This is a genomic window from Alkalisalibacterium limincola (assembly GCF_008017755.1).
GTDB lineage: Bacteria > Pseudomonadota > Gammaproteobacteria > Xanthomonadales > Xanthomonadaceae > Alkalisalibacterium > Alkalisalibacterium limincola.
This window is the reverse complement of record NZ_VRTS01000001.1, coordinates 57,672-171,256: the sequence shown is the minus strand read 5'-3', so window position 1 is coordinate 171,256 and position 113,585 is coordinate 57,672. Positions and strand designations below refer to the sequence as shown.

General features: G+C 69.1%; 95 protein-coding genes, 3 tRNA genes and 11 pseudogenes (2 of these 109 cut by a window edge). 71 read left to right on the top strand and 38 right to left on the bottom strand.

Annotated elements, in window-relative coordinates; genetic code table 11:
* Positions 1 to 420, top strand: partial view of a DUF4198 domain-containing protein gene (locus FU658_RS00755; RefSeq protein ID WP_147890359.1) — the 3' portion only. The gene continues 447 nt to the left of window position 1, outside the view; 420 of the gene's 867 nt are visible here — the last part of the coding sequence; its start codon lies beyond the left edge, outside the window; the stop codon is at positions 418 to 420.
* Between the two features lie 78 nt (positions 421 to 498).
* Here the strand turns inward: FU658_RS00755 and FU658_RS00750 are convergent, their stop codons facing one another.
* The 6 genes from FU658_RS00750 to FU658_RS00725 all read right to left on the bottom strand — a co-directional run bounded on the left by FU658_RS00750 (position 499) and on the right by FU658_RS00725 (position 8,027).
* Complete coding sequence (locus FU658_RS00750) at positions 499 to 2,109, bottom strand: DUF4331 domain-containing protein (RefSeq protein ID WP_222708325.1); 1,611 nt, start codon at positions 2,107 to 2,109, stop codon at positions 499 to 501.
* A 189-nt stretch (positions 2,110 to 2,298) separates the two neighbouring features.
* The gene (locus FU658_RS00745; RefSeq protein WP_147890358.1) at positions 2,299 to 2,646 is read right to left on the bottom strand and encodes a carboxypeptidase-like regulatory domain-containing protein; all 348 of its coding nucleotides are present in this window, start codon (positions 2,644 to 2,646) and stop codon (positions 2,299 to 2,301) included.
* Complete coding sequence (locus FU658_RS00740) at positions 2,643 to 3,368, bottom strand: DUF4198 domain-containing protein (RefSeq protein ID WP_147890357.1); 726 nt, start codon at positions 3,366 to 3,368, stop codon at positions 2,643 to 2,645. Before FU658_RS00740 ends, FU658_RS00745 begins: the two co-directional genes overlap by 4 nt.
* A 29-nt stretch (positions 3,369 to 3,397) precedes the next feature.
* Positions 3,398 to 5,494, bottom strand: coding sequence for a TonB-dependent receptor (locus FU658_RS00735; RefSeq protein ID WP_147890356.1), 2,097 nt, complete (start codon positions 5,492 to 5,494; stop codon positions 3,398 to 3,400).
* A gap of 132 nt (positions 5,495 to 5,626) precedes the next feature.
* Entirely contained in the window at positions 5,627 to 6,787 is a 1,161-nt protein-coding gene (locus FU658_RS00730) for an isovaleryl-CoA dehydrogenase (RefSeq protein WP_147890355.1), read from the bottom strand.
* A gap of 139 nt (positions 6,788 to 6,926) precedes the next feature.
* Positions 6,927 to 8,027: a Glu/Leu/Phe/Val dehydrogenase dimerization domain-containing protein gene (locus tag FU658_RS00725; protein ID WP_147890354.1), complete on the bottom strand. Its 1,101-nt coding sequence runs from the start codon at positions 8,025 to 8,027 to the stop codon at positions 6,927 to 6,929.
* A 275-nt stretch (positions 8,028 to 8,302) separates the two neighbouring features.
* On the opposite strand from FU658_RS00725, the gene FU658_RS00720 reads away from it, so the two are divergent.
* From FU658_RS00720 to FU658_RS00705, 4 genes are all read left to right on the top strand, one after another.
* On the top strand, positions 8,303 to 8,854 hold the full coding sequence (locus FU658_RS00720) for a hypothetical protein (RefSeq protein WP_147890353.1): 552 nt from the start codon (positions 8,303 to 8,305) through the stop codon (positions 8,852 to 8,854).
* Positions 8,855 to 8,952: 98 nt separating this feature from the next.
* Positions 8,953 to 9,528, top strand: a complete 576-nt coding sequence (locus tag FU658_RS00715; RefSeq protein ID WP_222708324.1) for a COG4315 family predicted lipoprotein — start codon at positions 8,953 to 8,955, stop codon at positions 9,526 to 9,528.
* Entirely contained in the window at positions 9,525 to 10,448 is a 924-nt protein-coding gene (locus FU658_RS00710) for a DUF3034 family protein (RefSeq protein ID WP_147890352.1), read from the top strand. Before FU658_RS00715 ends, FU658_RS00710 begins: the two co-directional genes overlap by 4 nt.
* Positions 10,449 to 10,468: 20 nt before the next feature.
* Positions 10,469 to 10,936 (top strand): group I truncated hemoglobin, encoded by a 468-nt coding sequence (locus FU658_RS00705; protein WP_147890351.1) that lies wholly within the window; start codon positions 10,469 to 10,471, stop codon positions 10,934 to 10,936.
* A gap of 64 nt (positions 10,937 to 11,000) precedes the next feature.
* Here FU658_RS00705 and metH read toward each other — a convergent pair whose 3' ends face one another.
* From metH to FU658_RS00690, 3 genes are read right to left on the bottom strand one after another with little or no spacing between them, the layout of a single operon-like run.
* Positions 11,001 to 13,709 carry a methionine synthase gene (gene metH, locus FU658_RS00700; protein ID WP_147890350.1) on the bottom strand — a complete coding sequence of 903 codons (2,709 nt, stop codon included), beginning with the start codon at positions 13,707 to 13,709 and terminating at the stop codon, positions 11,001 to 11,003.
* Positions 13,706 to 14,764 carry a homocysteine S-methyltransferase family protein gene (locus FU658_RS00695; RefSeq protein WP_147890349.1) on the bottom strand — a complete coding sequence of 353 codons (1,059 nt, stop codon included), beginning with the start codon at positions 14,762 to 14,764 and terminating at the stop codon, positions 13,706 to 13,708. The genes metH and FU658_RS00695 overlap by 4 nt, the downstream gene beginning before the upstream one ends.
* Positions 14,765 to 14,775: 11 nt before the next feature.
* On the bottom strand, positions 14,776 to 15,702 hold the full coding sequence (locus tag FU658_RS00690) for an ArsR/SmtB family transcription factor (RefSeq protein ID WP_147890712.1): 927 nt from the start codon (positions 15,700 to 15,702) through the stop codon (positions 14,776 to 14,778).
* A gap of 130 nt (positions 15,703 to 15,832) precedes the next feature.
* On the opposite strand from FU658_RS00690, the gene FU658_RS00685 reads away from it, so the two are divergent.
* From FU658_RS00685 to FU658_RS00635, 12 genes and pseudogenes are all read left to right on the top strand, one after another.
* Entirely contained in the window at positions 15,833 to 17,023 is a 1,191-nt protein-coding gene (locus FU658_RS00685) for an acyl-CoA dehydrogenase family protein (protein ID WP_425477560.1), read from the top strand.
* Positions 17,024 to 17,167: 144 nt separating this feature from the next.
* Positions 17,168 to 22,108 (top strand): NAD-glutamate dehydrogenase, encoded by a 4,941-nt coding sequence (locus FU658_RS00680; protein ID WP_147890347.1) that lies wholly within the window; start codon positions 17,168 to 17,170, stop codon positions 22,106 to 22,108.
* 72 nt (positions 22,109 to 22,180) lie between these two features.
* Positions 22,181 to 22,948 (top strand): NAD kinase, encoded by a 768-nt coding sequence (locus FU658_RS00675; RefSeq protein ID WP_147890346.1) that lies wholly within the window; start codon positions 22,181 to 22,183, stop codon positions 22,946 to 22,948.
* A gap of 91 nt (positions 22,949 to 23,039) precedes the next feature.
* Complete coding sequence (locus FU658_RS00670) at positions 23,040 to 23,906, top strand: 5'-nucleotidase (RefSeq protein ID WP_147890345.1); 867 nt, start codon at positions 23,040 to 23,042, stop codon at positions 23,904 to 23,906.
* A gap of 45 nt (positions 23,907 to 23,951) precedes the next feature.
* A pseudogene (locus FU658_RS15870) lies at positions 23,952 to 24,293 on the top strand (PhnD/SsuA/transferrin family substrate-binding protein); the annotation flags it as partial.
* 19 nt (positions 24,294 to 24,312) lie between these two features.
* Positions 24,313 to 24,954, top strand: coding sequence for a phosphate/phosphite/phosphonate ABC transporter substrate-binding protein (locus FU658_RS00660; protein WP_147890344.1), 642 nt, complete (start codon positions 24,313 to 24,315; stop codon positions 24,952 to 24,954).
* Positions 24,955 to 24,966: 12 nt separating this feature from the next.
* Positions 24,967 to 25,254: an ATP-binding cassette domain-containing protein gene (locus FU658_RS15865; RefSeq protein WP_222708323.1), complete on the top strand. Its 288-nt coding sequence runs from the start codon at positions 24,967 to 24,969 to the stop codon at positions 25,252 to 25,254.
* Entirely contained in the window at positions 25,200 to 25,775 is a 576-nt protein-coding gene (locus FU658_RS14600) for a phosphonate ABC transporter ATP-binding protein (protein ID WP_255505336.1), read from the top strand. Before FU658_RS15865 ends, FU658_RS14600 begins: the two co-directional genes overlap by 55 nt.
* Positions 25,772 to 26,560, top strand: a complete 789-nt coding sequence (gene phnE, locus FU658_RS00650) for a phosphonate ABC transporter, permease protein PhnE (protein ID WP_147890343.1) — start codon at positions 25,772 to 25,774, stop codon at positions 26,558 to 26,560. Before FU658_RS14600 ends, phnE (FU658_RS00650) begins: the two co-directional genes overlap by 4 nt.
* Positions 26,557 to 27,447 (top strand): phosphonate ABC transporter, permease protein PhnE, encoded by an 891-nt coding sequence (gene phnE, locus FU658_RS00645; RefSeq protein ID WP_147890342.1) that lies wholly within the window; start codon positions 26,557 to 26,559, stop codon positions 27,445 to 27,447. Before phnE (FU658_RS00650) ends, phnE (FU658_RS00645) begins: the two co-directional genes overlap by 4 nt.
* Before the next feature lie 113 nt (positions 27,448 to 27,560).
* Positions 27,561 to 28,472 carry a 5'-nucleotidase gene (locus FU658_RS00640; RefSeq protein WP_255505365.1) on the top strand — a complete coding sequence of 304 codons (912 nt, stop codon included), beginning with the start codon at positions 27,561 to 27,563 and terminating at the stop codon, positions 28,470 to 28,472.
* A 320-nt stretch (positions 28,473 to 28,792) separates the two neighbouring features.
* Positions 28,793 to 30,587, top strand: a pseudogene (locus FU658_RS00635) (acyl-CoA dehydrogenase C-terminal domain-containing protein).
* Between the two features lie 162 nt (positions 30,588 to 30,749).
* On the opposite strand, the gene FU658_RS00630 reads toward FU658_RS00635, so the two are convergent.
* The 10 genes and pseudogenes from FU658_RS00630 to FU658_RS00590 all read right to left on the bottom strand — a co-directional run bounded on the left by FU658_RS00630 (position 30,750) and on the right by FU658_RS00590 (position 44,321).
* Positions 30,750 to 33,872: an error-prone DNA polymerase gene (locus FU658_RS00630; RefSeq protein ID WP_147890340.1), complete on the bottom strand. Its 3,123-nt coding sequence runs from the start codon at positions 33,870 to 33,872 to the stop codon at positions 30,750 to 30,752.
* A gap of 62 nt (positions 33,873 to 33,934) precedes the next feature.
* Positions 33,935 to 35,437, bottom strand: coding sequence for a Y-family DNA polymerase (locus FU658_RS00625; RefSeq protein ID WP_147890339.1), 1,503 nt, complete (start codon positions 35,435 to 35,437; stop codon positions 33,935 to 33,937).
* A gap of 12 nt (positions 35,438 to 35,449) precedes the next feature.
* Positions 35,450 to 36,073: a translesion DNA synthesis-associated protein ImuA gene (gene imuA / locus FU658_RS00620; protein ID WP_147890338.1), complete on the bottom strand. Its 624-nt coding sequence runs from the start codon at positions 36,071 to 36,073 to the stop codon at positions 35,450 to 35,452.
* Positions 36,074 to 36,076: 3 nt separating this feature from the next.
* Positions 36,077 to 36,684: pseudogene (gene lexA, locus FU658_RS00615) on the bottom strand (transcriptional repressor LexA).
* 57 nt (positions 36,685 to 36,741) lie between these two features.
* Entirely contained in the window at positions 36,742 to 37,935 is a 1,194-nt protein-coding gene (locus tag FU658_RS00610; RefSeq protein WP_147890337.1) for a GGDEF domain-containing protein, read from the bottom strand.
* Positions 37,932 to 39,857: a ligand-binding sensor domain-containing protein gene (locus FU658_RS00605; protein WP_187265839.1), complete on the bottom strand. Its 1,926-nt coding sequence runs from the start codon at positions 39,855 to 39,857 to the stop codon at positions 37,932 to 37,934. The genes FU658_RS00610 and FU658_RS00605 overlap by 4 nt, the downstream gene beginning before the upstream one ends.
* Positions 39,854 to 40,369 (bottom strand): flavodoxin family protein, encoded by a 516-nt coding sequence (locus tag FU658_RS00600; protein WP_147890335.1) that lies wholly within the window; start codon positions 40,367 to 40,369, stop codon positions 39,854 to 39,856. Before FU658_RS00600 ends, FU658_RS00605 begins: the two co-directional genes overlap by 4 nt.
* Before the next feature lie 61 nt (positions 40,370 to 40,430).
* The gene (locus tag FU658_RS00595) at positions 40,431 to 42,434 is read right to left on the bottom strand and encodes a S9 family peptidase (protein ID WP_255505364.1); all 2,004 of its coding nucleotides are present in this window, start codon (positions 42,432 to 42,434) and stop codon (positions 40,431 to 40,433) included.
* 205 nt (positions 42,435 to 42,639) lie between these two features.
* Positions 42,640 to 42,990, bottom strand: coding sequence for a hypothetical protein (locus FU658_RS14925; RefSeq protein ID WP_255505335.1), 351 nt, complete (start codon positions 42,988 to 42,990; stop codon positions 42,640 to 42,642).
* Entirely contained in the window at positions 42,987 to 44,321 is a 1,335-nt protein-coding gene (locus FU658_RS00590) for an ABC1 kinase family protein (RefSeq protein WP_255505334.1), read from the bottom strand. The genes FU658_RS14925 and FU658_RS00590 overlap by 4 nt, the downstream gene beginning before the upstream one ends.
* A 236-nt stretch (positions 44,322 to 44,557) precedes the next feature.
* Here FU658_RS00590 and FU658_RS00585 point away from each other — a divergent pair.
* Positions 44,558 to 45,684 (top strand): annotated as a pseudogene (locus FU658_RS00585) (BaiN/RdsA family NAD(P)/FAD-dependent oxidoreductase).
* A 225-nt stretch (positions 45,685 to 45,909) separates the two neighbouring features.
* Complete coding sequence (locus FU658_RS00580) at positions 45,910 to 46,389, top strand: FKBP-type peptidyl-prolyl cis-trans isomerase (RefSeq protein ID WP_147890334.1); 480 nt, start codon at positions 45,910 to 45,912, stop codon at positions 46,387 to 46,389.
* Positions 46,390 to 46,464: 75 nt separating this feature from the next.
* Here FU658_RS00580 and FU658_RS00575 read toward each other — a convergent pair whose 3' ends face one another.
* Positions 46,465 to 47,547 (bottom strand): phospholipase A, encoded by a 1,083-nt coding sequence (locus FU658_RS00575; RefSeq protein ID WP_147890333.1) that lies wholly within the window; start codon positions 47,545 to 47,547, stop codon positions 46,465 to 46,467.
* Between the two features lie 140 nt (positions 47,548 to 47,687).
* On the opposite strand from FU658_RS00575, the gene FU658_RS00570 reads away from it, so the two are divergent.
* Positions 47,688 to 49,217 carry a fumarate hydratase gene (locus FU658_RS00570; RefSeq protein WP_147890332.1) on the top strand — a complete coding sequence of 510 codons (1,530 nt, stop codon included), beginning with the start codon at positions 47,688 to 47,690 and terminating at the stop codon, positions 49,215 to 49,217.
* A gap of 62 nt (positions 49,218 to 49,279) precedes the next feature.
* Positions 49,280 to 50,731: a putative basic amino acid antiporter YfcC gene (yfcC, locus tag FU658_RS00565; protein ID WP_147890331.1), complete on the top strand. Its 1,452-nt coding sequence runs from the start codon at positions 49,280 to 49,282 to the stop codon at positions 50,729 to 50,731.
* On the opposite strand, the gene FU658_RS00560 is transcribed toward yfcC, so the two are convergent.
* Positions 50,728 to 51,192: an META domain-containing protein gene (locus tag FU658_RS00560; RefSeq protein WP_147890330.1), complete on the bottom strand. Its 465-nt coding sequence runs from the start codon at positions 51,190 to 51,192 to the stop codon at positions 50,728 to 50,730. The two genes, yfcC and FU658_RS00560, sit on opposite strands and share 4 nt — an antisense overlap.
* The gene (locus FU658_RS00555) at positions 51,189 to 52,007 is read right to left on the bottom strand and encodes a serine aminopeptidase domain-containing protein (RefSeq protein ID WP_147890329.1); all 819 of its coding nucleotides are present in this window, start codon (positions 52,005 to 52,007) and stop codon (positions 51,189 to 51,191) included. The genes FU658_RS00560 and FU658_RS00555 overlap by 4 nt, the downstream gene beginning before the upstream one ends.
* A 296-nt stretch (positions 52,008 to 52,303) precedes the next feature.
* On the opposite strand from FU658_RS00555, the gene FU658_RS00550 reads away from it, so the two are divergent.
* Together FU658_RS00550 and FU658_RS00545 are read left to right on the top strand one after the other, a co-directional pair.
* On the top strand, positions 52,304 to 53,008 hold the full coding sequence (locus FU658_RS00550; protein ID WP_147890711.1) for an EAL domain-containing protein: 705 nt from the start codon (positions 52,304 to 52,306) through the stop codon (positions 53,006 to 53,008).
* 15 nt (positions 53,009 to 53,023) lie between these two features.
* On the top strand, positions 53,024 to 54,910 hold the full coding sequence (locus tag FU658_RS00545; RefSeq protein WP_147890328.1) for an ATP-binding cassette domain-containing protein: 1,887 nt from the start codon (positions 53,024 to 53,026) through the stop codon (positions 54,908 to 54,910).
* A gap of 42 nt (positions 54,911 to 54,952) precedes the next feature.
* Here the strand turns inward: FU658_RS00545 and FU658_RS00540 are convergent, their stop codons facing one another.
* The gene (locus FU658_RS00540) at positions 54,953 to 55,675 is read right to left on the bottom strand and encodes an SDR family NAD(P)-dependent oxidoreductase (RefSeq protein WP_147890327.1); all 723 of its coding nucleotides are present in this window, start codon (positions 55,673 to 55,675) and stop codon (positions 54,953 to 54,955) included.
* 110 nt (positions 55,676 to 55,785) lie between these two features.
* Between FU658_RS00540 and cfa the strand changes: the two genes are divergently transcribed.
* Complete coding sequence (gene cfa, locus FU658_RS00535) at positions 55,786 to 56,925, top strand: cyclopropane fatty acyl phospholipid synthase (protein WP_147890326.1); 1,140 nt, start codon at positions 55,786 to 55,788, stop codon at positions 56,923 to 56,925.
* Here cfa and FU658_RS00530 read toward each other — a convergent pair.
* A pseudogene (locus FU658_RS00530) lies at positions 56,922 to 58,039 on the bottom strand (alkene reductase). The gene cfa and the pseudogene FU658_RS00530 overlap by 4 nt on opposite strands.
* Before the next feature lie 51 nt (positions 58,040 to 58,090).
* Here FU658_RS00530 and FU658_RS15860 point away from each other — a divergent pair.
* The 4 genes and pseudogenes from FU658_RS15860 to FU658_RS00515 form a co-directional block, all read left to right on the top strand.
* Positions 58,091 to 58,486: pseudogene (locus FU658_RS15860) on the top strand (MBL fold metallo-hydrolase); the annotation flags it as partial.
* Positions 58,404 to 59,135: an MBL fold metallo-hydrolase gene (locus FU658_RS00525; RefSeq protein ID WP_425477559.1), complete on the top strand. Its 732-nt coding sequence runs from the start codon at positions 58,404 to 58,406 to the stop codon at positions 59,133 to 59,135. The pseudogene FU658_RS15860 and the gene FU658_RS00525, both read left to right, overlap by 83 nt.
* Before the next feature lie 31 nt (positions 59,136 to 59,166).
* Positions 59,167 to 59,646, top strand: coding sequence for a glutathione peroxidase (locus FU658_RS00520; RefSeq protein WP_147890325.1), 480 nt, complete (start codon positions 59,167 to 59,169; stop codon positions 59,644 to 59,646).
* A 178-nt stretch (positions 59,647 to 59,824) separates the two neighbouring features.
* Positions 59,825 to 60,274, top strand: a complete 450-nt coding sequence (locus tag FU658_RS00515) for a PA2169 family four-helix-bundle protein (protein WP_187265838.1) — start codon at positions 59,825 to 59,827, stop codon at positions 60,272 to 60,274.
* A 119-nt stretch (positions 60,275 to 60,393) separates the two neighbouring features.
* Here FU658_RS00515 and FU658_RS00510 read toward each other — a convergent pair whose 3' ends face one another.
* Together FU658_RS00510 and FU658_RS00505 are read right to left on the bottom strand one after the other, a co-directional pair.
* Entirely contained in the window at positions 60,394 to 60,879 is a 486-nt protein-coding gene (locus FU658_RS00510; protein WP_147890323.1) for a DUF456 domain-containing protein, read from the bottom strand.
* Between the two features lie 6 nt (positions 60,880 to 60,885).
* Positions 60,886 to 62,130 carry a PQQ-dependent sugar dehydrogenase gene (locus FU658_RS00505; RefSeq protein WP_147890322.1) on the bottom strand — a complete coding sequence of 415 codons (1,245 nt, stop codon included), beginning with the start codon at positions 62,128 to 62,130 and terminating at the stop codon, positions 60,886 to 60,888.
* 338 nt (positions 62,131 to 62,468) lie between these two features.
* Between FU658_RS00505 and FU658_RS00500 the strand changes: the two genes are divergently transcribed.
* A complete protein-coding gene (locus tag FU658_RS00500) occupies positions 62,469 to 62,678 on the top strand; it encodes a cold-shock protein (protein WP_147890321.1) in 210 nt (69 codons plus the stop codon).
* 446 nt (positions 62,679 to 63,124) lie between these two features.
* Entirely contained in the window at positions 63,125 to 63,334 is a 210-nt protein-coding gene (locus FU658_RS00495) for a cold-shock protein (protein WP_147890320.1), read from the top strand.
* 106 nt (positions 63,335 to 63,440) lie between these two features.
* Here the strand turns inward: FU658_RS00495 and cls are convergent, their stop codons facing one another.
* Positions 63,441 to 64,733, bottom strand: a complete 1,293-nt coding sequence (gene cls / locus FU658_RS00490) for a cardiolipin synthase (RefSeq protein WP_147890319.1) — start codon at positions 64,731 to 64,733, stop codon at positions 63,441 to 63,443.
* A 114-nt stretch (positions 64,734 to 64,847) separates the two neighbouring features.
* On the opposite strand from cls, the gene FU658_RS00485 reads away from it, so the two are divergent.
* Positions 64,848 to 65,606, top strand: coding sequence for a transglutaminase-like domain-containing protein (locus FU658_RS00485; protein WP_147890318.1), 759 nt, complete (start codon positions 64,848 to 64,850; stop codon positions 65,604 to 65,606).
* 20 nt (positions 65,607 to 65,626) lie between these two features.
* Here the strand turns inward: FU658_RS00485 and FU658_RS00480 are convergent, their stop codons facing one another.
* From FU658_RS00480 to FU658_RS00470, 3 genes and pseudogenes are all read right to left on the bottom strand, one after another.
* Entirely contained in the window at positions 65,627 to 65,986 is a 360-nt protein-coding gene (locus tag FU658_RS00480) for a hypothetical protein (protein ID WP_147890317.1), read from the bottom strand.
* Between the two features lie 88 nt (positions 65,987 to 66,074).
* Positions 66,075 to 66,770: pseudogene (locus tag FU658_RS15855) on the bottom strand (hypothetical protein); the annotation flags it as partial.
* Between the two features lie 297 nt (positions 66,771 to 67,067).
* Positions 67,068 to 67,568: a fasciclin domain-containing protein gene (locus FU658_RS00470; RefSeq protein ID WP_147890315.1), complete on the bottom strand. Its 501-nt coding sequence runs from the start codon at positions 67,566 to 67,568 to the stop codon at positions 67,068 to 67,070.
* Positions 67,569 to 67,837: 269 nt separating this feature from the next.
* Here FU658_RS00470 and FU658_RS00465 point away from each other — a divergent pair, with 269 nt between their 5' ends.
* Entirely contained in the window at positions 67,838 to 68,647 is an 810-nt protein-coding gene (locus tag FU658_RS00465) for an alpha/beta hydrolase family protein (RefSeq protein WP_255505333.1), read from the top strand.
* A gap of 46 nt (positions 68,648 to 68,693) precedes the next feature.
* Here the strand turns inward: FU658_RS00465 and FU658_RS00460 are convergent, their stop codons facing one another.
* Both FU658_RS00460 and FU658_RS00455 read right to left on the bottom strand, forming a co-directional pair.
* Positions 68,694 to 69,158, bottom strand: coding sequence for a glycine zipper 2TM domain-containing protein (locus FU658_RS00460; protein WP_147890313.1), 465 nt, complete (start codon positions 69,156 to 69,158; stop codon positions 68,694 to 68,696).
* Positions 69,159 to 69,304: 146 nt separating this feature from the next.
* Positions 69,305 to 69,712 carry a cytochrome c gene (locus FU658_RS00455; protein ID WP_147890312.1) on the bottom strand — a complete coding sequence of 136 codons (408 nt, stop codon included), beginning with the start codon at positions 69,710 to 69,712 and terminating at the stop codon, positions 69,305 to 69,307.
* A 47-nt stretch (positions 69,713 to 69,759) separates the two neighbouring features.
* Here FU658_RS00455 and FU658_RS00450 point away from each other — a divergent pair.
* A pseudogene (locus FU658_RS00450) lies at positions 69,760 to 70,541 on the top strand (tRNA threonylcarbamoyladenosine dehydratase).
* 4 nt (positions 70,542 to 70,545) lie between these two features.
* Here FU658_RS00450 and FU658_RS00445 read toward each other — a convergent pair.
* Together FU658_RS00445 and FU658_RS00440 are read right to left on the bottom strand one after the other, a co-directional pair.
* Entirely contained in the window at positions 70,546 to 71,322 is a 777-nt protein-coding gene (locus FU658_RS00445) for a TatD family hydrolase (protein WP_147890311.1), read from the bottom strand.
* Between the two features lies 1 nt (position 71,323).
* On the bottom strand, positions 71,324 to 71,557 hold the full coding sequence (locus tag FU658_RS00440) for a DUF6116 family protein (RefSeq protein WP_147890310.1): 234 nt from the start codon (positions 71,555 to 71,557) through the stop codon (positions 71,324 to 71,326).
* A gap of 187 nt (positions 71,558 to 71,744) precedes the next feature.
* Between FU658_RS00440 and FU658_RS15850 the strand changes: the two genes are divergently transcribed.
* From FU658_RS15850 to FU658_RS00430, 3 genes are all read left to right on the top strand, one after another.
* On the top strand, positions 71,745 to 72,026 hold the full coding sequence (locus FU658_RS15850) for a glycine zipper 2TM domain-containing protein (RefSeq protein ID WP_187265837.1): 282 nt from the start codon (positions 71,745 to 71,747) through the stop codon (positions 72,024 to 72,026).
* On the top strand, positions 72,011 to 72,436 hold the full coding sequence (locus tag FU658_RS14595; RefSeq protein ID WP_187265836.1) for a glycine zipper 2TM domain-containing protein: 426 nt from the start codon (positions 72,011 to 72,013) through the stop codon (positions 72,434 to 72,436). Before FU658_RS15850 ends, FU658_RS14595 begins: the two co-directional genes overlap by 16 nt.
* 158 nt (positions 72,437 to 72,594) lie before the next feature.
* On the top strand, positions 72,595 to 73,758 hold the full coding sequence (locus FU658_RS00430; protein ID WP_147890308.1) for an acyl-CoA dehydrogenase family protein: 1,164 nt from the start codon (positions 72,595 to 72,597) through the stop codon (positions 73,756 to 73,758).
* A 26-nt stretch (positions 73,759 to 73,784) separates the two neighbouring features.
* Here FU658_RS00430 and FU658_RS00425 read toward each other — a convergent pair whose 3' ends face one another.
* Entirely contained in the window at positions 73,785 to 73,979 is a 195-nt protein-coding gene (locus FU658_RS00425) for a hypothetical protein (protein WP_147890307.1), read from the bottom strand.
* Positions 73,980 to 74,030: 51 nt separating this feature from the next.
* Entirely contained in the window at positions 74,031 to 76,217 is a 2,187-nt protein-coding gene (locus tag FU658_RS00420) for a tetratricopeptide repeat protein (protein WP_147890306.1), read from the bottom strand.
* 151 nt (positions 76,218 to 76,368) lie between these two features.
* Here FU658_RS00420 and FU658_RS00415 point away from each other — a divergent pair, with 151 nt between their 5' ends.
* The gene (locus tag FU658_RS00415) at positions 76,369 to 76,848 is read left to right on the top strand and encodes a hypothetical protein (protein WP_147890305.1); all 480 of its coding nucleotides are present in this window, start codon (positions 76,369 to 76,371) and stop codon (positions 76,846 to 76,848) included.
* Positions 76,849 to 76,989: 141 nt separating this feature from the next.
* Positions 76,990 to 79,251 (top strand): thiamine pyrophosphate-dependent enzyme, encoded by a 2,262-nt coding sequence (locus FU658_RS00410; protein WP_147890304.1) that lies wholly within the window; start codon positions 76,990 to 76,992, stop codon positions 79,249 to 79,251.
* A 338-nt stretch (positions 79,252 to 79,589) separates the two neighbouring features.
* Here the strand turns inward: FU658_RS00410 and FU658_RS00405 are convergent, their stop codons facing one another.
* Together FU658_RS00405 and ygfZ are read right to left on the bottom strand one after the other, a co-directional pair.
* Positions 79,590 to 80,426 carry a phosphate/phosphite/phosphonate ABC transporter substrate-binding protein gene (locus FU658_RS00405; RefSeq protein ID WP_187265835.1) on the bottom strand — a complete coding sequence of 279 codons (837 nt, stop codon included), beginning with the start codon at positions 80,424 to 80,426 and terminating at the stop codon, positions 79,590 to 79,592.
* A gap of 85 nt (positions 80,427 to 80,511) precedes the next feature.
* Positions 80,512 to 81,378 carry a CAF17-like 4Fe-4S cluster assembly/insertion protein YgfZ gene (ygfZ, locus tag FU658_RS00400; protein WP_147890302.1) on the bottom strand — a complete coding sequence of 289 codons (867 nt, stop codon included), beginning with the start codon at positions 81,376 to 81,378 and terminating at the stop codon, positions 80,512 to 80,514.
* Positions 81,379 to 81,456: 78 nt separating this feature from the next.
* Here ygfZ and FU658_RS00395 point away from each other — a divergent pair, with 78 nt between their 5' ends.
* The 33 genes and pseudogenes from FU658_RS00395 to FU658_RS00240 all read left to right on the top strand — a co-directional run.
* Positions 81,457 to 81,654 (top strand): DUF1674 domain-containing protein, encoded by a 198-nt coding sequence (locus FU658_RS00395; protein WP_147890301.1) that lies wholly within the window; start codon positions 81,457 to 81,459, stop codon positions 81,652 to 81,654.
* A gap of 90 nt (positions 81,655 to 81,744) precedes the next feature.
* A complete protein-coding gene (sdhC, locus tag FU658_RS00390; protein WP_147890300.1) occupies positions 81,745 to 82,149 on the top strand; it encodes a succinate dehydrogenase, cytochrome b556 subunit in 405 nt (134 codons plus the stop codon).
* Positions 82,146 to 82,529, top strand: coding sequence for a succinate dehydrogenase, hydrophobic membrane anchor protein (sdhD, locus tag FU658_RS00385; RefSeq protein WP_147890299.1), 384 nt, complete (start codon positions 82,146 to 82,148; stop codon positions 82,527 to 82,529). The genes sdhC and sdhD overlap by 4 nt, the downstream gene beginning before the upstream one ends.
* Before the next feature lie 16 nt (positions 82,530 to 82,545).
* A pseudogene (sdhA, locus tag FU658_RS00380) lies at positions 82,546 to 84,332 on the top strand (succinate dehydrogenase flavoprotein subunit).
* A gap of 65 nt (positions 84,333 to 84,397) precedes the next feature.
* Positions 84,398 to 85,180, top strand: coding sequence for a succinate dehydrogenase iron-sulfur subunit (locus FU658_RS00375; RefSeq protein ID WP_147890298.1), 783 nt, complete (start codon positions 84,398 to 84,400; stop codon positions 85,178 to 85,180).
* A 19-nt stretch (positions 85,181 to 85,199) separates the two neighbouring features.
* Positions 85,200 to 85,454 carry an FAD assembly factor SdhE gene (locus tag FU658_RS00370; protein WP_187265874.1) on the top strand — a complete coding sequence of 85 codons (255 nt, stop codon included), beginning with the start codon at positions 85,200 to 85,202 and terminating at the stop codon, positions 85,452 to 85,454.
* Positions 85,438 to 85,863: a hypothetical protein gene (locus tag FU658_RS00365; RefSeq protein ID WP_187265834.1), complete on the top strand. Its 426-nt coding sequence runs from the start codon at positions 85,438 to 85,440 to the stop codon at positions 85,861 to 85,863. Before FU658_RS00370 ends, FU658_RS00365 begins: the two co-directional genes overlap by 17 nt.
* A gap of 6 nt (positions 85,864 to 85,869) precedes the next feature.
* On the top strand, positions 85,870 to 87,114 hold the full coding sequence (locus tag FU658_RS00360) for a lipoprotein-releasing ABC transporter permease subunit (RefSeq protein WP_147890295.1): 1,245 nt from the start codon (positions 85,870 to 85,872) through the stop codon (positions 87,112 to 87,114).
* 5 nt (positions 87,115 to 87,119) lie between these two features.
* Complete coding sequence (lolD, locus tag FU658_RS00355) at positions 87,120 to 87,833, top strand: lipoprotein-releasing ABC transporter ATP-binding protein LolD (protein WP_147890294.1); 714 nt, start codon at positions 87,120 to 87,122, stop codon at positions 87,831 to 87,833.
* Between the two features lie 131 nt (positions 87,834 to 87,964).
* Complete coding sequence (locus FU658_RS00350) at positions 87,965 to 90,421, top strand: DNA internalization-related competence protein ComEC/Rec2 (protein WP_147890293.1); 2,457 nt, start codon at positions 87,965 to 87,967, stop codon at positions 90,419 to 90,421.
* A gap of 93 nt (positions 90,422 to 90,514) precedes the next feature.
* The gene (locus FU658_RS00345; protein WP_147890292.1) at positions 90,515 to 92,206 is read left to right on the top strand and encodes a putative bifunctional diguanylate cyclase/phosphodiesterase; all 1,692 of its coding nucleotides are present in this window, start codon (positions 90,515 to 90,517) and stop codon (positions 92,204 to 92,206) included.
* 116 nt (positions 92,207 to 92,322) lie between these two features.
* On the top strand, positions 92,323 to 92,949 hold the full coding sequence (locus FU658_RS00340) for a MotA/TolQ/ExbB proton channel family protein (RefSeq protein ID WP_187265833.1): 627 nt from the start codon (positions 92,323 to 92,325) through the stop codon (positions 92,947 to 92,949).
* Between the two features lie 4 nt (positions 92,950 to 92,953).
* Positions 92,954 to 93,376, top strand: a complete 423-nt coding sequence (locus FU658_RS00335; protein ID WP_147890291.1) for an ExbD/TolR family protein — start codon at positions 92,954 to 92,956, stop codon at positions 93,374 to 93,376.
* Entirely contained in the window at positions 93,373 to 95,133 is a 1,761-nt protein-coding gene (gene msbA, locus FU658_RS00330; RefSeq protein ID WP_147890290.1) for a lipid A export permease/ATP-binding protein MsbA, read from the top strand. The genes FU658_RS00335 and msbA overlap by 4 nt, the downstream gene beginning before the upstream one ends.
* Positions 95,130 to 95,590: pseudogene (gene lpxK / locus FU658_RS15845) on the top strand (tetraacyldisaccharide 4'-kinase); the annotation flags it as partial. The gene msbA and the pseudogene lpxK, both read left to right, overlap by 4 nt.
* 118 nt (positions 95,591 to 95,708) lie before the next feature.
* Positions 95,709 to 96,185 (top strand): annotated as a pseudogene (locus FU658_RS15840) (tetraacyldisaccharide 4'-kinase); the annotation flags it as partial.
* A gap of 6 nt (positions 96,186 to 96,191) precedes the next feature.
* Complete coding sequence (kdsB, locus tag FU658_RS00320) at positions 96,192 to 96,995, top strand: 3-deoxy-manno-octulosonate cytidylyltransferase (RefSeq protein ID WP_147890289.1); 804 nt, start codon at positions 96,192 to 96,194, stop codon at positions 96,993 to 96,995.
* Entirely contained in the window at positions 96,992 to 98,428 is a 1,437-nt protein-coding gene (locus tag FU658_RS00315) for a redoxin domain-containing protein (RefSeq protein WP_147890288.1), read from the top strand. Before kdsB ends, FU658_RS00315 begins: the two co-directional genes overlap by 4 nt.
* Complete coding sequence (gene uvrC, locus FU658_RS00310) at positions 98,425 to 100,251, top strand: excinuclease ABC subunit UvrC (RefSeq protein WP_147890287.1); 1,827 nt, start codon at positions 98,425 to 98,427, stop codon at positions 100,249 to 100,251. The genes FU658_RS00315 and uvrC overlap by 4 nt, the downstream gene beginning before the upstream one ends.
* Positions 100,252 to 100,298: 47 nt before the next feature.
* Entirely contained in the window at positions 100,299 to 100,877 is a 579-nt protein-coding gene (pgsA, locus tag FU658_RS00305) for a CDP-diacylglycerol--glycerol-3-phosphate 3-phosphatidyltransferase (RefSeq protein ID WP_147890286.1), read from the top strand.
* 47 nt (positions 100,878 to 100,924) lie between these two features.
* Positions 100,925 to 101,000 (top strand) — tRNA-Gly (locus FU658_RS00300).
* Positions 101,001 to 101,080: 80 nt separating this feature from the next.
* Positions 101,081 to 101,154, top strand: a tRNA-Cys gene (locus FU658_RS00295).
* Between the two features lie 230 nt (positions 101,155 to 101,384).
* The gene (locus tag FU658_RS00290; protein ID WP_147890285.1) at positions 101,385 to 101,840 is read left to right on the top strand and encodes a hypothetical protein; all 456 of its coding nucleotides are present in this window, start codon (positions 101,385 to 101,387) and stop codon (positions 101,838 to 101,840) included.
* Between the two features lie 60 nt (positions 101,841 to 101,900).
* Positions 101,901 to 101,986: transfer RNA gene (locus FU658_RS00285), tRNA-Leu, on the top strand.
* A 239-nt stretch (positions 101,987 to 102,225) separates the two neighbouring features.
* Positions 102,226 to 104,325, top strand: a complete 2,100-nt coding sequence (locus tag FU658_RS00280; RefSeq protein ID WP_147890284.1) for a putative bifunctional diguanylate cyclase/phosphodiesterase — start codon at positions 102,226 to 102,228, stop codon at positions 104,323 to 104,325.
* A 117-nt stretch (positions 104,326 to 104,442) separates the two neighbouring features.
* Positions 104,443 to 105,240, top strand: coding sequence for a tyrosine-protein phosphatase (locus tag FU658_RS00275; RefSeq protein ID WP_147890283.1), 798 nt, complete (start codon positions 104,443 to 104,445; stop codon positions 105,238 to 105,240).
* Positions 105,241 to 105,306: 66 nt separating this feature from the next.
* Positions 105,307 to 106,014, top strand: coding sequence for a polysaccharide biosynthesis/export family protein (locus FU658_RS00270; RefSeq protein ID WP_222708321.1), 708 nt, complete (start codon positions 105,307 to 105,309; stop codon positions 106,012 to 106,014).
* Between the two features lie 71 nt (positions 106,015 to 106,085).
* Positions 106,086 to 108,386, top strand: coding sequence for a GumC family protein (locus tag FU658_RS00265; RefSeq protein ID WP_147890281.1), 2,301 nt, complete (start codon positions 106,086 to 106,088; stop codon positions 108,384 to 108,386).
* A gap of 3 nt (positions 108,387 to 108,389) precedes the next feature.
* Positions 108,390 to 109,742, top strand: a complete 1,353-nt coding sequence (locus FU658_RS00260) for a DnaJ domain-containing protein (RefSeq protein WP_147890280.1) — start codon at positions 108,390 to 108,392, stop codon at positions 109,740 to 109,742.
* Positions 109,742 to 110,941: a hypothetical protein gene (locus FU658_RS00255; RefSeq protein ID WP_147890279.1), complete on the top strand. Its 1,200-nt coding sequence runs from the start codon at positions 109,742 to 109,744 to the stop codon at positions 110,939 to 110,941. Before FU658_RS00260 ends, FU658_RS00255 begins: the two co-directional genes overlap by 1 nt.
* Positions 110,931 to 111,524, top strand: coding sequence for a hypothetical protein (locus FU658_RS00250; protein WP_147890278.1), 594 nt, complete (start codon positions 110,931 to 110,933; stop codon positions 111,522 to 111,524). The genes FU658_RS00255 and FU658_RS00250 overlap by 11 nt, the downstream gene beginning before the upstream one ends.
* A gap of 31 nt (positions 111,525 to 111,555) precedes the next feature.
* Positions 111,556 to 112,059, top strand: a complete 504-nt coding sequence (locus tag FU658_RS00245) for a hypothetical protein (RefSeq protein WP_147890277.1) — start codon at positions 111,556 to 111,558, stop codon at positions 112,057 to 112,059.
* 82 nt (positions 112,060 to 112,141) lie between these two features.
* Positions 112,142 to 113,585: the 5' portion of an O-antigen ligase family protein gene (locus tag FU658_RS00240; RefSeq protein WP_147890276.1), read on the top strand. It continues 53 nt past the right edge of the window; 1,444 of the gene's 1,497 nt are visible here — the first part of the coding sequence; it begins with the start codon at positions 112,142 to 112,144; its stop codon lies beyond the right edge, outside the window.

Genomic DNA, 113,585 nt, shown 5'->3' with positions numbered 1-113,585 from the left:
GGTCCGGAGCGCTACACCCGGTATCTCAAGGTATTGGTTGGACCATTTTCTCAAGACGTCATGCCGCCAGAAGAGGTCGGGCAACGGCTCGAGATCGTGGTGGATGAGCTTCCGGCTCAGCCTGCGCCGGGTGCCAAACTTCAGGCCCGGGTGCTGTTCGAGGGGGCACCGTTGCCGGGGCGTTCGGTGGTGGCGCTTTGGGGGGGTGAAACCAACGGGTCCACAGGCAGCCAGCTGACGCAGGTCGAAGTCACCGACGAGGCGGGGAGGGTATCGTTTGCCTACGAGAAGGACGGGGTGTGGATGCTGCGCCTGGTGCACATGCGCGCATGCGAGGCCTGTAGCGACGTTCGCTGGGAGGGCTTCTGGGCTGCCCACGTGATCCAGCCCGACTGGATCACGCCGTCCTCCGCAGACTGATTCCACCAGGTGCATGCGAAAACGCCCGCAACTCACATTGCGGGCGTTTTCGTTTCAAACTTCAGGTAAGTCAGCCGCTCAGAGGATGTCTCTGTCCATGTGCGAGCGACGGGAAGCGGTTGGTTGGTCCGAGGTCTCGGGCGTGGCTGTTCCGGTTGACTGTGACGTTTCGGTCGGCTTCGAGCCATTGCCGATGCTTTCAGCCAACGCAGCACGGCGTTGTGTTGCGCTGGGCGCGGTACCCACGGCGTTCGTTCCAGCCGAGAACGGCGATCCCGGCAGCGGAGTGTTGAGGTAGGGGAAGGCCGCCGGGAAGTCGAGTGCCGACACCGCGGCCCCGTCGGTCAATGGCAACTGGCCCGCCGGTGCAACATCTTCCGGCAGCAAGACGCCCATCATCACGCGCAGCGCGATGTCGACCACATCGTCACCCGGGCGACGGCCGTTCGGGAAGCCCGCGACATCTCCTGCGATCACGCCCATGTTGGCCTGCTCCGCTCTTGCAGTCGGCGCAATAGCGGTGTTGAGGCGCAGCATTTCCGATGCGGTCACTTCCATCGGTTGGTTGAGTCCTTCGACGCCTGTCAGGAACGCCGCGACAAGGTCGGTTCGCGGATATTGATCAGGCGCCGGCGCACTGAAGAGGATCTCGATCAGCGCGGGCAGGGTCGGGTTGGTGACATAGGTGGCGAACTGGCCATCGTCGCTGGGATGGGACGCGTTGAAGCTGTCCTTGTCGGGAAGTCCGATCACCACTTCGTTCACCAGCGGGGCACCCAGGCGTGAGACCTGGAAGCGCGCCTGACCCATGCGGGTACCAGCCTGTGCCCGGCCGGCCTGAAGCGGAAGCGTGGCCGTCGTCCACGCGCCGATGACGGGCTCGCTGCCTGAGGTCAGGCATGACACCGGTACCTCGAGGGCGATGCTGGTGACGTTCTGATCGGCAAGGACATTCTTGCCTGCATCCTCCGGCCCCAGCGGATCTGTGTTGATCAGGTCGAAGATCTCGCCGAGGTTTACCGCGAATCCGTCATTGCGCTGGCCCACGAATACACGGCCGTCGCCACAGGTGCCGAAGCGGATGTCGTAGATGTGGTTGTTCGCGTAGGTCTCGTACTCGGGGAAGGACTTTTCGCCGATGTTGTCGAAGGGCTTGCGGAACGTGGTGCCTCCCACCGTGAGGTTCTGCAGCGGCGTGAGGCGCTTGCCGAAGTTGCGACGGCCTTCCACGCGCGAAACGGTGTAGGTCTCGATGACATTCTTCACGCCATCGTTTTCAGTCGGGGTCAGGCCGAACGACCCGATGTTCGACAGCGGCACGGCCACGTCGACTCCATCCACGGGAATGGTGAGGTTCTGGACGTTGTTCTGGACCTGCACCACGAAGGTGATGTCCTCCTGGGCGTTGCCGGTGTTGTCGATGTGGATTTCGTACGTGGCCAGCGGGTCGAGCTGGAAGTAGTTCGGGCCGCCGTAGGCATCCTGCAAGGGCAGGTAGTTGGCGATGAAGACCACATGGTCCTCTCGGCCCTCCTCGTAGCTTCGGAACATATAGAAATCGGTGCCATCCACCTTGGGCATTCCTGCGATCAGCGGCGCCTCCCGGTGGCTCGAGGCATCTGCTGGCATCGCGTTCATTGCCAGTGCGGTGGCGATAGCCAGGGTGGTCAATGCAATCCTTTTAGTCATGATCGTTCTCCTCCGTTAGTTAGAACCCGTCGGCAATTGAGGCCGACGGGTCCTTGGTAGAGCGGCGATGTTCCGATCCGGATGCATTCGCTTGGCCCTCCACCTGAACCTACGCTGGCAGGCGTGAAGGTCGATGCACGGTGGTGTGAACGGAGTCTTGAAAGGTGTGAGGCATGCGTGAGTGCGGCGTCAGCGTGATGCCCGCTCGCCCAGCACGATCTCCCGTTCCTGCCGATGGTCTTCATCAGCCACGACGACCACGCGGTAGCGCCGACCCAGCTGGCCGGGGACGCTGAAACGGCCCTGGGCATCGGCATGCACCCCGAGGGTGGGCGCCGCGGGGTCGTCGAGGTCCGTCACCTCGACCCACTCTCCGGCGCCGGGATATCCATCGGAGTAAGTGATCGTGCCTTCGACCGCCTCGCTGCCCGGGTCGGGTTCCAGGGCCAGGCGTATCCCGTGCGCATGTGACGGCGAGGGCAGGGCGAGGCCTATCAGGGCCAGGCACAGCACGATCCGCAGCATCAGCGCGCTCACGGAGCATCCACCGAAAACACAAGGGAATATTCGTAAGACAGCTGCGTATAGCGAGGCTCGTCGTCAACCTCCATTCGTTTCCCGGCCCACAGCTTGTTGAAGCCGACCTCCGGGATGAATTCGGCCACGCCGGTGGCGTCGGTGACACCCTCCCCGGTGTCTTCTCCGCGCCCGATCCGCACGCCGGCCGCCGGCTCGCCATCGATCAGGACCTGCACACGCAGGGGCTCGCCTGCGCGCGGCGCCTGCAAACGCGTGGGCAGCACCTCCATGGCCTGGCCGACAGGGGTCAGGATGACGTCGGATTCCCAGTCCAGGATGGTCTTGTGGTACTTCTGCGCGTTGACCGCGCTCACCGCGCCTTCCACCTCCGTCATCGGTGCACGCACGCTGGGCCCGTGGCTGGTGCGGGTATGGATTGCGTTGTCGAAGTGCAGGGTGACCATGGCGGTTCCGGGCGCAATCCCGATGAACACGCGCTCGCCTTCCCGCGTGAGTTCGGTGGGCACGTCGTGTCCATCCGCGTGAAGCGCGCGGACCTGCCCGATGCGGTCGGCATCGAAGGCGTTGGTTTCGCCGCCATGGCCACCGAAGAACACTTCCCACGTGTGCTGGCGTTCGGCCAACGGTTCCAGCCAGATGGTATGGGCGAGGACGGACGGGCTGCTGGCCAGTGCCAGTGCTGCAAGACCTACGGTCGTGCTGATGAGGCGAGTACGCATGGCGGGGTGCCTTTGATTGGAAAGGGGATTCAGAATCCGACCTGGGCGCCGATCGTGAATTGCCGCGGCGCCCCGGGGGTGAGCAGTTCGGTGCCGAAGGAAACCCCCGACGCGGTGGTGTAGCGGCGGTCGAGCACGTTGTCGATCTTGATGTAGGCACGCACGGGGGCGCGGGTCTGGAACAGATAGGAGGCACCAAGATCAAGCGTGGTGTAGCCGCTGGCGCGACGGGTGTTGGCCGTGTCGATCCAGGCTTTACCGACATGGCGAAGGCTGGCATCCAGGCGGAGCGGCTGGGTGGGGTCCCAGCCAAGGTTCAATGTGGCGGTCTTCTCCGGCACGCCGGTGACCTCCTTGCCCAGCAGCGCCGGGTTGGCGTTGATGCGGACCCTGGAACGTGCCTGCCCATAGACCGCTCGCACGTCGAAGGCGTCGCTGGCCTGCCATCGGGCGGACATCTCCAGCCCATTGCGCAGGGTCGACCCGAAGTTCTCGAACTCGCCGGGCGCCACGGCGCGGAATTCCTCCGTGGAACTGATGCGGTAGGCGACGGCATCAAGCGAGACGCTGTCCGTGGGTGTCACAAGCACGCCCAGTTCGGTCTGGGCGATCTGGTTCGGGTCCAGCGACTGGGCACCGGGAGCGTATTTCGTGAAGCCGCCCGGCAGCGCGAAGCCCTCGGAGTAGCTCCCCCGGAGCTTCAGCCACGGGCTGAGCTGGGAGCTGATGCCGAGCTTCGGACTGATGTTGTCGATGCTCTCCAGCGTGTCGCAGGGATTGTTGCCGGCTTCCGGCCCCAAGGGCCGACACGTTCCCTTGAAACGGTCGTAGCGGGCACCCAGCGAGAGATCCAGAAACCGATGGGCATCGACATTCGCCTCGAAGTAGGCGGAACGGCTGTCGATGACGCTTTCGCGATCGCTCAGGGCAGGAGCGACACGCCGGCGGTTGTCCAGACCATCGAAGAACTGGAACTCGGTGGTTTCGCTGAAGCCCTCGACGCCGACGACGAACACCACCGGTCGGCCCAGGAGCATCGCGCTCGCGTTGAGGCTGGTGCCCAGGCCGTAGACGTCACGGTCGTAGGTCTCCTCGCGTTGCAGGAACTCGTCGGCGGACACCGGCCGGGTGAAGAACCGGGTGAACTGCTGCCGGGTCGAGTAGGCGAAGCTGAGGATATGCAGATCGCTCGATGGCGAGAAGTTGATGTCGCCGCGAAGGGTCTTGAAGTCCTTGATCGCACCATCGTTCCGGGTCCTTGGATCAATGCCGAACGGATCGGTCTCGAACTGGGCCCGGGTGATGCGTGAGGCATTGTCCGCGATGGTCTTGTGCACGCGGGTGGAGACCGACACCTCGGTGCGTTCGGTCGGCGCAAAGCCATAGCGCAGCGCGCCGGTACGACGTTCGGTGGTGGATTGCGCGCGGAAGCTGTCGGTGTGGAAGGCCTGGGCGGCCACGTTGAGTTGATGGCGCTCACCCGGCGAGGCGCCAAGCGCCGCCTGCGCGTCGAAGGTGCCATAGCCTCCCGCACTGACATCGAGCTCGCGGTATTCCCCCGACTTGCGGGTGTTGAACGCCACCAGCCCGCCGCGGTTGAAGTTGCCGTACAGCGCCGACACCGGGCCGCGATACACGGTGAGGCTTTCGATTTCCAACGGCACCAGGATCTGCACGTCGACATAGCCGTCGGCGTGCGAATTCGCCTCGTTGAGGGGAATGCCGTCCACTGCCACGCCCAGGTCGCCACCGTGCCCGCCACCGCCGAAGCCACGGATGACCGTCGAAGATGCGACGCCCCCGTATCCGAAGTAGCGGACGGTCATGCCGGGTATGTTGCGGAACAGGGCCTCCACGTCGCTCACCCGTTCGGCGGCGATGTCCGCCGAGCCGAAACGATCAGAGGAGTAGGCGCTGGAGCGGGCATCCACGCCTTGCCCCTTCACCTGGATCGTATCGAGCGTGATCGCAGTCGATCCGCTTGCAGAAGCGGGCTGCACTTCCCCCGAAGCCATCGAAGGCACGGAAGCGACGACCAGGATGCACGCAAGAATGCCGATGTGCGCGCTTGGACAGCAGATGCCGGCACGCAGGCGGCCCGGCGGGCTGAAGAAGCGACATTCCATGAAGTGCCTTTTTGGCTCTCTCGACTCAGGAAGAGAGCCAAGTCCTTCATTGGAACGTTAGATTCGGGCCAGTAGACACAACGTGAAAGGGGAGTCGGGCGCGTCCGTTGCGCAGCTGCAGCACCAGGCGGATCAGGCCTTGTCCTCGAACAACTCGCGTCCGATCAGCATGCGGCGGATCTCGTTGGTTCCCGCGCCGATCGCGTACAGCTTCGCATCGCGCAGGATGCGGCCGGTCGGATATTCGTTGATGTAGCCGTTGCCGCCCAGGCACTGGATGCCTTCCAGCGCCACCTCGACGGAGGCCTCGGTGCAGTGCAGCAGGCAACTGGCCGCATCCACGCGCGAGCGGTGGCCGGCGTCGTAGTCGCGCGCCACCTGGTAGGCGTAGGCGCGGCTGGACTGCAGCGAGGTGTACATGTCGGCGATCTTCGCCTGCATGATGCCGAAGCTGCCGATCGGCGCGTCGAACTGCTGTCGCTCGCGCACATAGGGCAGGGCGATGTCGAGCGCAGCCTGCATCAGGCCGATCGGGCCACCCGACAGCACCAGGCGTTCGGTGTTGAGGCCGCCCATCAGCACCTTCACGCCCTGGTGGACCTCGCCCAGCACGTTCTCGGCAGGGATCTCGCAGTCCTCGAACACCAGCTCGCAGGTGTTGGAGCCGCGCATGCCCAGCTTGTCGAGCTTCTGCGCGGTGGAGAAGCCCTTCATGCCGCGTTCGACGATGAAGGCGGTCATGCAGCGACTGCCCGCGTCCTTGCCGGCGGTACGCATGTAGACGATCAGCACGTCGGCCTCGGGGCCGTTGGTGATCCACATCTTGTTGCCGTTGGCCACCCAGCTGCCGTCCTGGCGCTGCACCGCGCGGCAGCTCATCGAGCCGACCACGTCGGAGCCGGCACCGGGTTCGCTCATTGCCAGCGCACCCTTGAACTCGCCGCTGCACAGTTTCGGAAGGTACTTCTCGCGCTGCGCCTGGTTGCCGTTGGAGTACAGGTTCTGCACGCACAGGTTGGAATGGGCGCCATAGCTCAGGCCGACCGAACCGGAGGCACGGGAGATTTCCTCCATCGCCACCAGATGGGCCAGATAGCCCATTTCCGAACCGCCGAACTCGCCCGGCAGCGTGATGCCCAGCAGGCCCATCTCACCCAGCTTGGGCCACAGGTCCTGCGGGAACGCGTTCTCCTCGTCGATACTGGCCGCGCGTGGCGCGATCTCGGTTTCGGCGAAGCGGCGCACGGCCTCGCGCAGCGCATCGATGTCTTCACCCAGTGGGAACGGACGCATACAACACTCCATGGTTCAGGGCGGGCAGGGTCCGGCCCGCGTGGTGACGGCGTCGTTGGCCGCCAGTCCTTGCATTTCACCACGCCTGAAACACGTCGCCCGGACTGGCCGGGCGGACGTGGGCGCAATGTCGTTGCGATCAGGCGCTGCGGCGGCCCAGGAAGCGGGTCGCACGGTCGCCCATGTGCGGCAGCTTGAGCTTGCCGATGGTCGCGATGCGCTCCTCGGCCATGCGGTCGGCGGCCTTGTAGGTCGGGATCTTGTCACGCTCGGCAATCTCGAAGATGCGGCCGAGGTTGTGGTAGATCGTGCGCATCATGCGCATCGCACGCTCGCGGTTGTAGCCGTCGATCTCCAGCGACACGTTCATCAGGCCACCTGCGTTGACCGCGTAGTCGGGCGCATACAGCACGCCGCGCTTGCTCAGCTCGTCGCCGATCTCGTTGTCGGCCAGCTGGTTGTTGGCCGCGCCACAGATCACCTTGGCCTTGATGCGGTCGATCGTCTTCTCGTTGATCGTGCCGCCCAGGGCGGTCGGCGAATACACGTCGGCGTCGACGTCGTAGATCTCGTCCAGGCCCACGGCCTCGGCACCGAACTCGTCCACCGCGCGCTGCACGGCGGCCTTGTTGATATCGGTGACGAACACCTTCGCGCCCTGCTCGCGCAGCAGCTTCACGAACTCGATGCCAACGTGGCCCACGCCCTGCACGGCGTAGGTGTACTTGCCCACGTCCTCGTTGCCGAACTTGTGCTGCAGCGACGCCATCAGGCCCTGCAGCGTACCGAAGGCGGTGAACGGCGAGGGATCGCCCGAACCGCCGTGGACCTGATGCACGCCGGTGACGTACTCGGTCTCGCGGAAGACGTGCTCCATGTCATTGACGTCGATGCCGACGTCCTCTGCGGTAATGTAGCGACCGCCCAGCGAATTGACGAAGCGCCCGAAGGAGCGGAACAGCGCCTCGGACTTGTCGGTGTTGGGATCCGCCCAGATGACCGCCTTGCCGCCGCCCAGGTTCAGGCCCGAGACCGCGGCCTTGTAGGTCATGCCGCGCGAGAGGCGCAGCACGTCGTTGATCGCCTCCTCCTCGTTCGCGTAGTTCCACATGCGGGTGCCGCCCAGGGCCGGGCCCAGAACGGTGTTGTGGATCGCGATGATGGCGCGCAGGCCAGCGTCCTTGTTGTGGCAGAACACCACTTCCTCGTGTCCCGAGGTGGCGATGGTTTCGAAGATCATCTGAGGCTCCGTGGGCATGCCCGGGTGCACCCGGCACCAGGAGCGATGCAAGGAAACACGTGAGGTTGATGCCGCAACTGTTTGAGTGGATTGACGCCGAACCGACCGGGGAAGTGCATGGCCGGGCTGACGGCGCGCGTATTGTAAAGCATTCCCCCCGCGGCAACACGGTGCCCGCGGCCGCCGGGGCGTGTCCCCACCGGCCGGGCTTTCGCGTATTTCCACAGCTGTACACCACCGTGGCCGCCCTGTCGGTCCGACCCAAGGAGGACACCATGACCATCGTCGCCGCCCGCAACGTCGCACTCGTCGCGCTCGGGCTCATCCTGCCTTCGCTGGCGCTCGCCGACGCCCGCCAGGAACTCGTTTCCGCCTTCGGCAAGGCCTTCGACCGGGAGGCGTACCGCATCGAGGTCGACAGCCCGGGCCAGCGGGGAGGCCAGGCGCAGATCGACGTGCAGCTTCCCGATCGCTTCCACATGCGCTCGGCCGAGGGTGAGTTCATCATCCATCCGCAGGGAACCTGGGCCCAGCATGGCGGCCAATGGATGCGGATGCCGATGGACATGTCGTCCATGGTCGCCGCCTACGCCCAGCCGTCCCGGGAGGAGGCCGAGGCCGAGCTCACGCAGGTCGAGCGCATCGGCGAGGAGCAGGTCAGGGGGTGTGCGTCGACCCTCTACCGCTACCGCAACAGCGAGGGCACGGCCGTCGCTGCGGTGTGCCGCGAGACCGGCCTTCCGGTGCGCATCCAGACCGAGGGTGGCGAGCCGGTGACGCTGTACTACGACTTCGACACCGCGATCGACATCCGGCCGCCCAACTGACCGGTACACGGCGCGCGACGCGAGTCGGGTTCACGCCGGCATCGCGCGACGTGGGTTGAAACTGCGCCCCGGGGACATCCAACCAGGGGCAGTTATCCATGGCAACACCGATTCGCGGCCTTTCGCGGCCGCTGCTTTGCGCGATGATCCTGGCGATCGCCGTACCACCGGCGCTCGCGCAGGAATCCCGATGGCCCTGGCGCCGTCCGGCGGAGCGCCCGGAACCGGCACCGGTTCCCGAGCCGGCCCGGCAGGCGTCGGCCGCCGACGAGGTCGGCCGCATCCGCGAGTCCACGGCTGATCCGGCCACCGACGAGGAGTCCGCGCGATTCTCCGCCGCGCTGGCCGCCGCCGAGGTCACCCACCCCGCACTTTTCATCGAAGGCATCCTGGTCGGTCCCCAGGGCATGACCCTCTACACCTACGGCCGCGATGCGCGCGGCGCCAGCACCTGCTACGGCGTGTGCGAGCGCTTGTGGCCGCCGCTCACGGCCAGCTTCGACGACGAACCCGTCGGTGAGTTCAGCATTTTCGAGCGTCTCGACGGCGGCCTGCAGTGGGCCTTCCGTGGCGAGCCGCTGTACTACTGGGCCCACGACACCCGACCGGGCGATGTCACTGGCGACAACGTCAACGAGGTGTGGTTCGTGATCAAACAGGGGGACGGGGAATGAGTCTTGTGAAGCGAGGTACGCGATCGCGGCAAACCGGGGTTTCGCTCGCGCTGTCTGTGGCGCTGGCGTCGGTGCCGGGCGCCGTGCTGGCGCAGGCGGTGGCCGGGGAGGCCAGTGATCCGGCCACGGGCGGAAAGCTGCTCCTGACCGGCGGCGTGAGCCAGGTCGAGGGCAGTGCCGGCGGCGGCCTGGCCCCGTGGGCGCTTATCGGTGGCTACGGCGAGCGCGGTCAGTGGGGCGCCAACGCGTTCTATACGCGCCTTGGCCTGGACGATTACGCGCTCGACAGCTACGGCGCGATAGTCGGGTTCGACAATCGGATCGAATTCAGCCTTGCCCGACACAGTTTCGACACCCGGGATGTCGGTGCGGCGCTGGGACTGGGCCGGGGTTTCAAGCTCGAGCAGGACATCGTCGGGGTCAAGCTGAGGGTGTTCGGCGATGCCGTGCTGGAGCAGGACAGCTGGTTGCCGCAGGTGGCGCTTGGCGTGCAGCACAAGCGCAACCGGCAGGGTGCGGTGGTGCGCTCGGTCGGTGCGGTCGACTCCAGCGGCACCGACATCTATGTCAGCGCCACCAAGCTCTATCTCGCCCAGGGCTTGCTGGTGAACACCACGGTGCGTTTCACCAAGGCCAACCAGTTCGGGCTGCTCGGCTTCGGCGGCGATCGCCGCGACAGCTACCGGCCCCAGTTCGAGGGCTCGATCGCCTGGCTGCTCAACCGGCACCTGGCGATCGGCGGCGAATTCCGCACCAAGCCCGACAACCTCGGCGTCGCGGGGGAGGACAGCGCCTGGGACGTCTTCGTGGCGTGGGCGCCGAACAAGCACCTCTCGCTGACCGCGGCCTGGGTCGACCTGGGCAACATCATCGTGGGCGAGCAGCGCGGCCCCTACCTTTCGCTGCAGGTGGGCTTCTGATGGCCGCCAGGAGAATCGACATGCTCAAGCACATTCGCATGGCCGTGGCGGCCACCCTGCTCGCCCTGGTGCCAGTCGGCCTGGTGCTGGCCCAGACGGCGCCGGCAGACCCGGCGCCGGCCCACCCGGAACTGCGTGGCGTACTCGATCAGTTCGGAGGCGAAGCCGGACTCGTCGCGCTGATGGACGACTTCATGGCGATCATGCTGGCCAACCCCGAACTGGCACCCTTCTTCGAGTTCAGCGACCAGGCGATGGTCAAGCGGCACCTGGTCGAACAGTTCTGCGTGATCCTGGGGGGCGGCTGCACCTACACCGGACGCGACATGGTCGAATCGCACCGCGGCCTGGCGATCACCCGCGGCAACTTCAACGCGCTGGTGGAAGACCTGCAGACCGCAATGAACCGCCGCGGCATCCCGTTCCGCGCGCAGAACCAGCTGCTGGCAAAGCTGGCGCCGATGCACCGCGAGATCGTCGAGCGCTGAGGCCGCGCCACCCCGAGGAATCCACGGGCTCGCCTCCGTCAGCTGGCGGCGCGGCCCGGCGACCTCACTCCGGGTCGTAGTCCAGGTTGGGTGCCAGCCAGCGTTCCGCCTGGGCCTGGCTGACCCCCTTGCGCTGCGCGTAGTCCTCGACCTGGTCGCGGCCGATGCGGCCGACGACGAAGTACTGGCTGTCCGGATGGGCGAAGTAGAAGCCGCTGACCGCGGCAGTCGGCGTCATCGCGAAGTTCTCGGTCAGCTCGATGCCGGCATTGGCCTCGGCCTGCAGCAGGTCGAACAGCGTGCGCTTCTCGCTGTGGTCGGGGCAGGCGGGGTAGCCCGGTGCCGGGCGGATACCGCGGTATCGCTCCTTCACCAGCGCGTCGTTGTCCAGGCGCTCTTCCGCGGCGTAGGCCCAGAACTCGGTGCGCACCCGCTGGTGCAGGCGCTCGGCGAAGGCTTCGGCCAAGCGATCCGCCAGCGCCTTGAGCATGATCGCCGAGTAGTCGTCGTGGTCGCCCTCGAAGCGCGCCACGTGTTCGTCGATGCCGATGCCGGCGGTCACCGCGAAGCCGCCCATCCAGTCGCGCAGCCCGCTCGATCGCGGGGCGACGAAGTCGGCCAGGCACAGGTTCGCGCGCTCGCCCACCGGCTTGTCGGCCTGCTGGCGCAGGCAGTGGAAGCGCGCCCGCGCCTGGCCGTCGTCGTCCAGCACGACGATGTCCTCGCCCTCGCTGGTGGCCGGCCACAGCGCCATGACCCCGCGTGCGCGCAGCCAGCGCTCTTCGATGATCCGCGCCAGCATCGCCCGTGCATCGGCCAGCAGCTCGCGTGCCTGCGGGCCGACGACCTCGTCGTCGAGGATCGCGGGGTAGCGGCCGGCCAGTTCCCAGGCATTGAAGAAGGGCGACCAGTCGATGTATTCCGCCAGTTCCACGAGCGGGTAATCCTCGAACACGTGCAGGCCCGGCCGTGCCGGCGTCGGCGGGGGGTGGGCCTCCCAGCGCCCGTCGAACCGGTTCGCCTGCGCCTTGGCGAACGAGACCAGGCGCTTGGCGCTGCCGCGGTCGCGGTGGCGCTCGCGTATCGCGGCGTAATCGTCCTCGTTGGCGGCCACGAACGCCGCGGACCGCTCGGGGCTCAGCAGGGACTGCGCCACCCCGACCGCGCGCGAGGCGTCCTTCACCCACACCGTCGCCCCGGTGTAGTGCGGCGCGATCTTGAGCGCCGTGTGCGCGCGTGAGGTGGTCGCCCCGCCGATGAGCAGCGGCACCTCGAAGCCCTGGCGCTGCATCTCGCGCGAGAGCTGGCTCATCTCCTCCAGCGAAGGCGTGATCAGCCCGGAGAGTCCGATGATGTCGGCACCGGCCTCGCGGGCACGGTCCAGGATCGTCTGCGCCGGCACCATGACGCCCAGGTCGATGACCTCGAAGTTGTTGCAGGCCAGCACCACGCCGACGATGTTCTTGCCGATGTCGTGCACGTCGCCCTTCACCGTGGCCAGCACGATCGTGCCGTTGTTGCGGCTGACGTTTCCGGTGCGCCGCTTCTCCTCCTCGATCCAGGGGATCAGGTGCGCCACCGCCTTCTTCATCACCCGCGCCGACTTCACCACCTGCGGCAGGAACATCTTGCCGGCGCCGAACAGGTCGCCGACCACGTTCATGCCGGCCATCAGCGGCCCCTCGATGACCTCGAGCGGCTTGTCGGCCCGCAGCCGGGCCGCCTCGGTGTCCTCGACGACGAACTCGTCGATGCCGTGCACCAATGCGTGCTTGAGCCGGCCTTCGACGTCCATGTCGCGCCAGGCCAGCTTCTTGCGCTCGGCCTCCGGGTCACTGGTGCCGGCACCGCCCTTGTGCCGCGCGGCGATCTCCATCAGGCGCTCGGTGGCGTCGCTGCGTCGGTTGAGCACCAGGTCCTCGACCCGCTCGCGCAGCTCTGGCTCGATGTCGTCGAGGATCGGCATCGCGCCGGCATTGACGATGCCGAAGTCCATGCCGGCGGCGATCGCGTGGTAGAGGAACACCGAGTGGATCGCCTCGCGCACCGGCGTGTTGCCACGGAACGCGAAGCTGACGTTGCTCACGCCACCGGAGACGTGGCAGTGCGGCAGCGTGTCGCGGATGATGCGCGTGGCCTCGATGAAGTCGACCGCGTAGTTGTCGTGCTCGGCGATGCCGGTGCCGATCGCGAAGATGTTGGGGTCGAACAGGATGTCCTCGGGCGGGAAGCCCACCTCGTCGACCAACAGGCGGTAGGCGCGGGTGCAGATCGCGACCTTGCGCTCGCAGGTGTCGGCCTGGCCCTGCTCGTCGAAGGCCATGACCACGACGGCCGCGCCATAGCGCAGCACCGTGCGCGCCTGTTGCAGGAACGCGTCCTCGCCCTCCTTGAGCGAGATCGAGTTGACCACGCCCTTGCCCTGCAGGCAGCGCAGCCCGGCCTCGATGACCTCGAACTTCGAGGAGTCCACCATCACCGGCACCCGGGCGATGTCGGGCTCGGCGGCGATGAGGTTGAGGAACCGGACCATCATCGCGGCCGAGTCGATCATGCCCTCGTCCATGTTCACGTCGAGGATCTGCGCGCCGGCCTCGACCTGCTGGCGGGCGACCTCGACCGCGGCGTCGAGGCGGTCCTCCTTGATCAGCTTGCGGAACTTCGCCGAGCCGGTCACGTTGGTGCGCTCGCCGATGTTGACGAAGTTCGACTCCGGCCCGATGACCAGCGGCTCCAGGCCGGACAGGCGCATGCGGCGGGGCAGGGCGCTCATGCCGCCGCCTCGGTCTGCGGGATCGCGCGCGGCGGCAGGCCGTCCATCGCCCCGGCGATCGCCCGGATGTGCTCCGGGGTCGTGCCGCAGCAACCGCCGACCAGGTTCAGCAGGCCGGCCTCGGCGAACTGGCGCAGCGTGCCGGCCATCTGTTCCGGCGTCTCGTCGTAGCCACCGAAGGCATTCGGCAGCCCGGCATTCGGGTGGCAGCTGATGTGCGCGGTGGCCACGTGCGAGAGCACGTCGACGTGGGCGCGCAGGTCCTTGGCACCCAACGCGCAGTTGAGGCCGATGAACAGCGGCTGCGCATGCGCCACGGAGTACCAGAAGGCCTCGGCGGTCTGGCCAGAGAGCGTGCGCCCGGAGCGGTCGGTGATCGTCCCGGACACCGCGACCGGAAGCCGGCCGCCACGGCGCTCGAACTCCTGGGCGAGCGCGAAAAGCGCGGCCTTGGCGTTGAGGGTGTCGAAAACGGTCTCGACCATCAGCAGGTCCGAACCCCCGTCGACCAGGCCTGCGACAGCCTCGGAGTAGTTGTCGACCAGTTCCTCGAACGACGTGGCGCGAAAGCCGGGGTTGTTCACATCCGGGCTGATCGATGCGGTACGGCTGGTCGGGCCGATCACGCCGACCACGAAACGGGGCTTGCCCGGCGTCGCAGCGGTGGCCGCGTCGCAGGCTTCGCGGGCTAGTCGGGCGGCCTCGCGGTTGAGTTCGCCGACCAGCGCCTGGGTGCCGTAGTCGGCCTGCGACAGCGCAGTGGAGTTGAAGGTGTTGGTTTCCACCAGGTCGGCACCGGCCTCCAGGTAGGCGCGGTGGACATCGCGGATCAGGGCCGGTTGGCTCAGCGTCAGCAGGTCGTTGTTGCCCTTCTGCTCGAGTGCCAGCGCCTCGTCGCCGCCCTCGGCGAAGCGCTCCCCGCGGTAGCCGGCCTCGTCCAGGGCGTGCGCCTGGATCATCGTGCCCATCGCGCCGTCCAGCACCAGGATGCGCTGGTCGAGGGCCTCGAGCAGGGGCGTGGTGCGATCGGGGTCGAGCCAGGGCAGGGTGGGCATCGGTCGGGGCCTCAGGGCTTGGTCGCGGTCAGGGAGACGACTTCGAAATGCGGAGGGCGCTTCTCGCGCGTCACCGTCTCGCACACGTTGACCTTCAGGCCGGCCTTCTCGGCGTGGCGCTTGAGCTCGCGCGGGGTGAAGCCGAGGTTGACGTGGCCGTAGGGCGTCACCGCCGCGCGGTGCTCGTGGCGCGCAAGCGCCGTGGCCAGCAGCCGGCCACCGGGACGCAGCACCCGTGCCGCCTCGGCCACGGCCACCACCGGGCGCTCGGCGTAGGTCAGCGCATGCATCATCAGCACCAGGTCGAAGCTGGCCTCGTCGAAGGGCAGGTCGTGCATGTCGTGCTCGAGCACCCGGACGTTGCGGTAGGCCGCCAGGCGGGTCTGTGCGGCGGCGACCACCTTGTGGCTGGCGTCGATGCACACGAACGAACGCGCGTGGGGGGCCAGCAGTTCGGCCGTGACCCCGTCGCCGGAGGCGATGTCGAGCACGTCGCCGGGTTCCAGCAGCGGCAGTGCGGCACGGGCCAGGGCTTCCCAGGTTCGACCCGGCGAGTAATGGCGCTCCATGTCCCCGGCCACCGAGTCGGCCCAGTTCTGGTCCACGGCGCGCATCGCCAGCACCGAGGGCAGGCGCTCGGCATCCGCACGCAGCATCGGATCGTCGGTGCCCTGGCGCAGTGCCTGCCACAGCGACGCCTCGGCCGGGTCGAGCTCGCCGTTGAAGCGGTAGTAGGCGGACACGCCGGCGCGGCGGTCCATGACCAGGCCCGCCTCCTTCAGCCGGGCCAGGTGGGTGGACACCCGCGGCTGGGCCAGCCGGGTGATCGCGGCGAGTTCGGCCACGGTCAGCTCCTCGTGCTCCAGCAGTGCCAGCAGCCGCACGCGGGTCGCGTCGGAGAGCACCTTCAGGCAGGTCGACCAGGCTTCCAGATCCACAGGCATCCCTTTATCGCGATTCAAAGATATATGGATGGTGGCGGCTGCCGTCGGACAGGTCAAGCCCGGCCGTGCGGCAATTCGCCTCCACGCCGTGGTGACTGGCCCGCGTTACAATGCGCGGCTGAAAGTGCCTATTTCCGAACCAAAGGACCTCACCGTGGATTTCAACTTCACCGAAGAGCAGCTGATGATCCAGGACGTTGCCCGTCGCATCGCCCAGGAGAAGATCGCCCCGACCGCCGCCGAGTTCGACGCGTCCGGCGAATTCCCGAGCGCGAACATCAAGATCCTCGGTGAGAACGGCCTGATGGGCATCGAGGTGCCGGCCGAGTACGGCGGTGCGGGCATGGATCCGGTGGCCTACGTGCTGGCGATGATCGAGATCGCCGAGGCCGACTGCGCCCATTCCACGATCATGTCGGTCAACAACTCCCTGTTCTGCAACGGCATCCTGAAGTTCGGCTCCGAGGAGCAGAAGCAGAAGTACGTGCGGGCGATCGCCGAGGGCGAGGCCGTGGGCGCGTTCGCGCTGACCGAGCCGCAGTCGGGCTCGGACGCCACCGCGATGCGCTGCAAGGCGGTCAAGCGCGACGACGGCCGCTACGTCGTCAACGGCAAGAAGAGCTGGATCACGTCCGGCCCGGTCGCCGACTACATCGTCCTGTTCGCCCAGACCGACCCGTCCAAGGGCGCCAAGGGCATCACCGCGTTCATGGTCCACACCGACCGCGAGGGCTTCCACCGCGGCAAGACCGAGCCCAAGCTCGGCATCCGTGCCTCGGCCACCTGCGAGGTCGAGTTCACCGACTACGTGGTCGAGCCCGAAGAGGTGCTGGGCCAGGAAGGCGAGGGCTTCAAGATCGCGATGGGCGTGCTCGACGCCGGCCGCATCGGCATCGCCTCGCAGGCGGTGGGCCTGGGGCGTGCCGCCTACAAGGCCGCCGTGGCGTACTCCAGGGAGCGCAAGAGCTTCGGCCAGCCGATCGGCAGCTTCCAGATGATCCAGGCCAAGATCGCCGACATGAAGTGCCGGCTGGATGCCGCCGAGCTGTTGACGCTGCGCGCGGGCTGGGCCAAGGCCCAGGCCGAGAAGAACGGCGGCCGCTTCAGCACCGAGGCCGCGGTGGCCAAGCTGACCGCGTCGGAAGCGGCGATGTTCATCACCCACGCCGCGCTGCAGGTGCACGGCGGCATGGGCTACTCCAAGGAGATGCCGCTGGAGCGCTATTTCCGCGATGCCAAGATCACCGAGATCTACGAAGGCACCAGCGAGATCCAGCGCATGGTCATCGCCCGCAACGAGACCGGTTTGCGCTGATCGTCGCGTAGAACTGAACGAGAGGCCAACCACGAAGGGGCCCTGCCGCGAGGCAGGGCCTTTTTCGCAGGTTCCGGCTGGCCCCCCCAACCCTGCCTCGCTACACTTTCACACTTTGTTTATCCCGACCGGAAAGCCCCTGACATGAGCGAATCCTCCGCCAGTCACGTCAGCGTCCATGACGTCTCCCTCGAACCGATCATGACGGCGATCCGGGAGGCGCTTCCCACGGCCCGACATGAGGAGGCGCTGGCCTTCGCGGACGCGTTCTACGGGCGCATGTCGGCGGAGGAGTTCGATGTGCGTCCGGCCGGCGACTGGGCGGCCCTGGCGCGCGATTTCCTCGAGTTCGCGCGCGAGCGCCCGGCGGGCAAGCCGGTGCTTCGGGTGTTCAACCCGACCCAGGGCGAGCACGGCTGGAGTTCGGCCCACACCGTCGTGCAGGTGGTGAACGACGACATGCCGTTCCTGGTCGACTCCGTGAGCATGGCGCTGGCCCTGTCGAACGTGTCGATCCACGTGCTGGGCCATCCGGTCGTGGAGGTCGAGCGCGATGCGGGCGGCGCGCTCGTGGGGCTCGGCCGCGGCCAGCGTGAATCGTTGCTGCACATCGAGATCGACCTGCAGACCGACCCCGACGTGCTGGCGACGATGATCCGCGACATCGAGACCGCGCTGTCGGATGTGCGCATGTCGGTGGCCGACTGGGCGGCGATGCGCAACAAGGCACGGGCGATCGCCGAGGAGCTGGCGGGTTCGAAGGTGCGCTTGAGCGCCGAGGCCATGGCGGAGACCCAGGAGTTCCTCGCCTGGGCCGCCGACGACCACTTCACCTTCCTGGGCTACCGCGAGTACGAGGTCCGCCACGAGGCTGGCGACCAGGTGCTGGCGGCCCTGCCGGGCACCGGCCTGGGCCTGCTCAAGGGCGAGGAGCGCATCGGCAAGCCGCGCTCGCTCAAGACCCTGATCGCGCACACGCTGTCGCAGAACGACCAGATCGACGCGCTGATCCTGACCAAGACCAATGCACGCTCGACCGTGCATCGCCCCGGCTACATGGACTACATCGGCGTGCTGCGTTTCGACGCGCAGGGCGAGCCGGTCGGGGAGCACCGTTTCGTCGGCCTGTACACCTCGGCGGCCTACAACCGCCGGCCCTGGGACATCCCGCTGGTGCGCCAGCGCTTCGAATACGTGATGAAGCGCTCCGGACTGCCGCGCGACGGCCACAGCGGAAAGGCACTCAAGCACATCCTGGAGAGCCTGCCGCGCGACGAGCTGTTCCAGTCCAGCGACGACGAGCTGTTCCAGACCTGCATGGGCATCCTCAGCCTGCAGGAGCGCATCCGGCCGCGCCTGTTCCTGCGCCGCGACCGCTATGGGCGCTTCTTCTCCGCCTTGGTCTACATCCCGCGCGACCGCTTCAACACCGACACCCGACTGCGCATCGAAGCGATGCTGATGGAGGCGCTCAACGGCCAGCGCATCGACACGACGATCCAGGTCGGCGACCTGCCGCTGGCGCAGTTGCACCTGATCATCCGGCCCAAGGCCGGCGGGGCGGAGTTCAACGTCGCCGAACTCGAGCAGCGCCTGGTCGAACTGGTGCGCAACTGGCACGACGACCTGCGCGACATCCTGATCGAGCGCCGGGGTGCGGAGGACGGGCTGAAGCTGTCGCAGCGCTTCGGGCGCGCCCTGCCCGGCGGCTACATCGAACGGGCCACGCCCGAGGTGGCTGCCAACGACGTCGAGCACCTCTCGCGCCTGGAGGGGCCGCAGGACCTGCGCCTGGCCCTGTACCGCAGTGGCGAGGATGCCAGCCAGGTGCATTTCAAGCTCTACCGCCAGGGCGAGGCGATCGCCCTGTCCGATGCGCTGCCGATGATGGAGAACATGGGCCTGCGCATCGTCGCAGAGCATCCCTTCGAGGTGCATGCCGACGGCATGTTGCGCTCGATCCAGGACTTCAGCATCGAATTGCCGGGCGGGGAGATCGACGTCGGGGCGGTCCGCGAGGTGTTCGAGGATGCCTTCGAGCAGGTCTGGCGCGGGACCGCCGAGAGCGACGGCTTCAACCGGCTGGTGCTGGTGGCGCGCCTGGACTGGCGCGAAGTGGCGATGCTGCGGGCCTACTGCAAGTACCTGTTGCAGGCCGGCGTGCCGTTCTCGCAGGCCTACATGGAGTCCACGCTGTGCCGCTACCCGCTGCTGGCGAGGTTGCTGGTGGAGTTGTTCGAGGCGCGCTTCGACCCGGCCCGGGAGGGTGAGGGCGGCGAGCAGGCCCGCGAGAGCCTGCAGCGCGAACTCGACGGCATCCACGACCCCACGCTGGACGAGAACGCGCACACCATCATCGAAGAGGTCGCCTACGCGCGCGGGCTCGATCGCAGTGCGCAGGCCGATGCCGCGCTCGACGCGCTGGCCATCCTGCTCGAGCGCGTGTCCAGCATCGACGAGGACCGCATCCTGCGCAGCTTCATCGGCGTCATCGAGGCGACGCTGCGTACCAGCTACTTCCAGTGCCCGGACGGCACCTACCGCGACTACCTGGCCTTCAAGTTCGACCCGGGCCTGATCCCCGAGCTGCCGCGGCCGAGGCCCTACCGCGAGACCTTCGTGTGCTCGCCGCGGGTCGAGGGCGTGCACCTGCGCTTCGGCAAGGTGGCACGTGGTGGCCTGCGCTGGTCGGACCGGCGCGAGGACTTCCGCACCGAGGTGCTGGGCCTGGTCAAGGCGCAGATGGTGAAGAACACGGTCATCGTTCCGGTGGGCGCGAAGGGCGGCTTCATCGTCAAGCAGCCGCCTGCGGCCAGCGACCGCGAGGCCTTCCTCGCGGAGGGCGTGGCCTGCTACCGCATGTTCATCAACGGCCTGCTCGACATCGCCGACAACTACGCCGGCGACACGGTCGTGCATCCCGTGGGCGTGGTGCGCCGCGACGACGACGACCCGTACCTGGTCGTGGCCGCCGACAAGGGCACCGCGACGTTCTCCGACATCGCCAATGGCATCTCGCTCGAGCACGGCTACTGGCTGGGGGATGCCTTCGCCTCCGGTGGCTCGGTGGGCTACGACCACAAGGGCATGGGCATCACCGCCAAGGGCGCCTGGGAGTCGGTCAAGCGCCACTTCCGCGCGCTGGGCATCGACAGCCAGACGCAGGACTTCACCGCGGTCGGCATCGGCGACATGTCCGGCGACGTGTTCGGCAACGGCATGCTGCTCTCGCGCCACATCCGGCTGGTCGCCGCGTTCGACCACCGCCACATCTTCATCGACCCGAACCCGGATTCGGCCGCCAGCTACGCCGAGCGCGAGCGGTTGTTCCAGCTGCCGCGATCGAGCTGGGAGGACTACGACCGGGCCCTGGTCTCCTCCGGGGGCGGCATCTTCGCGCGTTCGATGAAGTCGATTCCGCTCAGCGAGGAAGCCCGGTCCGCGCTGGGCATCGACGAGTCGGTGACGCAGATGACGCCGAACGAGTTGATGAACGCGATCCTCAAGGCGCCGGTCGACCTGTTGTGGAACGGTGGCATCGGCACCTACGTCAAGGCGGCCTCGGAAAGCCACGAGGACGTCGGCGACCGCGCCAACAACGGACTGCGCGTGAATGGCGGCGAGCTGCGCTGCCGCGTGGTGGGCGAGGGCGGCAACCTCGGCCTGACCCAGCGCGGCCGCATCGAGGCCGCGCTGCAGGCCGGCGTGCTGCTCAACACCGACTTCATCGACAACTCCGCCGGCGTGGACACCTCCGACCACGAGGTGAACATCAAGATCCTGCTCAACGCCGTGATGCAGCGGGGCGACCTCGGCATCGAGGACCGCAATGCGCTGCTGGCCGAGATGACCGACGAGGTCGCATCGCTGGTCCTGGTCGACAACTACCGCCAGAACCAGGCCATCAGCCTGATGGAGCGCATGAGCGTTTCGCGCCTGGGCTCCAAGCAGCACTTCATCCGCACGCTGGAGTCGCGCGGGCTGCTCGACCGCCAGCTGGAGTTCCTGCCCTCCGAGAGTGAGTTCGAGGACCGCCGTTCGCGCGGCCTGGGCCTGACCCGGCCGGAGCTTTCCGTGCTGCTGTCCTACGCCAAGCTGGTGGCGTTCGACCAGTTGCTGCACTCCGACGTGCCGGAGGATCCCTACCTGTCCCGCGAACTGCTGCGCTATTTCCCGCAGCCGCTGCAGGAGCGTTTCGCCGACCTGATGGAGGACCACCGCCTGCGCCGCGAGATCATCGCCACGGCGGTCACCAACTCCACGATCAACCGCATGGGCGCCACCTTCCTGATGCGCATGCAGGAGGACACCGGGCAGTCGCCGGCACAGATCGCCAAGGCCTACACGATCACCCGCGAGGTGCTCGACGCGCGCGAGCTGTGGGCGCAGATCGACGAGCTCGACCTGCGGGTGCCGGAATCCTCACAGATCGACGCCCTGCAGCGCATCTGGGCCCTGCAGCGTGGCATGACGCGCTGGTTGCTCAACCGCCCGGGCCAGTCGCTGGGCATCGCCGACCAGGTCGAGCGCTACAAGCCGGGCATGGACGCACTGCGCGAGGCCCTGCCCGAGGTGCTGGGCGAGGAGGACCGCGAGGCCTTCGAGGCCGACCGCCACCAGTGGCTGGGCGCGGGCTTCCCGGACGCGATGGCGACCCAGCTGGCCGCGCTGGCGTGGCTGGAGTCGGGCATGGACATCGTCGAGGTGGCCGGCAGCTCGAGCGAGCGGGTCGGACTGGTCGCACGTGTCCACTTCCGTTTCGGCCAGGTGATGCACCTGTCCTGGCTGGCCCATCGCATCGACGAACTGCCGGTGGGCGGGCGTTGGCATGCGCTGGCCCGTGGCGCGCTGCGTGACGAGCTCCAGGCCCAGCATCGCGGCCTGGTCGCGCTGGTGCTCGAGGAGAGCGAGCAGGCCGGGCCCGAGGCGGTGGATGCGTGGCTGGCGCGTGACGACGCCACACTCGGCTTCACCCGGCAGATGCTCGATGAACTCCGCTCGCAACGCACGATGGACTATCCGACCCTGTCGGTGGCGGTGCGCCTGCTGGCCCAGACGGTCGCGGCCGAGCAGGTCGCGGCCTAGCAGTGACGGCCCGGGCGCCCGTGTGGCGGGCGCCTGGGTTAAGCTGCGGGCCGGGTCGAGGGGGAGTCGGGTGTGAACCAGCCACGCATAGCATTCCTTGGCAGCCGCCATCCGGGCGCGGCACAGGCGCTGGCTTCACTGATCGCGGCGCACGGGCAACACGAGCCCGCGGACGCCGACGTCATCTGTGCCCTCGGCGGCGACGGCTTCATGCTGCAGACCCTGCATCGCCACGGCAGCCTCGGCAAGCCGGTGTTCGGCATGAAGCTGGGCTCGGTCGGGTTCCTGATGAACCAGTACCGGGGCGAAGGCCTGGTCGAGCGCCTCCAGGCCGCTGAACCGGCGATGCTCCGCCCCCTCGAGATGACGGCGGTCACCGAGTCGGGCGCCAGTGTCCATTCCCTCGCCTACAACGAGGTGTCGCTGCTGCGCCAGACGCGGCAGGCGGCCCACCTGAGGATCCAGCTCAACGAGCGCGACAAGCTCGAGCTGCTGGTCTGCGATGGCATCCTGGTCGCCACGCCGGCCGGCAGCACGGCCTACAATTTCTCCGCCCACGGGCCCATCCTTCCCCTCGGCTCAAGCGTCATCGCGCTCACGCCGATCGCAGCCTTCCGGCCGCGTCGCTGGCGGGGTGCCATCCTGCGTGCGGACACCGAGATTCGACTCCAGGTGCTGGACCCGGACAAGCGGCCGGTGTCGGCCACGGCCGATTCGCACGAAGTGCGCGAGGTGGTCGAGGTCGTGATCCGCTCGTCGCAACGACACAGCGTCACGCTGCTGTTCGATCCGGAACACAACCTCGAGGAACGCATCCTCAACGAGCAGTTCCTGACCTGAGCAGCCGCGGCATCATGGCGCGCCGGGAAGGTGGCGCCTAACGGCCAGGGCAGGCCAGGATCCACCCCCGAATCCCCGACCGGACTTGTCCATGTCTTCCGCCAACACGCCCCCTTCGCCGCTCCAGACTACCCCCGGCTCGGGTCGAGACCCGGTCGCGCCGCTGATCGTCGCGGTCTCCTCGCGTGCACTTTTCGACCTCGAGCAAAGCCATGTCCTGTACGAGAAGGAAGGACTGGAGGCGTACACCAGCTTCCAGCGAGAGCGCGAGGACGAGCCGCTCGAACCCGGCGTCGCCTATCCGCTGGTGCGCAAGCTGCTGGCGCTCAACGAGCGCCTCGGACCAGACCAGCCCGGCGTGGAAGTGATCCTGATCTCGCGAAACTCCTGCGACACCGGGCTGCGCATCTTCAATTCGATCGAGCGCCTGGGGCTGTCGATCACCCGCGCGGCCTTCACCAATGGCGCGGCCCCCTATCCCTACATCGCGCCGTTCAATGCGCAGTTGTTCCTTTCCACCCATGGCAACGACGTGGCCAACGCGCTGCGCGCCGGCGTCGCCGCGGCGACGATCTGGCCGGCCCAGGCCGACGGCCTGGACGCCGATCAGGTGCGCCTGGCCTTCGACGGCGACGCGATGCTGTTCTCGGAGGGCGAGGAGGAGACCGGCGGTGGTGCGTTCCGCAGCTTCCTCTCCGCGCTGCATCGCCTGCAGGCGGCCTTCCCGATGGGCGAGGCGGATTCACCGATCCGTACCGCACTGATCACCGAACGCTCCGCGCCGGCCCACCGGCAGGTCATCGCCACGCTGCGCGAGTGGGGCGTGCGGCTGGACGAGGCGCTGTTCCTGGGTGGGCGCAGCAAGCAGGAGTTCCTGCGCACCTTCGGCGCCGACATCTTCTTCGACGGCCGTGCCGATGGCGAGTTGCTGGACCCGGACAAGGTGCTGGCCCGATGACACGCGCCCGTAACAAAACCGACATACGCTGACGCAGTGAACTCCATGACTCCAGACAATCCCGCCGGTGCGGGCGGTGGCAATGTGCCCGCTACCCCCTCGCCCGCATTCGGCCCGCACGCCGTGCTGAAGTGGCTGGTCGTGGCCTGTGCCGCGGTGCTTCTCGCGGCGTGCTGCCCGGAGGCCCGGGTCGACGAGCGCGGCTGGCCGACGGAACTGGTGCTGGGGCTGGTGCCGGCCAACGAGGCCGAAATGATGGTCGACAACCTCGACCCGATCACCGAGTTCCTGTCCGAGCGCATCGGCGTGCCGGTGCGTGGTTTCGTGCCGCAGGACTACACCGGCCTGGTCGAGGCGATGGGCAGCGGACGCGCCGACATCGGCATGCTGCCCCCCGTTCGCGGCGATGCTGGGCGCGCGCCGCTACGACATCGAGCCGGTGCTCATCTCGGTGCGCGATGGCGAGACCGGCTACCGCACCCAGTGGATGACCAACGATGCATCGGTGTGCGACACCGATCCCGTGCCCGGCGTGCGCGGCATGCTCGAGTGCGAGGGCGACATCGCCAGCGTGCGTGGCCAGAGCGTGGCGTTCACCGACCCGAACTCGACCACCGGATTCCTGTTCCCGGCGCAGCAGCTGGCCGACATCGACATCGACTACGAGCGCGACATCCAGCCGATCTTCGTGGGTTCCCACGACGCGGCCGTGGCTGCGGTGCGGCGCGGCGACGTGCGTTTCGCCGTCGCCTACGAGGATGCGCGCAACATGATCCGGGGCCAGCACCCGGACGTGGCGGAGCGCGTCATCGTCTTCAACCACTCGCCCTACATTCCCAACGACGGCGTGCAGGTGCGTGCCGACCTGCCGCAGGACCTCAAGGACGAGATCGCACGTGCCTTCCTGGAGTTCGCCCAGGAGCAGGAAGCCTCGCTGCCGCGCGAACAGCGCGCGCTGTACATCATTTACGAAATCGACGGATTCGTGCCGGCCGGAGGGGGGGTGTACGACACCGTCTCCGAAGTCTACGAACTGATGCGTCGCTGACCGGAGCCCCGGATGACCGACCAGACCACCCCCACCGGCGGCGGCAAGCCCGCGATCGCCTACCGCAACGCCAACGTCACCTACGGCGGTGGCGTGCATGCGATGAAGGACCTGACGCTGGACATCGAGGACGGCCAGTTCGTCGTCATCGTCGGCTCCTCGGGCGCCGGCAAGTCCACCCTGATGCGCTCGGTGAACGGGCTGATCCCGTTGAGCTCGGGCAGCCTGGAGATCCACGCACGCCGGTGCCGACCAAGCCGGGCCCGGAGTTGCGCCACCTGCGCGCCGGCATCGGGATGATCTTCCAGGACTTCCGCCTGGTGAAGCGGCTCAGCGTGCTGGACAACGTGCTGATCGGTCGCCTGGCGCACGTGCCCACGTGGCGCAGCCTGGTTGGCATGTGGCCCAAGAAGGACATCGAGATCGCCTTCGACGCGCTCGAGCGCGTGGGCATTCCCGACAAGGCCTACGTCAAGGCCAGCCAGCTTTCCGGTGGCCAGCAGCAGCGCGTGGGCATCGCCCGGGCGCTGGCGCAGCAGCCCCGGGTGATCCTGGCCGACGAGCCGGTGGCGTCGCTCGATCCGATCACCTCGCACCAGGTCATGCAGGACCTGCTGCGCATCAACCGCGACCTGGGCATCACCACGATCGTCAACCTGCACTTCCTCGACCTGGCCAAGCGCTACGGCCAGCGCATCATCGGCCTGCGCCATGGCGAGCTGGTCTATGACGGGTCCGGCGAGACGGTCACCGACAAGCAGTTCCTTGAAATCTATGGCCGCCCCCCGGAAGAGGACGACTTCCTCGGAGGCGCCAAATGAACCAGGCCATGCGCCCGGCGAAGCCGCGGCCATCCTGGGGCCTGTGGGCCGCGATCATCGGCGTGGTCGGTGGCATGACGCTGTGGTCGGCCTGGGGCGTGGGTCTGTCGGCCACCGAGTTCTTCTGCAACATCGGCGGGGGTGGGCGCCTGCTGCGCGAGTCGTGGCCGCCGGATTTCGCCTTCCTGCCGCGGCTGTGGGGTCCGTTCCTCGAGACGTTGCAGATCGCGCTGATCGGCACCGTGGTCGGCGGCATCCTGGCGATCCCGGTGGCGGTGCTGGCGGCACGCCCGATCTCGCCCAACCGCACCACCTGGTTCGTCGACCGCAATTTCATGAACGTGCTGCGCACGATGCCCGACCTGTTCTGGGCGATGCTGTTCGCCGCCGCCGTGGGCTTCGGCCCGTTGGCAGGTGCGCTGGCGCTGAGCGTGTTCACGGTCGCCGTGGTCAGCAAGCTGTTCTCGGAGTCGATGGAGTCCATCGACATGAACCTGCCCGAGGCGGTGCGTGCCAGCGGTGGCACCTGGCTTGAGATGGTGCGCTTCTCGGTGTTGCCGCAGGTGTGGCCGCAGTACGCCTCCTACGTGATGTACGCCTTCGAGCTCAACGTGCGCGCCTCGATGGTGCTGGGTCTGGTCGGCGCCGGTGGCATCGGCATGATCCTCAATACCCAGCGCGCCAGCTTCGAATACGAGCGGGTGACGATGATCATCCTGATGGTGCTGGTGGCGGTGCTGGTGATCGAACAGATCTCCATCGCGGTCCGGAGGCGCCTGATATGACCGCCCGGACGAGCAAGACCTACCCCGGCCGCCCGCGCGGCGGCCTCGCCACCTGGGTGAGCCTCGGCCTCGGCCTGGCCTTCCTCGCCTCGCTGTGGGCGGTGGATGCCTCGCCGCAGCGGTTGATCGCCGTCCCAGGAGAGGTGCTGATCTTCCTCGGGCGCTTCTTCCTGCCCGACATGTTCTTCCTGCGCGACCCGGAGACCGGGCGCTGGCTGTGCAGCCAGGACTGGGCCGCCTGCCAGTCCGCGTTGGGCACCCACTGGTCCGGAGTGGTCGGCTACGGCCGCGACCAGGTGGTCGCCGGCATCATCGAGTCGATCCACATCGCCTGGATCGGCACGATCATCGGCGCGGTGCTGTCCTTGGGCCTGGCCTTCCTGGGCGCGAACACGCTGTTTCCGACCCTGTCCAAGGGTGTCAAGGCGCTGTCCTCGACGATTCGTGCGGTGCCCGAGATCCTGCTGGCGATCTACCTGATTCCGATCGTCGGCCTGGGCGCCACGGCGGGAGCGCTGGCGATCGGCCTGCACTCGGTCGGCATGCTGTCCAAGCTGGGTGCCGAAGTCGTCGAGTCGATCGACATGGGGCCGGTGGAGGCGGTCGAGGCGGCCGGTGGCTCGAAGATCGCGGCGATCCGATATGCGGTGCTGCCGCAGGTGATCCCGGAGATCCTGGCGCAGTGGTTGTTCCGCTTCGAACTCAACCTGCGCGCCTCGGCGATCCTCGGCGTGGTCGGCGCCGGTGGCGTCGGTGCGCTGCTGCTCAACGCGCTGCGCTACCGCCAGTTCGACAAGGCCGCGGCGGTGCTGATCATGACGGTGCTGGCGGTGCTGGCGATCGACATGCTCTCCAGCGCGTTGCGACGTCGCCTGACCCGCATCTGAGGGCGGCGCGACGCCGCGTGGCGTTATAGTTTCGTGCCGGCCCCACGGGCCGGCCCAGTCATGGAACCCGGGCACGCATGAGCGATCCATCCAGCACCCAACCCGAGGCGCCGATGCCGCCGGCCGATCCTGCCGGGCCGCTGATCGTGGCGATCACGTCGCGCGCGCTGTTCCATCTGGAGGACTCCAATGCCTTGTTCGAGCGCGAGGGCCTGGCGGCGTACACCGCGTTCCAGCGCGAGAAGGAAGACGAAGTGCTGGCACCGGGAATCGCCTTCCCGCTGGTGCGCAAGCTGCTGCGCCTCAACGAACTCGGCAACCCGGACAGTCCCCGCGTGGAAGTGGTGTTGCTCTCGCGCAACTCCAGCGACACCGGGCTGCGCATCTTCAACTCCATCGAGCACCACGGGCTGAAGATCCGCCAGGCGGTGTTCACCAGCGGCGCACCGGTGTATCGCTACATCCGGCCCTTCGGGGCACAGTTGTTCCTGTCGGCGAACCCGGCCTCGGTGCGCAGCGCGCTCGACCACGGCGTGGCCGCGGCGACGATCCTGCCCGCACCGGCACCGGAGCGGGTCGGCGAGCAGCTGCGCATCGCGTTCGACGGGGACGCGGTGATCTTCGGCGATGAGTCAGAGCGCATCAACCTGGAGCAGGGGCTGCATGCCTTCTCGGAGAACGAGCGCACGATGGCGGGCGAGCCCCTGGCGGGCGGGCCGTTCCGGGCGTTCCTGGCGGCGCTGCACCACCTGCAGGCGGCGTTCCCCGAGGCCGATTCGCCGATCCGCACGGCACTGGTGACGGCGCGCTCGGCGCCGGCGCACAAGCGGGTCATCCTGACGCTGCGGCGCTGGGGGGTGCGGCTCGACGAGGCGCTGTTCCTGGGCGGACGCTCGAAGGGCCCGTTCCTGAAGGTGTTCGGGGCGGACATCTTCTTCGATGATTCTCAGCACAACATCGATTCGGCGCGCGAGCACGTGGCGACAGGGCACGTGCCGCACGGGGTTTCGAATGTTCGGCGTTGAAGCCTTGGTGCGTTGAAGCATTGGGCGTTGGGGTTCGGGGCGTTGTTGAGGGGCCGCGGAGCGCGGGGACCTTACCCCTGAATCGAAAAACTCCTGCGGAGCTTTTTCTTTAAAGGATTCCGGGGCAAGGTCCCCGCACTCCGCGGCGTCGGGGCGGGGAAGGGTGCCCGGGTCTGGGACGTGGCTGCGTGTGGGTGAGTCGAGTCAGCGTTTCCAGTTTAGGGAGAGGGGAGGTGGTTTTCACGGAACGGTGATGCCACCATACGGCATCGTATGCATGCCGGCCGGGTGGTCGGCGCCACCATCCCGGAGAGCTGCAGATGCCCCACTACAACGCCCCGCTGCGCGACATGCGCTTTGTCCTGTTCGAACTGCTGGAGGCCGGTGCGCAGTTGCGCGAGATGCCGGCGTTTGCGGAGGTGGACGACGAGACGGTGCTGGCGGTGCTGGAGGAGTCGGGGCGGTTCGCGGCCGAGGTGGTGTTGCCGCTCAATGCGGTGGGCGACCAGCAGGGCTGCACCTTCCATGGCGACGGGGTGGTCACGACGCCGGAGGGCTTCAAGGAAGCGTACCGGCAGTACGTCGATGCGGGATGGCCGTCGCTGGCCTGCGGTACCGAGTACGGCGGGCAGGGTTTGCCTGCGACGGTGAACAATTCGGTCTACGAGATGTTCAATTCGGTCAGCCAGGCTTGGCTGATGTACGCGGGGTTGTCGCATTCGGCCTATGAATGCCTCAAGGCGCATGGGAGTGACGAGCTCAAGTCATCTACCTGCCAAGCTGGTGTCGGGCGAGTGGACCGGGACGATGTGCCTGACCGAGGCGCACTGCGGCACCGACCTGGGCATGCTGCGCACGCGCGCCGAGCCGGGTCCGGACGGCAGCCATCTGCTCAGCGGGACCAAGATCTTCATCTCCGCCGGCGAGCACGACATGGCGGAGAACATCCTGCACCTGGTGCTGGCGCGGCTTCCGGATGCGCCGGAGGGCACGCGTGGGATATCGCTGTTCCTGGTGCCGAAGTTCCTGCCCGATGCCGACGGTGGCGTGGGCGAGCGCAACGGCATCCAGGCCGGCTCGATCGAGCACAAGATGGGCATCCACGGCAATGCCACCTGCGTGATCAACCTCGACCAGGCGCGGGGCTGGCTGATCGGCGAGCCACACCGTGGGTTGCAGGCGATGTTCGTCATGATGAATTCGGCGCGGCTGGGCGTGGGCATGCAGTCGCTGGGGCTGGCGGAGATCGCGCAGCAGCAAGCGGTGGCCTATGCGAAGGATCGGCTGCAGAGCCGCTCGGCGCAGGGGGCGGTGCAGCCGGGGAAGCCGGCCGATCCGATCATCGTGCATGCCGACGTGCGGCGGATGCTGTTGACCGGCAAGGCCTACGTGGAGGCGGGGCGGGCGCTGACCTCGTGGACGGCGCTGATGATCGACCAGGCCCAGCACCATCCGGACGTGGCGGTGCGCGCGCGTTGCGAGGCGCTGATGGCGCTGCTCACGCCGGTGGTCAAGGCGTTCCTCACCGACAACGCGTTCGAGACGACGAACCTGGCGGTGCAGGTGTTCGGCGGGCACGGCTACATCCGCGAGTGGGGGGTGGAGCAGTACGTGCGCGATGCGCGCATCAACATGATCTACGAGGGCACCAACGGGATCCAGGCGCTGGATCTGCTGGGGCGCAAGGTGCTGTCCGATGGCGGAGCCAGGCTCAAGCTGTTCGGCGAGGAGATCGGTGCGTTCCTGCAGGCGCAGGGTGGTGAGCCGCGCATGGCGGAGTTCGTGGGGCCGCTGGCGAAGCTGCTGGAGGCGACCAGTGCGCTGACGGGCGAGATCGGGGTGCGGGCGCGGGAGAATCCGGACGAGGTGGGGGCGGCTTCGGTGCCTTACCTACGGATCGTTGGACATCTGTGCTTCGGGTGGATGTGGGCGCGGATGGCGCGTGTTGCGTTCGCGAAACTGGATGCGGAGGAGCGCGGGGATGGGTTCTACGTGGCGAAGCTGGCGACTGCGCGGTTCTATTTTGCGAAGTTGATGCCGGAGACGGCGATGCATATCCGGGCGATCAAGGCTGGTGCTGAGCCGTTGATGGCTCTGGATGCGGAACTGTTTTGATCTCGTGATGCTTGTGTTCGCTCCGTTGCGGGGCCGCGGCGCGCGGGGTGCATACCCCTGAATCGAAAAACTCCTGCGGAGCTTTTTCTTTAAAGATTCAGGGGTATGCACCCCACGCACCACGGGCTGGCGTGTGGGGGGGGCGAGCGTCGGGGTATGTCTTTAGTGGAATTCCCTGCCTTGGGATTTCAGGCCGGGGAGGAGGGGGGTGTAGTCGTCGAGGCGGTGGGCGATGAGGTGTTGGACGCCGTCGCGGCGTTCGAGGATGCCGTCGATCGCCAGCAGGGTGGATTCGAGCAGTTCGCGGCGCTGGCGCAGGGCCAGGTCGCGCCAGACGACGATGTTGAGCATGCCGGTCTCGTCCTCGACAGTCAGGAAGGTGACGCCGCTGGCGGTGCTGGGGCGCTGCTTGAGGGTGACCAGGCCGGCGAAGCGGACGTGGCTGCCGTGGGGAAGGTGGGCGATGTCCTGGGCGCGTTTGACGCGGCGGGTGGTCAGTTGGCGGCGGATCAGGCTCAGCGGGTGGCGCTCGAGGCTCAGGCCGGTGCTGGCGTAGTCGGCGAACACGTCTTCCTGGGCGCTGGGGGGGCGCAGGGCGATGCGTTGTTCGGGGACGGGGGCGAGGCTGATGACGTCCTCGCCGGCTTCGGCGGCGGCGATCGCCCAGTGGGCGCGGTGGCGGTGGCCGGCCAGGCGCTTCAGGGCGCCGGCTTCGGCCAGGGCGGTGCGTTCGCGGGCGTCCAGTCCAGCGCGGGCGCACAGGTCGGCGACGTCGCGGAACGGGGACCGGGTGCGGGCGGCGACGATGCGTTCGCCGGCGTCCGCCGACAGGCCGTTGACCAGGCGCAGGCCCATGCGCAGCGGGAGGGGGGATGCGCCGCTGCCTTCCAGTGAACAGTCCCAGCCACTGCTGCACACGTCGACCGGACGCACCGGGACGCCATGGGCGCGCACGTCGGCGATGATCTGGGCCGGGGCGTAGAAGCCCATCGGCTGGGCGTTGAGCAGGGCGCAGGCGAAGGCGTCGGGGTGGTGGCATTTCAGCCAGGCGGAGACGTAGGCGATCAGGGCGAAGCTGGCGGCGTGGGATTCGGGGAAGCCGTAGCTGCCGAAGCCCTTGATCTGCTCGAAGACGCGTTCGGCGAATTCGGTGTCGTAGCCGCGCACCAGCATCCGGCCGACCAGGCGCTCGCGCCAGTGCTCCAGGCCGCCGCGGCGTTTCCAGGCGGCCATCGAGCGGCGCAGGGCGTCGGCTTCGCCGCCGGTGAACTCGGCGGCGACGATCGCCAGCTGCATCACCTGTTCCTGGAAGATCGGCACGCCCAGCGTGCGCTCGAACACCTGGCGCAGTTCGTCCGAGGGGTATTCCACCGGCTCCAGGCCCTGCTTGCGGCGCAGGTAGGGGTGCACCATGTCGCCCTGGATCGGGCCCGGGCGCACGATCGCCACTTCGATCACCAGTTCGTAGAAATTCTCCGGCTTCAGCCGCGGCAGCATCGACATCTGCGCGCGCGATTCGATCTGGAACACGCCGATCGTGTCGGCGCGCTGCATCATCGCGTAGGTGGGCGCGTCGCCCTCGGGCACGGCGGCCAGGTCCAGGTCGAGGCGGCGGTGTGCACGCAGCAGGTCGAAGCAGCCGCGGATGCAGCTGAGCATGCCCAGCGCCAGGCAGTCGACCTTGAGCAGGCCCAGCGTCTCCAGGTCGTCCTTGTCCCACTGGATGATCGTGCGCTCGGGCATCGCGGCGTTCTCGACCGGCACCAGCCGCGACAGTGGTTCATCGGAAATGATGAAGCCGCCGACGTGCTGCGACAGGTGGCGCGGGAAACCCTTGAGCTCGTCGAGCAGCACCAGGAAGCGGTGGATCGGTGGCGCGTCGGGATCGAAGCCGCGCTCGCGCAGGCGCAGCTCCAGCGGGGCTTCGGACTGGCCGCGGCCGAACACCGCCGAGAGCTGGTCGACCTGGTCTTCGGAAAACCCCAGTGCGCGCGCCAGGTCGCGCGCGGCGCTGCGCGAGCGGTAGCAGATCACGGTGGCGGCGAGCGCGGCGCGGTGGCGGCCGTACTTGCCGTAGATGTACTGGATCACCTCCTCGCGGCGCTGGTGCTCGAAGTCGACGTCGATGTCGGGCGGCTCGTTGCGCTCGCGCGAGATGAAGCGCTCGAACAGCATCTGGATGCGGTCCGGACCCACCGCGGTGATGCCCAGGCAGTAGCAGACCACCGAGTTCGCGGCCGAGCCGCGGCCCTGGCACAGGATCCCCTGCGCACGCGCCCAGCGCACGATGTCCTCCACGGTCAGGAAGAAGGCCTCGTACTGCAGGTCGGCGATCAGCGCCAGCTCCTTTTCGATCAATGCGCGCACCTTCGGCGGTTCGCCGTCGGGCCAGCGCCGCTTCACCCCGGCCTCGGTCAGCGTCCGCAGGTGCGTGGTCGGCGTATGGCCTCCGGGCACCAGTTCGTTGGGGTAGACGTACTTGAGCTCGCGCAGGCTGAAGCGGCAGCGCGAGGCGATGCGCACGCTCTCGGCCAGCAGCTCGGGCGGGTAGAGCTGCGCCAGCGCCGGGCGCGGGCGCAGGTGGCGCTCGCCGTTGGGGAACAGCTCGAAGCCGCACTGCGCCACCGCCCGGCCCAGCCGGATCGCGGTCAGCGCGTCCTGCAGCGCACGGCGCCGGCGCACGTGCATGTGCACCTCGCCGGTCGCGACCAGCGGCAGTCCATGGCGCTGGCCGAGCTGCTGCAGCGCGTGCAGCCGGTCGCGCTCGCCGGGCAGGCGGTGCAGCGACGCGGCGATCCAAAGCCGTCGCGGGAACAACGGACGCAGCCAGCCGGCCACTTCATCCGCGTCATGGTGCAGCGGCTCAGCGGGGGTACTGGAGCTGGCGTGATCCGGCGACCACAGCGCCAGCAGCCCCTCGCGCGGCATCGCCTCGATGTCGGCCCGGGCCAGCCGGTACTCACCCTTGGGCGAGCGCCGGCGGCCGGTGCTGATGAGCTGCGACAGCGCCGCGTAGCCTTCGCGGTCCTCGCACAGCAGCACCAGCCGCGGACCATCCTCGAGGCGCAGCTCGCTGCCGACGATGAGCTTCAGGCCGGTCGCCTCGGCCGCCTCCAGCGCCCGCACCACGCCGGCCAACGTGCACTCGTCGGTGATCGCCAGCGCCTCGTAGCCCAGCGCCCGGGCGCGGGTGAACAGCTCCTCCGCGCTCGACGCCCCGCGCTGGAAGCTGAAGTTGGAAACGCAGTGCAGCTCGGCGTAGGCGGGGGTCGGTGGCGGGCGCATGGCGGCGATCCTGCGGCGGCGCCGTCTCATCGACTGAGAGTGTCGCTGCAACCTGGCCATGGTCAGGCGAACCAGCCGTGCAGCATCCAGTGGCGCTCCTGCGCCGCGTCCACCAGTTCGCCGCCGCCCACCTGGCGGAACAGCCAGGCGCGCTGGCCGCCCTCGAGTTCGGCCACCACGTATTCGCGGCGCACGTCGTCGCCGTCCCACCAGCCGGTCTCGATGCGCTCGGGGGGCATCGAGCAGGCGCTGGATGCGCTGGCGCAGCGGCACCGGCGTCGGCAGCAACCAGGCCGGGCGCGGCGGCAGGCAGGACGGGCGCGCATCGCTGCGCTCGGCCACCCGCCAGGCGCGCTCGGGACGGTGCTCGGCCTGCATCGCCAGCGGCCGCACCGCCTCGTCGCCCAGTCGTGCGCGCAGGCGCTCCACCAGCGCATCGAAATCCAGCCCGCCGCGCGTGCCCGGGTCGAACAGGTCGCGCAGTTCCGGCTGGAACGGCGGCAGGTCTCGGCCACCAGCGCCAGCGCCTGCGCCGGGTGCGGCAGGCGCACCTGTTCCAGCCGCCCGCGCGCGGCATCCAGCAGGGCGGCCGCCTCGCGCATCGGCTTGCGCAGGCCGATCCAGCGACGGCTGTCCTCGGCGCCCTCGTGCTCGAAGCGCAGCTCGAAGCCGGGCACGCCGCCATCGCGCAGCTGCAGGTAGCTGGCCAGCTCGTCGACCAGGCGCCGCAGCGGGAACGCCAGCGCCTGGCTGGAGACGATGCCGTAGTCGAATTCGATGCGGCGCTCGAAACGCTCGGCCGGGCGATAGGCCGGGCGCGGGTCGGGCAGCCGGCCCTGCAGGCGGTCGAGTCGCTCCAGCACGCCGGGGCCATAGCGGCGCTGCAGTCCCGGTCGGGGCAGGGCCATCAATTCGCCCAGGCGGCGCACGCCCAGCTGCGACACCGAACGCAGTGCCTTCGCGTCCAGGCCCGCCGCTTCGATCGGCACCCGCCGCAGGGCACGCAGCAAGCGGGTCTCGTCGAACACCGCGAAACCGTCGGCCAGCCAGGCGAACACCTCGGCGGCGGCCGGCGTCGGTGCGGCGGCGATCGCATGCACGTGCCCCAGGGCATCGAGGCGCTCGCGCACCCCGCGTTGCAGGGCCGGCCAGCCACCGAACAGGCGCAGGCTGGCCCCGACCTCCAGCAACACCGTGGCTGGCGGGGCCAGCAGCACCTGGCTGCTGAAGCCATAGGCCAGCGCGCCCAGGGTTTCCAGTCGCCCGGCCTCGGCGCGGGCATCGCGCCGGCGCAGCCGCAGGTCCGGGCGCAGCGCCTGGGCCTGGGCCGGGCTCATGCCGCGGGTGATGCCCGCGGCTTCGGCGCGCTCATCGGCGTCGACGATCAGGGCCCGCTGCACCGGGCCGTCGATCACCGCATGCGCGGCGTCGGGATCGAATGCCTCCGCATCTTCCTGGATGGGGCCAGCCCGATCACGATCGGCTGCCGTGCGCTTGCCGCAGGCCGGCCCCCAGGCCATCTCCAGCGACAGCCGGGGCAGGGCGAAGCACGCCCACAGTTCCATGACGGCGGCCCCTCAATGCCGTCGCGGCTGGCGCAACGTCCCGCTGGGAGGCTGCGCGCCGCGGCTCTTGAGCACCTGCACCGCCAGCTGGCCGGGCTCTCCGTGCAGCAGCAGGCGCAGCGCGGCGGGGCTGGGGTTGGTGGCCTGGTGCGCGGGCCGGAACACGAAGGCGTGTGCGCCCCCGTCGCTGGCGGCCACCTGCAGGCGGCGCAGCAGGCGCTCGTCGCCGCTGCGGGTCCAGCACAGCACCGCGCCGAAGCAGCCCGCGCGCAGGCACTGCTCGGCTGCCCAGGCGCTGCGTTCGGCACTTGCGTCGATCCAGGCGAGCTTCTCCAGCGCCACGCCGGCGCGTGCCAGCGCCGGGGCATAGGGCAGGTAGGGCGGGGCCACCAGCGCGATGCGCTCGCGCCGGCTGATCGCCGCCACCGCCGGCAGCACCAGTTCCAGTTCGCCGATGCCGTCCATCGACACCAGCAGCTCGCTCAGCGCCCCGCGCGGGAAGCCGCCCCAGGGCAGCGCGTCATCGAGCGCCGCCAGCCCCGAAGGCAGTCCGTCGGCCAGGCGCCGCGGTGCACGGCTGCCGCGGAACACCTGGCCGGCGGCCAATCCCTCCTGCAATGACACGACCTGGCCCATGGCCTACCCGCGCCGGATCACGCCGACGTACAGGCCCTCGATCGCGAAGTCGGCCGCATCCATCGGCACCCGGATCGGGCTGTAGTCGGGGTTCTCGGGCAACAGCAGCAGGCCCTCGCCATCACGGCCCAGGCGCTTGACGGTGATCTCGCCCTCCAGCCGGGCCACCACCACCTGGCCGATCGTGGCCTCGGGCGTGCGGTGCACCGCGATCAGGTCGCCGTCGTGGATGCCGATGCCCAACATCGAGTCGCCCTCCACCCGCAGCAGGTAGTGCGGGCGACGCCGGAACAGCGCCGGGTCGATGCTGAAGCGCGCCTCGATGTTGCCCTCGGACAGGACCGGGCTGCCGCCGCGACCCGGCCCACCAGCGGCAGGGGCAGGGCCGGCGCCACGCCGACCGGCACCGGCAGCGTGAAGCCGCGGGCCTTGCCCGGCGCGTGTTCGATCAGCCCCTTCGCCGCCAGCGCCTGCAGGTGCTTGCGCGCCGCATTGGGCTGGATGCCGAAGGCCCGTGCCAGCTCGCCCACCGTGGGCGGCAGGCCGGTGCTGGCGAGGTGGTCGCCGAGGAAGTCGAGGATGGCCTGCTGGCGTTCGGTGACGGTCTTCATGGTGTCTATTTAAACACCATTTCCTTCGACTGGAGTGAAGGCCTTTGCGGTGGCCGCTCAGGGGCCGGGGCTGTGGCGCTCGGCCTCGATCAACGCCTCGCCGCGCGACAGCGTGCCCTCCGGGTCGCGCACCAGGTGCCGCGCCAGCTGCGGGTCGGTGGCGTCCTCCGGGGCCAGCAGGGCCACCCAGCCATCGCGGCCGCGCGCCTTGGCCTGGTACATCGCCTGGTCGGCCACGTCGATCGTCTCGCTCCAGTTCCCCAGCCCCGGTGCGGCCGGCAGGAACGGATGGCAGGCCAGGCCCACCGAGCAGGTGCGCTGGATGCGCAGGCCATCCACCTGCACGGCGGTCTGCCGCGCGTTGGCGGTGATCCGCCGGGCCAGCGCGATGCCGTCCTCCAGGCTGGCCTCGCGCATCAGCACCACGAACTCCTCGCCGCCCCAGCGCACCACCAGGTCCTCGCTGCGCACGCTTTGCTGCAGCATCCCGGCGAAGGCGCGCAGCACCTCGTCGCCGATCGCATGGCCGTGGCGGTCGTTGACCTCCTTGAAGAAGTCGATGTCGACCATCAGCAGCACCAGCCCCTGCCGCTCGCGTACCGGGGTCGTGGCCTGGCGGGCATGGCGGGCCTCGGCACGGTGGGCCTGTTCGACGATGATCGATTCCAGGAACCGGCGGTTGTGCACACCGGTCAGCGCATCGGTGCGGTTGATGTGCTCGAGCTGGCGCAGCGCCGCCTCCAGGGCTTCGTTCTTCTCGCGCAGTTCGCTGGTGCGCTCGGCGATGCTGCGCTCCAGGCGCTGCGTGCGCTGCGCCAGCCGGCGGGCGCGCAGCAGCATGCCACCCACCACCAGCACCAGCACCGAGGCCAGCACGGCCGGCCAGAACCAGCCACGCTGCAGCAGGGTCGGGCGGATGCTGAATTCCAGTACCGCCATCGTCTCCCCCAGCGTTCCGCGGGGTGAAACCGCACGCGCCTCGAAGCGGTAGTCACCCGGTGCCAGGGCGGCATAGAACACCTCGCGGCGCAGGCTCGGCGCACCCCAGTCGTCGTCCAGGCCCAGCAGCCGCGTCTGCAGCAGGGGGCTGTCGGGCATCAGCCCGTGGATGCCCGAGAGCAGGACCTCGATGCGCTCGGTGCCGGCCGGGAACTTCAGCGGGCCGGTCTCGCCCGCCGGGATGGAGCGCACCTCGCCCTGCACCACGATGTCCTCGATGAACACCCGGGGCTTGGGTTCGGGCGCCATCATGCGCGCCGGGTCCAGCGCGGCCACGCCGCGCGCGGTCGGGAACCACAGCCAGCCGTTGTCGGCGCGCAGGCCGGCCGGCTGCTGGTGCCATTGATCTGCTGTGAGCGCAGGCCGTCCACGGCATCGATGCGGCGGTGGCGCAGCTGCGGGAGTTCGCCTGCATCGTGCAGCCGGTCGATGTCCTGCAGCACTTCGAACGGCACCTGGGTGATGCCGGTATTGCTGGTGAACCACAGGTTTCCGTCGCGGTCCTCGGTGATGAAGAACACCGCGCGGCCGAAGGTCGCGGCGGCCCCGCCGAGCTCGATCATGCGCTCGCCATCGTGGCGGGCCAGCCCGTGCTGGGTGCCGATCCAGAGGTGGTCGCGGCGGTCACGGTACAGCGACATCACGCGGGGCCAGGGGAACCCATCCCCGGCGTCCAGGCGCTGCGCGGCCTCCCCGGCCTCTATCCTCAACATCCCATTGCTGTAGGTGCCGATGAGCAGGCGGCCATTGCCCTCGTCCAGCACCGCCCGCACGTCCAGCCCCTCGGTGCCCGGCAGGGTCTGGAACTGGCCGTCGCGCAGACGCACCAGCCCGCCCCCTTCGCTGCCGACCAGCACGCCGCCTTCGCCATCGCCCAGCAGCACGCGGATCAGGTCGTTGGGCAGCCCGTCGTCGAGGGTCCAGGTCTGGATCCGGCCATCGGGCGTGATGCGTTGCAGGGCCTGTCCGTACACGGCCACCCAGACGCTGCCGTCGGGCATCGCCGCCAGCGCGCGTACTGTCTCGCCAGCCAGTCCCTCGCTGGGTCCGAAGCGGGTGGTCGCGCCGTCCGGGTCGATCCGTACCACGCCGCCGTCATCCAGGCCGGCCCAGATCCGCCCGTCCACGTCTTCCACCACGGTGCGGGCGAACTCGCCGGGCAGGCCTTCAGGCAGGCCGTACTGGGTCACCACGCCGTCGCGCAGGCGTGACACGCCCCCATTGGTGCCGATCCACACGCTGTCGAATTCATCCTGGTACAGCGACTGCACGAATCCGTTCGCCAGCCCCTGCCGGGGGCCGAACACCTCGATCCGGCCATCGCGGACGCGGGCCAGCCCCTCGCCGTCGAACCCCATCCACAGGGTGCCGTCATGACCCCGCAGCAGCTTGTTGATGATCCGTCCCGGCAGGCCAGGGTCGAGGGCGGCAGGCCGCACGTACTCGTCGTCGGCCAGGAACAGGCCGTTCGAGGTCCCCACCCACATGCCTCCCTCGGCGCGTGGCAGCAAGGTGTTGGCGATCACCGCGGGGTCGTCGAAACCCAGCGCGGTCACCTCGTTCCCCTCGAGCCGCAGCAGGCCACCGATGCGCAGCGCGACCCAGGTGCGTCCCTGAACGTCGAAGGCGATATCGCGCACACTGCGCCCGGGTATCGAATCCACGCGTTCGAGCTGCCCATCGTGGATCCGGGCAACGCCCTGGGACGTGCCGACCCAGACCTCGCCCCGGCTGTTTCCGGCGATGGCCGTGACCGTGTTGCCGGGCAGGCCCTCGTCGATGCCCCAGTGCTGTACTTCGTGCTCGTGGATCCGGCTCAGCCCGCGGTCCAGGCTGCCGATCCACAGCGCACCGTCGGGGGCCACCCACATGCGTGATATCGCATGCCCCGTGCGCCAGGCGTACTCGTCGGAAAGCACCTGCATGCGGTGGCCGTCGAAACGCACCACGCCCTCGAACGTGCCCAGCCACAGGAAGCCCTCCGGTGTCTGCGAGATCGCATTGACCGAGTTCTGCGGCAGGCCCCGCTCGGCATCCCAATGCTCGTAGACGTGCTGGGTCAGGGCCTTGTCCGGATCGATGGCCCAGGCCTGGGAGACCAGGCCGATGCCGAGCAGGCAGGGCCACACCCGCCGCAAAATGAGCCTGGCGAGCCCGACGCGTGCGGGTCTCACTCGAACAGGCCCATCTGCGTTGCAGCTGCCAGCATGCGTCCCAGTTCCCGGCACGGGGCCAGTTGCTCCGGCCCCAGGTGTTTCGTCGTGAGGATGGCCTCCGGCGTCTGTGCATGCGTGCACACCAGCACCGGCTCGGCCACCGCCTTCATGCGCAGGCCGGTCGCGATGCGTTCGACCTGGGCGATCGCATTGTGCCCATCCGACCCGGCGCACACCATGACGGCGTAGGCTTTTCCAGGAACCCGCCCGAGCAGCGGGTAGTAGCTGCGGTCGAAGAAGTCCTTGAGCCGGCCGCTGATCGCGGCGAGGTTCTCCGGCGTGGCGAACACCACCGCCGCACTGGCCAGCACGTCGTCGGGCCCGGCCTCGGCCGCCGGAAGGCATCGCACCTCGATGCTGCCGCCGGACTCCTCGCGTGCCGCCTCGCACAGCGCATCGACCATCTGTCGGGTGCCATCGGTCTGGCTGTGCCAGACCACCAGCAGGATGGGCAGGGAGTTTGCGGACATTCGCGGACTGTGCCAGATCCGGCCACGGCCCGGGCGGGTCGAGGCCGGTGCCTGCCGGTGCTCAGTCGGTGTCCACCAGGTAGCGACGCAGCCAGGCATCGACCTCGCCGTAGAAGTGCCGGCTGTTGCCACCGCTCATGATCCAGTGGTTCTCGTCCGGGTACACCAGCAGCCGGCCCGGCACCTGCATGCGCTGCAGCGCCGTCCAGTACTCCAGCACGTTGTTGAGCGGCACGCGGAAGTCCTGCTCGCCGACGGTCACCAGCGTGGGCGTCTTCCAGTTGTTCGCCAGGCGGATTGGATTGTGTTCGGCCCACACCTCGTACAGGTCCCACGGGGCGCCGCCCATGTTGGCCTCGCGCGAGAACGCCACGTCGCTGGTGCCCCACTGCGACTCCAGGTTCACCAGGCCGGCGTGGCTGACCAGGCAGTGGTAGCGATCGGTGGTGCCCTGCAGCCAGTTGGCCAGGTGGCCGCCATAGCTCGCGCCACCGGCGCAGGCGCGCCCGGCATCGACGAACGGGTACTTCTGCGCCGCCACGTCCAGCGCCTGGTTGATGTCGTTGGCCGGCCCGCGCAGCGGATCGCCCTGGATCGACTGCGCGAACGCCTCGCCGAATCCGGTGGAACCGCGGTAGTTGGTCATGATGACGACGAAGTCCTCGCCGGCCAGCAGGTGGTAGTTCCAGCGCAGGAAGAAGTAGTCGCGCGACATCAGGTGCGGGCCGCCGTGCATCATCACGAACACCGGATAGCGGCGCGACGGGTCGAAGTTGGCCGGCTTCACCAGCAGGCTGTGCACCCGGTAACCCTGGTCGTTCTCGAACCAGAAGTGCTCCAGCGGCTGCAGATCGAGCTGTGCCGCCTTGTCGACGGCGAATTCGGTCAGACGCTCGTGCCGGCCGCGGTCCACGTCGATGCGGACCACCTCGGCGGGGTTCACCGCGCTCTCGAAGTTGCCCACCAGCACCGGGCGCCCACTGCGGTTCATCGCCAGGTTGTTGTACATGCCCTGGTCCATGCCGAAGGCGGGACGGGCCTCGCCACCGGAGTGGCTGCCGCGGTAGACCATCGCGTGGCCGGCGTCGTCGACCAGCATGAACACGTCGCGGTTGTTGGGCGAAACGGCGAAGCCGAGCACCGAGCGGCCGTCTGTGGGCTCGATGCGTCCGCGCTCGCGTCCGGCCGGCCAGTCGATGATGCCCACGCGGGTGGCGTTGTAGACGTGTTCGGTGCGCGGCGTCACCTGCGCATACAGCGTGCGCCCGTCCGGGCTGAACTGCGGGGAGGACCAGCTGTCGCCCGCCTCGTGCCCATCGGTGCCGGTGATGCGGCGCGGTTCGCCACCCTCCACCGGAACCTGCCACAGGTCGTTGTGGGTGAAGTCGTGCGCGCCGCGATGGCGGTTGGTGCTGGCGACGAACACCAGTGCACCGCCGTCCGGGGTCCAGGCCACATCGAGCTCGCTGCCACCGGCAGTGGTGCGTGCGCTGTAGCCGGGCTCGGACACCAGGGCGGTGCCGGCCAGCAGATCACGTGCCTCTTCGGCATCGATCGCCTGCACGAACACGCGGGTCTGGCGGTTGTCCAGCCAGCGGTCCCAGTTGCGGATCGGGAAGCTCTCGAAGGTGCGTACCTTGTGGTCGAGCTCCTTCTCCTCCCTGGCGATGCGCTTGCTGTCCTCGTCGTTGCGACTGTCGGGATGGACGTCGCTGGTGAATGCGATGCGCGAGCCGTCCGGCGAGAACACCGGCAGGCGGGCGCCGGTGCTGATCGAGGTCACCGCGCGGGCTTCGCCGCCACGCTCGATGTCGAGCAGGTAGACCTGCGCCGCCTCGTCGCCGTCGCGGCGTGCCGAGAACGCGATCGTGCGGCTGTCCGGGCTCCATGCCACGCCACTTTCGGCACCGCGCGCGGTGGTGAGCTGGCGGGGCGGGGTGCGCCCGTCGGTGGCCACCAGCCACAGGTGCGCGGCCTGCTTGTCGCGGTCGTAGTCCGGGCGGGTGACCTGCACCACGCTCCAGCGCCCGTCGGGGCTCAGGGCCGGGGCGGCGACGCGTGGCATCAGCACAAGGCCTCGTGGTCGATCGCGCGGGTGCCTTGCGATGCACTGGCGGGAGCGGTCGCCAGGCCGAAGCCGGCGGCGAGCAGGAACAGGGCGAGCAGGAGCTTGGGCATCGGCGGGGTCATTCCTCTTGCAGGGAACGACCATGGTAACAACGGCGACCCGGGCGTCCCGGGTCATCGGTCACGGTCCCATGCCCGCGGTGCTAGCGCGGGCCGTGCTCTTCCTTGGGCTTGACCTTGCGATCGGTGATCAGCGTCGTCACCAGCAGGATGATCCCGAAGGTGGCTGCCACCAGGAACATGACCATGGCCAGCGCCGGGTAGCCGAACAGCGTCGCGTCCGTCTCCACGCCCATCATCAGGGCCGCGCCGAGGATCAGCGCGGCGATCACCGCACCGGCCGCGATGCGGTTGGCGATGTGCTGCAGCGCCTCCATCAGGTGCGACTCCTCCAGGCCACCGATGTGCACCCGCAGCCGGTTCTCGGCCAGGGTCTGCAGGATCGTGGAGGCGCGCCGGGGCATCTGCCGCACCAGGTCCTGCATCTCCATCATTCCGAGGCCAGCTGCGAGGGCGAGAACGACTTGAACACGCGCTTGCGCATCACCTGGTGCAGGTGGTGCTCGATCACGCCGCGCACGTCCATGCTCGGGTCCAGCGCCGCCGACACCGCCTCCAGGTTCAACAACGTCTTGCCCAGCAGGCTGAGTTCGGGAGGCGTCCGCAACCCGTGGGCGGCGGCCATGCGGGTGAGCTCCATGATCAGCCGGCCCTCGGAGAGCGCGCCGGAGTGGGCGTGGCCGTTGTACTGCGCGATCAGGCGCGAGGTCTCACGCACGAAGTCGGCCTCGGCGAAGTCCTCCAGGCGCGTGCCCATCTCGATGAATATGTCGGCGGCTTCCTCGCCGCGGCCATCGATCGCGGCCAGCAGGAACTTCAACAGGCGGTCGCGCAGCCGCGGCGGTACGTGCGCCACCATGCCCAGGTCCAGCAGCGCCAGGCGTCCGTCCCTGAGCAGCAGCACGTTGCCCGGATGCGGGTCGGCGTGGATGAGCCCATGCACGAACACCTGGTCCAGGTAGGCCTGCATCAGCGTCTCGCCCAGCGTGCGCAGGTCCAGTTCGGTGCGCGCCACGTCGGGCACCTTGGTCACCTTGGTGCCGTCGAGCAGGTCCATCGTCAGCACCCGCCCGGTCGACAGGCTGCGCACCGGCTGCGGCACGCGGATGTCGGGGTAGGCGCTGAGGTTCTCGGCGAAGGTCTCCAGGTTGTCCGCTTCCAGCCGGTAGTCCAGTTCGCCCAGCAGCGTCTTGCGGAACTCGCGCACCCACTCGGCGAAGTGGTAGCGGCGGCCCACGTCGCTGAAGCGGTCGATCGTTCCGGCCAGCTTCGAGATCAGGTCCAGGTCGGTGCGGATCGTGCCGAGGATGTCCGGCCGCTGCACCTTCACCGCGACGCGGCGACCGCCGCGCAGGGTCGCCGCGTGCACCTGCGCCAGCGAGGCGGCGGCCAGCGGTTCCGGATCGAAGCTCTCGAAGGCCTTGGAGATGCGCACTCCCAGTTCCTCCTCGACGATCCCGGCGATCTCCCCGAACGCGACCGGGGCGATGTCGTCCTGCATGCGCTCAAGGGCCTTCAGGTATTCCGGGGGCACCAGGTCGGGACGCGTGGAGAGCGACTGCCCCAGCTTGATGAAGGTCGGACCCAGCGACTCGAGGTCGCTGGCGAACTGCTCGGGCTTGCCCTCGGGAATGTCCTGGCCCTTGCCGGCCTCGGCCAGCACGTTCTCGTCCATGTCCAGCCCGCCGAACACACCGGCCTTGCGGTACTTCAGCAGCAGCTGGGCGATTTCAGCGTAGCGCGTGAGGGTTCTGGACTCTGCCATCGTGGGCTCCTTCGCCTGTCCTGCATCCATGGTTTCGCGTGCCGGGGACACGACCCGGGCAAGCCTAGACCACTGCGGATGAATGGAACGCAGCCGCCGCGACCTCGTGCGGACCTCGGCCCCATGCTACCGTGCGCCGCCTGCGACGGCATGGTTCGAGCGCCGTTGCGCGTGTCCTGGAGTCCCGCGTGGAGCATGTCGACGTCGTCGTGATCGGGGCCGGTGCAGCCGGCCTGATGTGTGCGCTGACCGCTGGCGCGCGCGGCCGGCGCGTGCTGGTGCTCGACCATGCCAACAAGGTCGGCAAGAAGATCCTGATGTCGGGTGGGGGCCGGTGCAACTTCACCAACCTGCACTCGGGTCCGGACAATTTCCTCTCCGCCAACCCGCACTTCGCCAAGTCGGCGCTGAGCCGCTACACCCCCTGGCATTTCATCGAACTGGTCGACAGGCACCGCATCGCCTGGCACGAGAAGACGCTGGGGCAGTTGTTCTGCGACATCAGTTCCAAGCTGGTGGTGAAGATGCTGCTGGAGGAATGTGCCGCGGTGGGCGTGGAGGTGCGCACGCACACCGCGGTCGAGTCGATCGAGGTCGGCACGCCGCACCGCCTGCGCATCGCGGCGGGTGCGCTGACGGCCGAGTCGCTGGTCATCGCCACCGGTGGCTATTCGATCCCGAGCCTTGGCGCCACCGGCTTCGGCTTCGATTTCGCCCGCTCGCTCGGGCTCGACGTGCTGCCGACCCGTGCCGGGCTGGTGCCGTTCACGCTCAGCGGCAAGCCACTCGACCAGCTGGCGGGCCTGGCCGGCGTGGCGGCCGAGTGCGTGGCCCGGGCCGGGGAGGGCAGCTTCCGTGAGGCGATGCTGTTCACCCACCGCGGCCTCAGCGGCCCGGCGGTGCTGCAGGTCTCCTCGTACTGGGAGCCGGGACAGCCGGTGGTGTTCGACCTGTGGCCCGATGCCGACATCGCCGAGGACCTGGCCACGGCCCGGGCGCAGCGCCCCAGGATCGCCCTGCGCACGTTCCTGGCCGAGCGCTGGACGCGCTCGATGGCGCAACGCTGGTGCGAACTCTGGCTGCCCGACCGGCCCCTGGACAGCTGGCCCGTGCCGACGTGGAGCGCATCGTGCAGGGCGTGCACCGGTGGCAGGTGCGTCCGTCGGGCACCGAGGGCTACCGCACGGCGGAGGTGACGCTGGGCGGACTCGACACCCGCCACCTGTCCTCGCGGACGATGGCGCTCAACGACCAGCCCAACCTGTATTTCATCGGCGAGGTCGTCGACGTCACCGGCCACCTGGGCGGGCACAACTTCCAGTGGGCCTGGGCTTCGGGCCACGCCGCCGGCGAAGTCGCCTGAAACCAGGCGCGGTGCGGCCGCCAGCGGTTTTCCCGCGGATTCGCCGGGGTGGGTTGAGCCCGGGCCCGGCGTCCCCATGTTGGTGGGGCGACGCAGGCGGCATGGCGACGGAACTTGAACCCCGCTCCCCACGCCCGTAGCCTTGCGCCCCTTCTTGGCGATTGGCCGCTTGGTGCCCGGTTGATAGACGCCTGAATCCGAAGCACCCGTCAAAGAGGATTTCCCATGCAGATTGCCGATCGTTGCGTTGCTTCGTTCAACTACACCCTGACCAATGACGCCGGCGACGTGCTCGACACGTCCAACGGCCGCGAGCCGCTGGCCTACCTGCACGGTGCCGGCAACATCGTCCCCGGCCTGGAGAAGGCGATGGAGGGCAAGAGCGCCGGCGAGACCTTCAAGGTCGACGTCGCCCCGGAGGAAGGTTACGGCGAGCGCCATGACGCGCTGGTCCAGGTGGTGCCGCGCGATGCCTTCCAGGGCGTGGACGACATCCAGCCGGGCATGCAGTTCCAGGCCCAGAGCAACCAGGGCGTCATGTCGGTCACCGTGACCAAGATCGAGGACGGCCAGGTCACCGTCGACGGCAACCACCCGCTGGCTGGCGAGACCCTGCACTTCGACATCGAAGTCACCGAGGTTCGCGAGGCCACGGCCGAGGAGCTCGAGCACGGCCACGCGCACGGTGCCGGCGGCGCCCACTGAGGTTTGCCGCATCGTACGAAGAAGGCCGCGCACAGCGCGGCCTTCTTCGTTTCTGGGCCTCCCTTTTCCGGCCCGTCAGTACCAGTCGACCAGCGACATGCCCAGGCCGAAGTAGGTGGCCTTGTGGTTGTAGTCGATCATGCTTTCGCCGTAGCCGTGGAACACCTGCATGTGCCCGCGCAGGTTGCGGTGCAGCGGGAAAGACCAGTCCAACTGCAGCGCGCCGCGCGAGCGCTCGCCGCCGCGCAGGCTGTGCCGGGCCATCAGCGTATAGCTGTGGTTCCCGCGCAGGTGGGTGACGTGCACGTCGCCACGGCCCATGTAGTCCTCGATGTCGGGGTTGTCGTCGCTCGACTCGCCCTCGGGGATGCGCCACCACGGACGAAGCGTCACCACCCAGTCGTCGCGCTCGAAGCCCAGCTGCGCCACGACCCGGTCCCAGCTGCGCGACAGCGGCAGGCTGCGGCCGTTGGACTGGTGGGCCAGGCCGATGCCTGCCAGCCGGCCGTTCCAGCCGGCAACGCGGTAGTTGGTGCGCAACACCAGCATGGCCTCGGGGTTGTAGTTGGTTTCGCGGAAGGGTCGCGAGTTGTCGCCGTCGAAGACCTGCCAGCGCGAGGACTGGGTATAGCCCAGCCACAGGTCGCCGTTGTCGCCGAAGATGCTTTCGAGCACCTTGGTCTTGAAACTCAGCTGGAACTTCTGCTCGACCGAACGCAGCGGCACGTCGTCCCCGACGGTGTTGGCGGGATTCTCGCTGGCGGGCCGACTGTTCGGGCTCGAGCTCCAGAAGCCCGGCAGCAGATAGACCGGCCGGTGGGTGCGCAGGTTGAACAGGCCCAGCTTCGAATTGGGCTGCAGTTCCCAGCGCGCATCCAGCAGCGAGGGCTTGGTGGCTTCACCAGCGTGCTCGACGCGCCAGCGCAGCGAGCCGGGCTCGGGCTCGGCGCCAAACACCTCCGACAGCGGCGTCGTCTGCGGGGGCAGGCTGCGCCCGCGGCCGTGGGCCTCGTCGTAGCACGCCAGGCGCTCGGAATCGATCTCGATGCCGACGCAGGCCTCGGGGGACGCCGGGTCGTAGCCGGACTGGGCCTGCAGCGGTGGCATGGCCGCCAGCGCCGCGAGCGCGGTGAGCAGGCAAAGGGGACGCAGGGTCATCACGAAGTCCGTCGGGGGCAAGAAGGCGGAGTCTACGGGGTAGCGGACCGGATGACTCCTGGTCCCGCGCCCGGGGCGAGTGCGGCACGAGACGGCGCGATCCCCTAAAATGCCGGGCTTCCCCATGCCCCAGGCCCGCCGTGACCGCCAGCCAGCCCACGACCATCGCGCAGGACGACTTCATCACCTCCATCGCCGACGCGCTGCAGTACATCAGCTACTACCACCCCGTCGACTACATCCGGAACCTCTCCGCCGCCTACGAGCGCGAGGAATCCGAGGCGGCCAGGGACGCGATGGCCCAGATCCTGATCAATTCGCGCCTGTGCGCCGAGGGCCACCGGCCGATCTGCCAGGACACCGGCATCGTCACGGTGTTCCTGAAGATCGGCATGGACGTGCGCTGGGACGCCACGATGGGCGTGGAGGACATGGTCAACGAGGGCGTGCGCCGTGCCTACAACCACGCCGACAACCGCCTGCGCGCCAGCGTGCTGGCCGACCCGGCCGGCAAGCGCACCAACACGAAGGACAACACGCCCGCCGTGATCAACGTCAGCGTGGTGCCGGGCAATACCGTCGACGTCATCGTCGCGGCCAAGGGTGGTGGTTCGGAGGCGAAATCGAAGTTCGCCATGCTCAACCCGTCCGACTCGATCGTCGACTGGGTGCTCAAGACGGTCCCGACGATGGGCGCGGGCTGGTGCCCGCCGGGCATGCTGGGCATCGGCATCGGCGGCACGGCCGAGAAGGCGATGCTGCTGGCCAAGGAAGCGCTGATGGAGCCGATCGACATCACCGACCTGCAGGCCCGCGGCCCGTCGAACCGGCTGGAGGAGCTGCGCCTGGAGATCTTCGAGAAGGTCAACGCGCTGGGCATCGGCGCGCAGGGCCTGGGTGGGCTGACCACCGTGCTCGACATCAAGATCAAGGACTACCCGACCCACGCGGCGAACCTGCCGGTGGCGCTGATCCCGAACTGCGCCGCCACCCGCCACGCGCACTTCGTGCTCGACGGCAGCGGTCCCGTCAGCCTGGAGCCGCCGTCGCTGGAGGACTGGCCCAAGCTGACCTATGACGCCTCGAAGGGCCGTCGCGTCGACCTGTCGACCGTGACCCGCGACGACGTCGCCAGCTGGAAGCCGGGCGAAGTGATCCTGCTCAACGGCAAGATCCTCACCGGCCGTGATGCCGCCCACAAGCGCATGGTCGGGATGCTCGACCGCGGCGAGCCGCTGCCGGTCGACTTCCGGGGCCGCTTCATCTACTACGTCGGCCCGGTCGACCCGGTGCGCGACGAGGCGGTGGGCCCTGCCGGCCCGACCACCGCCACGCGCATGGACAAGTTCACCGACCAGGTGCTCGAGCAGACCGGCCTGCTGGGCATGATCGGAAAGGCCGAGCGGGGGCCGGCGGCGATCGAGGCGATCAAGAAGCATCGCTCGGTCTACCTGATGGCGGTCGGTGGTGCCGCCTACCTGGTGTCCAAGGCGATCAAGTCGGCGAAGGTCGTCGGCTTCGAGGACCTGGGCATGGAGGCGATCTACGAGTTCGACGTGCGCGACATGCCGGTGACCGTGGCGGTGGACTCCAGCGGCGAATCGGTGCACCGCACCGGCCCGGCGAAGTGGCAGGCCCGGATCGGCAAGATCCCGGTCGTGGTGGAGTAGGGCGCATCGGCGCCCCCGCCACCACCCCGCCGGACAAGGCGGCTCCCGGCAGTGGCGTGTGGATGCCCGACACGCTGGTGCTGCTGTTCGGGCTCGGCATGCTGTTCGCGGCGCTCACCTGGGTGGTGCCTGCGGGGCAGTTCGACGTGCAGGTGCTCGAGGACGGGCGCGCCAGCATCGACCTGGCCAGCTACCAGCGCGCGGACGAACCTCCTCCGGCGGTACGGCTGTTCTCAGGCGAGGGCGAGGGCCGCGGCCTGCTCAACATGGTGTTCGACGGCCTGGCCTCGGGCACGCGCACCAGTTCAGCGGTCGGCATCATCGCCTTCCTGCTGGTGGTCGGCGGCGCATTCGGCATCATCCTGCGCAGCGGCAGCGTCGACCGCGGCCTGCGTGCGCTGATCAAGCGCACCACCGGCAACCCCACGCGCGTGCTGCCGGTGCTGTTCTTCCTGTTCTCGCTGGGCGGCGCGGTGTTCGGCATGGGCGAGGAGACGATCCCGTTCATGCTGCTGCTGGTGCCGATCCTGGTGCGGCTGGGCTACGACGCGATCACCGCGGTGCTGGTGTGTTTCGTCGCCACCCAGGTGGGCTTCGCCACCAGCTGGATGAACCCGTTCTCGGTCGCCATCGCGCAGGGCATCGCCGGCGTGCAGCCCCTGTCGGGCTCGGGGTTCCGCATCGTCATGTGGCTGGTGTTCACCACGATCGGCGCCGGCTTCACCGTGTGGTACGCGCAGCGCATCAAGCGGCATCCGCAGAAGTCACTCAGTTACGCGACCGACGCCTGGTTCCGCCAGGGCGGCGGCGGGGCGGTGGTCGAGGACGGCGCGTCGTTCTCGCGCGCCGATGCGCTCAACGTCCTCATCCTCTTCGCCGGCCTGGCCTGGGTGGTCTGGGGCGTCGTCGTACACGAGTACTACATCCCCGAGATCGCCGCCCAGCTGTTCGCCACCGGCCTGCTGATCGGGCTGTGCAGCCTGGTGTTCGGGGTCGGCGGCATGCGCGTGAACGACCTGGGTCAATCCTTCCGTGACGGCGCGGCCACGCTGCTGCCGGCGGCGCTGGTGGTGGGCGTGGCCAAGGGCCTGGTGGTGCTGCTCGGCGGCACGGATCCGGAAACGCCGGCGGTGATGAACACGGTGCTGTTCGCCCTGGCCAGCGTCGTCGATGGCGTCCCGGAACTGGTGTCGGCCTGGCTGATGTTCGGCGTGCAGACCGCGATCAACTTCCTGGTGCCCTCGGGCTCGGGCCAGGCGGCGCTGACGATGCCGATCATGGCGCCGCTGGGCGAGCTGGTCGGCGTCACGCGGCAGGTCAGCGTGCTGGCGTTCCAGCTCGGCGACGGCATCACCAACCTGATCGTGCCCACCAGCGCCAAGTTGATGGGCGTGCTTGGCGTGGCCCGACTGGAGTGGACCACCTGGCTGCGCTTCATCCTGCCGTTCGTACTCGGCCTCAGCGCGCTGGCACTGCTGGTGCTGGCGATCGCCGTGGCGGTGGGCTTCGCCTAGCGCCGTTCGGCGTAGATCTGCCGCCCGTCGCCGGTGACCAGTTGCAGGCGATCGCCATCGATCCACGCCCGCTCCACCTCCCCGAGGAGGGCGAGGAAGGCCTGTTCGTCGTTCATCGCTTCCTCCTCGCAGGCCATCATCGTGCTGGCGGCCTGGCCGACGCGGAACTCGCCATCGGGCTCGTCGTAGCTGCCCATGTAGCGGTTGCACGGGCCCTGCCCGGCGATGCGCCCGGGTTCGGGGAAGTGGATGTCCACCTCGCCGCGCGCAGCGGCGAGCTCGCGTCCATCGGCCGAGAGAACGACCCATCGACTGCCCAGCAGGGCCGCCCCGAGGGTCCCAGGTGCCGGGGAACCGGCTGTTTCGTCCGTCCCGGAGGGGGTCTGCGTGGTCCGGGTGCATCCAGGCAGCGCCAGGAGGCTGAGGGATGCGAGGCCTGCGAGCAACAGTTGGCGTGTCATGGCGTACTCCTTGTCGAGCCATCGCGGTCGTCGGTGCTTCCCGCGGCCTGGCCCTGGCGGGCAGAGGACAGCACCTCGCCGGCCGCGGGGGTCCAGACGGTCCAGGCATGGCCGCCGGGACGTTCCATTACCTGCTCCTCGGGTATCAATGGCGAGAACACCGGGACCGCGTCGCGCAGGCGGTCTTCGGCACCGTAGGCCAGCCAGGTGCGCTCGCCCTTGGCCGGATCGGACAGCCAGGTCTGGAGGTGGCGCCACAATTCGCGGTCGAAGTTCGAGCGGTTGCGCTCGGCCGGCACGGGGCCCGGCGACCAGTCCTGGATGCCCCCGGCGTCGGCGATCTCGCGCAACAGGCGACTGCGGCCAAGATAGGGCGCAAGCAGCACCAGCCCGTCGAGTTGTCCCGGATAGGCCTGTTCGTAGAGCAGCGTACCCAGCCCACCCATCGAGGCACCCATCATCCACACGGTGCGATAGCCGCTCTCGCGCGCCGGGGCCACCACCTGCTCGTGCAGGCGCTCGGCCAGCCGGCCATCGGTGTAGTAGGCCATCGTCGCGCTGGTCAGCAGCACGTCGGCCTCCGGCCATGCGCCTTGCACGGCTTCGACCACGCCGGCGCCGGCCATCACCTCCACGTTGTCCCAGCGCCCGGGAAGCACGATGACCAGCGTGTCGCCGGGCGAGGCGCCCGCCAGGGCGGTGCGGGTGGGTATCGGCATGTTCCGGTCGCCGGTGTTGACGCACGCGGCGAGCAGGGCACACGCAGGCAGCACCATCAGGCGCTTGAGGACGGCAGGCAGGTGGAGGGTGCTCATCGGCGTTGGATTCCGCGACGGGAAGCACAGTACACCCCTGCCGGCGTGAAACCCCTGCCAAGAAAGGCGAAGCCGACCCGGTTACCATCCTCGGGGCCGCATCCAAAGTCCAAAGGTGGCCGGATGGCGGCGCGATGCATTCAAGCGAGGGCGTGATGGTGGTGGACAGGGAAGACCTTTCAAATCGATCCGACGACGGCCCGGGGCACATCCTGCAGCGATTCCTCGACAGTGTCGGCGAGGTGTCCGGATGCCGGCGCTGCCAGGGCGGCGAGCATTATTCCGCTCCGATCCGCATGGCCTTCCAGCCCATCGTCGACGTCGAGCGTGGCGACATCTTCGCCCACGAAGCGCTGGTGCGGGGCCCAAACGGCGAGTCGGCGGGTGCCGTCATCGGCGCGGTCACGCCGCAGCAACTGTATTCCTTCGACCAGACCTGCCGCGTGGCCGCGATCCAGACCGCGGTGCGCCTGGGCCTGGACACGCGCCTGTCGATCAACTTCCTGCCCAATGCCGTCTACGACCCGGCCACCTGCATACGCATCACGCTGGCGGCCGCGGAGCACTACGGTTTCGACACCGAACGCCTGATCTTCGAGATGACCGAGGGCGAGCAGATCCGCGATACGGCCCACACCCTCTCGATCATCCGCGACTACCAGCGCCGCGGCTTCATCACCGCCATCGACGACTTCGGCGCGGGCTTCTCCGGCCTCAACCTGCTGGCCCAGTTCCAGCCCGACCTGGTGAAGCTGGACATGGCCCTGACTCGCGACATCGACAGCGACCGCATCCGTCGGGCGATCGTCGAGGGCGTCATCGGCACGTGCCGGGCGCTGGACTGCCGGGTCATTGCCGAGGGCGTGGAAACGCTCGCCGAAGCCGAGGCCCTCAGGGGCATGGGCATCAGCCTGTTCCAGGGCTACCTGTTCGCCCGGCCCGGGGTCGAGGTGCTTCCCGAGCCCGACCAGGCCGTGATGTCGGCACTGGCCGGCCGCTAGGAATACAATGGGGCCATGCCCCTGATTACCTTCAACAACGTCGACTACGGCGTCGGTGGTCCTTTGCTGCTCGAAAAAGTCGAGCTGGCGATAGAACCCGGCGAGCGCATTGCATTGATCGGCCGCAACGGCGCCGGAAAATCCACCCTGCTGCGGCTCATCGATGGCGAGGTCATCCCGGACGACGGCGCGATCCGTCGCCAGGACGGCCTGCGCGTGGCGCGGCTCGAACAGGAGGTGCCCGCCGGGGCAGGCGGCAGCGTCTTCGACGTGGTGGCCGACGGCCTGGGCGAACTGGGCCACTGGATCGCCGAGTACCACCACCTCAGCCATGCCGCCGACGTGGACATGGCGGCCCTGGCGGACCTGCAGACGAAGATCGAGGCGGTGCATGGCTGGTCGGCCGAGCAGCGCGTCGAGGCCACGCTCAGCCGCGTCGGCCTGGACGGCGAGCTGGTCTTTTCGGGCCTTTCCGGCGGCATGAAGCGGCGCGTGCTGCTGGCGCGAGCGCTGGTGGCCGACCCACAGCTGCTGCTGCTCGACGAGCCCACCAACCACCTCGACATCGAGGCGATCGACTGGCTGGAGGAGTTCCTGCGCGGCTTCTCCGGCAGCGTCGTGTTCGTCACCCATGACCGGCGCTTCCTGCGCGCGCTGGCCACCCGGATCATCGAGATCGACCGCGGCCAGCTCACCTCGTGGCCCGGCGACTGGGCCAACTACGAGCGCCGTCGCGAAGAGCGCCTGAACGCGGAGATCCAGGAGAGCGCGAAATTCGACAAGTTCCTGGCCCAGGAAGAGGTCTGGATCCGCCAGGGCATCAAGGCCCGGCGGACCCGCGACGAGGGCCGCGTCCGGCGGCTCAAGCAGATGCGCAACGACGCCGCCGAACGGCGCCAGCGCACCGGCAACGTCAAGATGGGGCTGGCGCAGGCGGAATCGTCGGGGCGCAAGGTCATCGAGGCGACCGGCGTGGACTTCTCCTACGACGGCCTGCCGCTGGTGAAGGATTTCTCCACCACGGTCATGCGCGGCGACCGGATCGGCCTGATCGGTCCGAACGGATCCGGCAAGACCACGCTGCTCAAGCTCCTGCTGGGCGACCTGCAGCCCGCGTCGGGCGAGGTGCGCCGGGGCTCGAACCTGCAGGTGGCCTACTTCGACCAGTACCGCACCACGCTGCGCGAGGACTGGAACGCGCTCGACAACGTGTCCGAGGGACGGGAGTTCGTCGAAGTCGGGGGCAAGCGAAAGCACGTGCTGGGCTACCTGCAGGATTTCCTGTTCACCCCCGAGCGCGCGCGCGCGCCCATCACGCGTCTCTCCGGTGGCGAGCGCAACCGGCTGCTGCTGGCCAAGCTGTTCGCGCAGCCATCCAACCTGCTGGTCATGGACGAACCCACCAACGACCTCGACGTCGAGACACTGGAGTTGCTCGAAGAGATCCTCGGCGAGTATCCGGGCACCTTGCTGCTGGTCAGCCATGACCGCGACTTCATCGACAACGTGGTCACCTCCACGCTGGTCATGGAGGGCGGCGGCCGGGTGGGGGAGTACATCGGCGGTTACACCGACTGGGTACGGCAACGGCCGGCCAGCGTGGCGGATGCGGGCGATGCGACCCGGTCCGCGCCCGCCCAGGGGGCCGCGCCGACGACAACGGCCGCACCCGCACCCAAGCCGCGCAAGCTCAGCTACAAGGACCAGCGCGAGCTGGAGGAGTTGCCGGCCCTCATCGAGTCTCTGGAGTCGACGGTCCAGTCGCTCGGCGCGCGCATGCAGGAGGCTGAATTCTTCCAGCAGGACCCCAGCCTGATCGCGGCACATACCGCCGAACTGGCCCAGGCCCAGGCCCGGCTGGAAGCGGCCTATGCCCGCTGGGACGCACTGGAGTCGGGTTGAGCCCCGCCGCCGGCGCGCGCGGCTCATGTGTCCGAGCCGGATTCAGCGGGCGTAGTCGGCGACTTCATAGCGGCCGCCGTTGTCCGGCCGCTCGGAGACGATGCGGGCGATGATGCCGGCCACCGCCGCCGGGGCCTGCAGCACGCCGTCCTCCTTCAGGCCGACGAATCGCTCCCGGTCCGGGAAGTCCCGGTCGTCGCTGCCGCGGATCTCCGCCTGCATGCCGGTATCGATCACGCCCGGGCTGATGTTCACCACGCGGAAGGGGTGGTCGCTGGAAGCCTGCTCGAGGGCCACGCATTCCACGAAGCGCTCCAGGCCGGCCTTGGCCGCGCAGTAGAGTGACCAGCCGTGGAACGGCCGCTGCGCCGCGCCGGAACTGATGTTCACCAGGGTCTTGTCGCAGGCGTGCGCGGCGAACGCGCGCAGGACGGAATTCATGAAGACGATGCCGCCGGCGACGTTGACGTCGAGGCTGGCCAGGATCTCCGCATTGCCCTTGCCGGCCAGCGGGCCCACCGGCCCGAGTTGCGCGGCATTGCTGATCGCGACCACCTCGTCCCAGGATTGTTCGGCGAGCAGGGCCAGCGTGCCGGCCAGCACGCGCGCCGCCTGTTCGGGACGGCCCAGGTCGAGGGCCACGTCGCCACCGCCCCGGCCACTGCGCGAAAACGCCACCACCTGCCACCCGGCGTCGCGGTAGTGGCTGCATAGCGCCGCGCCGAGGCCGCGCGACCCCCCGCTGATGATGGCCAGTCTGTCCATGGGCCAAGGATGCGACCGACACGCCGACCGCGTCCAGCCCCGATTGTCACGGCGGCGGTCGAGGCGCTAGGCTGGTCGTGGCACCTGCGCAAGCGTGGGAGGTTCGTCCGATGCACGGTCTGGTTGCGATACCACGACAGGGGCGCCTGGAACGGCGCGTGCACGGCTTGTTGGAGAGCGCCGGCGTGCGCGTCAACGGCGACCGGCCCTTCGATATCCAGGTCCACGACCAGCGCTTCTATCGGCGCGTCCTGGCCCAGGGTTCGCTGGGCCTGGGCGAATCCTGGATGGACGGGTGGTGGACCACCGGTTCGCTTGACGGGGTGCTGTACCGGCTCCTCGTGGCGCGGCTCGACAAGCGGGTCCTCGGCATCGGTGCCATCCTCGATGCGGTGGCGGCGCGCCTGCTCAACCTGCAATCCCCCGACCGGGCAGGTGCCGTGGCGGAACGCCACTACGACCTCGGCAACGACCTGTACGGCGCGATGCTGGGCAAGCGGCTGGTCTACAGCTGCGGCTACTGGCGCCATGCCACCGACCTGGACAGCGCCCAGGAGGCCAAGCTCGACCTGTGCTGCCGCAAGCTGGGACTGGCGCGTGGCATGCGGCTGCTCGACATCGGCTGCGGCTGGGGCGAAATGCTCAAGTTCGCCGCCCGGGAGTACGGCGTGAAAGGTGTCGGCGTGACGATCTCGCGCGAGCAGGCCGAGTACGCGCGTGCGCTGTGCCGCGGGCTCGATGTCGAGATCCGCCTGTGCGACTACCGCGAACTCGACGTGCAGGTCGACCGCATCGTCTCCATCGGCATGTTCGAACACGTGGGGGTCCGCAACTACGACAGCTTCTTCGAGGTCGCCCGCCGCAGCCTGGACCCCGACGGCCTGATGCTGCTGCACACGATCGGCGCGGAGCGCTCGACCCACCACACCGATCCGTGGATCCACCGCTACATCTTCCCGAACTCGATGCTGCCTTCGGCCGTTCAGATCGCCACCGCGTCCGAGGACCGCTTCGTCATCGAGGACTGGCACAACTTCGGCACCGACTACGACCTCACGCTGCAGGCCTGGCGCGACAACATCGAGGCCTCGTGGCATCGTCTGGGCGAACGCTACGACGAGCGCTTCCGGCGCATGTGGCGCTTCTACCTTGCCGCTTCGATGGCCTTGTTCCGCAGCCGCCGGGCCCAGCTGTGGCAGCTGGTGCTCTCGCCCCATGGGGTGCCCGGCGGCTACGTGGCCCCGCGCTAGGGTTCGGCTGGCGCCGCCATCGCCTCGAGGTCGGGGTAGTCGGTGTAGCCCCTGGCCCCGCCGCCGTACAGCGTGTCGGTATCGACCGGGTTGAGCGGCGCGCCTTCGCGGAGGCGGCGCACCAGGTCCGGGTTCGCGATGAACGGCATGCCGAAGGCCACCGCGTCGGCCTGCCCCGAGCCGATGGCCGCAGCGCCCATGTCACCGGTGTATCCGTTGTTCACCATCCACGGTCCCTTGAACTTGCGCCGAAGTGCCGTGTAGTCGAAGGCCACGTTGTCGCGCGCACCGCCGGTTGCGCCCTCGATGACGTGGACATAGGCCAAGCCCAGCGGGGCAAGCCGTTCCACCGCGCGCTCGAAGAGCGGTTGCGGGTCGGAGTCGTGGCAGTCGTTGGCCGGTGCGACCGGTGACAGGCGGACACCGACGCGGTCGGCGCCCAGCTCGTCGGCCACCGCGGTGACCACCTCGAGCAACAGGCGAGTCCGGTTCTCGATGCTGCCGCCGTAGGCGTCGTCGCGCTGGTTGCTGCCGTCGCGCAGGAACTGGTCGAGCAGGTAGCCGTTGGCCGCGTGCACCTCGACGCCGTCGAAGCCGGCCTCACGGGCATTGCGTGCGGCGCGCTGGAACTGGCCGATCAGGCCGGGGATCTCGTCGGGACGCAGCGCCCTCGGTCCGGACACGTCCACGAAACCCTCGCGGGTGAAGGTCTTGGTGTTCGCACGGATGGCGCTGGGGGCAACCGGGACCTCGCCTTCCGGCAGCAGACTGGTGTGCGACACGCGGCCCACGTGCCACAGCTGGATCACGATGCGCCCGCCACGGCGGTGCACCTCGTCGGTCACCGCGCGCCATCCGGCCACCTGCTGCGGGCTGTGGATGCCCGGAGTGTCGAGATAGCCCTGGGCCAGCGGGTCCACCTGGCTGGCTTCGGTGATGATCAGTCCGGCCGTGGCGCGCTGGCCGTAGTATTCCGGCGCTAGTGGCGACGGCACGCCGCCCGGCGCGCCCGGTTCCGGGTCAACGGCGCCATGACGATGCGGTTGCGCATCTCGATCGCGCCCAGGCGGGTGGGCTGGAACAGCGGGTGGCTCGGGGTGGCCGGTTCGCTCATCGGAAATCCTTCAATAGGGGGGCGCCGCAGGCTCGGCCATGACTCCACTACATGGGTGCATCCCGGCGTATCACAGGTCCCACGGATGGAACGCTGTGTCCGCCGCTTGCATCGCGGCCCGCACCCGGCGAGGCTTGGCGCATGGACCACAGCACCGAAAGCGACACCGGCATCACCACCATCGACACCGGATTCTTCCGACCCCGCTTCGATGCCGCCTACCTGGTCGTCGAGCAGGGCCGCGCGGCCTTCATCGACGTCGGCACGAACCATTCCGTGCCGCGGCTGCTCGACGCATTGCAGGCACAGGGCCTGGGCGTCGAGGCCGTCGACCACGTGCTGCTCACGCACGTGCACCTCGACCATGCCGGGGGGCGCCGGCGCGCTGATGCGCGAACTGCCCAACGCGCGGCTCGTGGTGCATCCGCGGGGCGCCCGGCACATGATCGACCCGTCGAAGCTGATCGCCGGCGCCACCGCGGTGTACGGCGAGGAAGAGATGGAGCGCAGCTACGGGGACATCCTCGCGGTGCCGGCCGAGCGGGTGGACGAGGCGCCGGATGGGCACGTGGTCGACCTCGGCGGTCGGTCGCTGACCTGCCTGGATGCGCCGGGCCATGCGCGCCACCACTTCGTCGTGCACGACCCGCGCAGCGACGCCTTCTTCACCGGCGACACCTTCGGCCTGTCCTACCGCGAGTTCGATACCGACCAGGGTGCCTTCATCGTGCCGACCACATCGCCGGTGCAGTTCGAGCCCGACGCGCTGGTGGCATCGGTCCGGCGCATGCTGTCCTACCGGCCCTCGGCGATGTACGTGACCCACTTCGGGCGCGTCACCGACGTCGAGCGGCTGGCCGACGACATGGTGGAACAGGTCGAGGCGATGGTGCAGATCGCCCGCAGCTGCGATGCACAGGAGCCCCGCGATGGCCGCCACGAAGCCATCGCCGGCCGCCTGGCCGACTACTACGTCGCACGCGCCCTGGCCCATGGCGTGTCGATGGACCGCCAGGCCATCGTCGAGGTCCTGGCGATGGACATCGAACTCAATGCCCAGGGCCTGGGCATCTGGTTGGACCGCGACCGGCACTGAGCCGCCCATCCCTTCCTGCAAGGACCGCATCATGACGACCGCCCACGACTTCAACGCCCGCAACATCGACGGGGAAGACACCGCGCTGGCCGACTTCAAGGGCCAGGTCCTGCTGATCGTGAACACCGCTTCGAAATGCGGCTTCACCCCGCAGTACGAGGGGCTGGAGCAGCTGCATCGCGAGCTCGGGCCCAAGGGTCTGTCCGTCCTCGGGTTTCCCTGCGACCAGTTCGGCCACCAGGAGCCCGGCGACGAGGAGGAGATCCGCAATTTCTGCAGCCTGACCTACGACGTGAGCTTCCCGATGTTCGCCAAGGTCGAGGTCAATGGCGATGGCGCGCATCCGCTGTGGCAGTGGCTGAAGAAGGAGAAGCCCGGCCTGCTGGGAATGCAGGGGATCAAGTGGAACTTCACCAAGTTCCTCGTCGACCGCGAGGGGAGGGTGGTGTCGCGCTACGCCCCCACCGACAAGCCGGCCGCGATCCGCAAGGACATCGAGAAGCTCCTCTAGCAGCACGCATGCAGCCTGCATGATTGGGCCCGCGATGCCTTGCAGGCTGCAACGATGTCCACAAGCGTCCCTGCCGCATCGCGCGCAACCATGCGGGGACCATGTCTGGCACCAAACTTGCGTAATGGTTGGAGCCGGCCCGAGAGCCGGGAACTCCCCCAACGCAATGGAGTCATGCATGTCCACTGATACCGATACCAGCACACTCAACGACCTCATCGATGTCCTGGAGGACGGCCGCAACTTCTACGCCGATGCGGTGACGAAGGTCGATCGCGCCGATCTCAAGGCACTGTTCGAGCGCATGGCCCGCACCAAGTCCGCGATCGCCAACGACCTCAAGAACAAGGTCGTCTACAGCGGCAAGGAGCCCTCCGACGGCAGCTTCGCCGGATCGATCCGCAAGTCCTATGCGGAGTTCAAGGCTTCCCTGGTCAGCGACACGCAGGCCGAGTACGTGGCCCAGCTCGAAGAGTTCGAGGACCGCATCCTCGACGAATTCCGCGACGCCATCGAGAAGACCGACGACGCCGAGGTGCGCTCGATTGCCACGAAGTACATGCCCGAGGTGCGTCGTGACCACGACGAGATGAAGGCCCTCAAGGACGCGATGGGCAAGGGCAAGTAAGAAGCCGGCCGGAACAGGCCAGGCACGAAGCAAGGACGCTTCCACGACACTGCTTTTCTTGCGGCCCCCCGTTCGGGTCGATCGCCCCGGCCGCCATGGCCGGGGCGTTTTTCATTGCGCTACAGCCACCAGCTGAGCGCGAACAGGCCCAGCATCGTGAACGCGATCGCCACCTTGGCCGCCGTCCCCACGATGATGCCGATCCAGGTGCCCACGCCCACGCGCGAGGCGTGGTCCAGCCGCCGACCGTGCACCATCTCTCCCAGCACCGCGCCGACGAAGGGCCCCACCAGCACGCCCACCAGGCCCATCGCCAGCCCGGCCACCGCGCCCAGGCCGGCACCGACGATGCCTGCGGTACTGGCGCCGGAGCGTTTTGCACCCAGCAGGCTCGCCAGCAGGTCGACCAGGATCGAAAGCACCGCCAGCTTGCCCAGGATCAGCAAGGTCCAGAAGCCCACGTGCTCGAAGCCCGAAGCCCAGGCGGCCAGCCACAGCCCGGCGAACAGGATCGGCACCCCGGGCAGCACCGGCAGCACCACGCCAAGCAGGCCGACCACGACCAGCAGGCCGGCCAGGATGTTCCACGCCAGGACCGGATCCATTCCGGATCAGTCGCGTCGCACCAGCTCCACACGCAACACTTCACCGTCGCCGTGGTCGGTCAGCAGGTAAAGCGCGCCGTCGGGTCCCACGCGCACGTCGCGGATGCGACGTCCGAGTTCGCCCAGCAGACGCTCCTCGTGCCGCACCTGCTCGCCTTCGAGTTCAAGGCGGATCAGTTCGGTCTGCGCCAGCGCGCCGACGAACAGGTTGCCCTGCCAGCGCGGTGCGGCATCGTGGTTGTAGAAGGCCATGCCGCTCACGCCGGGTGACACCTCCCAGACGTAGTGGGCCGGCTGCACGCCGTCCATCTCGGTCCCCACCGCTTCGGGAATCGGATCGCCGCTGTAGTTGATCCCGTGGGTGACCAGTGGCCAGCCGAAATTGGTGCCCGGGGTGGGCAGGTTGATCTCGTCGCCGCCGCGCGGGCCATGCTCGTGCGTCCACAGCGTGCCCGTGCCCGGATGCACGGCCGCGCCCTGGATGTTGCGGTGGCCGTAGCTCCAGATCTCGTCGAGCGCCTCGTCGTCGCCGACGAAGGGATTGTCCTCGGGCACGCTGCCATCCGGGTGGATGCGCACCACGGTGCCCTGGTGGCCATCGAGCTCCTGCGCCATGGGACGCTGGCCGCGGTCGCCCATCGTCACGAACAGGTAGCCGTCGTGGAACACCAGGCGCGAGCCGTAGTGGTGCCCGGAGTCGAGCTTCGGCGTCTGCTGGAAGATCACCTCGACATCCTGCAACTCGCCGTTGACGAGGTGTCCACGCGCCACGGCGGTTCCCGCGCCGTCCCCACCGGGCTCGGCGTAGCTCAGGTAGACCAGGCCGTCGCTGTCGAAGTCCGGCGACAGGGCGACGTCGAGGAGTCCGCCCTGGCCGCGGGCCATCACCTCGGGCACGCCTTCGACCGGGTCGGAGAGGGTGCCGTCGGCGTCCATGAAGCGCAGTCGGCCGGGCCGCTCGGTCACCAGCGCACGGCCATCGGGAAGGAAGGCCAGGCCCCAGGGGTTCTGCAGCGCGTTGGTCAGCGTCGTCACCCGGACCGTGCCCTGTTCGCTTTCGAACTCGCGCGTCTCGCCGGCAGGGGCCTGGGCAGGCGTGGCGGGCTCGGCCTGTGCGGCAGGTGCTTGGGCCCGGGTTTCCGGGGTGGCCGAGGCCGCGTCGCGTTCACCGGCGGCGGGTTCCTCGTTGCCGGTCCCGCCGCAGGCGGCGAGTGAGAAAGCAATTGCGGTGGCCAGGATCAATCGCGTCATCGGGCATTCCTCAGCGTGAAGGCAATTTCCAAGCATAGGCCAGGTGCCGTGCAGGGCGTGTGTGGCGGTGGTCATGGATGCCGCATTGGCCGCATTCTGAACGGACGGACGTTGTCTATTCAGGGCGCGCTGGAAACAGTCGCTTTTATGCAGGGAAGGGCGTACAGTGCACCCACTGTGTTTGCTGGGGTCACTGTGAATCGTGGCCCGATGCGGTAGGTCGTTGATCCGCTACATCGCGTACATCTCGCTAGTCTTTACTCCTTGCAAAACAGTACCCAGCGCGCCAGAGCGTGCGTTGGATCAACCTTTAGTCAACTGTTTCAAGGAGTTATGCTATGTCCGATCGTCAGACCGGTACCGTCAAGTGGTTCAACGATGCCAAGGGCTTCGGCTTCATCAGCCGCGCCGACGGCGAGGACGTGTTCGTCCATTTCCGCGCCATCCAGGGCAACGGCTTCAAGTCGCTGCAGGAAGGCCAGCAGGTCACCTTCAAGGTGACGCAGGGCCAGAAGGGCCTGCAGGCTGAAGAAGTTCAGGCCCTGTAAGCAGCATCGGCTAGGCGCTTGCGCCGAACCAGGAAAAGCCCCGGCATCGTCCGGGGCTTTTTTGTGGGCGGATGTCTGTGGGCGGATGCAGCGACCCGCGCGGTCGGGTATCGATTCAAAGCGCGAACCCGCCCGCGGCACCCTTGCACTGCGCCACCAGTGTTTCAGGATCCTGAAGCATCCGGTTGGCCGATTATCCCGGTTAACCGCGTTTACTCCTTTCCATTCGACTCGGCGGCGGTTTCCGCACCTACTCGCAATTGAAAAAAAGCCGGGGTAGTATCCAAGTCGCTGAGTTTGCTTGGGTCACTTTGAGTCCGTGGCCCGATGAAGTAGATCTGCGATCCGCTGCATCGACGTTCCATGCTTAACTCCTGGCAACCAGCAACGCAATCCGGGGCGTCACTCCGGAGTTCAATCCAAACAGTTGTAGGAGTAGCAAAGTCATGTCGGATCATCAGGTGGGTACGGTCAAGTGGTTCAACGACGCCAAGGGCTTCGGCTTCATCAGCCGTGACAACGGCGAGGACGTCTTCGTCCACTTCCGCGCCATCCAGGGCACCGGCTTCAAGTCGCTGCAGGAAGGCCAGAAGGTGAGCTTCAAAGTGGTGCAGGGCCAGAAGGGCCTGCAGGCCGAGGAAGTCACCCCGCTGTAAGTCGGCGGCCGGCGTATTTCCAAGCCCCGGGCGTCCGCGCCCGGGGTTTTTCATTGGGCCGGGACAAGGGCACCGCGCAAGGTGCGCCCGCAGCGGCCCGATAGCCCTACAGCTGGGGGCTCAGGACGCTGCTGACCCGGTCCTTCACGCGCTGGTAGAGGGGGCGATTGCGCCATTCCTCCAGCGTTATCGGATCGCCGAGTGCGAGGTCGCGCTCGAACACCTCGACCATTCGCGCGCCAAAGCCCGCGTCGTAGACGTTCAGGTTGGCCTCGTCATTGAGCTTGAACGAGCGCGCGTCGAAATTGGTCGAGCCCACCGATACCAGCAGCGCGTCGACGATGAACATCTTCACGTGGAACATGGTCGGCTGGTATTCCCGGATCTCCGCACCCGCCTCCAGCAGCTCCCCCCATTGCGCGCGCGAGGCATAGCGCACGACGCCGGCATCGATATATTCATTGGGTAGCAGGATGCGCACGCGCACCCCACGCTCCATGGCCTGCACCAGGGACTCGCGTGCCAGTTCGTCGGGAACGAAATACGAGGCCGCCAGGTCGATCGAGCGCTCCGCGGAGGCGATCGACAGCAGGTACATCAGGTGCATGCTCTCGCTGCCCCCGGTCGGCGAGCTGGAAAACATCTGCGCAGGCATGCCGCCGGCCAGTCGTGGCCGCGGGAAGTATTCCTCGCCCTGCAGCACGGTGCCGGTGGTCTTGGTCCAGTTGCTGGCGAACACCCCCTGCATCTGGGCGACCACCGGCCCTTCCACGCGGAAGTGCAGCTCGCGCCACTCGTCGGGGTTGCGGGCATCGCCCAGCCACTCGTCGGCGATGCCCACGCCGCCGGTGAAGCCGACGTGCCCGTCGACGACCAGCAGCTTGCGGTGGGTGCGGTTGTTCATGCGCGAGAGGTGGTACCAGCGCAGCGGGTGGTAGTAACGCACCTCCACGCCGGCGTCCTCCATCTCCTGGATCTTCTCAGCCTCCATCTTCTGGCTGCCCACCCAGTCGATCAGCACGTGCACCCGCACGCCCGCACGGGCGCGATCCACCAGTGCCCGGGTGAAGCGCTCGCCGATCTCGCCGGACCAGTAGATGTAGGTCTCGAACGTGATCGTGCGCTCGGCGGACTCGATCGCCTCGAGCATCGCCGGGAAGATCTCGACACCGTTGTGCAGGTCCTGCACATCGTTGCCCAACGCCACCGGGGGCCCCAGCAGCGCTCCGAGTTCATGCAGGAACTGGCGGTCGGACACCGAATAGCGGTGTTCGAGCACTTCGCTGAGCTGTCGCGGCGGCGCACTCAGGTTCAGCCACAACAGGGTCAGGAAGACGACCAGCCCGGCACTGGCCAGGCACAGCACGAGGACGCGGCCGAGGGTGAAGCGTCGAGCCATGGGTTTCCTGGCGCAGGCGGGGGGACGGCCCAGTCTAGCCCGGATCCTCGATGTGCTTCATAGCGCGCTCATGAATTCGGGGATAGTCTGGCGTTCAGCCCAAAGGACTCCGGGATGGCCTTTTCCACAGGTACCCTTTCAGCGCTCAACGGCGTGCTGGCGGACATCAACATGCCCAACCCGCTGGGCGAGACCGCCTTGCTCGACATCGGCGAGGAGCACCTGCGCGACACCGCCCGTGAAGTCGCCGGCGAGGGCGACCAGATCACCCGGGCCCGGCACGTGCACGATTACGTGCGCGACCAGGTCCGCTTCGGCTTCGGCTCCCACTTCTGGCGGCTCAAGGCCTCCGAGGTGCTGCAGGCCGGACGCGGCCACGCCCTGCCCAAGGCCACGCTGTTCACCGCCATGCTGCGGGCGGTGGGGGTGCCGGCGCGCATGCACTTCGTCTCGGTGGGCTCCGACCTGCTCTCCGGCCTCATCGACCTGCCCATGCCGCGCTACGACCATGCCGTGGTCGAAGTGTGGCTTGGCGATCAATGGTTGGCCTGCGACAGCTTCGTCGTCGACCCGGTCTATTTCGAGGCCGCCCGCTTGCGCCTGATCCGCGAGGGCCGCCACTGGGGCTACGGCGTGCACGTCGACGGGCGGGTGGAGTGGAACGGCCGCGCCCCATCGTTCTCGCAACTGGTCATCGGCGGTCCGGAGGCACTGCCTGCCGCCGTCGACCTGGGCGTGCGCGCCGACGCACTGGCCCTCTACAGCGAAGAAGTGCCGGAGGCCAGCATGCTGCCGATGATTGCCCGGCTGCGCTGGCGCTTCCTGGCACGTTCGGGCAACCAGCGCATCGCCGAGGTCCTGGCCGGCGACTGAGCCGGACGCGCCGCGTCGGATCAGGCGTCGGCTTCGGGTAGGCCGGTACCGAACACCGCGCCGGCCAGGCCGGCCATCGACAAGGCCACGAGGGCCACCTCCGGCGACAACGCGGACAGTGCCGCGCCAGCCGCGCCGAACAGCAACAGCACGACACCGATCGCGGAGTTGCTCACCGCCACGTAGTCCGTGCGCCTTGCCCCTTCGGCGATGTCGACCAGGTAGGTCTTGCGGCCGACCCTGACGCCCTCGTGCGCAACCGAAAGCAGGAAGAAGGCCAGTGGCAGCAGCCAGGCCATGGCCAGCATCCCGGGAGCGAACCATCCGCCCGCGGCCACCGCCAGGCCCAGCGCGGCGCTGACCGCCGCGGCGACGATCATCACCTTGCGGCTGGAGCGGTCCGCCAGGCGCCCCCCACACCGGACCGCCCAGCATCGCCGCCAGCCCGCCGGCGATGATGAAGGCGATCAGCAGGCGGCTGCCGTTGCCCAGCTCGCGCTGCGCGATCATCACGTAGTAGGGCGCCGACAGGGCCGAACACAGCAGCAGTGCGCGGGTCAGCACGAAGCGACGCAGCAGCGCGTCGCGCGCCAGCAGGCCGAAGCGGCCGGCGAGGGGCTCGCCGCCGGACTCGCCGTGCGCGGAGGGCTCGCGCACCAGCGCGAAAACCGCGGCGCCCGCCAGCCACGTCGTGCCGGCCACGGCCAGCAGGAACGCAAGGCCGCGCGTGCCGAGGTCATCGGGCGAGAGCAGGTAGAAGGCCGTGCCGGCGGCGATCGTGATGATGCCCGCCAGGCTGGACGCCCAGCCCGTGGCCCGGCCGCGACGCGTCCTCGGCACCGTACGCCCCAGCACATCCTTCGACGCCACCGAGGCCAGCGATCGGGCCAGCGCGAACACCGACAGCAGGCCCAGCAGGGCCAGGCCCGCGGCGCGGCCCTGCAGCGTCAGCGCCACGAGCCCCATCGCGATGACGCTCACCCCCTCCAGCGCCGAGGCAGCCACCCAGACCCACTTGCGCTGGTGCCAGCCGCGCACCCAGCCGGCGAAGAAGATCTGCAGCAGCATCGAACCCGCCTCGCGCACCGGCACCAGCAGGCCGATGATCCAGGTCGGAACCGCCAGGGCACCCGCGAGCCAGGTCAGCGTCGTCTTCGGGTTCATCAGCGCGTCGCCGATCTTGGTCAGCAGGTGGGCGCCGATGTAGGCCAGGAAGTTTCGTGGGATCGCCCTGCGGGTGGCTTCGTCGAAGTCGCCGGCGTCGGGCAGCGTCCGGTCGCCGGTCAGCCAGCGGTAGACGGCATTGCTCATTCGGTGGTTTCCCCTTGCGCTGCGCCAACCATACCCGCTGCACATTCATCGGCCCAGTGAAGGGAGCCGAAAAAAAAGACCGCGCCGAACGATCGGCGCGGTCTGCTGGAGAGCGGGGAATGAATCCGCCCGATGAAGACTAGGGCTTCATTACTGCGGGAGGATGACAGTGTCGATCACGTGGATGACACCGTTGCTCGCCTTGATGTCCGCCGTGGTCACAGTGGCGTCGTTGATCTTGACGGTCTCGCCGTCGACGCTGATCGTCACGTCCTGGCCGTTGACCGTGGTGGCCGAGTCCAGCGTCACGACCTGCTCGGCGGTCACTTCGCCGGCAACCACGTGATAGGTCAGCACCGACACCAGCTGGTCGCGGTTCTCGGGAAGCAGCAGCGAGTCGACCGTGCCTGCGGGCAGCTTCTCGAACGCGGCATTGGTCGGTGCGAACACCGTGAACGGGCCTTCGCCGCTGAGCGTGTCGACCAGGCCGGCGGCCTGGACGGCGGCCACCAGGGTGGAGAAGTCCGGATTGCCCGCAGCGGTCTCGACGATGTTCTTCTTGTCCTCGTGGTGGCCGGCGAACGCCGCACCGGACATCACGACGGCGCCGATGGCGGCGGTGAGGATCGTGGATCGGATCGACAGGTTCATATGCAACTCCTTGGAGGGGGTTTGGTCCGGGGCGGGAGTGCCCGCGACACACGCATCCTGCACGGAGGCCGGTGCAGGCCGCGTACAGGGCAGGTCAAGCCGTTCTTCACACCGCCCGGCGCTGGAAGGCGCGGCGCCGATGCCGCACCATGCCCGCCTCGGGAACGGAAGCACCGCATGTCGCAGGCGCGCGCATTGCCCCACATCTCCAATGCCGCACGGGCGACCACGCTCGAGCTGCCGACGGCGCACGGGTTGAAACCCTGCTGGTGCCGGCGAGCGAACCGCGCATGGGCCTGGTGTGGTTGCCGGCACTCGGCGTGCCGGCGCGGGCCTACCTTGCGCTCGCCAGCCAGCTGGCCGGGCAGGGCATCAGCACCCTGGTGCACGAGTGGCGCGGCATCGGCAGCAGCTCGGTGCGCGCCTCGCGCGGGGTGGACTGGGGCTACGCGCAACTGCTCTCGGGCGACCTTCCCGCCACGGCCGCGTCGGCGGCCTCGCAGCTCGCCGGGCTGCCGCTGTGCTGGGGCGGTCACAGCCTCGGTGGGCAACTTGCCACCCTGCACCTGGCGCGCCGACCGCAGGACGGGTCGGGCCTGGTCCTGGTGGGCAGCGGCGCGCCCTATTGGCGCGCGCAGCGTCCTCCGATAGCAGCCGCGTTGTGGGCGGCGATGGCCGGCGTCCCCGTGCTGACGGCTGCGATGGGCTTCCTGCCGGGGCGGCATATCGGATTCGGCGGGCGCGAGGCGCGGGGCGTCATGCGCGACTGGCTGCGCTGTGTCCGCACCGGCCGTTACCACGCCGATGGCCTCGTGGAGGACCTGGAAGCCGCGCTGTCCCGGCTGAACCACCCCGTGCTGGCGCTGCACCTGCGCGACGACGCGTTCGGGCCGCGCAGCGCACTCGACCACCTGCTGGGGAAACTGGCCACGCCGTCGCCGAGCATCGTGATGCTCGGGCCCGACCACCTGCAGGCCCCGGCGGACCATTTCGCGTGGATGAAGCACCCCGGCCGGGTGGCCGCCGAAGTCGACGGCTGGTGGGCATCGCTTCCCCACAAAGCGGAAGGGCCGGCATGAGCCGGCCCTTCCAGGGTGTCGCAGGGGCTGTCGAGCCCGCTGGCAATCAGCGCAGGCGCAGGTTGCCGGTAGCGGTCGTCTCGACGTAGGAACCCACGCGGATCGCGCCCAGGTCGCGCTGGTTGATCACCACGCGGCGGCCATCGTCCATGCGCACGTAGATGTCATAGGTCGGTGCCTGGTTGCGGTTGCGCTCGACGGTGTTGCCCACCATCGCGCCGGCCGCGGCACCGGCGACGGTCGCCGCCGTGCGGCCCGAGCCGCCACCCACCTGGTTGCCGGCTACCGCGCCGACGACACCACCGAGCACCGCGCCGCCACCACTGGTGCGGCCGTCACCGTACGTCTCGCGGATGTCCTCGACGGTGCCGCAGTTGTTGCAGCGGACCTGGCCACCACCATGGTAGCCACCCTGGCTGTAGCCGGGTCCGCCATAGCCGCCGGTCGGACCGGTGGCACAAGCGGCCAGGAACAACGAAGCCAGGGCGATCAGGATCAGTCGGTACTTCATGGCGTCCTCCTTGCCGACGCTGCGCGCGTCATCGATTGAGTGGAACGGTTGGGCGCTGCATCCATCCAGCCACCCCGTGTTGACTCCGATAGTTGTCCTGCCCGCCTGAACGGGGTTTGTATCCCCTCGAAACCGGCCAGCTGCGGTTAACGAAAGTCGCGGTGGCATGCACTGCAACTGTCGCCCAGCGCGGCGGCCTGCTGCGCCGCCGTTTCGCACGACTGCGCCGGCTGCGCGATCGCGGCGTCGAGCGCGTCGCGGTAGTTGCTGGCGTACTGGCGGAAGCGCTCGTCGTTCATCGTCGGCAGGAAGGCCGCCTCCAGGTCGTCCCCCGCCAGGCGCAGCATGGCCAGGTGTGCGCCCACCCGTTGGGAGCTGCATGCGTCGGCGGGCGTGCCGGGTTCGCCCATCGCGCGCAGGCTGCCCAGGTGGTGGGCCATGACGCTCATCAGGCCCTGGTGGAAAGGCGTTCCCTGGCGCAGGGCGCCCAGGGTCATCACCGTGGCCACGACGCCGATGAACAGCCCCAGGGCCAGCAGGATCGCAGCACGCATCGGATTCTCCCGAGTGGATGGAAGACACAAAGGTACAATCGCCGCCCATGAATGTGCTTGCCGATCGGTTTTCAGGTGTCGACCGCCTCTACGGGCAAGGCAGCGTGCGGACGCTGTCGGGCAGCCATGTGTGCGTGGTGGGGCTGGGCGGCGTGGGTTCCTGGGCGGTGGAGGCCCTGGCCCGCTCGGCGGTTGGCCGGCTGACCCTGGTCGACGCCGACGACATCTGCCTGTCCAACACCAACCGCCAGCTGCACGCCCTCGACGGCAGTACGGGCGCGGCAAGGCCGAGGTGCTGGCCGAACGCTGCCGCGCGATCAACCCGGGCATCGAAGTGCAGGTCGAGGCGCGGTTCCTGACCCCGTCGAACCTGGCGGAGATGCTCGAACCGGGCTTCGACGTGGTGCTCGATGCCGCCGACAGCTTCCGCACCAAGGTCGAGGCGATCGCCTGGTGCCGCCGCCGCAAGCAGCCCATGGTCACGGTGGGTTCCGCCGGTGGCCGCACCGATCCCACGCAGGTGCGGGTGCGCGACCTCTCGCGCACCGAGCACGATGCGCTGCTGGCGCTGGTGCGCAAGAAGCTGCGCGCGGACTTCAACTTCCCACGCAACAAGGACCGCTACTTTGGCGTGTCGGCGGTGTACTCGCTGGAGAACGTCAAGTACCCGCAGGCCGACGGCAGCGTGTGCGGCACCCGTCCCAGGCTCGACCCCGACGCGGCGCTCAAGCTCGACTGCGGCGCCGGCCTGGGGGCCGCCACGCACGTCACCGGCGCGTTCGCCTTTGCCGCCGTGGCACGGGTCATGGAGCGGCTGCTCAAGGCCTGACGGCTTACGCCCGGCGGTCGGGCAGGGCGAACAACTCGCGTGCGTTCGCGCTGGTCGCCGCGGCCACCACCGCCTCGTCGACGCCGCGCAGCCCGGCCACCACCGCCAGCACCTTGCGCAGGTATACCGGTTCGTTGCGCTCGCCCTGGTGGCCACACAGGGGCTGGTCGGGCGAGTCCGTCTCCAGCATCAGCCATTCCAGCGGGATCTCGGCCACCAGCCGGCGCAGCTTGCGTGCCCGCTCGTAGGTCAGGGGCCCGCCGAGGCTGACGAGGAAGCCGTTGTCCCACAGTTGCCGGGCCTGCTCGAAGCTGCCGGGGAAGCTGTGCACCACGCCGCGCAACCCGCCCACGCGCCGGATCGCGATGATCACGTCCTCGACCGACTTGCGCGCATGGATGATGACGGGCAGCTCCCGTTCGCGGGCGATCTCCAGCTGGCCCTCGAACAGCATGCACTGCGCGTCGCGGTCCTCGTCCCCGGCGTGGAAGTCCAGGCCGCATTCGCCCACCGCCACCGCCGCGTGGTCATCGAGCCAGTCCGACAGCGCCGCCAGGTCGCCCTCGGCATGCTCGTCCATGAACATCGGGTGCATGCCGTAGGCCGGGTGCAACCGTTCGTTTCGCGCGCACAGCTGCTCCAGCCCGGCCCATCGACGCCGGCTCACCGCCGGCACCACGAATTCTCCGATGCCGGCATCGCGCGCACGGGCGATTGCGTCGTCGCGGTCCGCATCGAACGCCTCCAGGTCGAGGTGGCAGTGGCTGTCGATCAGGTCCATGTCAGTCGCCCGGTGGCGTGCGTCCCGCGCCGTCGCGCTCCCCGTCTTGCTCGCGCGGCCGGCGCATCGAGGCCAGCGTCAGGGTCGCCAGGCCCAGCAGGATGTCGTCGATCAGCGGGATCGGGTCGGGGATGAAGAGGTTCACGAAGAACACCGTCGCGGTGATCTTGAGCAGGGTGGGGAAGCGCCGGCGGCGGAGCCATCGCCAGAGCGGAATGAGGAGTGGATTGGCCATGCCGGCATCCTACGCGAGGCGGGTTGATCCCGGATCGAAGCTGTTTTCACCCCGGAATCACGTCGGTGAACGAGGCAGGGCGCGGCATCGGCTCCCGTTCAGCCAACTCCTGTTGCAATCTGCATGGAACACCAAGGGCGCCTGGTTGGTTGTTGGGCGCCCATCCCCTACACGAGGAGACTTCACCATGAGCAAGACGCTAGTTGCAGCCATCGCCGCAGTGCTGGTGGGCGGCGTCGCGATTGCCGCCTACCAGACCAACCGCGGCGAATACGCCGAGGTCATCGAATCCGTGCCGGTCACCCAGCAGGTCCAGCTGTTCGCCGACGTCACCAACGTCGACGCGATCACCGAGACCCGCACCGGTCCGCGCGAGGTCTGCGAGGAGCGCGTGGTCGAGTACGTCTCCCAGCCCAAGGATCCCAACCGCATCACCGGCACCGTCGCCGCGCCGTGGTCGGTGGCCTGATCGGCAACCAGGTCGGCGGCGGCAGTGGCCGTCGACTGGCCACCGTGGCCGGCGCCGCCGGTGGCGCCTACGCCGGCCGCGAGGTCCAGGGCCGCCAGCAGGCGGGCAACCAGCGTGTCGAGCAGCGCACCGAGACCCAGTGCCGCACCGTGACCGAAACCCGCGAGGACGTCGTCGGCTACAACGTCACCTACACCTTCGAGGGCGAGACCAAGCGCCAGCGCATGGACGCCCGCCCGGCCGATCGCATCCCGATGGGCGAGAAGGAGGAGACCATCGGCTACGAGGTGACCTGGCAGTACAAGGACCGCACCGACACCGTCTTCATGGAAGAGGAGCCGGGCCGTCGCCTGCCGGTCGAGGACGGTCGCGTGATCGTCGCCACCACCGACGAGGCACCGCGCGGCTGAGCCGCGCCCGGGCCAACGCCCGGAACCGTTGCATCAACGAACGCCCCCGCCAGCCATGGCGGGGGCGTTTCGTTTCCAGCCCCCGCCAGGGTGCATCGCGCTGCCGCCGTTTCCGGCGGCACGCTACAATCCCCGCTTTGACCGACCGGCGACCGAACATGGCCCTGAACCCCTACGACCTCTACGACGTCCGTTCCCAGCTCAGCGACGAGGAGCGGATGATCCAGGACTCCGTCGCGCGCTTCACCGACGAGAAGGTGCTGCCGATCATCGGCGCGTGCTTCGACGAGGGCCGCTTCCCGAAGGAGCTGATCCCCGAGATCGCCGGCCTCGGCCTGCTGGGTTCCAGCCTGCCGACCGAATACGGCTGCGCCGGCCTGAACTCCGTCGCCTACGGCCTGATCTGCCAGGAGCTCGAGCGCGGTGATTCCGGCATCCGCAGCTTCGTCTCGGTGCAGAGCTCGCTGTGCATGTATCCCATCTACGCCTACGGCACCGAGGAGCAGCGCCAGGAATGGCTGCCGCGCATGGCCGCCGGCGAAGTCATCGGCTGCTTCGGCCTCACCGAGCCGCACGGCGGCTCCGACCCGGCGAACATGAAGACCACCGCCAAGCGCGACGGCGACGACTGGGTCATCAACGGTTCCAAGATGTGGATCACCAACGGCAATGTCGCCCAGATCGCGATCGTCTGGGCGCAGACCGAGGACGGCATCCAGGGCTTCATCGTGCCCACCGATGCGAAGGGCTTCACCGCGCAGGAGATCAAGCACAAGATGAGCCTGCGCGCGTCGGTCACCTCGGGCCTGTTCTTCGACGGCGTGCGCGTGCCCGACGCCAACCGGCTGCCCAACGTGAAGGGCCTCAAGGGGCCGCTGGGCTGCCTGACCCAGGCCCGCTACGGCATCACCTGGGGCCCGATCGGCGCGGCCATCGCCTGCCTCGACGAGGCGGTGAAGTATTCCAAGGACCGCATCCTGTTCGACCGCCCGATCGCCGCCACCCAGGCGGTGCAGATCAAGCTGGCGGAAATGGCGCGCCGCATCACCCTGGCCCAGCTGCTGTCGCTGCAGCTGGGGCGCCTGAAGGATGCCGGCCGCCTGCAGCCCACCCAGGTCAGCCTGGCGAAGTGGAACAACGTGCGCATGGCGATCGACATCGCGCGCGAGGCGCGCGATGTGCTGGGCGGTGCCGGCATCACCACCGAGTACTGCCCGATCCGGCACATGCTCAACCTCGAGTCGGTCATCACCTACGAGGGCACCGAGACCGTGCACCAGTTGGTGGTGGGCCGCGAGCTGACCGGCATCAACGCGTTCTGATCGGCCCGGCGTGCCGGGCGGCCCGCCTAGTAGGTGGTGCCCGGCGGCCTGACGATCACCGACTCGGTCTCGCCGGACGGCGCGTCGCGTCCTTCCTCGTCCTTTCGCCTGCCGGACTTGCCGGTGGCGTCGTGCGTGGATTTCGCGTCCTTGCCGCCCGTGCTGCGGGGCTTGTCGCCCCCTGCGCCCATGTTGCGCTTGTCGCTGTCCTTCGTGCCCATGTCGTGTCTCCTTCATCAGGCTCCCTCCATGGAGCGGGTGGTGCCCGCGACCTAGCGGGCGGGTGGGTGCCCGGTTGGCTCGCCTTCCGCCGCGTGTTTCAGGAACGCGTTGGAAGCGATCATCGTGTCTGCGATCCCGGCCTCGCGCGCCAGGGCGATCCGCGCCTGCACTTCCTCCCCGCTGCCCACGACGGACAGCGTCTGGGCGTTGACCAGCGCGATCGAGCCGTCCATGCCGGCGCGTGCCTCGGACTGGCGCACCAGGGCGCGGGCCTGGGCGTGGTCGTCGAGGTTGGCGGTGTACCAACCCAGTGCGGCCAGTGCCTTCGCGTCGTCGGGGTTGATCTCCAGGTAGCGCCGCGCCATTTGCGCGGCCTGCGAATACGGTTCGCGGGCCTGCGCCCTCGTGGCGGGTTCGGCCAGCAACGCGTCGCCCAGGTGTCCCCAGATCAGGAAGTCGCCCGGCTCCAGCTCCAGCGCCCGACGAAACAGCGTCGCCGCGTCCGCGAAATCGCCGGACTGCATCTTCAGTGCACCGTAATTGCTCAGCACCGCGCCGGTCGGCCGGATCCGGATCGACTGCTCGAACGCGTGCATCGCATCCTCCTCGTTCCCGGCCAGCAGGTGCAGCCCACCCAGGCTGCTCCACATGCCGGCATCGCCGGGGTCCAGCCTGAGCGCCTCCTGGTAGGAAGCGATGGCTCCGGGCACGTCGCCGGCCAGGAACTGTTCGTAGCCTAGCCAGCCGTGGATGGCGACGCTGCCCGGGCGCATTGCCAGGGCGCGTTGGAAATAGGGCAGGGCCTGCTCGTGGTGGCCCTGGGCCGCATGAACCCGGGCCATGCCCACGTACGCGCTGGGCTCGTGCGCGGGGTCGTCCTGGGCGCGCATGAAATGGGTCGTCGCCTCCGCATACTCCGCCTGGGCCAGGTGCAGGTCGCCCAGGGCCAGGTGGACCTCGCCGGAATCCGGGCTCATCTCCTGCGCGCGCCGGCACGCCGTCCGCGCCGCCTGGAAGGCATCCGCGCTGCGCAGGCTGGTGAACCTCAGCAGCTCCGAGCGGCAAATGCCGGCCTGCGCCCGGGCGAAGTCGCCGTCCTCCGCCAGGGCCCGGTTGAAGTAGCCCACGGCGGTGTCGACGTTCCCACTGCCCGCGGAGATGCGCAGCTGCTGCAGCCCGCGAAGGTAGGCGTCGAAGGCGGCGAAGTTCGTGGTCGGCGACAGGCGTCGGGACAGCTGCGTGCGGGTCTCGGGAATCACGCCGAGCAGGGCCGTCACCACCTCCTCGGCGATCTCGCTCTGGGTGGCGAAGACGTCGGTCAGCTCGCGGTCGTAGGACCGGCTCCACAGCGTGTATCCGCTGCTGCAGTCGGCCAGCCGCGCGTTGATCCGCAGTCGGGCACCGTCGCGGCGCACGGTGGCATCGAGCACGGTGGCGACCCCGAGTCGCTCCCCGATGGCCTTCACGTCCATGTCGCCCCGGGCCGCCAGGGCAGGGGACATGCGCGCCGCGACCACCAGGCCGTCCACCCCGGCCAGTGCATCGTGCATCTCCACCGCCAGGCCCTCGGCGAAATAGTCGTCGTCGCGGTCCTGGCCCAGGTTGGTGAAGGGCAGCACCGCGATCGACGCGACCGGCGGGGCCTGGCCTGCCGGGGGCCCGGTGGGAGGCAGGCGCCACAACCACAGGGCGAGCGCGATGATGCATAGCAGCATCGCGCCACCGAGCCACCCGCGCCATCGGCCCGGGGCCGCCACGGGTGCCCGCCGGTCGCGGAAGGGAGGCGCCGGTGCCGCTTCGGGCGGCGCGGCGGCTGCGGCGGGCGCATCGGCCGGCACGTCGTCCGCCGGTGCAGTGGCGTCCCCGGCCTCCGCCGCCCCGGCTTGCTCCGCCTGCAGGCTGCCGATGAACCGGTAGCCGACCGAGTGCTGGGTCTGGATGTAGCGCGGGTCGTGCGGATCGTCGCCGAGTGCCGCCCGCAGCTGCGCGATCGCTCGCGTCAGCACCCCGGGGGTGACATGGCGGTGGCCCCACACCCCGTCCATCAGTTCATCCCGGCCCAGCAGCTCGCCCGGCCGGGCCAGCAGCATGAGCAGCACCGCGAACGCCTTGGGTTCCAGCGCCCGGGGCTGGCCGTCCCTGACCAGGGTGTGCCCGGCGACATCCACCTCGATGTCGTCGAACCGGTACAGGCCCGGGGGATCTCCTTCGTGGGGCGGCGGGGAATCGCGTTTCATCACCTCTTCCTCATGGCTTCCTCATGAGCGACGAGAAAGCTCACTGAAGAATCGCTGCGACCTCATGACTGCCCTGGTGCGCCTGGCGGAATCTGACGCTGCGCCGGATGTCCGTGCGTTGCCAGCCAACGACCACCCAAGGAGTACCGTCATGAACCAGATTCCCAACAACCAGATTCCCAACAACCAGATTCCCAACAACCCGGTTCCAGGCAACTCGAACCCGGTGCCGGTCGATTCCACGTCGCCGCAGGTCTTCAGCCCGGATTCCCGGCTGCCCGGCGAACCGGCCCCTGCAGGCGTTGCGAAGGACGCAGCGTCGTGCCCCGTCCAACGTCAAGGGCGCATCGGGTCGGTCATCGATGCAGGCGGCGCGTCCAGCCTTCGCGCCGCGAACGACGCCGGTCCGGCCCAGGATGCGGCAGGGCAGTGCGATGTCGTCCATTACCGGCACCTGTGCCACACGCGCCGGTTCGACGCCTGGCTGCACGGATCGCAGGTGCTCGACGTTCCGCTGCCGGCCTGCTACGAGGACAGCCCGGAGCATCACGCCGAGGCCCTGGCCAGCCAGCGCCGCGCGGTCAGGGAAGACTCCTACCTGCCTGGCCGGACCCCGCTGCTGTTGCTGTGAACCACGCCAGCCAGCGGATCCCGGAGGCCGTCCGCAGGGGCGGCCTCCGCACGTACGTGTGCCCGAGGGTGGGCAACGGGCCCCGCCGCGCCCCTACAATAGCGGGCCCACACCTCGGCTCACACACGGACGGAGTCCGACTTGACCACTGCCCGAATCCCCACCTGGCGCCGCAGTCTCAACCGCGCCGAGATCTGCGACAGGAACTTCCGCGAACACGTCGAAGCCTGGGACGGGCCCGGCTTCCCGACGCCGGAGGACGATTCGCCGGTCATGGCCGGCAGCACGCTTACCGCCGCGGCCTTCCTGGAACTGTTCGAGTCCCAGCTCATCTCCCGCCACCTCGACCTGATGGCGCGCGTGCTGCGGCTGCAGAACAAGGTTTTCTACACGATCGGCTCCTCCGGCCACGAGGGCAACGCGCTGGTCGCGCGGCTCACGCGCCACACCGACCCGGCCTTCCTGCACTACCGCTCCGGCGCGTTCATGGCCGAGCGCTTCCGCAAGCTGCCGGGCATGGACCCGATCATGGATTCCGCGCTCAGCTTTGCCGCCAGCAAGGACGATCCGGCCTCGGGCGGCCGCCACAAGGTGTGGGGCTCCAAGCCGTTGTGGGTGCTGCCGCAGACCTCCACGATCGCCTCGCACCTGCCCAAGGCCATGGGCACCGCGCTGGCGATCGAGCAGGCGCGGCGCATCGGCCACGGCCTGCCGGTGCCGGAGGATTCCATCGCGGTGTGTTCCTTCGGCGACGCCTCCGCCAACCACGCCACCGCGCAGACCGCATTCAACGCCGCGGCCTGGACGGCCTACCAGAAGCTGCCCGCGCCGGTGCTGTTCGTGTGCGAGGACAACGGCATCGGCATCTCGGTGAAGACGCCGCGGGGCTGGATCGCCGAGCGCTTTTCTTCGATGCCCGGGCTGGACTACTTCCACGCCGATGGCCTCGACCTGGCCGCCGGCCACGACAACGTGCGCGCCGCGGTCGAGCACTGCCGCCGCACGCGCCGCCCCACCTTCCTGCACCTGCGCACCACGCGCATCATGGGCCACGCCGGCACCGACTTCGAGATCGAATGGCGCCCGATCGAGGAACTGGTCACGGTCGAATCGACCGACCCGCTGCTGCGCTCGGCCGAGATCGCGCTGTCCTCGGGGCTGATGGACAAGGCCGAACTCCTCGAGCGCTACGAGACGATCCGCAAGCGCTGTTTCGAGGCCGCCGAGGAGGCGTACAACCGGCCCAAGCTGATGACGCTGGAGGCCGTGGTGGCCCCGCTGGCGCCCGACACGCCCGATGAGGTGCACGCCGAGGCCACCCGCGCCGACTACGCCGCCAAGCGCCTGGCCGTGTTCGGCAGCGAGGAGAAGCTACCGGAGAACCTCCCGCCCCGGCACCTGGCGATCCAGATCAACCAGGCACTGCACGATCTGTTCTGCAAGTACCCCGAGGCCCTGCTGTTCGGCGAGGACGTCGCGCAGAAGGGTGGCGTGTACACCGTCACCAAGAACCTGCACAAGGCCTTCAAGGGCCATCGCGTGTTCAACACGCTGCTCGACGAGACGATGGTCCTCGGCCTGGCCCAGGGCTACGCCAACATGGGCCTGCTGCCGCTGCCCGAGATCCAGTACCTGGCTTATTTCCACAACGCCTGCGACCAGATCCGCGGCGAGGCCGCCTCGTTGCAGTTCTTCTCCAACGACCAGTACCGCAATCCGATGGTCGTGCGCATCGCCGGCCTGGGCTACCAGAAGGGCTTCGGTGGGCACTTCCACAACGACAACTCGATCACCGCGCTGCGCGACATCCCCGGCCTGATCGTCGGCTGCGCCAGCCGCGGCGACGACGCGGCGATGATGCTGCGCACGCTCACCGCCAAGGCGAAGGTCGATGGCCGCGTCAGCATCTTCCTCGAGCCGATCGCGCTGTACATGACCAAGGACCTGCACGAACCCGGCGACGGCCAGTGGCAGTTCGCCTATCCCGCGCCCGACCAGGCGCTGGTGGTGGGCGAGCCGCGCGTGTACGCGGAAGACGCGGACGACCTGCTGGTGATCACCTACGGCAACGGCGTGCCGATGAGCCTGCGCGCCGCGCGGCGCATCGAGGCGGAAACCGGCCACAAGGTGAGGGTGCTGGACCTGCGCTGGCTGGTGCCGCTCAGCGCCGCGGCCATCGTCGCCCACGCCAGTGGGTGCGCCCGCGTGCTGGTGGTCGACGAGGGCCGGCACTCCGCCGGCATCGGCGAAGGCGTGCTGGCGGCACTGCTCGAAGGCGGGCAGGGTGGCAAACCGGTGCGCCGCGTGGTCGGTGCCGACACGTTCACACCGCTGGCCGATGCCGCGTTGCTGGTGCTGCCGGGCGAGGACGACATCGTCGCGGCGGCGCTGGAGATCGCCTGAGGGCAGGTGTCCCGCCCCGGCCGCCTGCCGGCGCGGCGTGCCCGCGTCAGCAACTGCCCGGTCACTAAATGCCGCGCATTGTCAGTGCCGCGACGGCGGAGCGGGCCTGCCGCCGCCAGGCGGAAACAGGAAGCAGCGCACGGTTCGATGCGCCCGCCGCACGATTACCTGACTGGATCGTGACGCAGCGCGCACATCGGCGTGACAGTCTGGAATGCCGGGTTATGTTCTGCGCCAACGCGATGCAGCACGTGCATCGCCTCGATTTCCGCACATCCTTGTGCTCCCCGCGGCGACGCCACTCCCCTGGCTGTCGCCGTTTTTTTTTCCCGCCGTGCTCAGTTGCCGGCGTCGTAGGCCACCGGTGCGGCCTTGAAGCCGAAGAAGCCGCGGAGCATCTCGTCGTTGCCGTCGTATTCGCCGGGCTCCGCGTCGACGAAGCCGCTGATGCCCAGTTCGGCCAGCAACGTGTACAGCTCGTCCTGCTGGTCCAGGGCCAGCAGCGCTTCGCGCACCGCCGCGCGGACATCCTCCGGCACCATCGGTGCCGCCGAGAACGCGCGTCCCGGGAAGGCCCGGCTCTCGCTGATCGGCAACAGGTTGGGATACAGGTCGGCGATGTAGTTGGGCACCATCGCGGCCTCGGCCTCGTCGGCGAAGACCATCTCCACGCCGTCGCGCCAGCTGGCGGCGGAGGACTCGATCTCGGGCTGCGCGATCGGGTTCGGGTACACCTCGCCCAGCACCGCCGAACCCAGCGAGGGCGCCGGCATCGACACCACCCGATGACCGATCAGGCCATTGGCGCCCTCGTCGGCGACATGCGGCATCGCGATGAGCGAGAAGCGCGTGGGCTCGATCGTGCGCACCAGCGGCGTGAACCCGGTGCGCTTGGCGCGGTAGTCGGTGAAGTGCGCTTCCTCGAACGCGAAGTCCACGGCCGAGTCGATGCGGATCTCGCGCCACAGCGCGTGGTAGTTCGACGGCACGTGCAGTTCGAATCGATGGCCGGTGGCCTGGCCGAGGTAATCAAGCAGCGGCTGGTAGACCTCGGCGGCCTGGCCGCGCGGGAAACTGGGCTCGACGGTGACCCGGAAGTCGGCCGCCTGGGCCGACGCGGAAGCAGCCAAGGCCGTGGCCAGGGCCAGGATGAGTGGACCGAATCGATGCTTCATGTGGACTGGACTCCCCGTATTCACGGCCATTTCAACAGATTTTACGATTGCCTGTCATGACGCGGGTCACTGTGCGCCGGCAGGGTCAGCGCCTCAGACCCCCGAGCACGGGCATCGGTTCCACGCTCGCGCCATCGACCTGCATCCCGGCGTGTGGCGTGAGCAGGGGAATCACTGCCAGCGCTTCGCTGCCCCCGGCATCGTTCGCCACGCACACCAGCGGGCCCAGCGCGTTGCCGTCGGCATCGACCACCTTGCCCTGGGTCGGCAGCTGCTGCGCCGAGCGCAGGCGCACCAGGCCGCGCTTGGCCTGTCCCAGGAAATGGGTCCGGGCCACGATCTCCTGGCCGGGATAGCAGCCCTTCTTCACGCTGTAGGCGCCCAGCCGGTCCAGCGACAGCATCTGCGGGGTCCAGCCGTGCTCGGCGTCGAAGGCGATGCGCGGCAGCCCGTGGCGGATGTCGAACAGCCGCCAGGCGGCGTCGAGCCCGGCGTCGGCTTCCACCGCCGTGCCCTCGCGCGGCAGCACCTGCAGGCCGCGGCCGCCACCTTCACCGCCGCAATCGAGCTGCCAGCCCGCGCGGGCATCGCCGCCCGCGCGATGGGGCGGTTCCAGGGGCGGGGTGTCCATCGCGCCGCACACCATCCAGTCGGTGGGCTGGCGCAGCACCACCTTGGAACGGAACACGAAGCGCTGCAGCCCTTCGGCCAGCGCCGCGGCGGGGGCGTCGGGCAGCACCAGCCACAACGCGTCCTCGCCGGTGCGCAGCAGCGCGAACAGCGCCTGCACGCGGCCCTTCGGGGTCAGCCAGGCACTCCATTGCCACTGGCCCACCTCGAGCGCGCGGACATCGTTGCAGAACTGCGCCTGCGCGAAGGCCAGTGCGTCGGGCCCCTCCAGGGCCAGCAGGTCGAAACCGTTGAGGGGCGCGGAGCGAAGCGGGTTTGGCATGCGTCGGAAACCTGTATGCGGCTTGAACAAGACCGGGTCAGGGGCTACCCTTGAGCGGCTGAAAGTCCGGGAAACCCCATGATAGGTCAAGACCCCAAGCGGGCTGGTGACCAGCCTGACGCCGAGCACGACGAACCCCGCCACCCGGACACCGGGAACGCAGCGGAACCGTCGTCGGATGGCGAAACGCGGCCCGAGGAGTTCGGCGGCCGCCCGGGGCCGGACCCGGTGCGCTACGGCGACTGGGAAAAGAACGGACGCTGCATCGACTTCTGAAACACGCCCCGGCCGTCCGGCGTTGACGCGAGCGGCACGCCGACCCGGGAAACTTCTGCCAGATCACCCGATCAAGCCTTTGGAATGCCCATGGCGACGCCTGAACGCCCCGCAGTACAACGTCCCCTCTCACCGCACCTGCAGGTCTACAAGCCGCAGCTCACCAGCACGATGTCGATCGCGCACCGCATCACCGGTGTCGTGCTCTCGGTCGCAGCGTTCGCGTTGGTGTGGTGGCTCGTGGCCCTGGCTGCCGGTCCGGAGGCGTATGCCACGTTCACCGGTTTCGCCGGCTCGCTGCTGGGCCAGGTGGTGTTGTTCGCCATCACCGCCACGCTGATGTACCACCTGTGCAACGGCATCCGGCACCTGTTGTGGGATGCCGGAAAGGGCCTGGAGATCGACGCCGCCTACCGCAGCGGGTACGCGGTGCTGGCCGTGTCGCTGCTGCTGACCATCGCCATCTGGGTCGTGGCCCTGGGAGGTGTGGCATGAGCCTGCGCAACCCGCTTGCCCGCGCCCGCGGCCTCGGCTCGGCGAAGGAGGGCGTCCACCACTGGTGGATGCAGCGCGTGAGCGCGATCGCGCTCGCCTTCCTGGTGCCGTGGTTCATCGTCTTCCTGCTTCGCCTGCCGCTGGCCGACCACGCCGCCGTGTACGAGGCCGTGGCCTCGCCGCTCAACGCCACGCTGCTGCTGCTGCTGGTCGGCGCGAACTTCTACCACGCCAAGCTCGGCCTGCAGGTGGTTATCGAGGACTACGTGCACACCCCGTTCCTGGAAGTGACCCTGCAGCTGCTGGTGCGTTTCGCCACCCTCGTCGCCGCTGTCGCCGCGATCCTCGCCATCGTCCGCATCGCGCTGAGCGCCGGCTGAGCCCAAGGAAACAAGAATGTCTGCCTACAAGATCCACGAACACCAGTACGACATGGTCGTCGTCGGCGCCGGCGGCGCCGGCCTGCGCGCCACCTTCGGCCTGGCGCAGAAGGGCCTGAAGACGGCCTGCCTGTCGAAGGTCTTCCCGACCCGCTCCCACACGGTCGCCGCGCAAGGCGGCATCTCCGCCGCGCTGGGCAACATGGGCGAGGACGACTGGCGCTTCCACTTCTACGACACCATCAAGGGCTCGGACTGGCTGGGCGACCAGGACGCCATCGAGTACATGTGCCGCGAGGCCATCCCGGCCATCATCGAGCTCGAGCACCAGGGCGTGCCGTTCTCGCGCACCGAGGACGGCAAGATCTACCAGCGTCCCTTCGGCGGCATGACCACGCATTACGGCAAGGGCACCGCGCAGCGCACCTGCGCCGCGGCCGACCGCACCGGCCACGCCATCCTGCACACGCTCTACCAGCAGTCGCTGCGCACCAGGCCGAGTTCTTCATCGAGTACTTCGCGCTCGACCTGATCATGGACGAGGAGGGCGCCTGCCGCGGCGTGCTGGCGCTGGACATGGCCTCGGGCGAACTGCACCTGTTCCGCGCCCACGGCACCGTGCTGGCCACCGGTGGTTACGGCCGCGCCTACTTCTCCGCCACCTCGGCCCACACCTGCACCGGCGACGGCGGCGGCATGGCGCTGCGTGCCGGCCTGCCCTTGCAGGACATGGAGTTCGTGCAGTTCCATCCCACCGGCATCTACGGCGCCGGCTGCCTGATCACCGAGGGCGTGCGCGGCGAGGGCGGCTACCTGACCAACTCCAAGGGCGAGCGCTTCATGGAGCGCTACGCGCCCAACGCCAAGGACCTCGCCTCGCGCGACGTCGTCAGCCGCTCGATGACCATCGAGATCCGCGAGGGCCGTGGCGTCGGCGAGCACGGCGACCACATCCACCTCAACCTGCAGCACCTCGGCCCGGAGGTCATCAACGAGCGCCTGCCCGGCATCGCCGAGACCGCGAAGATCTTCGCCGGCGTCGATGTGTCCAAGGAGCCGATCCCGGTGCTGCCGACCGTGCACTACAACATGGGCGGACTGCAGACGAACTACCACGGCGAGGTGGTCACGCTGAAGGACGGCAACCCCGACTCCGTTGTGCCCGGCCTGTACGCCATCGGCGAAGCCGCCTGCGTGTCGGTGCACGGTGCCAACCGCCTGGGCTCGAACTCGCTGCTCGACCTGGTCGTGTTCGGCCGCGCCGTCGCCAACCGCTGCGCCGAGACGATCAAGCCCGGCGCCACGCACAAGGCGCTGCCGGCCTCGGCCTGCGACAAGTCGCTCGACAACCTTGACACGCTGCGCAACGCCAAGGGCAACACGTCCACGGCGGAAATCCGCAACACCATGCAGCGCACGATGCAGGACCATGCCGCGGTCTTCCGTACTTCCGAGGTGCTGGCCGAGGGCGTGAAGAAGATCGCCGACGTGCACGCCAGCTTCGCCGACGTGAAGGTGTCCGACCGCTCGATGGTGTGGAACTCCGACCTCATCGAGACGCTGGAGCTGCAGAACCTGCTGGGCCAGGCGGTGGCGACGATGGTGTCGGCCGAGAACCGCAAGGAATCGCGCGGCGCCCATGCCCACGAGGACTACTCCGAGCGCGACGACGACAACTGGCACAAGCACACGCTGTGCTGGGTCGACGAGAAGGGCAAGACCACGCTCGACTACCGCCCGGTGCACATGTACACGCTCACCGACGAAGTCGAGGTGGTGCCGCCCAAGGCGCGCACCTACTGATTTGCACTGCGGCACCCGTGGGCGCGCACCGCGCGCCCTGACCGGCACCCACGCGAGAACACGAAATGGCTGAGTTCACCCTTCCCAGGAACTCCACGATCACCAAGGGCAAGCACTTCCCGGCCAAGGGCGGCAAGGACGTGCGCACCTTCAAGATCTACCGCTGGAACCCCGACGACGCGGCGAACCCGCGCGTGGACACCTACGAGGTCGACCTGGCCAGCTGCGGGCCGATGGTCCTGGACGCGCTGATCAAGATCAAGAACGAGATCGACCCGACGCTGGCCTTCCGCCGCTCCTGCCGCGAGGGCATCTGCGGTTCGTGCGCGATGAACATCGACGGCACCAACACGCTGGCCTGCACCAAGGCCATCGACGACTGCGGCAAGAAGGAAGTGCCGGTCTACCCGCTGCCGCACATGCCGGTCATCAAGGACCTGGTGCCCGACCTCACGCACTTCTATGCCCAGTACGCCTCGATCAAGCCGTGGCTGCGCACCCAGTCCACCGCGCCCACGCGCGAGCGCCTGCAGACGCCGGCCGACCGCAAGAAGCTCGACGGCCTCTACGAGTGCATCCTGTGCGCGTGCTGTTCGACCAGCTGTCCGAGCTACTGGTGGAACGGCGAGCGCTACCTCGGCCCGGCCGTGCTGCTGCAGGCCTACCGCTGGATCGTCGACAGCCGCGACGAGGACACCGGTGCGCGCCTGGACGACCTGGAAGACCCGTTCAAGCTCTACCGCTGCCACACCATCATGAACTGCACGCGCACCTGCCCGAAGGGACTCAACCCGGCCAAGGCGATCGCGGAGATCAAGCAGCTGATGCTCCAGCGTCGCGCCGCCTGAGCGCTGGCGCGGCATGGGCATGCCAGCCGACGACGAAGCCGAGCTGCGGCGCCTGCGCTGGCGCTGCCGCCGCGGCATGCGCGAACTCGACCAGCTGATGCTCCGCTACCTCGACCAGCGCTGGCGCCAGGCCGGGGTCGAGGAGCGGGCCACCTTCGAGCGCCTGCTCGAGGTCGAGGACGACCGCCTGTGGCGCTGGTTCATGGGCCGCGAGACACCCCAGGAGAAGGACCTCCATGCCCTCGTCGAACGCATTCTTGAACTGCCGCATTGACTGGCGGCCGGCGCCCCTGATGGTCGCGGCGCTGGCGCTGCTGGGTTTCCTGGCCGCGCTGTCGCTGCTCGCCAGCGCCATGCCACGACCCGCCGCCTGGCCGCTGGCGCTGCTGCTGCTCGGCCAGGGGCTGTGGCTGGCCTGGCGCGAATCGCAGCGCCCGGCAGCCGTCGTGGTGTTCACCGCCACCGACGAAGGGCTCGCGCCCACGCTCGACGGACGCCCGGCACGCCTGCTTCGCGTGAACCTTCGCGGCCCTGTCGCGGTCATGGTGTTGCAGTGCGATTCCCGGCGCAGGGTGCTCACCTGGTGCCCGCCGACGCTGACCCCCGATGTACGCAGGACCCTCCGGCTGCTGAAGCGCCCGGGCATCGTTTCCCCTTCGGCACTGCCCTTGGTGGCAGGATAAGGCCCCATGTTCAAACCACTTTCCCTCGCCATCGGCCTGCGCTACACCCGGGCCAAGCGCCGTACCCGCTTCATCTCCTTCATTTCCTTCGTCTCGATCGCCGGCATCTCGCTGGGCGTGGCCGCGCTGATCACCGTCATCTCGGTCATGAACGGCTTTGGCGAGGAAGTGCGCGGCCGACTGCTGGGCATGGTCGCGCATGCCACGGTGAGTGCCGCGGGCAGCCCGATGGAGGAGTGGCCGCGTGCGGTCGACATCGCCCGCGCCGACCCGCGCGTGGCCGGTGCCGCCCCCTACATCGAGCGCGCCGCGCTGCTCCAGGGCCGGCGCGAGGAAGGCGCGATGCTGCGTGGCGTGCTGCCCGAGGCCGAACCCAGCGTGTCGGAGTTCGCCGAGAAGATCGTCGTCGGCGACATCGAGCTGCTGCAGCCGGGCGAGTACAACATCATCCTCGGCCGCGAGCTCGCCAACTGGGCGCAGGTCAGCGTCGGCGAGACGGTCAACGTGTTCGTGCCCAGCTTCCGCACCACGCCAGTGGGCGTGCTGCCGCAGGTGCGCCGCTTCAACGTGGTCGGCATCTTCGAAACCGGCTACCAGGACGCCGACCGCGGCATCGGCCTGATCCACATGCAGGATGCCCAGCGGCTGCTGCGCATGGGCGAGGGCGTCACCGGAGTGCGCCTGAAGCTGCACGACATGTTCCAGTCCAACCAGGTCTCGCGCGACCTCGCCGACCAGCTCGGCGGCATCTACCGCATCAGCGACTGGAGCCGCGACCACGCGAATTTCTTCCGGGCCATGAAGATCGAGAAGATCATGATCTTCATCGTCGTCGCGCTGGTGGTCGCGGTGGCCGCGTTCAACCTGGTCAGTTCCCTGGTCATGCTGGTCACCGACAAGCAGGCCGACATCGCCATCCTGCGCACGCTCGGCATCCGGCCGGCCACGGTGCTGCGCGTCTTCATGATCCAGGGCGTCATCATCGGCACGCTGGGCGTGTTGATAGGCGTGGTCGGCGGCGTGCTGCTGACGCTCAACCTCGACCTCATCGTGACCGCCGTGGAATCCACCTTCGGCATCGAGGTGATGCCCAAGGACGTGTACTACATCACCGGCCTGCCCACGGCCCTGTACTGGGACGAAGTGGCGCTGATCGCCGGCATCGGCCTGGTCATGGCGCTGCTGGCCACCCTGTACCCGGCCTGGCGTGCCTCGCGCACGGCCCCGGCCGAAGCGCTGCGCTACGAGTGAGCACGATGACCGACACCACCGCCCCCCTCGCGCCCGAAGACGCCGTGCTGGAATGCGTCGGACTCGGCAAGGTCTACCAGGAAGGCAAGCTGCGCACGCCGGTGTTCGACCAGCTCGACCTGGCCGTGGCGCCCGGCGAGACCGTCGCCATCGTCGGCGCCTCCGGTGCCGGCAAGTCCACGATGCTGCACCTGCTCGGTGGCCTGGACGTGCCGACCGCCGGCGAGGTCTACGTGGCCGGCCAGCGCATGTCGAAACTCTCCGACGCCGCCCGCGGCGACCTGCGCAACCAGGCGCTGGGCTTCATCTACCAGTTCCACCACCTGCTGCCGGAGTTCACCGCGCTGGAGAACGTGATGATGCCGCTGCTGATCGGCGGCATGCCGGTGGAGCAGGCCGTGGTGCCGGCGCGCGAACTGCTCGAGCGGGTCGGCCTGGGTGCGCGGCTGGAGCACAAGCCCGGCGAGCTGTCGGGCGGCGAACGCCAGCGTGCCGCCGTCGCGCGCGCGCTGGTGACGCGCCCGGCCTGCGTGCTGGGCGACGAACCCACCGGCAACCTCGACGAGAAGACCGCGGCCAAGGTGTTCGAGATGATGCTCGAGCTCAACCGGGCGCAGCGCACCAGCCTGGTGCTGGTCACCCACGACCCGCGCCTGGCGCGGCGGCTGGACCGCACGCTGGAGCTGACCGGCGGCAACCTGCGGCCGCTGCCCGCCTGAGCGGTTCGCGTCGGCCCGGTTGAACCCGGGCGGCGAGGGCTTTTCCTACCCGCGATCGCCGCGCCCGTTGATAGGCGCAGGCGCGTCGGCGCGGCAACGTCGTGGACTGGATCGATCCACGGACGCACGACATGCTGCAGCGGCCGGCCCCGCGCCGCCACCTGCCACCGCTCGGCCTGGCCAGCGCGCTGGCGCTGCTCGCCGGCATCACCGTACTCATGGGTTTTCCCGAACTGCCGCCCGCGGGCGGGTTCGCCGTGGCCTGCCTGGCGGGCGCGTCGGCCTGGTGGCGGGGACGTCGTGCGCTGCGCCTGGCCGGTGCGTTCACGGTGGGGCTGGGGCTGGCCGGACTGCACGGCCACCACGCGCTGGCGCAGCGGATCGACGCGGACGTGGTCGGGGTCGACCTGGAGGTCGAACTGCGCATCACCGGCCTCGTGCGGCAGGGGACCGTCGCAGCCAGCGGGTCGGGCCGTGGCTTCACCGGTTTCGATGCGGTGCTGGTGTCGGTACCGCAGGTGCCGGAACTGGAAGGGCGGCGCGTCAGCCTGGGCTGGTACGGGCCGGCGCCCGGACTCGCCCCCGGCCAGGTCTGGGAAATGCAGTTGCGCCTCAGGCGTCCGCGCGGCGTGCTCAATCCGGGCGGCTTCGACCGCGAACGCCGCGCGCTCGAGCAGCGCCTCGCCGCCACCGGCTACGTGCGCCAGCCCGACCAGGCCCGGCTGCTGTCCGATGGCGGCGGGCTGGATGCGTGGCGCAGCCGCACCAGCGAACGGCTGGGCCAGCGCGTCGCGCATCCCGGCATGCGCTTCGTCCTGGGCCTGTCGCTGGGCGACACGCGGCAGATGCAGCCACAGGACTGGGATGCGCTGCGCGCCACCGGGCTGACCCACCTGCTGGCCATCTCCGGGTTCCATGTCGGCGTCGTTGCCGGGCTTGGCGCCTTGCTGGCCGGTGCCTTGTCGCGCCTGTGGCCGGCGATGACGCGGCGGCTGCCGCGGCCAATGCTCATGGCGTGGACCGCCCTGGCCTGCGCGATCGTCTACGCCGCCGCGGCCGGATTCTCGCTGCCGACCCAGCGGGCGGTGCTGATGATCGCCGCAGCGCTGCTGGCCCGGCTGGCGCGGCGCCCGGTCGTGGCTGCGAACAGTTTCGCGCTGGCGCTGCTGGCGGTGCTGCTGGTGGATCCGCTGGCGGTGCTTTCGCCGGGCTTCTGGCTCAGCTTCCTCGGCGTGGGCTGGTTGTTGTGGTGCTTGGGCGGCAGCCAGGGCGGGGCGAAGCCACCGGGCTACCTGGGTGCACTGCTGGGCACGCAGTGGGTGGCCAGCGTGGGCCTGCTGCCCCTCACGGTGTGGTTCTTCGGGCAGGCGTCCGTGGTCGGTCCGCTGGCGAACCTGCTCGGCATCCCGCTGGTCACGCTGGTCGTCGTGCCGCTGGCCTTGCTCGGCACGCTGCTGTCGCTGGCCTGGAGCGCCGGCGGAGAGGCGCTGCTGTGGACTGCGGCGACGCTGGTCGAGCAGGGTGCCCGGGGCATGCGCGCGCTGGCGCAGTGGCCAGGCGCGATGCGGCATCTGCCGGCGCCCGGGCTGCCCGCTCTGCTGCTGGCGCTGGGCGGTGCCGCCTGGCTGCTCATGCCGCGCGGCACGCCGGGACGGGCGATGGCGCTGCCGCTGTTCCTGCCGCTGCTGTGGCCGCGCCTGCCCACGCCCGCGCCGGGCGGGTTCGAAATCCACGTCATCGACGTCGGCCAAGGCCTTTCCCTGCTGGTGCGCACGCACGCGCACGCGTTGCTGTACGACACCGGGCCGAACGCGGGTGGCGGCATGGACATGGGCGCCACGGCCGTCGTGCCGACGCTGCACGCGTTGGGCGTGGATCGCCTGGATGCGCTGGTCATCAGCCACGGCGACAACGACCACGTTGGCGGCATGCCCAGCGTGCTGCGCGCCTTCCCCGGCACCCCCCTTTGGGGCCAGGCGCCGTGGCTGGAAAGGGAACCGCGCACCACGCGCTGCGCCGGCACGATGCCGTTCTCCAGGCGCGCGGCGCCGCGGCCGCCGGGTGTCCAGGTCCTTCCAGGGCCTGTCTTGCCGGCGTGCAATGGCACTGGGACGGCGTCGAGTTCAGCTTCCTCCACCCCACGCCATTCTTCCCCGATGTCGGCAACGAAGGCAGCTGCGTGCTGCGCATCCGCGGCGAGGGCGGCAGCGCATTGCTCACCGGCGACATCGGCCATGTCGTCGAACGTCGCCTGCTGCGCCTGCACGGTGACGGGCTCGGCAGCGACGTGCTGGTGCTGGGCCACCACGGCAGCCGCGGCTCCAGCAGCCCCGGGTTCCTGGATGCGGTTGCCCCGCACGTGGCGCTCAACGCGTCCGCGCACGCGTCGCGGTTCAACCATCCCCATCCCGACGTGCTCGTCCGCCTGCGCGAAAGGAACGTGCCGCTGTCGGACACCGGAGATCATGGATACGTCCGGGTGCGCGTGGATCCCGGCGCGCCGCCCGCCGTCGAGCGCCGGCGCGAGGTGCGGCGACGCTTCTGGCACGAAGCCCCGTCCCGCGAGTGAAAGCTGGGTCAAACTGTGACCGCATCGTGGATTCGCGCACCCGGTCCGCAGCATACTTGCGGAGTTGTCCACTTCCACAGTCGTTCCTACCGAGGCCGGCCATGGGCCGGAAATGTCCGACATCGACTCGCTGGTGACAGCCCCCGAAGCTTCCCCGTGCGTGCGCGTGGGATTGCACCTGGTCCGTCCGCTGCACGACGCGGAAGGCCGGCTGGTCGACTTCGTCGTCGAACACCTCAACCCGACCGCACTGGGTTTCCTCGGGCTCGATGCCCACACGCCGCCCGGCACCCGGGTCGGTGAACTGGTCAGCCCCGGTCGCCTGGAGGCCTTCCTCGAGGAGGGCGAGCGCGCGCTGAAGAGCGGCGAGGCCCAGTTCTCCGAGTTCGAGATCACCGCACCTGATGGCGGCCGGCACTGGATGTGGCATGAGGTCATCCCGCTCGGCGAGGTGCTGGCCGTGCGCTCGGTCACCGCCGCCGACCGCTACGCACAGGCCGAGTTCGACGAACTCACCGGCCTGCTCAACGACCACGGACTGCGCCTGCGCGGGCAGACCTTCATCGAGTCCGTCCCCGAGGATCGCAGCGCGGTGCTGGTACGGCTGGCGCCGCGTCGCTTCCACGACTTCCGCGACGTCTTCGGATTCGAGTTCGCCGATGCGCTGTTGCGCGCCTACGCCGAACGCCTGGTCTCGCTGCTGGCCGGGCACCGCCACCTGGCGGCACGCATGGGCCAGCACCAGTTCGCCGTGCTCATGGAGCTGGAGGGGGAGGTCGATGGCGACCGCATCAACGGCCTGGCCGGCATCGTCGACACCCGCCTGGAGGCGGCCGGGCTCGAGCTGCACATCGTCTCGGCGCTTGGGGTGGCACGCCTGCGCCAGCACGGCCGCCACGTCGACGAGCTGCTGCGGGCCGCGGACATGGCCTATTCCGAGTCGCGGCGGACCCGGTCTCGGCAGATCACCTTCTACAACCCCCGCCTGGGCCGCCTGGCCCAGACGCGCATCACCCTGCAGAAGGAACTCGCCGGAGCAATCGCGCGCGACGAACTCAGGCTCGTGTTCCAGCCCATCCTGGCCGGCTGTGGCGAGGTGGAGGGGTTCGAGGCCCTGTTGCGCTGGCACAACGCCGAACTGGGCGAAGTGTCTCCGGCGGAGTTCATCCCGGTGGCCGAGGAAACCGGACTGATCCTGGAACTGGGTCGATGGGTCTTCGGCCAGGCGGCCGCCGCGCTGGCCCACCTGCGCCGGACCCATGGCTCGAAGCTGTTCATGTCGATCAACATTTCCGCGGCGCAGTTCTCCGACGTGCACCTCGCCGACCAGCTTTCCGCGGCCGCAGTCGCCGCCGACGTCCCCACCGATGCGATCGAGCTGGAGATCACCGAAACCGTGCTGATGCACGATACCGGCGAATCGGAGCTGCAGATCCAGCGCCTGCGCGGGCTGGGCTTCCGGCTTTCGGTCGACGACTTCGGCACCGGCTATTCCAGCCTGGCCTACCTGCGGCGCTTCCTGGTCGACAAGCTCAAGGTCGACCGCAGCTTCGTCGCCGGCCTCGAGGTCGACCGCAGCAGCATCGACATCGTGCGCGCCATCGTCTCGCTGGCGGCCTCGCTGAACCTGCCGGTCGTGGCCGAGGGCGTTGAGACGCGCGCCCAGCTCGACCTGCTGCGTGGCATCGGCTGCGACCAGTTCCAGGGCTTCTTCCTGGGCCGCCCCAGCAGCCTGGCGGCGCTGGACGAGCAACGGGCCGCCCGCCCGGGCAATGCCTCCGAGGCCATCGACGCCCTGGTCTAGGCGCCTGCAGCCGGCCGGCGCTGTCGCGCAGGCAGGCACAAGAGCGCCAGTGCCGCTATCCTAGCCAACGGCTTGAAACGGGCCTGCCCCCACGGGCCCATCAACGAGGACACCCTGTGCTGGAACTCCTGTTTGCGGGCGGCTGGGTCATGTGGCCCATCCTGGCGCTCTCCGCCATCGCCATCGCCATCATCATCGAGCGTTTCTGGACCCTGCGTCGGCAGGCCGTCATCCCGCCCGGCCTGGGCCAGGAAGTGCAGGCCTGGGCGGCGAACCGGCAGCTCGACCCGGTCCACATCGACGTGCTGCGCGGCAACTCGCCGCTGGGCGAGCTGCTGGCAGCCGGGCTGGACGTACGCCACCGCCCGCGCGAACAGATCAAGGAGCGCATCGAGGACACCGGCCGCCACGTCATCCACCAGCTCGAGCGTTTCCTCAACACGCTCGGCACCATCGCCGGCGTGGCGCCGCTGCTGGGCCTGCTGGGCACCGTCACCGGCATGATTCGCATGTTCCTGGGCGTGCTGGAGTACGGCGTGGGCGATGCCAGCCGCCTGGCCGGCGGCATCGGCGAGGCGCTGGTGTCCACCGCGGCCGGGCTGGTCGTCGCGATCCCCGCGCTCGCGTTCTACCGCTACTTCCGCGGCCGCGTCAGCGAGTACGTCATCGACATGGAAAAGCAGGCGATGGTGCTCATCGACACCCTCGACCAGAGCCTCCCGATCAAGCGCGGGAAGCTTTGACGCAATGCGCCTGGATACCGGCCGGCTGCGCGACGAACCCGAGATCAGCCTGACCTCGCTGATCGACGTCGTGTTCACGCTGATCATCTTCTTCGTCATCACCACCACCTTCGACGAGCGCGCCGCGATCGAGCTCAACCTGCCCGAGTCCAGCGCAGCCACCGCGCTGGAACCCGACGAGACGCTGGTGGTGGCGGTGGACGGCGAAGGCCGCTTCTTCGTCGGCGACCAGGAGGTACTGCGCCGTGACGTGGAGTCGCTGCGTGCGGCGATCGCGCGGGTGGCCGGCGAGGACCGCACGCGCCCGGTCACCCTGCGCGCCGACGCGCGCGCCCAGCACCAGTCCGTGGTCACGGCGATGGACGCGCTGGGGCAACTGGGTTTCACCCGCATCTCGATCGCCACCCAGGCCGGGGAGGCGCCATGAGCACGCCTGATCCGGACGGCTGGGACATCCGCCACACCTACGGGCGGCTGCTGCGCTACGCCGGCCGCTACAAGGCGCTGCTGGCCATCTCCGGCGTCGGCATGATCATCGAGGCGGCGGCGGCCGCCGGCTTCACCAAGCTCATGGAGCCGATGGTCAACCAGACCTTCGTCGCCCAGGAAGTGTCGCTGATGCTGCCGCTGGCCATCGTCGGCCTGTTCCTCGTGCGCGGCATCGCCACCTTCGTCAAGAACGTCGGCATGTCGCGCGCCGGCCGCAGCGTCGTGCGCGACCTGCGCCAGGAGGTCATGTCGAAGTACCTGCGCATTCCCAGCGACTACTTCGACCGCGAGTCGGTGCCGTCGATGGTCAGCCGCCTGAACTACGACACCGAGCAGGTTGCCCAGGCCAGTTCCGACGCGATCAAGATCACCATCACCGACAGCCTGACGCTGGTGTTCCTGTTCGCGGTGATGCTGAGCATCAGCGTGCGCGTGACGATGACGATGGTCGTTGTGGCGCCGCTGATCGCGGTCATCTCGCTTTACGTCTCGCGCCGCTACCGCAAGATCAACCGCGGCATCCAGGACGGCGTGGCGCAGATGGCCACCGAGGCCGAACAGGCGCTGGCTTCCCACCAGGACCTCAAGATCTACGCCGGGCAGGCCAGCGAGAGCGCCCGCTACGCCGAGCGCACCAACCACAACCTGCGCCTGCACCTGAAGGTCGAGGTCACCCGCGCCGCCGCATCGTCCACGGTGCAGCTGCTGGCCGCCATCGCGCTGGCGGTCATCCTGATCGCCGCCGGCCGCGAGTCGCTGGCCGGACGCATGGACGCCGGCCAGTTCGTCGCGCTGATCACCGCGATGATGGCCATGCTGCCCTCGCTCAAGCGCATCACCACCGTGCAGGCGATGATCCAGAAGGGCATCGCCGCCGCGCAGCGCCTGTTCCAGATCCTCGACAGCGAGGAGGAGGACGACGCCGGCGAGCGACCCCTGGCGCGCGCCCGGGGCCATGTGCGCTTCCGCGACGTGGTGGTGCGCTACCAGAACGGCGAGCGCGCGGCGGTGGACGGCATCAGCTTCGAAGCCCGCCCGGGCACCGTCACCGCGCTGGTCGGGCGCTCGGGCAGCGGCAAGTCCACGCTGGTGAAGCTGCTGCCGCGCTTCTACGAACCCAGCAGCGGCCTCATCGAGCTCGACGGCCACCCGCTGGGCGATTACAAGCTGGCCGACCTGCGCCGCCAGATCGCGCTGGTGGGCCAGAAGGTCATGCTCTTCGACGACACCGTCGCGGCCAACATTGCCTTCGGTGCCGAAGGCCAGGCCAGCGACGAAGAAATCCGCGAGGCGGCGCGCCAGGCCAATGCGCTGGAGTTCATCGAACGCCTGCCCGAAGGCATGCAAACGCGCATCGGCGAGAACGGCGCGCTGCTCTCGGGTGGCCAGCGCCAACGCCTGGCGATCGCGCGGGCGTTCCTCAAGGACGCGCCGATCCTGATCCTCGACGAGGCCACCGCCGCGCTGGACTCCGAGTCCGAGCGCCTGGTGCAGGCCGCGCTGGAGAAGCTCATACCCGACCGCACCACGCTGGTCATCGCCCATCGCCTCAGCACGGTCGAGCACGCCGACCAGGTGCTGGTGCTCGACGACGGCAAGCTGCTGGAGTCGGGCACCCACGCCGAGCTGCTGGCGCAGGCCGGCTTGTATTCGCACCTCCACCAGATGCAGTTCCGCGAGGTGCCGGCCACGTGAGCGCGCTGCCGGACTGGCTGGCACGCCGCTGGTACGGCGACACCCCGCCGGGACTGGTCCTGTCGGCGCTGGAGAAGGTCTACGCCGCGATCGTGGGCGTGCGTCGCCTGGGCTTCCACCGGCGCTGGTTCAAGGCACACCGCGTCTCGGCACCGGTCATCGTCATCGGCAACCTGACCGTGGGCGGCACCGGCAAGACACCGCTGACCATCGCGCTGGTGGAATGGCTGCAGCAACGTGGCTGGAACCCCGGCGTGGTCAGTCGCGGCCACGGCCGCGCTCGCGTGGCCTGGTGCGCGTGGGCCCCGGCACGACGCCGCGCCAGGGGGGTGACGAACCCTGCCTGATCGCCGCGCGCACCGGCGCGGTGGTCGTGGTGGACAGCGACCGCGTCGCTGCCGCCGAGGCCGCGCTGGCCGCCGGTGCCGACATCATCGTCAGCGACGACGGCCTGCAGCACTACCGCCTGGCGCGCGACCTGGAGATCGAGATGATCGACGGCCGCCGCGCTACGGCAACGACCGCATGCTGCCGGCCGGCCCCTTGCGCGAGCCACTCGAGCGGGCCGGCAGTGCGACGCACACGTGGTGAACGGCGGGGAAGCCGACACCGAGGGCAAGTGGGCGATGCTGCTGCGCCCGTTGCCGCTGCAGCCGCTGCACGCCGTCGCCACGGCCGGGCAGGAAGGGCGCGAAGGGCAGGGCACGCACGCCCGCGAGCTGGCGGCGTTCGCCGGCCAGCGCGTGCACGCCGTCGCCGGCATCGGCCACCCGGACCGCTTCTTCGCCACGCTTCGCGAGGCGGGCCTGGAACCGATCGAGCATCCGTTCCCCGACCACCACGCCTTCACTGCCGCCGACCTCGATTTCGGCGACGACCTGCCGGTGCTGGTCACCGAGAAGGACGCGATCAAGCTGCGCCACGTCGTCCCCGACGCCACCGACGTGTGGGTGCTGCCGGTCAGCGCCGAGCTTCCCGGCGCCTTCTACGCCATGCTGGCCGGCCAGCTCACCCGCTTCCAGGCCGGCATGGCCGGCATCGACCTGTTCTAGGCCCGCATGGATACACTCGATTTCCTCGTTGCGATCCCCGCGCGCTACGGCGCCTCGCGCCTGCCGGGCAAGCCGCTGCGGCTGCTGGCCGGCGAGCCGATGGTGGTTCACGTGGCCCGCCGCGCGCTGGCCGCGGGCGCGGCCGAAGTCGTGGTGGCCACCGACGACGAGCGCATCGCCGAAGCCGTCCGCGGCCACGGCGTGTCCGTGTGCATGACCCGCGCCGACCACGCCTCGGGTACCGACCGCCTGGCCGAGTGCGCACGGCAGCTCGGCTGGGCCCCCGACCGCATCGTCGTGAACCTGCAGGGCGACGAACCGTTCGCGCCGGCCGAAGGCATCCGGGCCGTGGCCCGCCGGCTGGCCGACAGCGATGCACCGATGGCGACGCTGTACGCGGAGTTCACCGATACCGGCACCGCGTTCGATCCCAATGCGGTCAAACTGGTCCGCGACGCGCAGGGCCATGCGCTGTACTTCAGCCGGGCGCCGCTGCCCTGGCACCGTGACCGCTACGCCGGCGACCGCGTCAGCGCCCTGCCGCAACCGGGCTTGAGGCACATCGGCATCTACGCCTACCGCGCCGGCTTCCTGGCCGAATTCGCTGCGCTGCCGCACGGCCAGCTCGAACAGGCCGAGGCGCTCGAGCAGTTGCGCGTGCTGGAGGCCGGATACCGCATCGCCGTGGCACCCACCCCGGTGGCGTTCCCGCCGGGCGTGGACACCGAGGCCGACCTGGCGCGCGCCGAGTCGCGCATAATCTCCTCCCGGGACGCAGCCCCGGGATCCACCCGCACGGAGGACGAATGAACCAGGCCAGCCCCCTTGCCCCGGAACTGAGCGACCAGCTGGACTGGATCAACGCCGATCGCATCCGGCTGGGGGAATGCACCGGGCGCGTGGTCGTCCTGGCCTTCTTCAACCAGTCCTCGTCCTACTGCCACAACCTGCTTGAAACGCTGCACCACCTCGTCCTGAAACACCCGCAGCAGCTGCAGGTCATCGGCATCCACGTGCCGAAGTATCCCTTCGAGCGCGACACCACCCGCGTGCACGATGGCGTGAGCCGCATGGGCATCCGCTTTCCCGTCGCCAGCGACCCCGACTACGTGGTCTGGCAGCACTACGGCATCCACGGCTGGCCGTCGCTGGCGCTCATCGATGCCACCGGCGGCCTGCGCCAGGTGCTGGCGGGCGATGTCCCGGCGCAGCTGGTCGAGGACACGCTGCAGCCGCTGCTCGACGAGGCGCCGATACCGCTGGACGGTGGGCCCGAGTCCATCCCCGGGCGTCGCCAGGCGGGCACCCGGGTGCTGCACCATCCGGCCGGCATCGCCATCGGCGAGGAGCGCATGTACATCGCCGACGCCGGCCACCACCAGGTGCTGGAGTGCAACCTGCATGGCCGCGTGCTGACCCGCTACGGCACAGGCCATGCCGAACTGGTGGACGGCGGGCCGGAGGAGTGTGCGTTCGACGCCCCCCACGGCCTGCTGCTGCACCGCGAAGCGCTCTACATCGCCGACACCGGCAACCACGCCCTGCGCCGCCTCAACCTGCGCACCGGCCAGGTCGAGACGCTGGCCGGCACCGGTCGCCCGGGCACGCCCGCGGGCGCGCGCATCGACAACCCGCGCGAGGCCGACCTCAACCGTCCCTGGGGCCTGGCGCTGGACGGCGAGCGCCTCTACATCAGCCTGGCCGGGCAGAACCAGGTGTGGGCGTGGGAGATGGCCTCCGGCGCGCTGGTGCATGTCGCCGGCAGCGGCCAGTTCGGCCACGCCGACGGCCATGCCCGTAGCGCCCGCATGGCCCATCCCACCGGCCTGGCGGCCTTGCAGAACACGCTCTACATCGTGGAATCCGGCAGCGCGTCGCTGCGGCGGCTGTCGTTCAACGACGGCCAGCTGCGCACGCTGGTGGGTGGCGGCCTGTTCGAATTCGGCCACGAGGATGGCCCGCGCGAGCGGGCCAGCCTGACCTGCCCGCAGGGCCTGGCCCTGCAGGTGGACAGCCCGGTGCTGTGGCTGGCCGATGCCGGCAACGACCGCCTGCGAACGCTGCGGCTGGGCGGCGGCTCGGTGGCCACGGCGCGCATCGAGCACGCGCTGTCGCGGCCCGAGGCGATCGCTTCCGGCGCCGGCGCGGTCTGGCTGGTCAACACCGATGCCCACCAGGTGCTGCGCATGGACCTGGAAAGCGGCGAGGTGAGCGAACTCGAGGTGGTCGACGCCGAGGCATGAACGGCGGCAAGGACAACCCGGTGGAGGGTTTCGACGGGCGCGCGTTCGCCCGCAAGCTCACCAGCGCGCCGGGCGTGTACCGCATGCTGGCCGCCGACGACAGCGTGCTGTACGTGGGCAAGGCCGGCTCGCTCAAGAAGCGCGTGGCCAGCTACTTCACCAAGGCCCTGCCGTACCGCCAGCAGAACATGGTGGCGCAGATCGCCCGCATCGAGGTCACCGCCACGCGCACCGAGGCCGAGGCGCTGCTGCTGGAGAACCAGCTGATCAAGTCGCTCAAGCCGCGCTACAACGTGCTGCTGCGCGACGACAAGAGCTACCCCTACATCCACCTCAGTGCCGGCGACTGGCCCAAGCTGGGCTTCCACCGTGGCCCGCGCAAGGCCCCGGGGCGCTACTTCGGGCCGTTCCCGGGCGCCGGCGCCGTGCGCGAGACACTCACGCTGATGCACAAGCTGTTCGGCATCCGCAGTTGCGAGGACAGCGTGTTCGCGAACCGCTCGCGGCCCTGCCTGCAGTACCAGATCGGCCGTTGCCTGGCGCCCTGCGTGGACTATGTCGGCCAGCAGGACTACGCCCAGGCGGTGCGCCGCGCGGTGCTGTTCCTGGAAGGGCGCAGCAGCGAACTGGTCAACGAGTTCAACGCCGAGATGGAACGCGCCAGCGCCGAACTGCGCTTCGAGGACGCCGCGCGCATGCGCGACCAGGTGGCCTCGCTGCGCAGCATCCAGGCACGCCAGTACGTCGAGGGCGAGCAGGTCGACATGGACGTGCTGGCCTGCCGGATCGAGGGCGGGCACGCCTGCGTGACCCTGCTGTGCTTCCGCAACGGCATGAACCTCGGCACCCGCGCGTTCCAGCCCAAGATCAACGGGGCCGACAGCTGCGAGGAGGTGCTCGACGCGTTCCTGGCGCAGTACTACCTGGAGCAGCAGCCCCCGCGCGAGATCATCCTCAGCCACGCCGTGCCCGACCAGGCGCTGCTGGCCGAAGTGCTGACCGCCCAGGTCGGGCGCAAGGTGGAACTGAAGTCCAGCGTGCGCGGCGACCGCGCGCGCTACCTGGAACTGGCCGACCGCAACGCCGCGCTGAGCTTGGCCGACACGCTGCGCTCGCGCGCCAGCCAGAAGGCGCGCCTGGACGCGCTCACGCAGTTGCTGGAGCTGGCCGAGCCGCCGCGCCGCATCGAGTGCTTCGACATCAGCCACACGATGGGCGAGGCCACCGTGGCCTCCTGCGTGGTGTTCGACGCCGATGGCCCGGTGCGCGCCCAGTACCGGCGCTACAACATCGCCGGCATCGAGCCCGGCGACGACTACGCCGCCATGCACCAGGCGCTCACCCGGCGCTTCAAGCGGGGCCAGGTCGACGGCGTGCTGCCCGACCTGCTGCTGATCGACGGCGGCAAGGGCCAGCTCTCCCAGGCGCTCGCCGTGCTGGGCGAGCTGGGCGTGGAGGGGGTCCGGGTGCTGGGCGTGGCCAAGGGCGAGGCGCGCAAGGCCGGCCACGAGACGCTGATCGAGGCCGACGGTCGCGAAATCCGTCCCGGCGGCGCGTCACCCGCGCTGCAGCTGGTGCAGCAGGTGCGCGACGAGGCGCACCGCTTCGCCATCACCGGCCATCGCGGCAAGCGCCAGAAGACCCGCGAGACCAGCCGCCTGGAGGACGTGCCCGGCATCGGCCCGCGGCGCCGCGCCGCACTGCTCAAGCACTTCGGCGGCCTGGCAGGCCTCAAGGCCGCCGGTGAAGAGGAGATCGCCCGCGTGGAGGGCATCAACGCCTCGCTGGCCGAGCGCATCTACGCGGCCCTGCACGGCGTATGAGCCGCATGCGCTATGCACTTCACGCGCATTGCGGGTAACGTGCCCGCATGCGCCTGACCATCCCCACCTGGCTCACCCTGTTCCGCATCGCCCTGATCCCCGTGCTGGTGCTGGTGTGGTTCCTGCCGTTCAACTGGACCAACTTCGCCGCGGCGCTGGTGTTCGCGCTGGGGGCGCTCACCGACTGGGCCGACGGCTGGATCGCCCGGCGCTACGGCATGTACTCCGCCTTCGGTGCCTTCCTCGACCCGGTGGCCGACAAGCTGGCGGTGGCGGTCGCGCTGCTGCTGATCGTGCAGCGCCACCCGGACTGGTTCATGGTGCTCATGGCCGCGGTCATCATCGGCCGCGAGATCACCATCTCCGCCCTGCGCGAATGGATGGCCGCCCTGGGCGAGCGTGCCCGGGTCAAGGTGGCCTGGGTGGGCAAGATCAAGACGATCGTGCAGATGGTGGCCATCGTCGTGCTGCTCTACGGCAGCCCGATCATGGGCCTGCCCACCATCGTGTTCGGCGAGTTCCTGCTGGGTGCAGCGGCCATCCTGACGCTGTGGTCGGGCTGGAACTACCTGCATGCCGCCTGGCCGGCCATGCGCCGCGATGACGGCGAGGACAGCGGGCAATGAAAGTGTTGACAGGTTCGGTGAACCCCGTAGAATGCGCGTCCTCAGCTGCGGGAATAGCTCAGTTGGTAGAGCACAACCTTGCCAAGGTTGGGGTCGCGAGTTCGAGTCTCGTTTCCCGCTCCAGTTGACACAAAACCTCGGTTCGCCGGGGTTTTGTTTTTTGTGCCGGAGGCGCTACGCTTTCCGGCCAGCCACCGATACATGGCCTGGTGGCAGAGTGGTTATGCAGCGGCCTGCAAAGCCGTGTACGCCGGTTCGATTCCGACCCAGGCCTCCATGCTTCGACGAAACGCCACGCACCCGCGCGGCGTTTTCGTTCGTGGCATCCCGATGACCGTCGTGTGACACGGAGTGACGCTCAAGGGCATCGCTGGGCGCGCAGCGGAACCGGCCGAACCCCGGCAGGGCCCCCGTGCGGTGCCAGGGCCTTTGCCCGCCGGGCGAGGGCCGGTTGGCACGAACCCTGCTTGCAAGCAGGCACCGGACAACGTCCAGCCTGACCAACGCATGTCCATCTCCGAAGGGAAGCCCGGCCACAGCGTGGTCGAAATCATGATCACCGTCGTCGGCATCATCGTGCTGATCGGACTGGCCGTGCCTGCCCAGCGGGGGCTGGGCGTGCGCGCCAACGTGGCCGAGTGCGTGGAAGCGGCGAACACGGCGCATCCCTCCGTCGACGCGACCCTGCAGCGCCTGGGCGCCTTGCCCCATTGCTCCGACGTGCGCCCCGGGACCGACGGCAGCGTCGTGGTCACCGTCCGCGATACCCGGGCCAGCGTGCCCCCCGTGGTCCAGCTGGCGCCGTCGGCGGACGCGCAGCATGAGCCGGCGTGGCGCTGCCGCCAGGTCAGCGGCGACCCGCGACACATGCCGGCGGAATGCCGCACCGCGCCGGCGCGCACCCAGGGGTCGAACCCGCCAACCCGCAACTTCCCCTCCGCGCTGCACCAGGCGGAACGCTGAACCTTGGCCGGCAGGGGCTGTGCGCCGCGCCAGCGAGCGGCTAAGGTACAGCTGCCCGGCGCCCGGGTGGCGGAACTGGTAGACGCAGGGGACTTAAAATCCCCCAGCCACGTGCTATGTGGGTTCGAGTCCCACCCCGGGCACCAAAGCGGCCACGCGCTTGCACGCGCGCAGGCCACGCCACAGACTGCGGGCATCGTTTGATACAGGTGAAGACGGGCGTGTCCACTTCGGATCGCAAACAGGCCGAGGTCGCAACGCGCGGTCGCGCCACCCCGGAACAACTCTTCGAGTTGTCCGCACGGCTTACCTTGCGGCTGCTGGGCAACGACGAGCTCGACGACGTGGTCCAGCAGGCCCTGGAGGGCCTGGGGCAAGGCACGACGTGGACCGCGTCTACCTGTTCGAGACCCGCATCGATCCCGACAGCGGCCACATGCTGGGTTACCAGCGCTATGAGTGGGCCGCCGAGGGTATCGCCGCCGAGATCGACAATCCCGAGCTGCAGGGCCTGGACTTCGACGAGGTGCTGCCGCGCCATCGCCGCTGCCTGGAAGCCGGCGAGTCGCTGCGCGTGGTGGTGCGCACCGCGCCCGACGACAGCGAGCGCGAACTGATGTCCAGCCAGGGCATCCTCAGCCTCATGGTGGTGCCGGTCATGCTCCGCGGCAGCCTGTGGGGCTTCCTGGGCTTCGATGCCGTGCGCGTGGAGCGCCACTGGTCGGACGACGACGAGCGCATCCTGCGCATCGTCGCGGCCAGCCTGGGCGCGGCGATCGAGCGCCGGCGCAACGAGGCCGAGGCGCGCCAGGCCCGCGCCGTGTTCGAGGCCGCCCGCGACGCGATCATCGTCACCGACTCCGACGGCCTAATGGTCGCGGTGAACCCCTCCGTGCTGCGACTGACCGGCTACGGCAGCGAGGAACTGATCGGCCAGCCGTCGCGGATGCTCGACACCCGCCGCGAGAACGATGCCTTCTACGAGGCCGTTTGGACGGCGCTTCGCGAGCAGGGCCACTGGCATGGCGAGAACTGGATCCGGCGCAAGGACGGCGGCGAGTACCCGCAGTGGCTGAGCATCAGCGCGGTCACCGACACGCACGGACGTGCCACCCACTACGTGGCCGCCGGCACCGACATCAGCCGCCTGAAGAACACCGAGGCGCAGCTGCAGTTCCTGGCCGAGCACGACGTGCTGACCGAGCTGCCCAACCGGCGCCGGGTCACCGGGCAGCTGGAACTGGCGATCGAGCGCGCCCGCCTGCGCGAGGGCAGGGCGGGGGTGCTGTTCGTCGACCTGGACCGCTTCAAGTCCATCAACGACAGCCTCGGCCACGCCATCGGCGACAGCGTGCTCAAGGAGGTGGCGCTGCGCATGCGCGACCGCCTGCGGGGTGAGGACACGCTGGCGCGGCTGGGCGGCGACGAGTTCGTCGTGGTGCTGGCTTCGCTGGGCGCGCCCGAGGAAGCCAACATCGTGGCGCGCGGCCTGCTCAACCGCCTGCGCGAGCCCATCCAGATCGGCGAGCGCGACATCTACGTCGGGGCCAGCATCGGCATCAGCCACTTCCCCGAGCACGGCGACAGTGCCGAGGAGCTGCTGCGCTTCGCCGACGTCGCGATGTACGAGGCGAAGCTGGCCGGACGCGACCAGATCCATGTATTCACCCCGGCCATGAAGAGCGACGCGCTGGGGCAACTGGACCTGGAGTCGAAGATGCGCCGCGCGGTCGAGGCCGGCCACATGCAGCTGCACTACCAGCCGCGCGTGTGCATCGCGACCGGCCGCGTGGTCGGTGCCGAGGCACTGCTGCGGGTGGACGACGAGGCCGGCGGCTACCTGCCGACGGACCGCATCATCCCGCTGGCGGAGCGCTCCGGCCTGATCAACCGCATCGGCCGCTGGGTCATCGAGGAGGCGTGCCGGCAGATGCAGCGCTGGGAGCACGCCGGCCAGCGCGGCCTGATCGTCTCGGTGAACGTGTCCGCGCGCCAGTTCTACCTCGGCGACCTCGGCGACATCGTGGCCGAGGCCCGCTCGCGCTGGCCGGCGAAGCACTCAAGCCTGGAGCTGGAGATCACCGAAACGGTGCTGATGGACCGCCCGGAAGTCGCGATCGAGCAGCTGGGGGCGCTGCGCCGGGCCGGGCTGCGCATCTCGCTGGACGATTTCGGCACCGGCTACTGCAGCCTGGCCTACCTGACCCGCTTCCCGATCGACTCGCTGAAGATCGACGCGCGCTTCGTGGCCGACCTGCCCGACGACCATCGCGCGGCCACCATCGCCCGCTCGGTCATCGCGCTGGGCCAGCAGCTGGAGCTCACCATCGTCGCCGAGGGCGTGGAAACCCCGGGCCAGCTGGAGTTCCTGCGCCAGCAGGGCTGCGCCGACATGCAGGGCTACGTGTTCAGCCCCGCGGTGCCCGCCGACCAGTGGCTGGAAGTGTCGAAAATGCGCCTGGTGGGCTCCCAGGAGGGCGCGTGAAGGCACCCGGGCAACTGTGACGGCGCCCGCAACTGGAATAATTCAAGGACGCATCAAGGGCTAAAGTTCACGTTGCACGGGCCACAATGTGCGCTTCCCGCGTAACGGACCCGGTCTTTGATCGATCTGCACTGCCATATCCTGCCCGGCATCGACGATGGCGCGCCGGACCTCGAGACCGCCCTGGAGATGGCGCGGATCGCAGTGGATGACGGCATCACCGTGACCGCCTGCACCCCGCACATCTACCCCGGCCTGTACGAGAACGACGGCGACGGCATCCGCGCCGCCATCGTGCGGCTGCAGATGCACCTCGACGAGGCCGGCATCCCGCTGCGCCTGGTCGAGGGTGCCGACGTGCACCTGGCGCCGGACCTGGTCGCGGGCCTCAAGAGCGGCCGGGTGCCCAGCCTGAACGGTTCGCGCTACTTCCTGTTCGAGCCGCCGCACCACGTCGCCCCGCCGCGCATCGAGGATTCCGCCTTCGCGCTGTTGGCCGCAGGCTACGTGCCGGTGGTCACCCATCCCGAGCGCCTGAGCTGGATCGACACCCATTACGACGTGTTCAAGCGCCTGGCCCATGCCGGCTGCTGGATGCAGCTCACCGCCGGCGCGGTCACCGGCCGCTTCGGCGGCCGGGTGAAGAAGTGGACCGAGCGCATGATGGACGACGGCATCGTCCACCTGCTGGCCACCGACGCGCACAACCTCGGTTCGCGCGCGCCGCGCCTGGCCGAAGCGCGCGACGTCGCCGCGCGCCGCCTCGGCGACGAGGAGGCGGTGCACCTGGTGTCCACCCGGCCCCAGGGCATCCTCGACAACCTCTTGCCCTCCCAGTTGCCGGCGCCGCCGGCACCCACCGCCGTTGGCGCGGGAACTGGCGGCTTTTGGCAGCGCCTGTTCGGCACGGCATAATTACCGGTCGCCTGCCGGCAGCATGCTGGCTGGGGTGACGATTTGAAGAGGCAACAGACCGCAATGATGTTCAATGGATCGAAGACAAGGACGTGGCTGGTTGCGCTGTGCGTGCTGGTGATGCTCACGGCGTGTGCGGGCAGCAACACACGTCCCATCGCCGATGGAACGGCACGCGCTGTCATGGGCTCGCAGGAATTGCCGGCACCCGACACCACGGTCGACGGCCGCTACGTCGGCAAGTCCGACTACCGCGTGGGTGCACTGGACCTGCTCGAGATCTCGGTGTTCGGCATCGAGGAGTTCTCGCGCACCGTGCGGGTGAATTCCAGCGGGCAGGTCACCTTGCCCCTGATCGGTGCGATCGAGGCCGGGGGAAAGACCGTCCAGGAACTTGAAACCGACATTTCCGAGCGGCTCAAGGACGGGTACCTGCAGAATCCACAGGTCACCGTGTTCGTCGCCGAGTTCACCTCGCAGCGCATCACCGTCGAGGGCGCGGTCAATCAGCCCGGCATCTATCCCATCACCGGCGACACCAGCCTGCTGCAGGCCATCGCGCTGGCCAAGGGCCTGGATCGCGTTGCCAATCGAAGCGGCATCATCGTGTTCCGGACCATTGGCGGGCAGCGCATGGCCGCCGTGTTCGACCTGCGGCAGATCCGCGCCGGCGACGCCCCGGACCCGCAGGTGTATGGCGACGACATCATCGTCGTCGACGAATCCGGTGCCCGTTCCGCCTGGCGCGAGATCATCCAGTCGCCGGATTCCTGAACCTCTTCCGGCCATATTGAGTCCGGTTCGGCGGCCCTGTCGGCCGCTTCGATCATTGAAGACATGCATGTATGACTGACCGCAAAGACGACGGCACGCCGCGCGACGGAGAAGGCAACGACCCTTCGGACCTTCCGGTACCCCATGAGGGTGGCCGGGCCGTCGTGGCGCACCCGCGCTCGGCGCGGGCGCTGGCACTGGAGCTCAACCAGGCCGAGCGGCCCGGCAACGACGACGAGATCGACCTGCTGGAGTACTGGCGGATCCTGGTCAAGCGGCGCTGGATGGTCATGGGCGTGCTCGCCTTCGTGGTCGTCATCGGCCTGATCGGCACGCTGCTGATGACCCCGATCTACCGTGCCTCCACCACGATGCAGATCGAGCGCGATTCCGCGCGCGTCGTCGACGTGGAAGGCGTCGTCCCGGTCGAGGCGGCCAACGACCGCGACTTCTACCAGACCCAGTACGAGCTGCTCAGGAGCCGCTCGCTGGCTCAGCGCGTGGTGTCCCAGCTCGACCTGACCAGCGACCCGCGCTACCACGCGGCCCGCGAGCCGTCACCGTGGCGCGCCCTGGTGTCGTCGGTCCGCGGTGGCGGCGAGGTCGAGGAACCGACGTTCGAACAACGCGAACGGGCGGCGATCGGCTGGTTGTCCCAGAACCTCAGCGTCGAACCGATCCGCAATTCGCGCCTGGTGCGGCTGCATTTCGACAGCCCCGATGCGCAGCTGTCCGAACGCATCGTCAATGCCTACAGCGAGGCCTTCATCGCCTCGAACCTCGATCGTCGGTTCGATGCCACGTCCTACGCGCGGACCTTCCTCGAAGAGCGCCTGGGCGAGCTCAAGCTGCGGCTGGAGGATTCGGAGAAGGAGCTCGTCGCCTATGCCCAGGCCGAGCAGATCATCAACGTCGACGACCGCCAATCGCTGGCGTCCACCAACCTGGGCTCGCTCAACGCCGCGCTGTCGCAGGCGCAGGACCAGCGCATCCGCGCCGAGGCGCGATGGCAGCAGGCGCAGTCGGCACAGGGCCTGGGCCTGGCCCAGTACCTCGACAGTCCGTCGATCCAGAAGCTGCGGGAAACCCGGGCGGAGCTCGCTGCGCGCTACCAGGAGAACCTCAGCGTCTACCAGCCGGGCTTCCCGCTGATGCAGCAGCTGCAGGCGCAGATGGACGAGGTCGACCGGCTGATCGAGGCGGAACTCGGCAACATCCGGGCCTCGGTCCGGTCGGAGTACGACGGCGCGCTGGCGCAGGAGCAGCTGCTGGCCACGCGCGTGGACGAGCTCAAGGACGACGTGCTGGACCTGCGCAGCCGCAGCATCCAGTACAACATCCTGCAGCGCGAGGTGGACACCAACCGCGAGCTCTACGAGGGGCTGCTGCAGCGCTACAAGGAAATCGGCGTCGCCGGTGGCGTGGGCACCAACAACATCTCCATCGTCGATCGCGCCGAAGTGCCGATGGGCCGCTTCAAGCCCAGCCTGTCGCTGAACCTGGCGCTGGCCTTCGTGGTCGGCGGCATGCTCGGCGTATTGATCGCGTTCGTGCTGGAGTTCCTGGACGACAGCATCAAGTCGCCGGAAGAGGTCGAGAAGCAGCTGGGCCTGGCCGTTCTGGGCGTCATCCCGAAGCTGGGCAAGGGGGTCACCCCGACCGAGGCCTTGCTGGACATGCGCTCGGCGTTCTCCGAGGCGTACCGGTCGGTGCGTACCGCGCTGCAGTTCTCGACCGAGACCGGCGTGCCGCGCTCGCTGCTGGTCACCAGCCCGCGCCCGGCCGAAGGCAAGTCCACCACGGCCCTCACGCTGGCGCGCAACTTCGCCCAGCTGGGCAAGCGCGTACTGCTGGTCGACGGCGACCTGCGCAATCCGTCGCTGCACAAGCAGCTGCGCCTGGACAACAGCATCGGCCTGACCAACTACCTTTCCGGTGCGGTACGCCCGCCGGAAGCGTTCCAGGAAACCGAGACCCCGGGCCTGCGCGTGATGTGCTCGGGTCCGCTGCCGCCGAACCCGGCGGAACTGCTGTCGGGCCCGCGCATGCTCTCGCTGGTCACCGTGGGTTCGGAGAAGTTCGACCTGGTCATCATCGATGGCCCCCCGGTCATGGGCCTGGCCGACGCGCCGATCCTGGCGAACATCGCCGGTGGCACGCTGCTGGTCATCGAGGCCGGATCCACCCGCAATGCCGTGGCCAAGGCGGCGCTCAAGCGCCTGCACGTGGCCCGTGCGCGCGTGCTGGGCGCGCTGCTGAGCAAGTTCGATGCGCGCAAGGCCGGTCACGCCTACGGCTACGGCTACGGTGACGCCAGCTACTACGCCTACGGTGCGGAGGAACCCCGGGTCGCGCGCCTCGGGAGGCGCTGACCGATGGGCCCGGGCGCGCTTGAAACCGCGCTGGCCCTGTACCAGGCTCCGTCGCTGGCCGCCGCCACGCGGCTGCGGCCGGTGCCCGGGGACGTGTTCGAAGTCATCCGCATCGCCGCCGGCGACGGCGAAGCCATCGATGCCGCCGTGGCGCGCAGCGGGGTCGAGGCCACCGTCGTGTGCGAGGCCGCGCAGCTCTACCTCAAGCACGTGCTGTTCGATCCCGATGCCGACCATTACCGGGTGCTCGGGGTGGCGCCCGATGCCGACAGCGCGCAGATCCGCGAGCACCGGCGCTGGTTGCTGAAATGGCTGCACCCCGACCGGGCCGACGAGTGGGATGCCGTGTACGCCGCCCGGGTGCAGCAGGCCTGGCAGCAATTGCGCGATCCAGCGCGTCGAGCGGGTTACGACGAGGACATCGCCGACGCGGACGACTGGGTCCCGGCGATGGCGGGGCAGGCATTGCGTCCGGTGTGGACCGCCAAGGCGCTACCGGCCGAGGACAGGGCATCGCCGTCTCGGCGCGGCGCCGCGTGGATCACAAGCGCGCTCGTTTCTGTTGTGGCGCTTGGTGCGGCGTGGTCGATGTGGGGACCCGGTGGGCCCGGTGGAACCGTTCCCGGGTACCCGACGGGAACATCACCCGCGGCGGCGCAAGGCCCGTACGTGCTTGAGCGCGTGCCCTGGGTGGAACCGGGTGCCGGGGCGACTGCCGAGGCCGAGGTTGAAACCGTGGCGACCCGGGTCGAGCACCCGCCCCGGGAGCACCCCACGCCCAGCGCGCAGCCGAGGCCACCCGCAAGGGAAGCGGCCACGACCACGCCACCCGCCAACCATGCATCGCCCGTCTTTTCGCGTCCAACGCCGGCGGCCAGCAGGCCTGCCGATCCCAGGCCGGCCGAGCCGGCCGAGCCGATGGCTTCCGTGGCAATGGATCCGGTCGCGCCCGCGTCTGCCGTCCCCGCACCCCGGTCGCCGACGACCGGCCGCATCGATCCCGACGCCATCGAGGCGGCCATGTCCGGGTTCCGGAATGCCTACGAGCGCGGCGATATCGAGGCCCTGATGGCAGTGTTCACCGCTGACGCACGCAACCGGCGGGGCGGGCGCGAAGCGATCCGGCAGGACTATGTCGGCCTGTTCCGGTCCTCCCGCCAGCGGCGCCTGCAATGGCACTCGATGCAATGGCAGGCCGACGCGGACCACGCGCGGGGCGAAGGCGGATTCGTCGCCAGCATCACGCCCCGGCGCGGCGCCACCAACACCGTGCGCGGCCGGGTCCGGGTGGAAGTGGTGCAGCAGGGCGGGCAGGCCCGCATCCGCGAGTTGTGGCACGAGGACCAGGTTCCCTGATGCGCACTGGCATTCAATCCGCGCTTGGCGTGGTCGTGGTCGGCGTTGCCCTGGCGGTGGGCGTGGCGCTGCTCGTGCGCGGCCCCGGACTCGGAAGCGACGCGCAGGTGGCGTCGGCCCGTGCGGCCCTGGCCGCGGGCCAGCTGGACGCCGCGCAGGCGGGGGCACGTGCCGCGCTGGGCCAGGATCCCACCAGCGTGGACGCACTGGTGGTGCTGGCCGAAGTGGCGATCGCCCGGGACGACCTGGAGGCTGCGCAGGCGCTGCATGGCGAGGCGGCGCGACGCTCGCAGCGGGCGGTGACGAGCCACGCATGGCTGGCCTCCCGTCTCGGGGGGCAGGGCGATGTCGCCGGGGCGCTGCACCATGTCGACGTGCTGCTGCGCGGACACTTCAATCTTCGCGACTCCCTGTACCCGGCGCTGGCGCAATTGCTCGATTCGGCTGCCGGTGTCGAGGCCCTGGCCGGCCGCCTGGCCGAGGCGCCCGCCTGGCGCCTGGGCTTCCTGAGCCATGTCGGGCGCGATGCGGACACCCGCAGCGAAGCGGTGCTGGCGCTTTACTCGGCCCTGGAGCACACCCCCAACCCGCCCACGCTGCAGGAGCGGCAGCCGCTTTTGCAGCGGCTGGTGGGCGAGGGGCGATATCGCCAGGCCTGGCTGATGTTCGTCGCGACGCTCGACGGCCCGGGCATCGCCGAACTGGGGAACGTGTTCAACGGGGGGTTCGAGCTCGACAGCAGCGGGTTGCCGTTCGACTGGCAGTTCGGCCGCGTGGCGGGTGCCGTGATCGAGCAGGTGCAGGCCGTGGACGACGACGGCGAGCGCAGCCGCCGGCTGCGCATCGAGTTCCTCAACCGCCGCGTCCCCTTCAACCACGTCGGCCAACTGCTGTTGCTGGACCCGGGCGAGTACCGGCTGGAAGGTCGGGTCAGGCTGGAATCCCTGGCCAATCCACGCGGGTTGCAATGGGTCATCCACTGCGCGCCGGCGCCGGGGACGGAGCTGCTGCGCAGCGAACGCTTCAGCGGCACCCGGGCGTGGGGCCGCTTCGGCGAGGAGTTCAGCGTGCCTGCCGAGGGCTGCGAGGCGCAGTGGTTGCGGCTGCAGATACCCGCCCGCATCGACTCCGAGCGGCAGGTTTCCGGCCGCGCCTGGTTCGATGCGATCGCCATCCATCGCGCCGCACGTGCTGAATGAACCCCACTCCACGACTTTTTCTGGGCGCTGTGTCGTTGTTTGGGCAGGTCGCAGCCCGTATGCTGTGCGAGTGAAATCCCATTCCATTGGATCGCCCATGCGCATGAAAGCACTGCCCACCCTGCTGGTTGCCGCCCTTTTCGCTGCGTCGTCCGTTTCCGCATCGGAAGCGACGGCCCCCGAAGCGGTGCTTACCGACATCGAAGGCAACGTCCTGGTGAACCAGGGCGAGCGCTTCGTCAGCGTGCATGAGGCCACCGCACTGAAGGCCGGTGACCGCGTTCTGGTCATGACCGGTGCCAGCGCCGGCCTGGTCTGGGCCGATGGCTGCGAAATGCCGCTGGTCGCCGAATCGATGCTCAGCATCGGCGCGGAGTCTCCGTGCATGGGAACCACTGCGGAAGTCACGCAGCTTGGGCCGATGGTGGCGCAGGCCGTTGCGGACACCGGCGTGGCTGGCCAGCACACCGCCGATACCGAAAATTACACTTGGCTGATCCTGGGTGGCGTGGGCCTCGTCGCGGTGCTTGCCGCGTCCGGTGGCAGCAGTTCCACCCCGCCGCCGCCGCCGGTCAGCCCCTGATCCACCTGTTGCATCCAACCAAGGAGGGTTCATGAAGAACTCGCTCATCTCCGGGGCTGTTGCCCTTGCCCTGTTTTCCAGTGTTGCCGTTGCCGGCGATGCAGGCGAGCAGGCCACCAAGGCCCCCCAGGCCTCCTTGCTGGGCATCGAAGGCACCGTGCTGGTCAACACCGGCGAGCGCTTCGTGAACACCCGCGATGACACGCAGCTGGCCGCGGGCGACCGCGTGCTGCTGATGAACGAGGCCAGTGCACAGCTGCTGTTCGCCGATGGCTGCGACGTGTCGCTGCAGGCCGAGTCGATGATCACCATCGGCGAAGCTTCGCCGTGCGCCGGCCAGGAGCTCGAGGTCAACCGCGTCGGCCCGATGACCGCCCAGGCCATGGGTGCCAGCGGCGCGACGACCACCCGCGCTCCAGACACCACTGCCTGGGTCGTGTTCGGCAGCGGTGCCGCAGCGATCGCCTACCTGATCATCGACGGCGACCTCACCATCACCGAGTCCACCGTCCCGCCGCCGCCGGTCAGCCCCTGATCCTGGCGCGGTGCGCACACCGGGCCCTTCCCCAGCGATGGGGGAGGGCCTTTTCCATGTAGGCCCCCCGTGAGTCCTTCCCGTGCTGCCTGACTTCCTCCGCACCCGAACGCCCTGGCCCCTGGTGGCCGGCGTGGCGGCGCTGTTGTTGCTGGCGCTGCTGCTGGGGGGTGGCACGCGGCAGGGCCTGGCGGGCGACTTCGTCGTGCAGTTGGCGGCGTTGCCGCTGCTTGCCTGGGGCCTGCTGGCGCTGGTGCGCGGCGAGCGCCGGCGCGAGTGGCGCTGGCCGCTGGCCCTGCTGGCCGCCATCTTCCTGCTGCCGCTGCTGCAGTTGCTGCCCTTGCCGCCGGCGCTGTGGACCCGCTTGCCCGGACGGGAGGCACTGGAGGCGGGTTTTGCCGCCGCCGGCATGGAGCTGCCATGGCTGGCCTGGTCGGTGTCGCCGCAGGCCACCTGGCACGCCTGGAGTTTCCTGCTGCCTGGCGCGGCGGTGTTCCTGGCCAGCCTGCAGCTCGACAACCGGGCGCGCCGGCTCATCACCCTGGGCCTGCTGGTCTTCGCGGTGCTGGCCGTGGCCATCGGCCTGGCCCAGCTGATGGGCGGGCGCGACAGCGCGCTGTACTTCCACGACATCACCAACCGCGGCAGTTCGGTCGGCTTCTTCGCCAACCGCAACCACCACGCCGCCTTGCTGTACACGCTGCTGCCGCTGGCCGCGGCCTGGGCCATCGGCAGCCTTCACGACGAGCGGCCCGGGCGGGTGCTGGCGGTCGCCCTGTGCCTCGTGCTGGGCGTGGTGCTGATGCTGGGGCTGGGCATGGCGGTGTCGCGCGCCGGCCTGCTGCTGGCCATGCTGGCCGGCGTGGGCATCCTGTTCATGGCCTGGCAGGGCGGCGGTGCGCGGCGCGGGGTCGCGGCCCGGGCCGTGCTGACCATGGGCGTGGTCGGCGTGGTGCTGGTGGTGCAGTTCGGCCTGTTCGGCATCCTGCAGCGGCTCGAGCGCGACCCGATGGAGGACTACCGCTTCGAGATCGCCTCGGTGGTGGGCGAGGTGGCCCGGGCCCATGCGCCCTGGGGCACCGGCCTGGGCACCTTCGTGCCGGTGTACGCGGCCAATGAGCCGGCCGAGGTGATGCTGGGCGCCTACGTCAATCGGGCGCACAACGACTGGCTGGAGTTGTGGCTGGAGGCGGGGGTGGCGGGCCTGGCGCTGGCGGGTGCGTTCGTGGCGTGGTGGCTGTGGGCCTCGATCCGGGTGTGGCGCAACCGGGCCGGGCGGGGGGTCGCGCATCGCGCCCCGCTTCGCATCGGCGCTCGACGCCGGCCTGGCGCGCGCCGCATCGCTGGGCGTGGGCCTGCTGCTGCTGCATTCGCTGCTCGACTACCCGCTGCGCACCACCGCGCTGGCCTGCGTGTTCGCGCTGCTTTGCGCACTGTTGCTGCGTGCGGCGCCCGAGGCACGCGACCCGCCCCGCTGAGGCGTTCCGGCAGTTTCTCCACCAGCCGCCGGGCCACCCCGCGTTCAG

What these genes read in the sequence shown, in the direction of transcription:
- FU658_RS00750 (WP_222708325.1), bottom strand. Translation starts at nt 2,109, where the DNA reads ATGACTAAAAGGATTGCATTGACCACCCTGGCTATCGCCACCGCACTG.
- FU658_RS00740 (WP_147890357.1), bottom strand. Translation starts at nt 3,368, where the DNA reads ATGCGTACTCGCCTCATCAGCACGACCGTAGGTCTTGCAGCACTGGCA.
- FU658_RS00735 (WP_147890356.1), bottom strand. Translation starts at nt 5,494, where the DNA reads ATGGAATGTCGCTTCTTCAGCCCGCCGGGCCGCCTGCGTGCCGGCATC.
- FU658_RS00730 (WP_147890355.1), bottom strand. Translation starts at nt 6,787, where the DNA reads ATGCGTCCGTTCCCACTGGGTGAAGACATCGATGCGCTGCGCGAGGCC.
- FU658_RS00725 (WP_147890354.1), bottom strand. Translation starts at nt 8,027, where the DNA reads ATGATCTTCGAAACCATCGCCACCTCGGGACACGAGGAAGTGGTGTTC.
- FU658_RS00720 (WP_147890353.1), top strand. Translation starts at nt 8,303, where the DNA reads ATGACCATCGTCGCCGCCCGCAACGTCGCACTCGTCGCGCTCGGGCTC.
- FU658_RS00715 (WP_222708324.1), top strand. Translation starts at nt 8,953, where the DNA reads ATGGCAACACCGATTCGCGGCCTTTCGCGGCCGCTGCTTTGCGCGATG.
- FU658_RS00710 (WP_147890352.1), top strand. Translation starts at nt 9,525, where the DNA reads ATGAGTCTTGTGAAGCGAGGTACGCGATCGCGGCAAACCGGGGTTTCG.
- FU658_RS00705 (WP_147890351.1), top strand. Translation starts at nt 10,469, where the DNA reads ATGCTCAAGCACATTCGCATGGCCGTGGCGGCCACCCTGCTCGCCCTG.
- metH (WP_147890350.1), bottom strand. Translation starts at nt 13,709, where the DNA reads ATGAGCGCCCTGCCCCGCCGCATGCGCCTGTCCGGCCTGGAGCCGCTG.
- FU658_RS00695 (WP_147890349.1), bottom strand. Translation starts at nt 14,764, where the DNA reads ATGCCCACCCTGCCCTGGCTCGACCCCGATCGCACCACGCCCCTGCTC.
- FU658_RS00680 (WP_147890347.1), top strand. Translation starts at nt 17,168, where the DNA reads ATGAGCGAATCCTCCGCCAGTCACGTCAGCGTCCATGACGTCTCCCTC.
- FU658_RS00670 (WP_147890345.1), top strand. Translation starts at nt 23,040, where the DNA reads ATGTCTTCCGCCAACACGCCCCCTTCGCCGCTCCAGACTACCCCCGGC.
- FU658_RS00660 (WP_147890344.1), top strand. Translation starts at nt 24,313, where the DNA reads ATGCTGGGCGCGCGCCGCTACGACATCGAGCCGGTGCTCATCTCGGTG.
- FU658_RS15865 (WP_222708323.1), top strand. Translation starts at nt 24,967, where the DNA reads ATGACCGACCAGACCACCCCCACCGGCGGCGGCAAGCCCGCGATCGCC.
- phnE (WP_147890343.1), top strand. Translation starts at nt 25,772, where the DNA reads ATGAACCAGGCCATGCGCCCGGCGAAGCCGCGGCCATCCTGGGGCCTG.
- phnE (WP_147890342.1), top strand. Translation starts at nt 26,557, where the DNA reads ATGACCGCCCGGACGAGCAAGACCTACCCCGGCCGCCCGCGCGGCGGC.
- FU658_RS00640 (WP_255505365.1), top strand. Translation starts at nt 27,561, where the DNA reads ATGCCGCCGGCCGATCCTGCCGGGCCGCTGATCGTGGCGATCACGTCG.
- FU658_RS00630 (WP_147890340.1), bottom strand. Translation starts at nt 33,872, where the DNA reads ATGCGCCCGCCACCGACCCCCGCCTACGCCGAGCTGCACTGCGTTTCC.
- FU658_RS00625 (WP_147890339.1), bottom strand. Translation starts at nt 35,437, where the DNA reads ATGGAACTGTGGGCGTGCTTCGCCCTGCCCCGGCTGTCGCTGGAGATG.
- imuA (WP_147890338.1), bottom strand. Translation starts at nt 36,073, where the DNA reads ATGGGCCAGGTCGTGTCATTGCAGGAGGGATTGGCCGCCGGCCAGGTG.
- FU658_RS00610 (WP_147890337.1), bottom strand. Translation starts at nt 37,935, where the DNA reads ATGATGGCGCCCGAACCCAAGCCCCGGGTGTTCATCGAGGACATCGTG.
- FU658_RS00600 (WP_147890335.1), bottom strand. Translation starts at nt 40,369, where the DNA reads ATGTCCGCAAACTCCCTGCCCATCCTGCTGGTGGTCTGGCACAGCCAG.
- FU658_RS00595 (WP_255505364.1), bottom strand. Translation starts at nt 42,434, where the DNA reads ATGCCACGCGTCGCCGCCCCGGCCCTGAGCCCCGACGGGCGCTGGAGC.
- FU658_RS14925 (WP_255505335.1), bottom strand. Translation starts at nt 42,990, where the DNA reads ATGATGGAGATGCAGGACCTGGTGCGGCAGATGCCCCGGCGCGCCTCC.
- FU658_RS00590 (WP_255505334.1), bottom strand. Translation starts at nt 44,321, where the DNA reads ATGGCAGAGTCCAGAACCCTCACGCGCTACGCTGAAATCGCCCAGCTG.
- FU658_RS00580 (WP_147890334.1), top strand. Translation starts at nt 45,910, where the DNA reads ATGCAGATTGCCGATCGTTGCGTTGCTTCGTTCAACTACACCCTGACC.
- FU658_RS00575 (WP_147890333.1), bottom strand. Translation starts at nt 47,547, where the DNA reads ATGACCCTGCGTCCCCTTTGCCTGCTCACCGCGCTCGCGGCGCTGGCG.
- yfcC (WP_147890331.1), top strand. Translation starts at nt 49,280, where the DNA reads ATGCCCGACACGCTGGTGCTGCTGTTCGGGCTCGGCATGCTGTTCGCG.
- FU658_RS00560 (WP_147890330.1), bottom strand. Translation starts at nt 51,192, where the DNA reads ATGACACGCCAACTGTTGCTCGCAGGCCTCGCATCCCTCAGCCTCCTG.
- FU658_RS00555 (WP_147890329.1), bottom strand. Translation starts at nt 52,007, where the DNA reads ATGAGCACCCTCCACCTGCCTGCCGTCCTCAAGCGCCTGATGGTGCTG.
- FU658_RS00550 (WP_147890711.1), top strand. Translation starts at nt 52,304, where the DNA reads ATGGCCTTCCAGCCCATCGTCGACGTCGAGCGTGGCGACATCTTCGCC.
- FU658_RS00545 (WP_147890328.1), top strand. Translation starts at nt 53,024, where the DNA reads ATGCCCCTGATTACCTTCAACAACGTCGACTACGGCGTCGGTGGTCCT.
- FU658_RS00540 (WP_147890327.1), bottom strand. Translation starts at nt 55,675, where the DNA reads ATGGACAGACTGGCCATCATCAGCGGGGGGTCGCGCGGCCTCGGCGCG.
- cfa (WP_147890326.1), top strand. Translation starts at nt 55,786, where the DNA reads ATGCACGGTCTGGTTGCGATACCACGACAGGGGCGCCTGGAACGGCGC.
- FU658_RS00525 (WP_425477559.1), top strand. Translation starts at nt 58,404, where the DNA reads ATGCCGGGGGGCGCCGGCGCGCTGATGCGCGAACTGCCCAACGCGCGG.
- FU658_RS00520 (WP_147890325.1), top strand. Translation starts at nt 59,167, where the DNA reads ATGACGACCGCCCACGACTTCAACGCCCGCAACATCGACGGGGAAGAC.
- FU658_RS00515 (WP_187265838.1), top strand. Translation starts at nt 59,825, where the DNA reads ATGTCCACTGATACCGATACCAGCACACTCAACGACCTCATCGATGTC.
- FU658_RS00510 (WP_147890323.1), bottom strand. Translation starts at nt 60,879, where the DNA reads ATGGATCCGGTCCTGGCGTGGAACATCCTGGCCGGCCTGCTGGTCGTG.
- FU658_RS00505 (WP_147890322.1), bottom strand. Translation starts at nt 62,130, where the DNA reads ATGACGCGATTGATCCTGGCCACCGCAATTGCTTTCTCACTCGCCGCC.
- FU658_RS00500 (WP_147890321.1), top strand. Translation starts at nt 62,469, where the DNA reads ATGTCCGATCGTCAGACCGGTACCGTCAAGTGGTTCAACGATGCCAAG.
- FU658_RS00495 (WP_147890320.1), top strand. Translation starts at nt 63,125, where the DNA reads ATGTCGGATCATCAGGTGGGTACGGTCAAGTGGTTCAACGACGCCAAG.
- cls (WP_147890319.1), bottom strand. Translation starts at nt 64,733, where the DNA reads ATGGCTCGACGCTTCACCCTCGGCCGCGTCCTCGTGCTGTGCCTGGCC.
- FU658_RS00485 (WP_147890318.1), top strand. Translation starts at nt 64,848, where the DNA reads ATGGCCTTTTCCACAGGTACCCTTTCAGCGCTCAACGGCGTGCTGGCG.
- FU658_RS00480 (WP_147890317.1), bottom strand. Translation starts at nt 65,986, where the DNA reads ATGATCGTCGCCGCGGCGGTCAGCGCCGCGCTGGGCCTGGCGGTGGCC.
- FU658_RS00470 (WP_147890315.1), bottom strand. Translation starts at nt 67,568, where the DNA reads ATGAACCTGTCGATCCGATCCACGATCCTCACCGCCGCCATCGGCGCC.
- FU658_RS00460 (WP_147890313.1), bottom strand. Translation starts at nt 69,158, where the DNA reads ATGAAGTACCGACTGATCCTGATCGCCCTGGCTTCGTTGTTCCTGGCC.
- FU658_RS00455 (WP_147890312.1), bottom strand. Translation starts at nt 69,712, where the DNA reads ATGCGTGCTGCGATCCTGCTGGCCCTGGGGCTGTTCATCGGCGTCGTG.
- FU658_RS00445 (WP_147890311.1), bottom strand. Translation starts at nt 71,322, where the DNA reads ATGGACCTGATCGACAGCCACTGCCACCTCGACCTGGAGGCGTTCGAT.
- FU658_RS00440 (WP_147890310.1), bottom strand. Translation starts at nt 71,557, where the DNA reads ATGGCCAATCCACTCCTCATTCCGCTCTGGCGATGGCTCCGCCGCCGG.
- FU658_RS15850 (WP_187265837.1), top strand. Translation starts at nt 71,745, where the DNA reads ATGAGCAAGACGCTAGTTGCAGCCATCGCCGCAGTGCTGGTGGGCGGC.
- FU658_RS00430 (WP_147890308.1), top strand. Translation starts at nt 72,595, where the DNA reads ATGGCCCTGAACCCCTACGACCTCTACGACGTCCGTTCCCAGCTCAGC.
- FU658_RS00425 (WP_147890307.1), bottom strand. Translation starts at nt 73,979, where the DNA reads ATGGGCACGAAGGACAGCGACAAGCGCAACATGGGCGCAGGGGGCGAC.
- FU658_RS00420 (WP_147890306.1), bottom strand. Translation starts at nt 76,217, where the DNA reads ATGAAACGCGATTCCCCGCCGCCCCACGAAGGAGATCCCCCGGGCCTG.
- FU658_RS00415 (WP_147890305.1), top strand. Translation starts at nt 76,369, where the DNA reads ATGAACCAGATTCCCAACAACCAGATTCCCAACAACCAGATTCCCAAC.
- FU658_RS00405 (WP_187265835.1), bottom strand. Translation starts at nt 80,426, where the DNA reads ATGAAGCATCGATTCGGTCCACTCATCCTGGCCCTGGCCACGGCCTTG.
- ygfZ (WP_147890302.1), bottom strand. Translation starts at nt 81,378, where the DNA reads ATGCCAAACCCGCTTCGCTCCGCGCCCCTCAACGGTTTCGACCTGCTG.
- FU658_RS00395 (WP_147890301.1), top strand. Translation starts at nt 81,457, where the DNA reads ATGATAGGTCAAGACCCCAAGCGGGCTGGTGACCAGCCTGACGCCGAG.
- sdhC (WP_147890300.1), top strand. Translation starts at nt 81,745, where the DNA reads ATGGCGACGCCTGAACGCCCCGCAGTACAACGTCCCCTCTCACCGCAC.
- sdhD (WP_147890299.1), top strand. Translation starts at nt 82,146, where the DNA reads ATGAGCCTGCGCAACCCGCTTGCCCGCGCCCGCGGCCTCGGCTCGGCG.
- FU658_RS00375 (WP_147890298.1), top strand. Translation starts at nt 84,398, where the DNA reads ATGGCTGAGTTCACCCTTCCCAGGAACTCCACGATCACCAAGGGCAAG.
- FU658_RS00370 (WP_187265874.1), top strand. Translation starts at nt 85,200, where the DNA reads ATGCCAGCCGACGACGAAGCCGAGCTGCGGCGCCTGCGCTGGCGCTGC.
- FU658_RS00360 (WP_147890295.1), top strand. Translation starts at nt 85,870, where the DNA reads ATGTTCAAACCACTTTCCCTCGCCATCGGCCTGCGCTACACCCGGGCC.
- lolD (WP_147890294.1), top strand. Translation starts at nt 87,120, where the DNA reads ATGACCGACACCACCGCCCCCCTCGCGCCCGAAGACGCCGTGCTGGAA.
- FU658_RS00350 (WP_147890293.1), top strand. Translation starts at nt 87,965, where the DNA reads ATGCTGCAGCGGCCGGCCCCGCGCCGCCACCTGCCACCGCTCGGCCTG.
- FU658_RS00345 (WP_147890292.1), top strand. Translation starts at nt 90,515, where the DNA reads ATGTCCGACATCGACTCGCTGGTGACAGCCCCCGAAGCTTCCCCGTGC.
- FU658_RS00335 (WP_147890291.1), top strand. Translation starts at nt 92,954, where the DNA reads ATGCGCCTGGATACCGGCCGGCTGCGCGACGAACCCGAGATCAGCCTG.
- msbA (WP_147890290.1), top strand. Translation starts at nt 93,373, where the DNA reads ATGAGCACGCCTGATCCGGACGGCTGGGACATCCGCCACACCTACGGG.
- kdsB (WP_147890289.1), top strand. Translation starts at nt 96,192, where the DNA reads ATGGATACACTCGATTTCCTCGTTGCGATCCCCGCGCGCTACGGCGCC.
- FU658_RS00315 (WP_147890288.1), top strand. Translation starts at nt 96,992, where the DNA reads ATGAACCAGGCCAGCCCCCTTGCCCCGGAACTGAGCGACCAGCTGGAC.
- uvrC (WP_147890287.1), top strand. Translation starts at nt 98,425, where the DNA reads ATGAACGGCGGCAAGGACAACCCGGTGGAGGGTTTCGACGGGCGCGCG.
- pgsA (WP_147890286.1), top strand. Translation starts at nt 100,299, where the DNA reads ATGCGCCTGACCATCCCCACCTGGCTCACCCTGTTCCGCATCGCCCTG.
- FU658_RS00290 (WP_147890285.1), top strand. Translation starts at nt 101,385, where the DNA reads ATGTCCATCTCCGAAGGGAAGCCCGGCCACAGCGTGGTCGAAATCATG.
- FU658_RS00270 (WP_222708321.1), top strand. Translation starts at nt 105,307, where the DNA reads ATGTTCAATGGATCGAAGACAAGGACGTGGCTGGTTGCGCTGTGCGTG.
- FU658_RS00265 (WP_147890281.1), top strand. Translation starts at nt 106,086, where the DNA reads ATGACTGACCGCAAAGACGACGGCACGCCGCGCGACGGAGAAGGCAAC.
- FU658_RS00260 (WP_147890280.1), top strand. Translation starts at nt 108,390, where the DNA reads ATGGGCCCGGGCGCGCTTGAAACCGCGCTGGCCCTGTACCAGGCTCCG.
- FU658_RS00255 (WP_147890279.1), top strand. Translation starts at nt 109,742, where the DNA reads ATGCGCACTGGCATTCAATCCGCGCTTGGCGTGGTCGTGGTCGGCGTT.
- FU658_RS00245 (WP_147890277.1), top strand. Translation starts at nt 111,556, where the DNA reads ATGAAGAACTCGCTCATCTCCGGGGCTGTTGCCCTTGCCCTGTTTTCC.